A 91744-nucleotide genomic window follows, 5' to 3' on the forward strand; every position below is an offset into this window, starting at 1 on the left:
TTTGCCATACGTGGTTATGTTATTGATAAAAAGCGAATGGAAAATGGTTCATTCATTGGTGAAGACTATTTCGAACATTTGCTTGCCGAAATTAGGGAGATAAGATTAAGCGAACGTCGTTTCTATCAGAAGTTGACCGATATATATGCTACAGCTATTGATTACAATAAGGATGCACCAACTACTCGTCTATTTTTTAAAAAAGTGCAAAACAAAATGCACTTTGCCGTACATGGTCATACAGCTACCGAACTAATAGTAGAGCGAGCCAATGCACAAAAAGAAAATATGGGATTGACAACCTGGGAAAATGCCCCTAACGGAAAAATTGTAAAACCTGATGTGAGTATAGCAAAAAATTATTTAAATGAATTAGAATTAGAAGATATGGGACGTTTGGTCAACGCTACTCTAGATATGGCTGAACGTATGGCAAAACGGCATATCCCTATGACTATGGAAGATTGGGCAAGACGAATAGATATTATTCTCGAAGCTGGAGATAATGCAGTATTGATTGATGCTGGTAAAGTTACCGCAGAGTTTGCTAAATCTTTTGCAGAATCAGAGTTCGAAAAATATCGAATTGTACAAGACAGGTTATTCTGTTCTGACTTTGATCGGTTTGATGACAACGACATCCTTTCATTCGATTTTAACCTTAAATGAAGAATAACAGTTATGGCAAATAATAACAATACAAAAAACCTCAATGTTCCAAATTTGAGATTCCCGGAGTTTAAGGGGGAATGGAAAGAAGCACCATTAACCAAGTATTTAGAATTCAAAAATGGATTAAACACTGATTCGAAGAAATTTGGGAAAGGAGTGAAATTTATATCGATTATGGATATACTCAACAATCAATATATTACTTACGATAACATTATAGGTTTAGTAAATGTTGATATTGAAATTCAAAAAAGATATGAAGTTAATTATGGTGACATTCTTTTCCAACGAAGTTCTGAAACTATTGAAGATATTGGTCGCGCAAATGTTTATTTAGATAATAAACCTGCTATTTTTGGTGGATTTGTAATTCGAGGAAAGAAAATAGGAAACTATTACCCTGAATTTTTCAAATATCTTTTAAGTAGTCCAACTGCTCGAAAAAAAGTAATTGTAAAAGGAGCGGGCTCACAACACTACAATATAGGACAAGAAGGATTATCTTCTATATTGTTACATTTTCCTCCTCTCCAAGAGCAAAATAAGATAGCTCAGTTTCTGTGTCTTTTAGATCATCGTATCGCTACCCAAAACAAAATAATTGAGAAATATGAATCTCTAATTAAAGGGATAAGATATTACATTTTAGAGGAATCTACACACTACAATTATTTAGGTAACTTATGTAATATCATTAAAGGACAGCAGGTTAATTTAGATAATCTATTGAAACATGGGAAATACTACGTTATGAATGGTGGTACGCAGCCTTCTGGATACTATAATTCATATAATACAGATGCAGGTACAATATCTATAAGTGAAGGGGGGAATTCGTGTGGGTATGTGCAGTATAATAAAGAAAACTTTTGGAGTGGTGGTCATTGTTATACACTCCAAAACATAAAGAGCGAACTGACTGAAAAATATTTATATCACTATTTGAAATCAAATGAAAAAATGATTATGGCTCTTAGGGTTGGTAGTGGTCTACCTAATATTCAAAAAAAAGATTTAATGTCATTACGGATCCCCATACCTACTAAAGAAAACCAAAAGAAAATTTCTTGTCTATTGGATTCTATTGAAGATAAAATATCTGTTGAAACGAATGTGTTGAAATATGCAATTAAACAGAAGAGCTATCTACTTCGCCAAATGTTTATATAAACATTTGGCGAAGTAGATAGCTCTTCTGTATTAGGTATAAGTTCAATATTTCCTTTTCATTTTTAATTTTCTCGTCTACTGCTGAAAGAAACGAAGCAATACGTGCCTGTTCTTCTATGCTGGGTAATGATATTTCCAACTTTATTAACTCAGATTTAGAGATATTATATCGCGTACTTCCCTGGGCAATCTTCACTACTTTATTTCTAAATGAAGAATCTCGAAAAAAATAACTTGCATATAGTGGACTTAAAACCTCAAATGATGAAAGTCTATATCCAAAGCAAAAGCTATTAAGATACATTTCATCTACCTCGTCTAATAAGACTGAAGACATTCCTATTTCATCAGGTGTTTCAGATGATACAGTGAAAAATACATCTCCATATTTTACGTTGTTCTGATTTTCACTATCTGATACATTAACCAATCCGCAATTTTGTATTTGTATTTGGGGAGAATCAAAGACTTGCTTATATTGAATGTATGGTTTTCCTATGCCAAAGTCCTCTTTGGCTTTCCCTGACAAACCACTAAATGTTTTGCCTATATTCTCAAATGATTTAGTTTTCCAACTAGGGAAATCATTTCCATCATTAGTTTTAAACCTCATTTTGAGGGAGAATAGTTTATTGCCTATCCCTTTAATTAGAGATTCATATTTCTCAATTATTTTGTTTTGGGTAGCGATACGATGATCAAGTAACCATAACAGAGCAGCAATTTTACTCTGTTCTTCTTTTGAAGGAACTCCGATAGAGATATCTTTAAAGTTCTTTGGACTAATCGAATATATTTTTGTTCCTTGGGATAGTCTTCTAATTTGACAACGAAAGATTTCCGAAGAAAAAGCATACCCTTTAAATCCATTAATGGTCAAGTTCTTTTTGTCTCTACCATGAATCGTATGTAATCCACATATTATATTCTTATTCTCACAACTTAAAAATTCAACAACTTTCCCAACATCGTTTGTATCTTCTGATGCATCTGCAAAAGCCACATCCCCATCTTTACAAAGAGTATAATTTTTAGGGATAAGCTCTTTCTTTATATTTGGTAAAGAACATTTAACCAACTCTATTTGAGTAGGAAGCCCTTTATGAATCAACCCGTAATGTAGATTGTAGATATTGTCTGTTCCATATTCTAACTGATCCCATGACAAAGAATTTGTTGGAAAGAATTCTAAAATATCTGAAACTTTATATTTTTTCCATTCCCCCTTAAACTCCGGGAATCTCAAATTTGGAACATCTAAAAAATCAAAAACAAAAAAGGAAATATCCCTTCATAAAATCCTTAATCCTTATCTTACAAGAATATTAATCTATTTAAATCATGAAAGCATGACAGCAAAAAAAACGATTAAAGAAATTACCATTATGTGGAAAGAAGACAAACGTAAATATGTGAAAAGCTCAACATATTCAGCGTATGCCCTAATCTTAGAAAATCACATACTTCCTATGTTTGGAAATAAGTATGAGTTACTCGAAAACGAAGTACAAGAGTTTGTCTTACAGAAACTTCAGAAAGGACTAAGCGCAAAAAGTGTAAAGGATATACTCATTGTACTAAAAATGGTAATGAAGTTTGGAGTAAAACTTGGTATATTGTCCCATCAGGATTGGTGCATCAAATTCCCGACACCACAGGAAAACAAACAACTAAATGTACTCAACATCGCTAATCACAAAGCAATATTGCAGTATATAAGTGAACACTTCACTTTCCGAAATTTAGGCATCTATATTTGTCTGACCACAGGAATGAGAATAGGTGAAATCTGCGCACTGACTTGGGATGATGTAGACATTGTCAATGGAGTAATATGCATTCGGAAAACCATTGAACGAATTTATATATTGGATGGTGAGAAAAGACATACGGAAATCATTATCGGCACACCTAAAACTCAGAATTCTATTCGTGACATTCCTATGAACAAGGAATTATTAAAGATGCTACGCCCGTTAAAAAAAATCGTAAATGGCAAGTTCTATGTACTTACTAATGAAGAGAAACCAACTGAGCCGCGTACCTATCGTAACTATTACAAACGAATGATGGAACAACTCAATATTCCCCCACTAAAATTTCACGGACTGCGCCACAGTTTCGCCACACGTTGCATTGAAAGCAATTGCGACTACAAAACTGTAAGTGTAATACTTGGACATTCAGATATCGCTACTACATTAAATCTCTATGTTCATCCAAACATGGAACAGAAGAAGCGATGCATTGATAAGGTTTTTAAATCTATCAAGTAATACGAAAATAGGATAAGTCTAGCAAGTATAGCACTTATCCTATAATCTTATATTCTTTAAAAAGGACTCACTTCATAAACACGAAATACACCGCCGCAATCAAACAAACGAACGCCGCCAAATGATTCCAATGTAACGCTTCACCTTTAAAGAAGATAGTAGTAAACACTGTAAAAATAACAAGTGTTATCACCTCTTGGATGACTTTCAGTTGCATCAACGAAAACGGGCCTCCATTGCCTATAAAGCCGATGCGATTAGCCGGTATCTGACAGGAATATTCAAAAAAAGCGATTGCCCAACTGAACGCAATCACACCGATCAGCGGAAGAGCAGCGAACCAACTGTACTCCTGTTTCATCTTTAAATGTCCGTACCAGGCGAATGTCATAAAGACATTGGATACGATCAGCAACAAAATGGTATAGAATCCTTTCATAATAACCTATTCAAATTAATCTATTTTATCTGGTAATAATTCTTCCTGTACATTAGTCATACTGCCCCAAAGGCTATAACGAGCTTCTGGATTCATCGCTTCCAGTTGTCGCAAAACACCTTTCATATCACTGCGGCTGGACTGCGATTCATAGGGACAATTCTTCACTTGTTTCTGATAATGGCGCAACGCTGCCAACTCTATCAAATCAGCTTCGTGAACCAGACACATCGGACGGATAATTGTCATATCAAACTTCTTCATCACCAACCGGGGCGGCATTGTACTGAATGCTCCCTGATAAGTGATATTCATCAATAAAGTTTCCAGAATATCATCCATGTGGTGACCGAGAGCGATTTTATTGCATCCGTGCTCCTTGGCAACAGTAAACAAAGCTTTCCGACGGTTCCATGAGCAGAGGAAGCAGGGAGATTTACGTGTATCGGTAGCAGGGTCAAAAGCAGTCTCATACTGTACAAAGGGAACTCCATACGCCTCGCAGTGCGCTTTCAAATATTCCGTATCACTCTGATAAGGAATATTCTTCATCACTACATGAACGGCAACGATAGAAAAACGAGGCTTATAGATACGTGCGCGTCTACCCAACAGTTCAACAAGCGCCAACGAATCTTTTCCTCCTGACAGTCCGATAAGGATTTTGTCTCCTTCTTCTATCAATCCATATTGCACCACTCCTTTGCTAAACCGCCGTTCAATGCGGCGAATGGTCTTCTCTTCTTCCGTAAATTGTGTCATATCTTTGAAAATCGGCTGCAAAAGTAAGCGAAAAGAATGATTTAAAGAAGAATTAACATAATAGAATCACTGAAAAAGGGTTTATTTCTAATAAATTTGTACTTTTGAACAATTGATAAATGGACCGGTGCCCGAAAGCAGTAATGTTTTCAATCTACCCGTCACTCATAAACGCTCAAAACGATGAAAGGAAAATATATTCTATTTTTAATTTGCAGCCTCTTCCTTTGTGAAGTATCTGCACAAACGCTGGAACAGGCACGCACCCTATTCACTAAGGGTGACTATGAAAAAGCCAAGCCTGTCTTCAAAAAGTATGCTAAATCACAACCGTCGAACGGGAATTATAACTATTGGTATGGCGTATGTTGCCTGAAAACCGGAGAAGCGGAAGAAGCTGTGAAACCTCTTGAGATAGCAGTGAAAAAACGTGTTACCAGTGGACAACTCTATCTGGGACAAGCATATAATGAAACGTATCGTTTCGAAGATGCAGTAAACTGTTTTGAAGAATATATCGCAGATTTAAGCAAACGGAAGAAATCGACGGAAGAAGCGGAGAAACTTCTGGAAAAGAGCAAAGCTGACCTCCGGATGTTGAAGGGAGTGGAAGATGTATGTATCATTGACAGCTTCGTTGTAGACAAGGCGACTTTCCTCCATGCATACAAAATTAGTGAAGAATCGGGTAAATTGTTTACCTTCAATGATTTTTTCAAGACAGAAGGAGATCATCCGGGAACTGTCTATGAAACAGAAATTGGAAATAAAATCTATTATAGCGAAAAGGGCGAGAACGGTAATCTTGACATCTTCTCAAAAAACAAATTGCTGAATGAATGGAGTGACGGACGCCCGTTACCGGGTAGCATCAACGCTTCCGGAAACGCAAATTATCCGTTCGTTCTATCGGACGGCGTCACGGTTTACTATGCCAGCGATGGTGAAGGACTGGGTGGCTACGACATCTTTGTCACCCGTTACAACACGAATACCGACACTTATCTTGTTCCGGACAATGTAGGTATGCCGTTCAATTCACCGTACAATGATTATATGTACGTCATTGACGAATACAACAATCTCGGATGGTTTGCTTCCGACCGTTTCCAACCCGAAGGAAAGGTATGTATTTATGTGTTCATTCCTAACACTTCCAAGCAGACTTATAATTATGAAGCAATGGAACAGCAACAGATTATTCGTCTGGCACAGATTCATTCGCTGAAAGAAACCTGGAAAGACAAACAAGCTGTAACCGAAGCATTGCAACGTCTGGAAGCTGCCATCAGTCATAAGCCTAAAGAACGTCGTGCGATGGACTTTGAATTTGTCATTGACGATCATACGACTTACTATCTGATGAGCGACTTTAAATCCGCAAAAGCAAAGTCACTTTTCCAGCGTTACCAGCAGATGGAGAAAGACTATTACCAGCAAGAAGAAAAGCTGAATAGCCTGCGTCAACAATATGCCGGTGCCAACCAACAGGGAAAAGAGAAAATGGCTCCTGCTATCCTCGACCTCGAAAAGCGGGTACTGCAAATGTCCGAAGAGCTGGATACTCTCGAAGTGAATGTACGCAATGCAGAAAAAACAAAATAAATTAATAACTCTGAACTATGGATATACTCATTATCGCCGTTCTCATTATTGCCGCAGTCATACTGTTTCTGGTAGAACTGTTCGTCATCCCGGGCATTAGCCTGGCCGGAATTTCTGCATTGGTTTGCATTCTTTATGCCAACTACTATGCATTTGCCAATTTAGGCATGGCAGGAGGATTTATCACTCTTGGCATATCGGCGATTGCCTGCATCGGATCATTGATTTGGTTTATGCGATCGAAGATGCTGGACAAACTGGCATTGAAAAAGGATATTGATTCGAAAGTAGACCGTAGCGCAGAAGACAGCGTTAAAGTAGGTGATACAGGAATCAGTACCACACGTCTGGCACAAATCGGTTATGCCGAAATAAACGGAAAAATTGTGGAAGTAAAATCAATAGACGGATTCCTCAATGAAAAGACTCCGATTATTGTAAGCCGCATCACCGACGGTACAATCATGGTTGAAAAACACAAAGAATAATATTCACTTAATAATAACATCAATGGAATCATCTTTCTACTTGCCTATCTTTCTGATAGCTGGAGGTATTATCTTCTTGATAATATTTTTCCATTACGTGCCGTTCTTCCTCTGGTTGTCGGCAAAAGTGTCGGGAGTTAACATCTCGCTGATACAACTATTTTTAATGCGTATACGTAACGTTCCGCCGTACATCATCGTGCCGGGAATGATCGAGGCTCACAAAGCCGGTCTGAAAAACATTACCCGTGATGAACTGGAAGCCCATTATCTGGCTGGCGGACATGTAGAAAAGGTGGTTCACGCCTTGGTATCCGCATCGAAAGCGAATATCGAATTACCTTTCCAGATGGCTACCGCTATCGACCTTGCAGGACGTGACGTATTCGAAGCTGTACAGATGTCTGTAAACCCGAAAGTGATCGACACACCTCCTGTTACGGCTGTTGCAAAAGACGGTATTCAGCTGATAGCCAAAGCACGTGTTACGGTACGTGCCAACATTCGTCAGTTGGTCGGTGGTGCAGGTGAAGATACGATCCTTGCCCGTGTAGGCGAAGGTATCGTTTCATCTATCGGTTCTTCTGAAAACCATAAATCGGTCCTTGAGAATCCGGATTCGATCTCTAAACTTGTACTTCGTAAAGGTTTGGACGCAGGAACGGCTTTCGAGATCTTGTCTATTGATATTGCGGACATCGATATAGGTAAGAACATCGGTGCTGCTCTACAAATTGACCAGGCTAACGCAGATAAGAACATCGCACAGGCAAAAGCCGAAGAGCGTCGTGCTATGGCAGTTGCTTCCGAACAGGAAATGAAAGCAAAAGCACAGGAAGCTCGTGCTAAAGTGATCGAAGCAGAGGCTGAAGTGCCTAAAGCGATGGCTGAAGCTTTCCGCAGCGGCAACCTAGGCATCATGGATTATTATCGCATGAAGAATATTGAAGCTGACACCTCCATGCGCGAGAATATCGCCAAGCCGGCAACGGGCAATGCAGGCAATCAGCCATTGAGCAAATAATCGTTCACAAACGCCGGAATCCGATTTCATTTCAGTTGTAAGACGCACTCCCCTTTTCTAAAGGAAAAAGATAGTGGCTTCTTCTGAACTTAAATCCGGTTCCGGCGTTTCTATTTATAGATACAAATCCTATTATAAAACTAAAACCCTTCAATAACATGAAAAAGTACTTTCCATCCTCTGAATTGATTATCAATGAAGACGGTTCAGTATTCCATCTTCACGTAAAGCCCGAATGGTTGGCAGACAAAGTAATTCTGGTAGGTGACCCCGGACGTGTAGCACTCGTAGCTTCTCATTTCGAAAACAAAGAATGTGAAGTGGAAAGCCGCGAATTCAAAACCATCACGGGTACTTATAAAGGTAAACGGATTACAGTGGTTTCTACAGGAATCGGTTGCGATAACATTGACATCGTGATGAATGAACTGGATGCACTCGCCAATATAGATTTTAATACCCGCGAAGAAAAGGATCAGTTCCGCCAGCTGGAATTAGTACGTATCGGCACATGTGGCGGCTTACAGCCCAACACTCCTGTCGGAACATTTGTGTGTTCGCAGAAGTCTATCGGCTTTGACGGATTGCTGAATTTCTATGCCGGACGAAATGCTGTATGCGACTTACCTTTTGAGCGTGCGTTCCTCAATCACATGGGTTGGTCGGGAAATATGTGCGCGCCTGCTCCTTATGTCATTGATGCCAGCGAAGAACTGATTGACCGGATTGCCAAAGAGGACATGGTACGTGGAGTAACAATCGCTGCCGGAGGTTTCTTTGGTCCGCAGGGACGTGAACTTCGTGTTCCATTGGCAGACCCGAAACAGAATGATAAAATTGAATCTTTCGAATATAAAGGCTATAAGATTACCAACTTCGAAATGGAAAGTTCGGCTTTGGCAGGACTTAGCCGGTTGATGGGGCACAAGGCTATGACCGTCTGCATGGTGATAGCCAACCGACTTATTAAAGAGGCCAATACAGGATATAAAAATACAATTGATACACTGATTAAAACTGTACTTGACAGAATATAGAGCTACGTTCTTCTGAAAGAATAAAAATGTAATCGTTAGAATAGAATTATAGAGCTGCCTAACGAGTTCTAAATATTGAAATTCCCCCACGCTACAAATAGTTATAGCGTGGGGGAAATTCTTAATAAGGGACTTGTTAGACAGTCCATTTTTATCATTTAGCCTATCTTCAACATAGTATCACTATGACGCCGTGATAGTAACGCTATAATACGATTATAGTGACATTATCCGAGAAGGATAGCGTCACTTTATCACACAATTATTTTTAATCTGATTTTTTATCAATAACCAATCGTAAATCTCTCCTGATGATGTTTCGGATATTCCAATTCATCAATCATTGCGGCAGCGTAATCTTCGACAGAGATATGGCTGTTTCCTACGATGTCTACAATCATATCATCTTTTCCCAACCGATAACGTCCTGTACGCACTCCCGGACGCATATCTGCTGCCGGAGAGAAGAACACCCAGTCTATTTCTTTCTCTTTCTTCAAGAAGTTCAGATAAAACTCTCCTAAGGCTTTCACTCCCGGCAATATATTTTCGGGCACTTCGCCGGAATCCATCAAACGCAAGCACGGAGCGATAAATAAAGAACCGGCACCACCAACCATCAGAAAACGATTGACGCCAGCCTTCTTCACTCCATCAATTATAGTCAGATAAACTTTAATGGTTTCATCGTATATATCAGGATTATTCCATCCCGGATTGAACGCACTAACAACGGCATCCGCGCCTTTACAAACGTCGGCCACTTCATCAAGCACGGCTACATCGGCTTTCACCACTTTCAGATTTTCATTCTCTATCTTTATCTTTTCCGGATTACGAACTACTGCTGTAACTTCGAAACCACGATTCAAAGCCTCATTCAGAAGAGCAGAACCAACAAAGCCACTTGCTCCGATAAGGACTATCTTTTTCACTTTCTCCATATTCAAATCTATTATAATGTTACTACTATTATAATAGTAACACTACAATATTCAGAATGTTGGTTCTCTTTTAGAAAATTAATTATCCGATATAAGATTCTATCGTCTCTCTTAGCCTCTCCAAAGAATAGGGTTTTGAAATAACGGCGTTACATCCGGCTTGAATAGCCTGTTGCTGTTCGGTATAGAAAGCATACGCAGTCACTGCAATAATAGGCACGGTCAAAGAAATCGTACGGATCTTTTCAGTAGCCTGAATACCGTCCATCACCGGCATACGAATATCCATCAGTATCAAATCCGGGCTTTCACGGATGAAACTATTGATAGCCTCCTGCCCATTGCGTACCCATGAGATAATATATTCTTTATTCAGAAGAATGTTTAGTTGAGCAAAGTTCGACTCTATATCTTCCACTACCAATATCTTTTTACGTTTATCCGCTTCAACATCCTTTTTATGCGGAAGTCTTCTTTCAACAACTTCTTTCGGTACTTCCTGATAAGGCAAATAGAGTGCAAACGTACTCCCCTGCCCCAATTCTGAAGTTACCTCGATGCGCCCGCCCAGACGTTCCACGATACTTTTACAGATTGAGAGTCCCAGCCCGGTACCTTGTACGAAGTCATTCAGTTTCTCAAAACGGGTAAAAATTTGCGGGAGCTTCTCTTTGGATATTCCGCAACCTGTATCGCTAACAAATAGTTTCAGCCAGGGGCCTTCATGTTTCAGCCCTAATGTAATAGTTCCCTTTTCCGTATTTTTAATGGCATTCGAAAGGAAGTTGAACAAGACCTGCATCACCCGGTTTCGGTCGGTAGAAGTCCAGTATTCTCCTTCCGGGCGAATCACATTCAACTCTACGCTTGACTTCATCTTCAACTGGTGCACTTTCTCCACTTCTTCCACCAAACTTGCAATCTCTACCTGTTGGAAATGCATCTCCGACTTTCCGGATTCAATACGGGACAAGTCCAAAATATCATTGATTAACTGCAACAACAAGTTACTGTTTCTCTGGATTATTTCCAGATACTCCATTTTTTCTTCTTCACTCTCTGTCACCGCGATAATCTCCGAGAAACCAACAATAGCATTCAACGGGGTACGAATCTCATGGCTCATATTTGCCAAAAAGACCGACTTCATCTTATCGGCATCTTCCGCACGACGTTTAGCTTCGATCAATTCCTGCGAACGCTGAATCCGGTCTCCGATATCATGTATCAGCGCAAGTACTCTGTTTCCTTCGAATGGGGCGATACGTGCCTGAAAATAATGCAGACTTCCATCCACTTCAAGGGGATATTCTATTTCCTTCAACTTACCGTCACGCAAACATTCCCGGATGTTACAAAGAAACAGGTCACTGACCTCCGGTGAATAAATAGATCGTCCGTCTGCTCCGCGCAACACTTCCACAGGATGAAGCAAGATTGTCCCCGGTGCCATCAGGACATCGGTAATGAAAAAGTTATCATCAAAGATAAATATGAATTCCGGCAGTGCTTCAATAATTTTACGGTTGTATTCTTCCAGATATTTGATATGTTGCTCCTTTTCGCATTGTGAGGTGACGTTCACCGTATATGCCAGCAGTTTGCCCGGATGACTTTTGCAACTTTCTTTGTAGGACAGAAAATGATCTTCCAGCCAAATCACTTCCCCTTGTTCGCCCATACAACGAACTCTTATTTGTGAGGTCTTAGACTCTGATGAAAGCATTTCTGCAAATGCCTGTTGATAGGATTCAGCATCTTCCGGATGGATAAACCGATAAAAATCATCAATGTCCTCAAAAATGATTCCGGTATCCTTCAATCCGAGTGTAGAGAAATAATCGTCTGAAAAGGAGCATTTGCCCGTAATGATATCATACTCCCATAAAGCTATTTGATGGGCTGCAAGCACAGAAAGTATTTCCTGATAGTTTTCCCGTATGAGTTCGCTTTTCTCATTCGGAGAATATAAATTGATCGCTGGTTCCATAAGCATTATTGTTTTATTTTGTTTGGTGTACCACTGCACGGCAGCAAATATAAACAAATAAAGCACAAGTTGTGCTCAATTTTCCATTTTTTACTTAGAAACAATTATCTTTGCTCATCCAAAAAGAAAAAACAATGAATCAAGATACGATCTGCGCTATCGCTACCGCCCAGGGCGGTGCTATCGGAAGCATCCGCGTTTCCGGTCCGGAAGCTATTTCTATCACCGGCAGCATATTCAAGCCCACCAAGACTGGCAAATTATTGAGTGAGCAAAAACCATATACTTTGACATTCGGACGTATTTATGACGGGGACGAGATTATTGACGAAGTGCTCGTCAGTCTTTTCCGTGCTCCTCATTCATACACAGGAGAAGATAGTACGGAAATCACGTGCCATGGTTCTTCTTATATTCTTCAACAGGTGATGCAGTTGCTTATCAAAAACGGTTGCCGCATGGCCCAACCGGGAGAGTATACACAACGTGCTTTTCTCAATGGAAAGATGGATTTAAGTCAGGCAGAGGCTGTGGCGGACTTGATCGCTTCTTCATCTGCTGCCACCCATCGTTTGGCTATGAGCCAGATGCGAGGTGGTTTCAGCAGAGAATTGACGGAGTTACGTAACAAATTGCTGAATTTCACCTCTATGATTGAACTGGAGTTGGATTTCAGCGAAGAGGATGTTGAATTTGCCGATCGTTCAGCATTAAGGAAGCTAGCAGATGAAATCGAACAGGTCATTTCGCGGTTGGCTCATTCTTTTAGTGTTGGTAATGCTATTAAGAACGGGGTCCCTGTAGCTATTATCGGTGAAACGAATGCCGGAAAATCGACTTTACTGAATGTATTATTGAATGAGGACAAAGCGATTGTCAGTGATGTCCACGGGACAACGCGTGATGTGATCGAAGATACTATCAACATCGGAGGAATCACTTTTCGATTCATTGATACTGCCGGAATCCGGGAAACCAATGATACGATCGAAAGTCTCGGTATCGAACGTACTTTCCAAAAGTTAGATCAGGCAGAGATTGTCCTTTGGATGGTAGATGCCGTGAATGCTGCCTCTCAAATCGAACAGTTATCAGAGAAGATTATTCCGCGTTGTGAAGGAAAGCATTTGATTGTTGTATTCAATAAGGCTGATTTAATCGAAGACAAGCAAAAAGAGAATTTACAGTCTCTATTAAAAGACTTTTCTAAAGAAGCTACGGAATCTATTTTCATCTCGGCCAAACAACGAGAGAACACAAGTGAACTGCAAAAAATGCTTATTGACACCGCACACTTGCCTACAGTGACACAAAATGATATTATTGTGACAAATGTAAGGCATTACGAAGCTTTAAATAAAGCTTTGGAAGCTATTCATAGAGTACAAAACGGACTTGATTCGCAGATTTCCGGGGATTTTCTTTCGCAAGACATACGAGAGTGTATCTTCTTTATTTCGGACATCGCTGGTGAAGTTACGAATGATATGGTGCTTCAGAATATCTTTCAACATTTTTGCATAGGCAAGTAAGTGGTGATTACCAACGGTTAGCATATATCATCAATGATTATTAAGGCGTTCATTTTGAGCGCCTTTCTTTTTAGCCTTATAAGCGATGGTTATCGTTTATAGGGCTTTTTCAGCTCATTTTTGTACCGTATTTGTTGCTCGCTTGTTACTCTCCGATTTTAGGTCGGAAAGGTCGTGGATACACTGGTATGTCATGGTACGTGGTAGTACGCGATGAAACAGATTTGGCGAAATAAACGGATAAATAAAATGAGTAGTAGAATCGACATTCAGAAAAGATGTAAGTGGTGCAACGCTGTTTTCACAGCTCATAAGACTACCACAGAGTATTGTTCACACCGATGTGCCAACCTTGCCTACAAAGACAGGGTTAGAAAACAACGCATCGAAAGTCTGCAACATGAACTTGGGAAAAGTATCAAGACACCTCCCAACTTAAACAACAAAGAGTATCTTACTCCGTCAGAAGTAGCCGAATTATTAAATATCGGGCGCACTTCCATATATCGCTATATCCGCAATGGTGTAATCAAGGTAATCCGATTTGAAAGGAAAACCCTTGTTCGCAGAGCTGACATAGAAGATATGACAGACTTTATTGTTCAAGAAACAGAGGACAAACAACCAAAAGAGAAAGTCCCTATCATCGACTTCTATACTACAGCCGAAGTGAAAGAGAAATACCATGTAAACGAATCATGGATATTTGCGGTAGCCAAAAAGAACAACATTCCTCGCACTTTCAATCGTGGTAAGACCTACTGGAGCAAGAAGCACATGGATGCTTACTTTGCCAAGAAAGCTCCGAATCCCGACATTACCGAATGGTATAGTACCCAAGAAATGCAGGAGAAATTCGGCATGACTTTATCTGCTATCTACACTTTCGTTTCCAAGAATGCCATCCCGAAGAAGAAAGAAGGTATCATGGTGTACTATTCCAAGAAGCATGTGGATATAGCCAAAGGCGTGGCAGCACCCGAAGAACCGCAGTATTATACGGTAGCCGAAGCAATGGAGAAGTTCAATCTCACCCGTGACCAACTCTATCATTATGCGAAGTATCATAATATCCCAAAGGTCAAGAAGGGCAAATACACGCTTATCTCCAAGCCCGAACTAGATAAATTGCTTGAAGCCCCAAAGATTGAATAAGTTATTTATCGGTGAATGTAGCCACCATTGAATCACCATATTCCTTTGCAAAAACAAATGTAAAACTCTAAATATTAAACAGTATGACACACACATGTACAAAAGTAACAGTTCGTCAGAGAGCGATTCGGAATAATCGCATCTCCTTGTATCTGGATTATTATCCGGCAGTCCGTAACCCAGAAACCATGCAGATGAGTCGTCGGGAATATCTCGGCATTTACATCTATGCCCACCCCAAAAACGAAATGGAAAGGGAGTTCAACAACGATATGTTGAACAAAGCAGAGGCTATTCGTTGTATTAGAGTACAGTCGCTTATCAATGAAGAGTTCGGCTTCTTGGACAAGACAAAGCAGAAAGCTGACTTCCTCGCCTACTTCAAAAAGATGTGCCGAAGCAAAGACCAGAAATGGACGTTTGTCTATCAGCATTTCTATAACTTCGTCAAAGGGCAGTGTACCTTTGGCGAGGTCACTGTGGACTTGTGCAAGAAGTTCCGTGAATACTTGTTGAATGCCAAGCAGCTCAAACACAGCAATCGTCCCATATCCCTCAATTCAGCATCCGGCTACTACTCCACTTTCAGAGGATTGTTGAAAATTGCCTACCGAGACAAATGGCTTCGGGAAAATATCAATGACTATCTTGACAAGATTGAACCGCAAGATGTGAAGAAAGAGTATCTGACACTGGATGAAGTGAAACAGCTTGCCGCCACTCCTTGTGACATCCCCGTTCTGAAAGCCGCTTCTTTGTTTGCTTGTCTGACAGGTTTGCGCATCAGCGATATTCTCAATCTTCAATGGGAAGACTTCGCCATTGCTCCCGACCAAGGCTATTGCTTACGTATCAGAACACAGAAAACCCAAACGGAAGCGACACTCCCTATCAGTTACGAAGCCTACGAACTATGCGGAACCCCCGACACAGGAAAGGTATTCAAGGGATTAAAGCGAAGCATGATTAACTATCCGCCGAAGAACTGGCTCAAAAAAGCAGGAATAACGAAGCCGATAACCTTTCACGGATTTCGTCACTCCTATGCAGTCATACAAATCTCTTTAGGTACAGATATTTACACAGTATCAAAGATGCTAACTCACAAGAACGTTTCCACTACTCAAATCTACGCAGATTTGGTCAATGTGAAGAAACGAGAGACAGCCAATAAGATTTCATTAAAATGAGTATAACCATGAAACGAGGAATCATAACAAACAACGGACAAGGCATCCATATCTTTGATGGCGAAGTATGGATGACCACTTGGGAGATTGCCGACTTGTTCTATACAACGGCTGGAGTAATCAATTCTCGCATAAAAGCGATATTGAAAGCCAATATCTTAAAGGAGTATGAAGTCTGCCGATGTATCAGATTAGAGAATGGGAATTATGCCGATGTGTATAATCTCAATATGATTATAGCCCTATCCTATCAAATAGACACGGGACATTCCACTACATTCAGAAAATGGCTAATAAGCAAGGTCGTTCATAAGCAGAACTGCAACATCCTACTATACCTTAATGAAGGGGCGAACAGTACATTGTATTGCTAATAAAAACAACCTTTCAATCATCAGATTATCTGCATTGTTTAGTCAGAAACGATGCAGATAATCTTTATTTAAAGGTACACAACCCCATTGTACCAACTATTTTCACCGAAAATAAAGAATTTCACAACACGCTTATTATAAGGCATGTAACGTAGTGAAATGTGATGAAATATATTGTCAAGAGTCCGTTGGCAAGCAAAACTATGGATTTTCCCAAAAATAAATCCTATATATTTGCAGCAGAACGATTAACATATATCATTATGGAGCAGAAAAAGATAGAACATATTACCTTGCATCTGATTGTTTTCGGAACAATCGTCATCATTGGTGTTTTAGCCCGTCAAACCGTACTACACTATGGTTGGGACGAGTTCAGCAGCTACCTTATTTTTATGGTATGCTCCATTGTCATTGGAGCAATCTATCTTAATCTGCAAATGGTATTCAGACAACTCCTTTCACCGACAATAGAGAAGTGCTTTATGAGGTTTGAATGCTACCGCAATAAGGTTATAGTGGTAGAAGCTCCAGTGGTACACTCGGAACTAGCCGAAAGCACCCAGAATTCAGAACTTATCATTTCTGAGCCTGAGCCCGAAATTGAAATAGAAACTACATCTGACACAACAGAAGAAGTTTCTAATCCATCGTGTTCCGAACTCAACGAAGACGTGGCAGAACTTCCAAAGGAAGAAGCCACACCTTCTACCATCAATAATATACCCATCGAAGAATCCAATCAGCCAACAGAATACGAGATATTCCGTGCCAACGCTATGGCTGAAAAGGAACGGACATCGCAAGAAAAATTAGATAAGGTTCTCGCATATACGAAACGAAACTTGGTTCTCTACCTTAGCGAAACTGACCTCAATCGTTTATGTGGATATATTACAGAATACTACCTATCCGATTCCCTGCCTAAAGTTGAGCAGATAAAGGTTGATGCTCAATTAAAAACCATTGACATCATGCACTTTGGATGGAATATTGGCAAAGCATTTGGCAAGCCACGTTTACAGACTGCCACATTCATAAAGAGGGTATTTGCTCACACCCTCCGTAATTCGGAAATATCTACCATTGAACGTAAAATGTCGCACACAGAATCAGAGTGTAAGATTAAACTGGATAGAAAGATATTAGCCAAATGAGACAATAGTTACTATGGCTTACGAGTCGTAATCTCTTTATATGCTTGTTTTTTTAACATATGGAATTTTTTCCAAACTTTCCTATATTGTTTAACGATATTATCACCCTGATTTATTTCCTTCATAACAGCATTTGCTTTATTTAAATAACTAATAAAATTACCCCAATCATAAAATGTAGTTCGTTTATACCCTGTCGGACTACTACAATCTGCAATCCATTTTAACCTTCGTTTTGACCCCAAATGTGTAAATCTTTTATATAACCGTCTTTCAAATAATGAGTTTGATGGAATATGTGCCTGTTTTGCGAAGTGAATACCTCTTCTAAAAGAACGTTTCATGTTCCTATAAAATTTAGAGAATCCGGAAGCTTTGACTTTAACCTTATCTCCTTCAAATACAAACCCTAAATACTCTAACTGCTTATTGGTATGTACAACTCCATCTTTAACAATCCCCCCTACCAAAGCATTGTTATGGTCTAACTCATAACGATAAACATGAGTCTTTGATTCCTGAATTTCCAAATGCGCTTTATATTCGACCTCTTCACGTATTAGGTCGTAGAAATATTTTTCATCCTCCTGATTACAAATAAGAATTAAATCATCACTATATCTTTGATAATACACATTCTTATACGGTTTTGATGCTCCTTCATAAATCTTTACATCAAAATCAAGCATATAAATATTAGCTAGTGTTGCACTAAGTGGTGTCCCTTGTGGTATTCCTCTTTTATTTTGTTTACCTTGTTTCTCTCTAATTTGTTTGTTAAATGGTTTATCTACTCTGATTAGGTCAGTAGCCTCTCTGAAAAATTCATCAGCATAACAATATGCTACAACATTCTCATGCCGCAAATGATATATCTTACTAACGTATTTACGTTTTAGCTCTACACTACTTGCATCATTGGGTTTATGGCGTTCAACTATCAATTTATGCTGAAACCTCTTAAACAACTCATTTTCATTAACATATTTATAATCAACAAGATTTTTGTAAATTTTATAATGATCTGCTGGTAAATCTTCAACATTCAAAACCTTTTTCCATTGCTTGTGCAATAATCTGTGGTCAAGATTATCAAAGAAAGATGTAACATCAGCAACAATTACTGATAACCTGCGATGCCTATTATTTCTAATAAATAGAAACGCATCAGCCGCAAACTCAATATTACATTTGTTACCCTCCAACAAATCGTTTTTAGGAATCTTACGATACGCTACCGCAACAGAAGCATAATCCTTGTCAGATAAATATTTTTCATATGCTTGCGTCAAAATATCATTATAGTAGCTATATATAATTGAATCAAGATGTGAAGGATAATATATATGACGCTCTTTTTTACCTTTATTTGTTCGTATTCGTTTTCCACTTGAATTTTTGAGTGCAGATTCATCTGGTCTGAATTTTCTCTGAGTCAGCACTCTATGTAATAATGGAACAAACTTATGTCGAACTATATTTTGAGAATCTATAACATAATTTTCTACCCAAACCCTATCTTTTGAACTAACTAGCGGTTTACCTATATGGGGATATTTTTTAAACTTAAGCCACTCTATCTGCATAGTTTTCATATTAAAGAAAGATTAAAGTTGGTCGTAGCATACCTATTGATGGATACATGCCTGATGTTGCTTCTTACTTACGTAATAGACAACGCTACTCTTTGATAGAATGAAATTCGTAACTTTGCACAGACTATCAAGTATGACAGATTGCACATTATTAGAACCTAAGATTGCTCTTCTTCTCGTTACACTCTGGACAATAAAGCTTGTTAAATTATTATCCGATGTTTGGAGAATTGGAATCACTCTTCACACGTCAGCCAAACCCTGCGTGTGGAACACGTATGTGTACTTTACATAAAACGTACCCATCGGTCTTGTCCCAACTTTAATCATTCTGTATTTATATATTATAGCACATTACGTGCCATTTACAATAATAAGATATAACATGCCAAAATTGGCAGATATACGACAAGCATGATGTCAATTTGACAGCACTACACAACGCCATTATCGTTTACTTCATCACATATCACTGTCAACCACTATCAAAAAGTTATTCGTCAGTTATATTTTGGTGAACGATTTCACCATTGAAACACCAGTTTCCTTTGCCGTCGAACAATTAAAAACGATTGGCGTATGCAAAAAGAAACAGTAACATTTGATAAGCTGCCCGAAGCGGTAGGTTATTTGACCGAACAGGTCATCGAGTTGAAAAAGATGGTAGCGGAACTCCAGCCACACCCATCTGACAAACATGTATTGGTGGAAATAGAGGATGCTTGCCGTATCATCCGAAAAGCCAAGCCTACCATATATACATTGGTACGCAAGGGGCTGCTTCCTGCCTATAAGAAAGGGAAGAAGCTCTATTTCTACGAGGACGAACTTCTGACTTGGATTGAGAACGGACGAAAAAAGACTTCCGAGCAAACATACGAGGAAATGCTTGTAAATATGCAAGGCGGTGTCCGCCATAAGCCCAAATCATCTGTGAAACTTTAATGAGTAGAGCTATGAATACATATTCTATTAATCCAACATCCATCATTGACGAAGCGGTTGATTTAAGTATGCGACTGACGGGCACTGATTTTCCAGTCAGCATATTTCCGACAAAAATCCAACGCATTATCAGTGAGGTTCACGAATGCCATAACTACCCTACCGACTACATTGCCGCAGCTATTCTTACAGCGATTGCAGTCGGCATAGGCAACACGCATCTTACCCAAATCAAGCAAGGTTGGGTAGAAAGCCCTATCCTGTATATGGCATTGATTGGACGACCGGGAGCAAACAAAAGCCATCCGCTTAGCTTTGCGATGAAACCGTTTCTGAATTATGACTACAAACAGAATCAGGAATTTGAAAAGGCTCTTGCCAAGTATGATGAGCTGATGAGTATGAGCCGTAAGGAACGAACAGAAAGCGGTGAAGAGCAATTTCCACAGGAACCAGTCCGTAAACGCTTCTTGATTTCAGATGTAACACCTGAAGGATTGAGTCTTATTCATGCGCAGAACAAACGTGGTTTATGCTTGTGGGCTGATGAATTGTCCGCTTGGTTCAAGAACTTCAACCGCTATAATAACGGTTCGGAAGAACAGTTCTGGTTATCGGTGTTTAGTGCCAAGACCACTATATCCGACCGCAAGAATGCCAAGAGTTCCATCTTCATCAAGCGACCGTATATCTCAGTTATTGGTACTATCCAAAAGAAGATTCTCAGTGAGTTGGCTAAAGGTGAACGTTCCAGCAATGGATTCATCGACCGCATTCTGTTTGTGATGCCCAATCTGCAACAGAAGGCTCGTTGGAATGACAAGGAACTGCCGGAGAACATCGAACAAGAATGGAATGCCATTATTGACAAGCTGATACAACAAGAGTATGCCCTCAATGAATTTGGAGAGATAGAACCGCATATTCTTCTCTTCACGGAGGATGCCAAAAGACGGCTTTACGAGTGGCAGCACCACTTTTCAGAATTGTGCGACCGAGAGACAAACGACACCATTGTGAGTATCTATTGCAAGTTGGAGATATACATCATCCGCTTCTGCCTGATTATCCAATTAGCACGATGGACTTGCGGAGAGTGTGATAAAACTTGTATAGACCTGTTGACAGTAAAACGAGCCATCAAACTGACAGAGTATTTCAAAGAATCCGCATTGAGCGTTCAAAACATACTCAATGAAAATGCGCTCAACAGCCAACAACAGGCGATAGTCAATCTGCTTCCTCCAGCCTTTACAACTGCCCAAGCTATACAAATAGCCGAGCAAAACGGAATGAAGGAGCGCACATTTCAACGCTTTCTCAATGACAACATCGGGACATTGTTCCGCAAAGAGAAGCATGGAGAATATTCAAAGATTAACCCGTGACATTTTTGTCGGTTTTGACACTTTCCCAGCGAAAACGACAATAACGACAAAAGTGACACACCCAAAAAGAAACATACAATGAGTACACATAGATTCATATTAGAACCCTACAAAGGTGTCAGCACTCGACACACTTGCCCGAACTGCCACCGCCAAAGATGTTTTTCCAAGTACATTGATACGGAGAAGCAAATCAAGTTTCCAGAGTACGTGGGGCGTTGTGACCATGAGCAGAAATGCGGTTATCACTTCACGCCTCGTGATTACTTTGAGCAGAACCCGTCTGAGAAAGAAAAGTTTGCGGAGAAGGAGAATAGTTTCAGGAACTATGCCCCTATTAAGGAAGCGCAACCCATAGCCACATCCTATATTGATTTGGATATAGTCAACCAATCTTTACGTGGCTATCCTGCGAACAAGTTGTTTCAGTTTCTATCGGCTCAGTTCGGAGAAACAGAAACATTGACGCTAATGAAGAGATACAAGGTTGGCACGTCCAAGTATTGGGACGGTGCAACTGTATTCTGGCAGACGGACAATCAGAATAAAGTCCGTACGGGTAAGATAATGCTTTACAATTCCGAAACAGGTAAGCGGATAAAAGAACCATACAATCATGTTACGTGGGTACACTCCATTCTGCACAAAGGTGATTACAATTTGAAGCAATGCTTCTTCGGTGAGCATCTGCTTCCTGAAGACAAAAGCCGTCCTGTCGCACTGGTCGAAAGCGAGAAAACGGCACTCATCGCTTCCTACTATCTACCGCAATTCCTATGGATAGCATCAGGTGGAAAGAACGGTTGCTTCAATGCCAACAGCCTATCCGTTCTGACAGGAAGAAACGTTGTATTATTCCCCGATTTGGGAGCGACCGAGTATTGGCAGAGCAAAATCGGTCTGATGAAAAGCTACGGAATTGAGGTGCAGATGTTCGATTATCTGGAAGCCAACGCCACCGAAAACGAGCGGAAAGAGGGGTACGACATAGCCGATTATCTGCTCAAAGTGAAGCCCGATGAAGCTATCCTCCAACAGATGATAAGGAAGAATCCTGTCTTGAAAACACTGATAGATACATTCGATTTAAAACTCGTCAGCGTACAACAAGGCACTCCACAACCGAAGGTTTCACCACCTAAGAAACGAGGTTTCAGGCTTTGAATACAGGGAGAGAAATCGAGACTTTTTTACTGTAGCAAGTTAATGTCGGTGTATTACATTTCCCTACCACTTGCTCCTCAAAAAGTCTGAGGAGGCAGCTCCTGATGGTCACAAATTATTCACTAAAAACAATTCACATGGAAAAGAAATATACAGTAACACTCCGTCTATCATACCAGCAATACGCATGGCTTGGTGCGCTTTGCAGACGGAGCAAGCAAACTCAAAGCGAAGTCATCCGTTCGCTCATCGAGAACGGTTCGGTACGTGAACGAATCACGCAAGAGCATATCCACATCATCCGGCAGCTGATTGGCGAAAGCACCAATCTTAACCAGTTGGCAAGACAGGCAAACACCTACGGTTTCTTTGCTGTTGCGGACAGATGCGAAGAAATGGCTCAGCACATTAATCAACTTATAAAACGACTAAAAGATGATAGGTAAACAAACAAAAGGAACGTCATTCGGTGGTTGCGTCCGCTATGTCCTCAAAGAGGAAAAATCAAAGCTATTGGAAGCGGTAGGAGTAGAAGGTACACCCGAACAGATGGCAGAGCAATTTGAGTTACAAGCATTACTCAATAACAAGGTAAAGAATATTGTCGGACACACCTCGCTCAACTTCTCACCGAAAGACAGTGCAAGGCTAAAGTCCGATGATGCTCTGATGCTGAGCATAGCGCATGACTATATGAAACTAATGGGTATTGAGAATACGCAATACATCATTGCCCGACATATCGACCGTGAGCATCCACATTGCCATATCGTATTCAACCGAGTGGACAATAACGGCAAGACGATTAGCGACAAGAATGATTTCCACAGGAATGAGAAAGTATGCAAAATGCTGACCGCTAAATATCGCTTGCACTTTGCCAATGGTAAAGACCATATCAAAGAGGAACGTTTGCGCCCCTACGATAAGGCAAAGCACGAGATATACAAGGCATTGAAAGAAGAACTGCCCAAAGCTCATAGTTGGGAAGACTTGAAAGATATGCTTGCAGACCGAGACATCGATATGAAATTCAAGGTCAGTCGGACTACACGGGAAATACAAGGTGTCAAGTTTGAACACAACGGTTTTTCTTTCTCCGGCTCAAAGGTCAGCCGAGAATTTAGCTATCTAAATATCGACAACCGACTGAAAGAGAATGCTTGTGCATCCTTGTTGGAGTCAGCCAAACAGGAACCCAAACAGCAGAAAGAAGAGGTGCAGCAAAGCGTTTCTCATTCCGATGATAGCTTTGGCTTCGGTCTCGGTTTGCTAAACGGCAGCTCATCCTATGATACCACTGCCACAGAAGAAGCTGAATTCAATCGCCTGATGAAAAAGAAAAAGGCTAAGCGCAAGCGAGGCTTTCATTTATAATCCACTTTTTATTAACACTTTAAATTTAATTATTTATGGAAGATTTGATTCTTGATTTCAATCTCTACTTGTGTGAGAAGTTCGGCTACAGAAACAGTTGTAGCGTGATGCAAAATGCCAATGGCTTTTGTGTGAACATCAGTGAACGTGATCTGGACTGTTACATCCGCTTCTGGGAGTATAGTTGTGGAAGAGGCAATTTCCCCGACTGGTCTATCATCATTGTGCGCAGTAACTTCAAGAAGAACCAAGAAGAAAGCCTGAAAGATTTGGCTCGCTTCTTCAAGGAGTACATGCCACGCTACGGTTACAAACACCTCTGTACAGAAGGTGATAACTACAAGTATTATCAAACACTCGGTTTAAAGCTCATCTATCGAGGAATCTTTGACCAAAACAATTATGGATTGCCGATGAAGGACTTGAATGTCTGACACATCGTTTAGAATTAAGGAGGGGACTTTTCCTCTCCTTTTCTTATATACCGATAAATCAGAATTTACCGACACTTGACCGTTCATCAACAGAGGCAGGAGTTCGTTGCGCTGCTTAATTAATTGAATGTTTTCTTCTTTGAGATTAATTATACATTGGCAAATATTAGAAACTTGCTTGTTAAAAGCTACGGCTATATCATAGTTAAATGGTACAGGGATATTCCGCATAGCATCAAGTGATAGGAATTTTTGAATACTACCTGATATGGCATTAAATTCATAATGTTTGTAGTCCCATGAAGATAAGTAAAGCCACAAGAAATACATAATATGCATACTCTTGGATGTTTTCAATAATGCCATATTTTTAATAGCAAAATTGACATTTTTCTCCGCAACAAGATACTTATTTCCAATAGTGCCAATCATAGAGAATAAAATATCATTTGTTTCAACTTGGCTTCTTTTATTAATGGCAATGTAATCTTCTGCAGAAATGTAGTATGCTGTATTATAATCTATCCCAGATGATAGCAAATGCTTTGAAGTTATTAGATAACGGCCTTCAAGTTGTTGTTTTGGTGATTCATGTGTACCATCTTTGACTGTTATTAATGAGTTTAAGGGGCGTATTTCCCACTCTTTAGGTATTTCCCTTTTCAGTTTCTCATTCCACACCATTTCGCCACCGCTCGACTTATACGGTTTGCCCTCCTCATTTGGAAAATCAAACTGCACAAACCAGTAATCGTAGAGTTGCTTCGCCATCGCCTCTAAATTCTGATTTAGCAGTCTCTTATATTATATATAAAGACATAAATATCAGAATTATGAAAGAAAACATCATTCAGGCGATAGTTGCGAAGATGCAGCGTGACTTAGATTGCCGACAAATGGCACGGCTTAAAGCTGTGCTTACATCAGAACTGCATAATGTAGAAATCATTGAAAAGAGCGATTGTGCCACACAGCAAACGCAGGAGAATGAACATCTTCTTAACTCTTTTATATCAGCCAAAAAGATAGAGGGATGTTCAGATAAGACATTAACTTACTACCGTAATACCATTGAACGGTTGTTAGTCACGCTTTCATTGGCAATTTGTCACATTACGACAACAGATATTCGTACTTATCTATCCGATTATCAAGAAGAACACCAATCGAGCAAAGTGACCATTGACAATATGCGACGCATCTTTTCCAGCTTCTTTGCATGGTTGGAAGATGAAGATTATATCGCTAAAAGCCCGGTAAGACGCATTCACAAAGTTAAGACAGATTCACTTGTAAAAGAGGTGCTTTCTGACGAACAGTTGGAGCAACTTCGAGATAGTTGCACGACCAAACGAGACCTTGCTATTATAGACTTTCTTTCATCCACGGGCATCCGTGTGGGTGAGTTGGTCAAACTGAGCCGTGAAGATATAGATTTCCACGAACGGCAGTGCGTGGTGTTCGGAAAAGGTAACAAAGAACGTGTTGTTTACTTCAACGCCCGTACCAAACTACATTTGCAACAATATCTTAATGAGCGAACAGACAGCAATCCAGCCTTATTCGTTTCCCTCAATTCGCCACACTCACGACTGACTATCAGCGGTGTGGAAGTTAGAATCAGAAAAATGGGGCAAGCCCTTTCTATGCCAAAAGTTCATCCTCACAAGTTCCGTCGTACCCTTGCAACAATGGCTATCGACAAAGGTATGCCCATTGAACAGGTACAACGTTTACTTGGTCATGTACGCATTGATACTACACTGCATTATGCCATTGTGAACCAAAACAATGTAAAGTTAGCTCATAAGAAGTATTTGGGATAATAACCGTGCTGATTTCTGCTTTAAAATTTGTACTTTTGCAATCTAATATGGAACGCTAATAAAAGCACTATGGACTTGCAGAGAATCAATAAACATAAGCAATCGTTTGATGACATTTGCCATTATATCGAAGACGATAATGGAGCGGATAAAGTAGAAGTATGGTTTGCGAGAGAATTGCAGATTATATTGGGATATGCAAGATGGGAGAATTTTCAAGTAGCATTGACTCGCGCTGTTGAATCATGTAAAACACAGAATATCAACATCGACGACCATTTTCGTGAGGTCACGAAAATGGTTACTTTGGGTAGCGGAGCTAAGCGTGAAATACAAGATTTCATGCTGACTCGTTATGCGTGCTATCTTGTCGCACAGAATGGCGACCCCAAGAAAGAAGAAATAGCTTTTGCACAAGGTTATTTTGCCGTACAAACTCGACGCGCAGAACTTATTGCGGAGCATATAGAACAATTGTCGCGACTTGAAACGAGAGATCGTTTGCGTTCTTCCGAAAAACAATTATCACGTAATATTTATGAGCGCGGAGTGGATGATAAAGGTTTTGGACGCATTCGTTCTAAAGGTGATGGTGTGTTATTCGGTGGGCATACAACAGAAGATATGAAGAACCGGCTTGGCATTAAATCGACACGCCCATTAGCAGATTTTCTTCCAACTCTTACAATTGCAGCAAAAAACCTTGCCACAGAAATGACAAATTACAATGTCGAACAAAAAGACCTTTATGGTGAGCATAGTATAACTACCGAACATATGGACAACAACCGCAGCATCCGACAAATGCTCGGTCAGCGAGGCATACGCCCGGAAGAACTGCCAGCAGCTGAGGACATCAAGAAGGTAGAACGACGCGTTGCTTCCAATGAAAAGAAAATTGAGAAGTCTTCTTCAAAACTCCCTAAACTTAAACCTGAAGACAACGAATGAAATTAATTGACATTATAGAAGTATTCATTGCTGGAGATTGGGGCGAGGAAACTTACTCTAAAGAAACACCTTGTGCGGTAACTTGTGTACGTGGGGCTGATATTATTCCAATATCAGAATATGATTTCTCGGCAATTCCAGTCCGCTATATTAACCAACAAGCATATGCAAAAAAATGTCTTCAAGTAGGAGACATTATCATTGAAAAGTCAGGTGATAGCCCAACTCAATCCACAGGGCGTGTATCTTTGGTATCACAAGAGCTGCTTGACCATGCCGGGGCTGTTATATGCTCCAATTTTTGTACTGCCTTTCGAGTAAAGAAAGGTTGGAATCCCCTCTATGTCTACTATTATCTTCAGTTTATCTATAATCTTGGGGCGTTTTTTAATTTCGAAGGCAAAACATCCGGTATAAAAAATCTCCAATTGGATGCAGCCTTTGCTGCTATACCAATTGAAGATATTAGTGAAAGCATCCAAAACAATATTGTAGCTATTCTCCAAGGTTTAGAGAGGAAAATCGCTATCAATCGTCAGATAAATCAGAATTTACCGACACTTGACCATTCATCAGAAGTGGGAGAAGTTCGTCTCGCTGCTTAGTCAAGGAATCTATTTGTTGGTAGTTATTTACAATCGTTTGGTAAATGCTTCCAATCTTTTCATCAAATAATTTCAGAATATTTCTTGTTGGTATGGGCAATAAGATATTCTTGATTGTATCTTGAGAAATATTATCCCTTGCAGAACCCGTACTGAGTGTAATGAAATGGCTATACAATGATGATATATGGAAGTACACATAGTATAACATATTTTCTATTGTAGGGATAACGCCACAAACGGCTTGATTAGAACAAGCCTCGAATGTAAGCAAGCTAACTTTACCTGCTGTTGCGCCATACATTGCGACCAATATACTGTTGCTTGGATATAACTTTGCACTTGAGTTTTCTAATCCACATTTTGTAATATAATTGGTAGTCTTAGTGATTATAGGACTATTCAGTTCCCCACTGTTTATCCAAGCTATTTCTCCGTTATCGTAGTATTCTATATTTGTTGATTTGGGTGTACCTCCTGAATATGTGGTAGCAATATCTTTTATTAAAGATATATCCCATCCTTCGGGAATTTCTCGCTTCAACTTCTCATTCCAAACCATCTTACCTCCACTAGATTCATACGGTTTCCCCTCCTCATTCGGGAAATCAAACTGCACAAACCAGTAGTCATATAGCTGTTTTGCCATTGCTTCTAAATTCTGATTTATCTGACGATTACGTTCTATTTTGCTGTCAATAGAACGTAATAACTTACCGATGCGTTTTTGTTCTGATAATTCGGGAATCCACACTGTGCAATCCTTGATTTTATCAGGTGATGTGTGGCGAATTTTAGTCTGTTGGGCAGCGGCACTTAATTGCTGTTTTACAAGTGCAGAGGATATAAGATAAAAAGCAAAGTTCTTGTCTAACAAGTCCTCTTTGCAAACAATCTTTGCCACATCTTGACTTTGGATATATTTACCACTTTCGGGAATAATGGCAGTAGAACCAAGCAATCCTATTGCTTGTTCGGTCAAAGGAGTGATAATATCTCCCTCCTCCATTAGAAATTCAGATCTAAAGTCACCAACATAATAAAGATTGTCTTTGGACTTATTCTCCTTAAAGCAGTTATTTTGATAGTCAAAGTTACCACAAGTCAGGCGAATATACTCCCCCTCAGTGGCGTAAAACTCGCCACTGAGACTTGCTCCTCTTGTAACATTGAGGATTTCTCCCAATTTATATCTTGTCAATTTCATTGCAATCTATTTTGGCTTTTAAGATACACTTTGATTTGTTCTTCAAGAGATTTCAAAATAAGTTCTCGTCTATTCTTTTCCATTTCTTTCTGTTCCGTAGTGGCATAACGGTTTTCTTCTACATCCTTTTTATGAAGAGCAATTATGTATTCAATCCCATCATGCAAATCCTTTTCTGATATAACCTGATTTTTTGCTCCAAATAAATCATCAAGAGCAATATTTGTCAATTGCGCACAACTACCTGATTTTAGGAGCATAGTAGTTATATATTCATTTACTTTATCGTAATCAATCATTCAAATAAATATTATATTCGTATACTATAACTACTCATTCAACATTCCCCTAACTTGTTTATCGAAGTCAGAGTCTATCCGTTGGGTTTTATTAAAAATATCGTACTCGCTTTCCGCTTTTGCCTTAGCCTGTGATGCGGAGACACGCCCTTTATCCGGCAAAATCTGATAGCGACGGAATGTAAGGAACTCATTGACACTCTCCGAAAACTGCGACATATTGAATGTATTCTCACGCTCGATAAAGTCTTCTATATAATCAAAGAAACCTGTTACAGCACGTTCCAACTGGCGGATTTCCTTTTCCTGCAAATAGTTCTTGGCTATTGATACATCAGACTTCAATATACGTCCATCGGGAGCATTCTTCCATGTGGTCAAACCCATGTGTTCTTTGCGATGGTCTGCCTTTGTGTAGATAATTTCGGCAGCTGTCTGTCCTGTAATGGCATAATGAAAACGGTTCTGTATCATAGCATAGAAATCACGTGTTGTGGGCGAGTTCTTGTCATAGTCAACACTACATTCTGCATATATATCAGTAATTTGCTGCCAAATACGGCGTTCACTGGCACGGATAGAGCGTACTCTTTCCAGTAATTCACGGAAATAGTCTTTCCCGAATACAGCCGTGCCTTGCTTCAAACGCTCATCGTCAAGTACAAATCCTTTCTTGATGTACTCATTGAGAATCTTGGTTGCCCATTGGCGGAACTTGGTTGCTTTAGGCGAAGAAACACGATAACCCACTGCAATAATCATATCCAAATTATAGAAGTCAACCAGTTCTTCAACCTCCCCTCTGATACCTCTATTTACGACGGTTGCAATTTTTGCAACTGTCGTGTCTTGCTGAAGTTCATCTTCCTTAAAAATATTGGATATGTGGCGACTAATACCGGATTTATCAATACCGAAAAGCTCTGCCATAGCCTTTTGCGTACACCAAATGGTTTCGTCTTTGATAACGACTTGCACCTTCCCTTGTTCATCTGGCAGGCTGTATAATAAAAACTGTATCTCGTTACTCATTGTTGCCTACATTTGCGTTGAACTGCAAAGCATCCAACTGTTTCATTATTTCCTCTTCCAAACGATGGCTCTCTGCAAATTGCACGGAAAGGATTTGCTTGTAGTCCGCCATTCGGAAATTAAACTCTTCTTCCGTTATATCTACATAATCAATCTTGATGTCGAAATATTGCCCAGCAGAAAGAGAATATCCCTTTTCCTTTATCTCATCGTAAGAGACAGCCACAGAGAAATCTTCCACTGCCTCCTTTCGCTGGAATGTGCCGACAATCTTTTCTATCTCTTCATCGTTCAGACGCACCTTTTTCAATCCGTTAGCATCTTTGTATTCCTCGCCCAATTTGCTGGCATCAATCAAGATTACTTTGTCGGCAGTTGCAGACTTGTCAAAGAACAGCACACTGACATTTGTACCTGTATTGGCAAACACGTTGCTTGGCATAGAAACACAGCCAAATACCACTTTGTCATCTACAATTTTATGAAGAATTTTGTTCTCAATGCCACTTTTGGCCGTGATAAAACCTGTCGGAATGACAATTGCACCCTTGCCTGTCTTTTTCAGTGAATTGATAACGTGCTGAATGAAACAGGTATATATAGCCATTGACTCTTTCTTTTTGGCGGGTACATTTGGGACTCCAGCCCAAAAACGGGCTGGCATGGCGGCTATCTTCTCGCGAGTGTCCGAGAAGTCCATCTTGAAAGGAGGATTGCTCACCACGAAATCAAACTGGCGCAACTGCTGCCCGTCATCACTTTTATGATAAGGGCTTACAAGCGTATCACCTTGAATAGCATTATCAAGCGAAGACACAAGTCCGTTAAGCAGCAGATTAAGTTTCAACATTTTGTTGCTTCGCTGGGAAATATCTTGCGAAAAGATGGTACAGCGTTCTTCTCCTATTTGATGACTAAGTGCCATCAGAAGCGTACCTGTTCCTGCCGAGGGGTCATAACATTCCATGCTATGCAAATCAGCATTATCCCCCACTAACAGACGAGCCATAATCGTTGCTATGGCATGAGGCGTATAATACTCCGCATATTTTCCACCTCCAGCGGTATTATAATCCTTAATCAAATACTCAAAGATGCTGGAGAAGAAATCGTAATTCTGTGCAAACGCTTCTTCAAAGGAGAAATTCACGAGTTTATCCACCAGAGCACGGGCGAATGGCGCACGTTGTGCCGAATCGGTCACAAACGGTGTCAATGCCTCGAACAATGGAATCTTCGTGTTGGCTGTGGTCTGCGTGGAAAATATATCTGCATTTTGTTCCGCTATATCTGTCATAGTGGAATCGAAGATAGTATCAAAATCCCCTTTTCCCTGTTGATTCCAAAGATTGGCTATCAGATGATAAGGTTCAAGCATCGGAACATCTGGAGAGATGGCACTCTGAATAAGCATACGTTCATCATCAGAAAGATTCTCGTATGCTGTTTCCCATTTTACATCCCCGGTCAGTTTCTTGGCAATCTCACTTTTCGCATTTTTTAATTCATAACCGAATTTGTCATTCAGGAACTTATAGAGAAATACCTGAGTGATAATCTTATATTCGTTACCATCGTTTCCCATACCGTATGATTGGCAGGTGGCTTTAAGTCCGTCGATGAGCCTTAATGTTTTTTCTTTAATATCTGACATAATCTTTATGCAATGCTGTAAGTGGCGTTATATTGGTTGATATACTGTTGTGAAATGCGTGTCTGAATAAATTTGTAATCCTCCATTTCGGGCTTTATTTGTGGGAAATGGAACAAACATCCATTGATAAGAGCCATCACCGTGCGTCCGAAATAAGCATCCTTTTTCAGAATGTCGTTACGATCATACACTTTGGCATCCACATCCTCTTTTATAATATTGAGAATGGCAGCAATCTCTTCGTCAAGGAAAGAGAACATAGGCTTCTGTCCCTTATCTTCCCTCTGCTTATTCACTTCACGAATACGCTTGTGTACACGAGCAAATTTTTCATCGCCCTTGTACTTTTTCAACAAGACATTATTGCGTTTTTGTAAGTCTTGCAGACGACCGATGATTTCATCCAAAGCCTGTGTTTCTTCGTTGAACTTGGCTATCGTGTCAATCACAAAACCGTGTTCCTTGAAGCGTTCCATAAAGGCTTCACGCAACGAGATAAACTCCGGATCGTCTTGGTCGAAGTTTTGGGTAAATGAAGAAATGGTACGTTGCCATTTCTCTTTCAATTCCACACCACCGGATATAAGGCGCATTTCCTCTTGTCCTATTTTGGAGAAAGTGAACTCTATATCCATCATTGCCTCATTGATTAGAGTTTTCGTTTCCTCATTTGTATTGAAAGCCTCTTTCTGATTGATGATACTTATCCGTCTTTGCACCTCAGAGAGTAGTTGCGGCAACTTGGTGATTTCGAGTTTGGCAAATTGCTCTTTCATTTCATCATCACCAAATGTACGCACGATGTTCGCCATGTTCTTGGCTGATTCCAATGCCTGTTTGAGGTCGAGCAATACAGCTTTATCCTCTTCGGTGGAGATTTCAGAAGAAAATTCTTCCGCATTATCGTATGTGTAATTGAAAAGCGTTTGCCGAACTTTCTTCATCTGATTCAATATCTCTTCCTTGTCCTCAATGACTTGGGTAAAGGTATCGGTGGCAGCGGATTCGCCAGTCTCATCCACGTCATTAAAGCGGTTTAATTCTTGTAAATATGCTTCGTTGGTTTCCTTAAAGTTGCGCTTGATGTCGGCAAAGTCAATGACAAAACCGTAACGCATACCGGGATAAGGACGGTTTACACGTGTTATGGCTTGAAGCAGATTGTGGTCTTTCAGTTTGCGCCCGAAATACAGGCGTTTCAAGCGTGGCGCATCAAAACCAGTCAAAAGCATATTAAAGACAATGAGAATATCCACTGTCATATTTTTCTTGAAGTCTTTGACTATCTGCTTGCGAGTTTCCTTGTCATCCGTATCGTGAAGAATGATTCCAGCTTTCAGCGGTCTGTATTTTGATTTGTAATCCACTTCTGGTTCACCCACTACATACGAACCATCGGAAAGTTTTATCTTGATGGGCTTCGGCTGATACTTCTGCCATTCTTCTTGAAATACATCATAAAGCCGCCTTGCCTGTTCGCTGGTTTCACAAATGACCATACCGCCTAAAGTATCATCTCCTTGTATCTTGCGAAACTCTTTTAAGTCCGTCATAATGTAACGGGCTAACTCGTTTACATAACTTGGATGCTCTATGATTTCCGACTTACGAATGTCTTTCTTTTGCACAAGGGTTTCCAATTTATCGTACACATCAGACAAACGCTCTTTATAGGAGGTTTCTATATCTTCACGTATGATTTTCAGCGTGTAGCCATCCGCAATGGATTTATCGTAATAATAGGTATGCAAATAGTTTCCGAACACCTTGCAACTGGCACGTTCCTCTTTTAACAACGGGGTACCTGTAAGTGCGATTTTAACCGCATCGGTGTCGGCATCAAAGAGATTGGCAAGAAAGCAGCCACCAGGTTTATATCCTCGGTGTGCCTCGTCAAGAATGAAGATGCGTTGAAGATTGGTTGCATAATCACTGATACGTACTTTTTCTTTATCCTCGGCAAAGCGTTGAATGTTCACAACCGTGATTTCTGCCTGTCCGCTTACACCTTGTTGTGCCTGATTACTGCGGAATTGCTCCATCAGTTCGGCTCTTGTATTGGCAGTAGATACAACCAATCCACGAGCTTCAAACTCTTGTGTGGCTTGTTCCAAAAGATCAAGGCGGTCTACAATGAAATAGAATTTGGCGACCTTATTCTGTTTGGAGTAGAAATCGTTGAGAATATAGGTCAGATAGTATGACAAGGCGGTTTTACCACTCCCTTGTGTATGCCAGACTACGCCAGATTTCACCCCCTCTGCCAGTTTTTGGCGAATAGCTAACGATGCAAACAATTGTTGGTAACGCATGATATGCTTTTGGTCGGTAGATTCTATCTTTCCATCCACCTCACGCTCCATACGGACATAGGCAATACCATATCTAATGATATACAACAACCGTTCAGGTGAACACATGGATGTTAGGATTCTGTTTGTAGGGGTGTTGAAACCGAGATTTGTCTGGTACTCAGGACTTGTATGAATGACCTGGCAATTGTAATCAGACAATATCTGTTTTTCCACCGCCTTGTCAATCTCCTTATACGGATAGTCACGATGGAACGGTGCTATTTTCTGACCGCTTAAATTTTCTTCACGGAAGCAGTTGAATGGTGCGTATGAACGTGCCCCAGTACAATAGAAAGCCCCTTGTATGGGTACGATACCGCCCAACGCATCATATTCCATATTATTGCTGAATATCATCAACTGCGTAATGTTGATGAAGCGGCGAAACTTTTTATTTGGGAAGCGTTCTTTATTCATTCGTGCGCTCTCTGCCAACATACCACCATGATTGTTGGGTTTCTTCACTTCTACAAAACAAAGTGGCAATCCGTTTACGAATAAAGTAATGTCAGGACGAAATTCGTCCTGTCCGTTCTTACAGGTAAATTCGGCTGTGAAATGGAACGTATTATTCCCAATGTTATCAAAGTCTATCAGTTTTACAGGCGAAACAACTTTGAGACGGTTATAAAAGCCTCGACCGAGGTCATCATCGTTCAGTTCCTTACGAATATCTTTCAAAACTTGAAGAAACTCTCCCTCATGTCCGGGATTCAGATTCTTAAACTGCCGTTCAAATACCTGCAAAAGAATATTCGTGTCACCGTCATAGACCGTGCCATTCTTATCTTCACTCAACTTGCCGAAGTAAGTATATCCTATTCGGGTGAGGTGAACCATTGCAGGCATCTGCACCCGTGTAGCTTCCGAAAACTGTTTCATGTCACCTATCCTTTTTGTCAGTTATCAAATCCTTCAAATCGACCTGCAATATCTCTGCTATCTGTTGCAAGGTCTCTAAATTTGGTTGAATCCTATTACAGGCATAAGCATTTACCATACTGAAACTCTTGTCGAGTTTCTTTGCCAACCATGTCTGAGAGATACCTTTTTCAGATAATACAGCCTTTATTCTATTTAGTTTCATTCTTTGATACGATTTTATAGTGCAAATATAGCGAATTATATTCGATAAACTGGGATTATTTTTGTACTTTTGTGTACGAAATAAAATTAATATGGATACAGTTAGAAAAAGAGGCGAAATAATTAGCATTGAACAGCGTTCGTTAGTATCTCAGAGATATAGACGCATAACAAGAGCGGTTAATTCGGAATTTTGGGGTAGCTCCAGCGAAACTGCTCATAGTTTATATGTGGGCTCTTATGGTAGAGATACTGCTATTGATACAAGTGACATTGATATACTTGTCGAACTGCCACGAGACGAATATAATAAATATGACGCACTAAGGGGAAATGGTCAGTCCAGATTACTACAAGCATTGAAGAATGCAATTTTACAAACCTATCCGAACAGTGATATTCATGGAGATGGGCAAGTCGTTGTGATAAACTTTTCCGATGGGATTAAATTTGAAGTTCTACCAGCTTTTCGTCAATTAGATTGGTGGGGTAATTGGAATGGGAAATACGACTATCCAGATTCAAATATGGGTGGCAACTGGTTGACAACTAATCCCAAAAGCGAGCAACAGGCAATGAAGGAAAAAAATGTTGCAAGCAATGGTTTGTTATTCGACACATGTAAGCACATGCGTGAAATTCGTGATAACTATTTTAGGAGTTACCATCTTCCGGGAATCGTGATTGACAGTTTTGTTTATCATAATATTGCTGATTGGCACTGGCTAAGAGAAGGAGAACAAAGTTCTAATCAACCAATAGGAACTTATGAAAAAAGGCTTTATGATTCATGCCCTGTTTGGAGCTTTAATCTGACAGCACCAGGAAGCAACATGCCAGTAGATACATATAAATACATTGATGTATTAATCAAAGTTTTAAAATACATGACAGAAGAATAAATCATATGGACGAACAAACAAAAATTCTTTACAGGGAGATTCTTGAACGTTTTAACAAAATAATTTGGACGCACAAAATTCATTTATGTCAAGCGAATATATACCTATCAAAGAAGAAAAAACAAAATCAGATTCTTTTAGTATTTTCTGTTTTGGTATCAGCTTCTGCAATTACCAATATATTCAAGTGGCTACCTGAAATTGTCATTGTCCCATTAATGGCTTTCTTAGCGTTGACATTAACATATTTCACCACCAAATACAAAGCTGAAAATCTAGAAAAGAAGGCAGCTGACAGCGAAAGATTTGCTGCTGTTATGCACGATTTGCGCAATAAGTATGCGGGATTCTTATCAGATATAAAGGCAGAGCTGTACACAAAAGAACAAATTTCTAAAAAGCGAACAGAATTAGAACATATAGAAAATATAGTTTATTCGGGGCTTGTTCCACAAACATCAAAAGAAGCAGTAGATGCAGCATCTTTTGCATTAAAAAACAGACAAGAATCAACTACCACAAACGAAGAAATTCTCCAAATGATTTCTGATAACTTGCAAGTATAAGATTAATTACATGCGCTATTATCAGGAATATAAGATGAATCATAGCAACACATTCTCACTATCTTTTCCCGAAGCCAAGACAATTATTGTTTCCGGTGATATTCATGGAGATTTTAATCAATTGGTATTCAAACTCTGTATTCAATACAAGTTGACGGACACTCTATTGATTGTAGCTGGGGATTGTGGTTTTGGCTTTGAAAAGAAAGAATACTATGAGCAAATGGTTAGACGAAATACCAAGAGAATGAATCAAGCCAACAATTGGATTGTATTTGTACGTGGCAATCATGATAATCCAGCTTATTTCGAAGGAACAACATTCAGTTACAAACGTTTCATTGCTGTTCCTGATTATACTATCCTTCAAGCCTGTAATCATTCTATCCTTTGTGTAGGCGGAGCCATTTCTATTGACCGAATTTATCGCATAAATGAATGGAACAAACGGAAATATCGAGTTCACTCCAATGAGTTGCAAGAAAATGATATTTCCCGCAATTTATATTGGAAGAATGAAGCTCCTATTTACGACGCTGATAAGATGAATACCATCTGTGCAAACTTCTTGATTGATACAGTTGTCACACATACTGCGCCATCACATTGTGAGCTATTCTCAAAAAGCAACCTTAACCAATGGGCTGAGAACGATTCATCACTTCTTAAAGATGTACAATCTGAAAGAAAAACAATGGATATGATCCTGCATCATCTCAAAACTGATAATCATCCGGTGAACCATTGGTATTATGGTTATTTTCACCAAAGTTGGCATTCCGCTATTGACGGAATATTATATCAGATGCTCGACATTATGGAGTTCAGCCAAGTCTATTGATTTATACCATTTCAGGTATAATATTGATGTTCGATGCAGAACTATACCCGATAGGATATAATGGTTTCCTCCGAATAAAAGTGTACCATTTATGGCATACAAACACTTTTTCAAGCGAATAATTCAGTTTTGCTACACTTTTTCCAACGAATCGAGTACCCTAAATAATCGGAACGCAAAAATTCCACCACAAACCACAGAAATCCCAAGAGAATTACTACCTTTCCTCTAAAAAGAAAAATCTCCTGCTCTTATATTCGCATGTAACTTACTTGTATCTAATTAATTATACTTATAGTCCGTAAGTTTTCCCACAAAACGCCTAAGACGACAAGTATTTTGTCGTCTGAACTAGTAAAGTTTGTTACTTTCCTCTTCAGCCTAAAAGGACTACGCTGGTGTCCAATCCCTCTATAGATACAATAATTTTGTAAACGCGCTCATGTGGCAGCACAAAGGTAATTATGTTGTCGATAGAGGTATATCGGAAAGGTCTATCCGACCAATAACGATTCTAATGCTTGAATATCATTTTGCCATTCCGCCTGCTTTTCAAGCCGCTTGAGGTAAACATCTATAAAATCCTCGTCTTTTGTCAGCATATGCCATACTGCGACCAATAGTTTTCGGGCGATGGCTACTTGTATCTTCATCTTGTTCTTATGGCGTTGGGTGCATTGCACGTAGCTGAAATTTGAGAAAAAGCAGTTTCGGGTTCTTGATGCGACCCAGGATATTTCAATCAATATCTGACGCAGGAATCGGTTCCCATGCGTCGTCCTGTTGCTTTTGACTTTATTGTTGCTTATATCATTGCGTGGTTTCAATCCACACCATCCCACTAGGTTTGTTGCTTTTTCAAACGGTTTCATGTCAGCCCCGGTCTCCGCAATTATAGCCGAAGCGGCGCGTTCTTTAACACCGGGGATACTCTGTAGACGTTTGAATTGTTTCGGGAAGTGTTCCTGGCACATGGCAATGAGAGCATTCCTGCATTCTTCGATTTGTCGCTCGATTACCTCTATAAGCTCTGCGTATTGCTTTAACAAACAGATGTCTGCCTGGTGAAAGTCACCCGTTACGGCATCCTTTATAATGTTGCGTCCGTATTTCCGTAGAGTTTTTCCATGAATGAGTTTCACCAGCTCCTCAGGGTCTGTTATCCCGGTTATTATTGCACGGACGCACTTCTGATAGCTTTTTCCATTGACTCGGGATACATAGTTACTTAACCGAAAACCACATCGCTGTAAAGCAGCGTCCTGTTTATTGCTGTTATACGTCAGGTCTTCATTCAGGTCGAAGATGCGACGGTTATACTTGCGCATGTCCTGCACTCTCTTATCTGGCACAAAACTTCCACGAATCAGATTCTTCAACAAGCATTCCGCTATCCATTGGGCATCCTTCACATCACTCTTGCGACCGGGAAGCTGCTTTATAAAATAAGGATTTACCAATTTGAGAGACATGCTCTCGCACAAGGCATTCCACACAGGGACCCAATAGGTCGAAGTGCTTTCCATTGCTGCCTCTGTCACCCCATGAGAAACCATCTCGGAACACATAAGTTCTAAATCAGGAGTCAATGTACCATAAACTTTTGCAAAAATAACGGCCTCTGTATTATCCATCACACAGAGATAAATTGTATCTTTGTGGACATCAAGGCCGGCCACGATTCTGTCTTTGTCCATATTTGAGATTTTTTAGTTACACTCCTTAAATATAGGACATTCGTAACAATTAAACGAAGTATGAAGCAGAGTTTGAGGGTTGGCCTCGGTTTTTATTGTGCCGGTGTAGAAAAACTCGATTTTTCTATATAATTTTGTATTCAACAAGCGTTCTGTAACATCCATATGGGAATATCCTATCGTTCAACACGTTGTATCTGATAGCGGACATTCCACAAAATGGCTGAAAGAAGGCGGTACAACACGTATATGCAAAACAATGAAATACAACGATTTGCATTTGCCCCTACATTCTGTGTACTTGTAAAAACAGAGGTTGTACCTATTAAAATGAATAGTCACTGATAATCAGTGATGTAAATATGCTGCATAGGCAAGTAAAAAGTAGATGCAATCATTGGTATAATTTGATGTAATTAAGTAGATAGTTGTAAGAAATCCTATGCCCATTATAGAAATACATTCCTTAACTGATCCCAGAATAGAAATATTCAGTACTCTCACTGAAGCTCAACTACGTAATCGTATCGAGTCTGATAAGGGACTGTTTATTGCAGAAAGTCCGAAAGTTATTAATGTAGCTCTAAATGCCGGTTATGAACCTTTAGCTCTTTTATGCGAGCAGAAGCATATCACTGGTGATGCTGCTGATATCATTGAACGTTGTGATGATATACCGGTCTATACCGGTACAAGAGAACTGCTTGCCACATTGACCGGATATACACTCACACGTGGCGTCCTCTGTGCCATGCACCGCCCGACATCGAAAAGTGTAGAAGAAATATGTAGAGGCGCACGGCGTATCGCAGTCATTGAAGGTGTGGTAGACACTACCAACATTGGAGCTATTTTCCGTTCTGCAGCCGCTCTTGGGATAGATGCCATATTACTGACACGCAATTCTTGCGACCCGTTGAACCGACGTGCAGTCAGAGTTTCAATGGGATCTGTTTTCCTGATACCATGGGCTTGGTTGGATGGTTCTCCCAATGAATTGCATAAACTGGGATTCCGCACAGTCGCTATGGCACTTACAGAGAAATCAATCTCTATTGATAGTCCCATCTTAGCGACCGAACCCAAGTTAGCCATTGTGATGGGAACCGAGGGTGACGGTCTTCGAAACGAAACAATTACCGAGGCGGACTATGTGGTCCGCATCCCTATGGCAAACGGGGTAGATTCACTCAATGTAGCTGCCGCATCCGCTATTGCTTTCTGGCAACTTCGTGCTAAAGATTAATCAACTTTGCCATCATCACCGGACAACACACATATATATTCCTACTCGCACCTACAATATGTATTCGCCCCACAAGAACAGCGAGGCAAGAGTTTCTCCATTAATTCACTCCGAAAAAACTCATACAGTTCTTTATGCATAGCGTCATATAGTGCCACCACCCGTTCTTCCTGTTCATCCTCAGCATGAATACCTCCCCGAAAAGGATCTGCAAAATTAAAAGAAACATATTTTCTCACTACCCCCTGCATTTCCTTTTGCACTTCCTCCGCTTCCGGACAAAGAGTAATAACATAATCCCATGTCTGCTGGGCATACGTCGCAACATCACATGGCTTTCTACGGGAAAAGTCATATCCATTCTGTTCCATCACCTGGCAAACAACATCCGGGACAGAATTTCCAACCAAAACACCGGCAGTACTAATCTTCATACCTCTACCGAACGAGTTTAAAATTTCCTGCGCCATACGACTGCGACACGTATCACTATTGCTCACTATCAGTATATTTTTCATATGCGATTTCTATTTAATTTTCATTTATTTACTGATATAGCTACTTTAATAACCCCGTCCAACTTGTTTTCAAAGACACGGTAAGCCTCCTCAATCTCATTCAATGGAAATCGATGTGTAACAAGAGGAGTAGTATCAATTTTCCCTTCCTCAATCAGTTTGAGAATCTCGGCACAGTCACAACCATCCACTCCCCCTGTTTTAAAAATCAGATTCTTGCCATACATATCAGGTAAAGGAAGAAGCTGCGGCTGTTCATAAAGGGCTACTATGGTGACAACAGCATTAGGACGAGCACAATCCCATGCCAAATGAAAAGAATCATCACTCCCCGCTACTTCCAAAACAACATCTGCACCACCATGGTCACTGTTTTGAATCACAAAATCCTTGCAGTTTTCAGGCTCCGTTACTAACACATCAGGATAATGCTCGCGAACAAAGCGAATTCTCTCAGGAGACTTTTCACAGACAATAATACGTTTAGGGTGCTTCAACATCGCACATAACAAAGTACAAACTCCGGTAGGTCCGGCACCGATAATCAGAACAGTATCTTCCTCGGTAATTTCCGAGATACGTGCTGCCCAAAAACCTGTTGCAAGTACATCACCGACAAACAAGGCTTGCTCATCACTCACTGTATCCGGAATACGATTCAAACCTTGATCCGCATAAGGAACTCTGACATATTCCGCCTGACCGCCATCAATTCGGCAACCTAAAGCCCAACCGCCATTAGGATCAGTACAGTTATTCACATATCCATGCTTACAGAAAAAACACTCACCACAGAAAGTTTCGACATTCACAGTCACTCTGTCACCAGGTTTCACGAAAGTGACATCAGCCCCCACTTGTTCTACTACACCTACCATCTCATGCCCGACAGTTATTCCGGGCACAGCACGTGGCACACTGCCATGTTTAATATGAAGATCACTGGTGCAGATGCTACCAAGTGTTACACGCACGATTGCATCCCGTGAATCCTTTATTTCCGGTCTCGCTTTCTCCTGTAACTCAAACTTTCCGTGTTCAATATATGTGTATGCAAGCATAATATCCTCCTCGTTCATTAATATATACCTTGCAAAGATAATGATTTCATTGGCAAAACAAATCTCTTTTATCACGTTCAATACTCCCAAACCGAATCTCACTCTATATTTATAACAATGCAAAGCTAAATAAAGCCATTCACTGTTTTTTCTACTTCAGTTTTGATATTCTGGAAAATATTCTTACTTTTATATCCAAAATAATAAATAAAAACAGCAGCACGACCTATTATATTTACACACAAGCCTATGATAGATACTTCCGAAAATCTGATTATTATAAAAGGTCAAATCAAGACTCCCGAAATAGAAAGCTGCCAGAATTATGATGGCAGCTATAAGATAGTATTCCGAAATGTTCCTAGTGCGTATACTTACAAAGAAGAAAATGTCCTTTGGCTGACTGATCCGGACAAACCGGACCCCAATAATTATCAAATAATCAGTAAAGGGAGAACTTTATCAAACATCAAAGCCTTATCTATTTTCAAGGCCGGATCACACAGCTATTGGCACATTCGTTTTCTGAATGGTAAAGAGTATGATTACAGAGAAAAGGACTTAGAAATTATCGAATCGTGCTTGGGAGAGAGTCGTTCGAAAAGCATATTCGAATATTTGAAGAAAGTTGCCGATGCGAACGAATTGAAAGCTGATGACGGAACGAAGCTATTGGCAAAACAATATGAAAAGATTCATTTCATCGCAAACAACAGAGCTATTGCTGTATATCTGAATCCTCAAAAATATAAAATGCAGACCCAGACTGCCTCAACCTTGATTTTTCCTTTCGGTTGTAATGCAAGCCAGCAAAAAGCAGTCCAGGCAGCTTTTGAGAATCAAATCAGTGTTGTGCAAGGACCTCCGGGAACCGGAAAGACCCAAACGATTCTGAACATCATAGCCAATATCCTTGTGCGTGGTAAGACTGTTCAGGTAGTATCTAATAATAACTCCGCCATCGTCAATGTACTTGAGAAGTTATCCAAATACGATATGGGTTTCATTGTTGCATTGCTTGGCAGCACAGCTAACAAAGAGAAATTCATCGAGACTCAAGAAGAGGAAAAACAATATCCGGAGAACTTTGAGTCATGGCATGATGCGGATGCCAACCAACCTCAATTTCTCAATCAGATACATCATCAGACAGAAGAACTAAAAAGCATATTTTCCAAACAGGAACGCCTTGCCATGGCAAGACAGGAAATACAAGCTTTAAAAATAGAGTGGCAACATTATCTGCAAGAGTTCGGAACAAAAGAAATTACTCTCAAACAACGAAAGAGTTCCAGTTCGGCAGACCTTCTGAATTTATGGAATGAATGTCAGCAATTTGCAGAAAAAGAACAATCATCAAGTCTTCGGGGAATAGCAGCTTTTATTCAACGGTTGAAATGGTTATTCTTTAAATTCAGGAGCAAAGCGATTTGTAAAATCCCCGATAAAAGTTTCTATAAACGGGAGATGAGTTTGATTATCGCCGACTTCCAAATCTTATTCTACCAAACAAAGTACGCAGAACTGGAAGTTGAAATAGACACATTAGAAAAGGAACTTGCCAACAAAGATGCAGCAGAAATGGCTAGACAAATGGCTGATACATCAATGAAATATCTAAAGAATCAGTTATTTCATACCTATGGCAATAATCATGACAAGCCCATCTTTACGCTCCCTGATCTAAGAAATAATTGGCGAGAGGTACAAAAAGAATACCCTATTATATTAAGTACGACCTTTTCATCATTAAGCAGTCTACAACGAGATGCCGTATATGATTATATCATTATGGACGAAGCGTCGCAGGTTTCCGTTGAGACCGGAGCTTTAGCCTTGTCATGTGCTAAAAATGCAATCATTGTCGGTGATACCATGCAACTCCCCAATGTAGTCACAGAAGAAGATAAGGAAAAGCTAAACTTTATCGCTAATGCCTGCCTGATTAAGCCGGAATATGATTGTGCCAATATGAGTTTTTTGCAATCCATCTGCAAAGTTATTCCAAATGTACCGCAGACCTTGTTACGGGAACATTATCGATGCCATCCTCGAATCATCAACTTCTGTAATCAGAAATTTTATGGTGGAGATCTTGTCATCATGACACGTGATAAAGGAGAAGAGAATGTCATTTGTGCCATACGGACAGCCAAAGGTAACCACTCCCGCAGTCACATGAATCAACGGGAAATAAATGTTATCAAAGAGGAAGTACTACCGAATCTATCTTATGAAACAGATGAAATTGGCGTCATTGCTCCATATAACAAACAAGTAGATGCAGTAAAATCCGCACTTGAAGAGGATATTGATGTCGCAACAGTCCATAAGTTTCAGGGAAGAGAAAAGGATGCTATCATTATGACTACTGTCGACGATGTCATCACTTCCTTTTCCGATGATCCTAACCTGCTCAATGTTGCTGTTTCGAGGGCTAAGTCACAATTCTATTTAGTCGTATCGGGAAACGAACAACCCAAAGACTGCAATATCAGCGATTTGATTGCTTATATCGAATATAACAATGGCACTGTTTCCACCAGTAAAATTCATTCTATATTCGATTATCTATATGAGCAATACACAGATGCCCGAATTGCCTATTTGAAGAAACACAAGAAAATATCCGAATACGATTCCGAGAATCTTACATTCGCCTTACTCGAGGATATCCTGAAAGAGAATATCAATATGCGTCATTTGAATATCATTTGCCATTTACCACTCTATATGTTGATTCAGGATTATTCTCTATTGAATGAAGAGGAAAGCAAATATGCTGCAAATATAAATACTCATATTGATTTTCTAATTTATAATCGTGTGAGTAAACAACCGGTATTGGCTATTGAAACAGATGGTTATACATTCCATAAATCGGGGACGAGTCAATCAGAACGCGATATTAAAAAGGATCATATCTTAGAGTTGTACGGAATTCCGTTGGTGAGATTGTCTACTATCGGTAGTAATGAGAAGAAAATTATTGGAGATAAGTTAAGCGAAGTATTAAACTTGCATTAGAATGTTCATTGCAAATCATTTTTTTGTTAGAATAGGAGTTTCTGCATATTCTAACAACCAAAAGAATAAATTTTACTCCAACTATAACAATCACATCAATAATAATGCCTACATTTACTTCTCATTTAAAGTACGACAGCACTATGGAAATTATTTTCTACTTTTAATACATTAATTAAAATGCGGATAAGATACAATACATATAACAATAAGAATCATCTGTTTTACAAAAATAGGCAGATAAATAAATCGTATTTCGACCAAATACTAAGAAATGAACAGGAAAGTATTAGGTTAACAATTCTACGCGACACACTTCTCCCAAAGCAGATGTCAGGAGAACTAAAAATTAACGCAACTGAAGTATTATAGATTACAATGAACAAGTCAATAAACATACTTGATAAAGAATATCTGCAATGGGTGAAAGACCTTTGCGGTCGCTATCGTCAAAGCCAAATAAAGGCAGCGGTGAAAGTAAATGTGGAACAGTTGAAATTCAACTGGCTTTTAGGTCGTGACATTGTTGAATTGCACGTAGAAGAACGCTGGGGCGAAAGTGTTATCACTCAATTGAGCAAAGATTTACGTGAAGCTATACCCAATGCAGCTGGTTTGTCAAAGAGCAATATCTACTATTGTAGGAAGTTTTATTTGTTATATAAGGATGCTCTGAAAACTTTCCACCAACTTGGTGGAAAAAATGAAACGGAATTATTCCACCAAGTTGGTGGAATATTTGAAGTCCCATGGAGACACCATTGCTTGATAATGGATAAAGTGAAAGACGATATAGACAAAGCTCTGTTCTATGTTCACCAGACGGTGGAGAACGGCTGGAGTCGTAGTATGCTGCTCAATTTCATTAGCACCGACCTTTATGAGCGGCAGGGCAAGGCACTGACTAACTTTACAAAAACATTGCCCGATGCGATGAGCGACCTTGCACAGGAGTTAAGCAAAGACCCCTACAATTTTGCTTTCACGGGTATAACTGGGCGTTACAATGAACGGTTGCTCAAAGATGCTCTACTGACTTCAAAATCAAAGCCTGAATACTATTGTTCAGACGGTATTGCATGGATTACTCCTAAAGACTTATCTATATTAAAAGCTAAATTTTCAATCGACTGGCAGAAGAAAAAATCCGCCAGAGCAGGGATGCGTCGTATGATAAAAAGACTTCTGAAAAAATACAAATACCCACCAGAAGAAGCTGAAAATGCACTGGAAACAGTTATTCATCAATGTGAACAATGGACTGATAATGATTCTGATAATTACAACTCATTACTCAACGAAACTAGAAAATATGATTTTCATAACGAAACATATCCTCCAATGGCGGCAGATGAAAGAGTTGAATATTATACCCCAAAGAACAACAATAAAAATACCCTATTATGAATATAGACATAAATAAGTTAGAGAAGGAAATAAAAGATTATAAGGCAAATTTCTTCTCCTCTTGGAATGATGAAAAGTATAAATGGGAAGCAGTAAGCTGGTTTCAATCCCATTGGGATATCAAGTCCCCAGATTTCACACAAATGCTTAAAACTTCTCTTTCGAAAACTCAAAATCTTCTAGGAGCACAACATTATTTTCCTAGACGCATGATAAAGAATTTCGCAATGGTTGCCCCCGAAGATGTAAGAAAGATGTTTATTGATTTATATAATGAACATATTCCCCTTTCCGATCGAATTTATAAATTTATTAAAGAATCAGACTTTATACTTGAGAAATACAATCAAAGCACTTGGAGAAATCACTTTCAAGATTATAGAACAATAAGCACCTATTTATGGCTTAGATATCCAGAACGATATTACATATTTAAACCAAGGGAATTCTCGCGAGTATCTCAAATTTTAAATACTAGTTACACCTTCAAAAAAGGTGCTACTCCCAATACTGTATTGCAAGCATACGAATTATATAATGAAATCAAATGGATTTTGCAACAAGATACAGAACTGAAAGCAATGCTTTCTGATGTCCTCACTCGCACTCCGAATTGTGATCCAGATTTCGAACTGACAACTACTACTGTAGATTTTCTATACTTCTTAGATAAGAATAATCAGAAAAGTCAAAAAAAGTTTCAGATAGCAGGAAAAAAGCAAGAAAAAAACATCCCTCCTTTAACTCCCCCAACTTCCAAACTTCACTACTGGTGGCTAAAAGCTAATCCTCAAATGTGGAGTTTGTCCAATTGGAGCATAGGAGAAATTCAGTCTTACACTTTATACAATGACAACGGAAATAAACGTCGTGTATTCCAGAATTTCTTAGATGCAGAAGCTGGTGATATAGCAATCTGTTATGAAGCAACTCCTACCAAACAAGTAGTTGCACTTGCTAAGATTTACAAAAAGAATGATGGAAAACATATCTATTTCCAAAAAACAGAATCGCTTACTTATCCTATTGATTATTCGATTTTAAAAAACTGCGAGGAACTCAATAATATGGAGTTCTTTGCTAATCCTAATGGCAGTTTATTCAAACTTACCCAAAATGAATATGATTTCATTATGGATATAATTCGAGATACAAATCCTATTAAACGAACAAATGAGAATATCGGCCGATACACAGATGAAGATTTTCTAAATGACGTATTTCTTGATGAACAAGAACTCAAAACCCTAAAAAGTATACTCAAATACAAAAAAAATATCATATTGCAGGGAGCCCCGGGAGTAGGTAAAACATACTCTGCCAAACGACTGGCCTATACAATAATGGGAGAAAAAGATGATTCAAGAATCTCAATAGTCCAATTCCATCAAAATTATTCATACGAAGATTTTGTTATGGGTTATAAACCTCAAGAAGAAAAATTCGAACTAAAAAAGGGAATATTTTACAAATTTTGTATCACTGCCGGAAATGATCCAGAACACGATTATTTTTTCATAATTGATGAAATCAACCGTGGTAATATGAGTAAAATATTCGGAGAATTATTAATGCTAATTGAAAAAGATTACCGTAATGTTAAAATAGCATTAGCACACAATGGAGAACTTTTCTCTGTGCCAAACAATCTCCACATCATAGGTATAATGAACACCGCAGATCGCAGCTTGGCTATGATTGATTATGCATTGAGAAGAAGATTCTGTTTCTACAACATGAAACCTGGATTTGATTCAATCGGCTTCCAAAAGTACCAAAATGAATTACATAATACCACTTTCGACAAATTAATTGAAACGATCAAGAGATTAAATGATGAAATATCCAAAGATGAATCACTCGGTGACGGATTCCAAATAGGACACAGTTATTTATGTGGATTAGAATCTTGTGATAAAGTAAAAGAAATTATATTCTATGACATTATTCCTATGTTACATGAATATTGGTTTGATGATAAACAAAAAGTTGATTTTTGGGAAAATGAACTAAAGAGCTTATTCTAATGACAAATGACAAAAATATATTAATTAAAAATATTTATTACATGCTAGCTTATGCCTTTCAGGTACTTAAGCGTAACAACTATGCAAATATAGCTTCTGAAAAATTCGAGCATATAGAAGACTTGTTTGCAGAAATCCTATCGCGAGGTATTTCGTATCAACTAAAACAAGGATTATATCGTGAATATGTACCAAGAACAGAATCACTACCTACAATGAAAGGGAAAATTGACATAACAAAAACTATTAAACATAGAATACAATGTCAGCAGATCCTATCATGCGAATTTGATGAACTATCAGAAAATAATATATTTAACCAAATATTAAAAACTACAATCAGTATTCTTCTCCAAGAAAAGATAGTAGCCAAAGAACGAAAAAACAAATTAAAGAAAGTTCTACCATTCTTCGCCAACATTAATACCATTGAACCATCCATCGTAAAGTGGAACACACTCTATTTTCAACGTAATAATCAGACCTATAAGATGCTGATGAATATTTGTTATTTTGTTTTGGAAGGTTTACTACAGACAACTGAAGATGGTAAATATCACATGGCAACTTTTTCTGATGAATACATGCATCGGCTTTATGAGAAATTTGTATTAGAATATTACAAAACAGAACATCCTGAATTAAAGACCAGTACTTCCCGAATAAAATGGAATATTGATTATCAATCCGATAACAAAGCACTAGAATTACTTCCGTGTATGCAATCAGATATCATGTTAGAATACAATGGAAGAACGCTTATTATTGACACCAAATATTATTCGCAAACAATGCAAAAACAATATAACAAACAAACCCTTCATTCTAACAACTTATACCAAATTTTCACCTATGTAAAAAACTATGACATACAAAATTCAAGCAATGTTGCAGGTATGCTTTTATATGCAAAAACTAATGAAGAAATTACTCCTGATTTAGAAACCAGTATATGTGGAAATAGAATCTATGTCAAAACTCTCGACTTATATACAGATTTCAAAAATATTGCATCCCAATTAGATGAAATAAGGAAGTATATAAATTAGGATTTCTACTTATGTAGACAAGTTATCACAATTCTAAGAAAACACTTAATCCATACAAATAATATTCGTCCAAACGTTTCCCATTCCCAAAATAAAGCCCTACTTTTGTGAAGAATATTTTCCCGTATATTAACGTATTAACAATAATATCTCACAAATAAAATAAACCCTACAAGATGAAAGAAGAATCCGACAGCCCGTCTGTCCCCTACAATTTCTCCCGGTGTTTCAATGACCAATGCCCGCAAGCCTTGAAATGTTTGCGCTACATAGCTGCACAAAATGAAACAGCCGATTACCTCTATATCTCCATCGTTAATCCGGTACGTTATCCTGCGGATGGAAATCAATGCGAATGTTTCAAGACTGCTGTCAAAGTCCATGTGGCATGGGGACTTAAACAGTTGCTTAACAGAATCCCCTATGAGGATGCAGTCAGTATCAGAATACAACTGGTAGGACACTATGGGAAAACTGGATATTATAGGTTCTATCGCGGAGAACGGGGGCTTATGCCTAAAGACCAAGCCTACATCAGACAACTATTCCGTAATAAAGGGATAAAAGAAGAACCAACTTACCAACGCTACACAGAAGAATATATTTGGTAAATTGCTGTCATCTGTCACAGTTTAGGAGTTAATAGTTTAGTAATGAACCGATAAGACTGTGACAGCAAGAGGTGACGGCAGGGTGATGGCATTTTTGCCGTCACCTGGTTATTAGTCTTACAACATGATAGAGTGTACCGCTACGCGTATGTTTGGAAGGGATTTCTTGCTTTTTCAGTATTCTCCCAAAGGAATTAACCCTTTTGACAGACATCGGGATTGAACTGCCTTTTTGAATATCTTCCATAATCTCGGCAGGAGACAGCCACTCCCCTTCTTCAGACTGTGCAGCACGGAAATAACGGAAGAAAAGTTGCTCTTCCGGCGGGACTTGTTCAAATTCACGGTTGTTTTCCACCATAATCTTTTCTTCCTCCTGGTCGAACCAGTAACGTTCGCCATGCTCCAGTTCGTACATGGCTTGTGCGTAAAGCTGCTCATAGTCTATCGGACGATTGGTGTCAATCACTCCGGTCACTTCGATACAAATAAAACGACGGCTGCCGGAAGGGTCAGTCAACAGGTCTTTCTGGTTGCTCGTCGCTATGAATGAGGCATAACGGCGCATTTCGAGAACGGCACTGCCATGAGGTTTCTTCACATTCAACACAGGTTTTTGCAGAATATGTTTCAGGAAACCTTGTTGCGTCGAACTCACCTGATCAAATTCATCAATATTGATGAGCGCAAAACGATTGAGGTAAAGTTCGGCATCTTTCTTTCGGGAGAAATCAATGCTGTCGGTATAGTAGGAACGTTCGGAAGGGGGCATTATACTCCGGCAAAAGGTGGATTTGCGTGTCCCTTGCGGCCCGACAAGTAAGGGCGAAACACTGTTTGCATACTTTTTATTGCTTCCTTTCCAATGGGAAACCATATTGAGGAACCAACGGTGGAACAAATCCATCCAATACGGATTCTTACAGGGAACGGTGGCTGCCAATGCACGGATACGATCTTTGCCATCCCATACCGGAAGCCGGTAGAGAAAATCTTCCAGCGGGTTGAATACAGGCACGCGGTTGGAGTAGATATAACGGCTGATGTCCCTATCCCACAACGGAATACCTTCCATTTGCGCATCCAGGGCAATGCTGTTAAGTGCACGTTTGTCGAGAGGATTGAAGCGGAAACGGAAAGAAAGCCTTTCACGATATTCCACCTCGCCGATTTGGGTGTTATGGCGGAATTCATAGCGGCGTTTCATGAATTCTTCGGTTTGCAAAGCGAGTTGCTGCTCTTTGCTTAGGCTGATATTCTTGCCGAAACCTTTGCACTCGGTATATATATTGCCAATCATTTGCCGGATAAGCGCTTCCTGTTTATACATATAGAAGTGGAAAACGGTACGTTTCACGACTTCTTCTTGCAGAAGTCCCGAAGCAAAACAGTTTTTAGCCAGTTGGACGACTAAAGGATGCCATGTATCTTCGCGCAATTCAAGTCCCGCTTCCCTGAGATCGGCATATGCTTTCCGTAAAGCGGCTTCGAAAAGCATCAGGAAAGCATTTTCCGCATCATATCCCGGTACGGCACGGGTCAATGGAGATTTCTCTGCTTGAACCGCTTCCCGGAAAGTGGTTTCTTCGGGCATTGATGACGGTTGGGAGAGATAAAACTGGACTGAATCCGGACGGTAGATGATGTCCGGGTCGTGGGATAAGCGCGAATATTGTTCCAGAGTCGGTTCTTTGGGAAGTATATCGAACGGGATTTGGGGCTGATAACATTTCACAGCCAGTCGATAGGCGTGGGCGTGGAATAGTTCCGCTTCTTCCCGTGTTTTGGGAAGGGAGTTGTCCGGTCGGGTAAAGGTAGCCCATATTTTCACCGTTTTGCCACTTGAACCCATAAAAACACAACGGGTTTGCGGTTGCTCGCAGGCTTTTTGTTTCACTAATGCTATTTCAGATTTATTGGATAAGGGACCGACAGTCAACTCTACAATACCGTTATAGTTTTTCATTTGTTTCTGACCGTTTACTTTTCGAAATTCGGCGGCAGGAATTATTTGGGGAAGTTTATTGGCAAACATACACCGTTCATCGGGAAGGATATATCGCAGATGCTCTCTGAATGTAGAAACAGGACGGGATTTTATTTCTGTCTTTATCTTATTTACCAGTATATCAAGATCCATTACGCTAAGCGCTATCGCATCTTCGTTCTTACGAAATTGAGTAATTTTCATTAATTTGATAATAATTTGTTTTGTCAGCGTCTTTGTGATCGTTGAGACTGCTAAATTAGTCATAATATCCGAAACCGGCAAAGAAAACAAGTTTTAATACAGAAAATTATTGATATATCAAGCATTTCTTTAACCGAAAGAAATGGGATTGCCACCGCCGAATTACGGGGCAAATTAGTTTTCCCTGCTTGAAACTACAGTTCCAGCTAAGGGAAACTGTAGTTTCATCGGTGAGAAACCAATGGTTTCAAGCAATTGGAACTATAGTTTCAAGCGTATGAAACTAAAGTTTCGCACCTTGAAACTGTTGGTTTCAAGGCAGGACACAACTCATAAGTACGAGGATAATAAATTGAACTACTAATCCATTGATGGCTGATACTATTTATTTTCGAGCAGCGTCTTTATTTTGTCTTTGTTTTCTAGGTGACAGCATTATTGCCATCACACTGCTGTCACACTGTGCTGTCACACTATTAAATACTTATACTCTGCAAGTTAGATTACAATCCGTGACAGATGACAGATATATTTTATTTTTTATTGGTTCTTCTTCAAATTCCGTGCTACTTATTTATGTTCAATTACCTTATTCATGGCTATTCCGGAGTACTTTAAGATGCATATAGTTTGGATAATTTATTTGCTATTTCTAATATGCCGATATCCCTTTATCCATCGGCCTTTCAATGAGCTTTACTAGCACGGAATTTGATTAAGAACCTTTTTATTTCATAGAGATGCTGATATGACTAATTTAATACTTTATATATCCTTCTTGTTCATACGCTTTCCCATATTTATGAATCATTGCCACCAATGGCCTTAAACGTTCGTCAGAAACCAACATAGCCCTATAACGCAAATACTGATTATCATAAAGCTGCCGGTTTCCGTCCTTGAGGCGTTTCTTCACATCCGCAGGAATGAAAAATTCCGCACGGTTGCCCAATTTGACATAGAATTCATTTAAAAAGATAGAAATGCCAGCCAAATCTATGTCTCCGAAATGAATATAGCGATTGGGAATTATCTTTAGCCAGTTACACAAATCCTTCGATTGCGGATAACGGGACACGAAAAGAACTTTCATTCCTTCAAACAAGTATTTTTGGGCACGGATATGCTGGAAATTCTCTCCATTCTCTATACCCACTACTACAACATCTTCAGGAATACGGAAATATTCGTAATCCTGCATGAAGATAGAAGTACCTTGCAAGGGAGAAAGAACACATGGTTCGCCATGAAAAGTAGCTTCTATAGGCGTATAACAATTGAGGAGAAAACCTTTGAACGTACGGGTATATCTCAATTTAGAGTCCCCCGCCTTCGCCACTTGCTCCGAACGTGACACTTCATCCGGACAGTTCTTCATCTCAATCCAATCTTCCAGCTCCATGCCGGAAGTATAATTCTGGGAGATGTAGATACGGCATCCTTCCGGGTCAATCATACGAAAACTACGCTTACTCCCTCGGGGAACAATAGTGATGATTCCCTCATCCATTAATCTATTTGCTATCAGTCCATCAAACTTTGTGTAAGGTATGAGCTCGCCGCCCAGCATTTTCAGAACCAGCCTCGCCATCGCCAATGTAAATAAACTGCCACTCATTTTTCTATCTTATTATAGGTTAACAATGGGACAACCTGTGTGTTTGACCGCCCGTCTTTACTCAATAAATAGGTATAACGATAATCTTCCACATTGTAAGTAGTGGGAGAACTATTTACCAACAATATATTCCGGCAATTGGCAAAGTCTAGAATACCTTTCACATTGTTGGGGTGTAACTTGCCTATTTCATCCATCATACAATGGATTTTAAAGTCACCAAACTTACGTGACGCCTTTTCTTTGAACACATTAATCAGCATGATATTGACCATGGCTTTTACCAGAATATCCGTGCCGTCGGAACCTACATTGGCAATCTTCTCCACCCATCCCGTGTCATTATCATTCTCTTTCACGCGGAACTCCAGTTTGAATGTATCGGCAAGCGCCAACCGCCTGCGTCCCGGCTCGTCAAGCAGGAATTTCATAAACGACAACAAATGCCGGACAGCCACCGCATTGACATCTTCACGGGAATCCTGCGAGAACAAATCAACCTTTCCCATATTATATTGGTTCTCATCGCTAAACCGTTTAATCTCCAGCAATAACTGCATCAGTTTATCGCTGCTCTGAAGCGGGCGAAGAGCTATTTCCTTTATTACTCCGGCAAAATTCCGCTTGACAAAATCGTCGTTGATATCCTTTATTGTTCTGTGTATCTCGCTTTCATTACGGGTCAGTCCTCCCACTTCCTGCGAAATCCGGCGGATTATATCCGTATACCGTTCACTGATATGTTTCTGATAATCGGAAATCTTATCATTATCCACAAACTCGCACAGATTGGAAGCGAAATCATAGTAATCCTGTTCTCCAACCAGTTCCGTACGGAAATGAAACGTGTTTTTTGACGAGAAGTTTCCATTGAACTGCGTCACCGCTTTCTTGAATTCTTCTGTTTTTCTGATAGTGGATACGATGAGCGACTTCAACTCTTCCACAATAACATCGCAATTTTTCCGAGTAGGCTTTTCTCCTATTTCTGTCACAGAAGGCGGACAGAAAGTTTCATCTTTCCGGAACATATCCACTTTATTCAATCCATCCTCCAATAAGTGCAATTCCTTGTTAATCCGGTCGAGGTGCTCGTCCGCCCCTTTTTTCTGAACCTGCAACTTCTCCTTTTTCAGAGCGAAACGTTCGTCCAATGCAACTAGCTTCGCATCCTGTTCTTTCTTCCGGCTTCGCGTAGCAGGTTCTTTATCAAACAGTTCCTCCTTGTCTCTTTCAAAATAAAGAACTTGCGGGCGGGATTTACCTATATAATCTAATTCTTTATTTATTTCGGCAAGCCTGTCATCATACTTGCGGATAGTGACCGTATCAGCACCCTTTCCATTCAATTCATTCTCCTGCGCCTGCTTCAATTCCTTTTTCCGCTCCGCAGTTTGCTGTTTCATCCGCTCTATCTCTTGCTGAATGCCGGCAACAAACTCCTCCAGTTCCTTCCGGAGTTCCGTCCTGCTGTCATTATACACTTTCCGGCAGGCTTTCAACAGTTTTTCCCGTTCCGCCAAATGCTTCTCCTTCTCGCCTTCCGCCACATAAAGACGATGACCGATATCATTCAGTTGCGCCTGTAATTCTTCGGTACATCCTCTTTTCCATTCCTCTTCCTTCGTCTTCCATGAGGCGTAATCAGCCTGCAAATTCTTCAATTTTGCAGGAATCTGCATTCGCTCGGCTTCCATCAGATGTTGTTCTTCCAAAATACTATGTATTTGCTTCGAATACTTCTTCTCCAAAGAAGAAACAGCTTCCCCCTCTTCTTCCGTCAGTCGGGTGAGACGGTCGGTACAGAGTTGCCGGGCTGCTTGTTGCCTATCGCGCTCCTGCTTCATTTCCTCGGGAGTGCGGACAGAACGCTCGATTGCTGTCAGATTGAGTGAAACGCCGAACAAAGTAGCTTCCTTATTCACTAATTGAGGTTGCAGTTCATTGTTGTACAACACCAGTTCCTCATCCGCCACCTTGCCTATCGTCTCCTGCCAATCCGGTTTGTTCTTCTCCAGCCATTCACACAAAGAACCTTTTCGTTTCTCAATCAAGGCCTCCAATATTTGCAACTGTTCTTCAATCGCACTCCGCTCTTTGCGAACGATCTCCATCTTTGCCTGAAATTCCCATTTCAATTCTTTCACTTTCCATTCGCACTCCTGCCTCAACTGCTTTATTTCTCCTTGTTGCTGACGAATATTAAGTTCCAGTTCCTTGTCCTTTTTGCGCAGTTCGTTGATACCGTCTTCACAATCGGACATTTCCTTTTGATGGGGATGTTCGTATTTCACCTTTTGAAGTTTCAGGTTACACTGTGACTGTTCATCGCGCAACTGCCGGATACGATTATCCACAGTCTGCACTTTCTCTTCTTGCGTTACCCTTACTTTTTCTTCTTCCACACGAAGCTGTTGCATCAATTCTTCCTGCTTGCCGGCAATCTCCGCATTCCGAGCATTTATCCGTGCTTGCTGGCTATTCTCAAAAGTACGGAAATCAGCTTCCAGTTTCTCAAACAGCAATCGGTACTTGCTCAATACATCCTCATAAGCCCTTGTCAGTTCCGATTTCATATTCCGGACTTGTTCAAGTTCCTGAATCAGTAATTCTTCGCAAGATACCCGTTTGATGATTTCTTCAATCCGCATCTGCTCGTAATGCAGACGTTTCTCACGTATCTTTTTGAGCAAATCGTTTATTATACCTATATCCCTAATTAAGCCATCACGCTCATTGGTGTACTTTTGTTGCAGTTCACCCATAAGCCGCAGCAACCGTTCACGTTCCGTCTCCGCTTTAGCCTGTTCTTCCTTCACTAACGGAATCTCATGCAAAGCCTGTTTCTCCGCAAAGTTAAGCTCCGCACGCCCTTCACCAATCTGCTTTTGAGTATAAATCAAGTCACGATAGGCGTTCATTACTTTCTCCGCCATCTTCCGGACAGGCACTTCTCCATTCTTGTTCTTTGTAAACCAAAGCATCACGTCCCTGTATTCCTGCTCGAATTCCTTTATCTGGCTACGATAGAAGTCCAAATCGACAGAAATATCCTCATCACTCATCGAACGGATAATGGTATCTTTTATAAAGTCAGCATCCAGTTTGGAATTTAAAAAGACGTTCTGTATCGTACGGGGAATATTCTGATATTTTGCACTTTCCACAATGGCAAACTTGCGGTAAGGTATCATTTCATGCTTGCGGTTATTACCGAAAATAATGTCCCGATACATTTCATAACTAGTCACTTGTGCAGTAATCTGAATCTTCGAACCGATATGTTCGCGGATGCGTCCCCACTCGGAATGTACCACATTGTGTTCGTCAATGAACCAGTCCTGTTGGAATGGCGCATCAATAAAACGGAAAAACACCCGTCCCTGGGATTTGGCAGCTACCACACAATACGCCCCATTCTCCCGCATCACTTCATAGATAATGTAAGAATTGGCGTATGGAAAGTAAAAAGCATCGAAGCTTTTCTTCTCCTTCGGAATACCCAGTCTTAGTTTGTCAGCATTGTAAAAGAAGAGGATGGCACGGAGCAGCGTACTCTTACCGACACCTTGCGTACCTATAAAATGTACGTTCCCATCCAACTTCACTTCTGCGTATGGAATATGGGCACTGTTCAGAAAAATAATCTTATTCAGGTATCTCATCTTGCACCTCCTCTGAAATTGTGATACAATCAACCAAGTCTTCCATATAATGGAAAGCCGACAAAACTTTATATGTCCCGTCGAGTTCGTTTTCTTTCTCTATCAGTCCTATGCTCTCCAGTTCTTTCAGCAGTTTGCCGACTACCTCATCATATTTCTTCTTATCCGAAAACAGTTTGGTTGCCTTTTCTTTCAGTTCAATATCGCATCCTATCTGAATCTCAATATCAGCGGCACGGAACAGGAATCCCGGGCCGAATGCCGAATGATAGGTTTTCAGGAAACTCAGGTAATCAATCCACTTCTGAATCGCCTCCAGTTTACGTTCCAAATCGACTTTCGATTCCTTGCGGGTAAAGTAGTAATAACCGTCACCGCCTTCCAGATAGAAGCCGATACCTTTGTAATAATCATAATAATCGGGTAAATCTTCCTCAATGGCATCATACAAGCGTTTTACTTGGGTAGAGACACTGTTGGAAGAAATGAATCCCCCTTTGCTAAGTATATTAAATATCTCTTCAGTGTATTTCATGGTCATCTGTGTTTAGTATTCAGCATACGTCATTTGGCATATATTAAAGGGTATTCCACTTCGTCGGAGATTTCATAAGTATCCGTAAAGCGAAGTTCGTCGGCATACTGTGATGCCAGTTGGCAGAAAAAGATTAATTTCTCTCCACGTGTCACCTCTTTCCGGTAGCGATAGTTCATCACAAAAGAGAACAGATGGGTGCTGGATGCCATAAATGAATTATGCACCTCCTGCAAGTTTACGGTATCTATCATTTGCGACTGCCCATCCAGATATCCTTCCGGAATGGCATCTGCCAGTTGTTTCATTCCTTTCGGAGAATTTCTCTGCCGCGCGACAAGTTTCTTCAAAATCTGAAAAGCCTCATCGGAAGTCCGTAGATTATCAATGGAAAGCTTGATGCGATAACCAACCTGCGGCTCCATCCAGACGGGATTCTTTTGCGCTGCAACCGAACGGATACTGGTATGTTCTTCCAACAGAAACTGATCTTTCAAGTACTTCAACTTCTTTACTTTCTCAAAGATACGGTTCTGATAATCTATCAGATTCAGATAATGGATGATTTGTTTCTGGATTTCAATCAGATTATGGTACGAGTCATTTAGCTGAAGTTTTACGTCACTTACTACATTCCGCATTTGTACGTCCATCGCCACCCGGAAGAAAACAGGCTGTCCGTAGTCTATCAATTCCTCACTTTTACGAATCAGCAGAGCAATATTATTCCGTTTCTCATCGAGGCGGACAAGTTTAGTCTTTTTTATCTTATAATTAGGTTCGTTCTTATAGGTATTATCCATGTTTCTTTTCAGATCCATCACATTGCGGACTGTAGTCAGAGCGATGTTTTTCAGGCAGCGTTTCACTTCACGCTGGTAGTTGTATTTACGTTGTTCGTTATTCTCTTTCAAGTAATAGTCAATGTTTTCATTCAGTCGTGTCAGGTAATCCTGCACGAAAGATACATTGATTTCTTCATTTACTTCGAGTACATCTTCAAAGAATTTCAGATAAATATCCTCCATTTCAAGGAAGTCGCCAGTGTCCCGGATGACTCCATAGTCTATCAGATAGCGGATACGCTCTTCTTTGTACTCCGTCATTTCAAGCGCATAATCATAACGGAACGAAAGAGATTTCCGTTTAGCAAACATTTCTTTCAAGAGCTCTTTCTCCCGGTCGAGACTCTTGACCAGTTCTTCTATGGAACGAAAAGTACTCATCTAATTCACTGTTCTTCCAAATCCATAATACGTCTCGTTGCAGGATATTCTTCCGCAATCGTCCTTTTCTTAATTATTTCTGCCACAACACTTTTTATACTTCTTCCCGCTTCCACAGGGACAAGGATCGTTCCTTCCGACCGTGTGTTCGGAAGGCATGCCACGAAACAGATTGTCTATCCTTGCCTGCATTTCCGGAGTAATGTCCATACCGGCAGCCTTCATATTCGGGCCTGCAACAATGCGGGGAGGATTCTTTCTAAATTTGTCTTTTTGAAATAAAACGAATGCCTCCTCTGAAGAATAACCTTTCAAGAACCAACGGGGACAATGATTCACATAATCCATAAATAGTTCAATGGCCTCTTGTAGCTCCTGCATGGAAGAAAGTTTGTGGCTAATCATTGAAGTAATAATAGACATTGAATTTTCTTCCGTTTGAGCAGTAAACCACAAATATGCCAAACTACTATCCGCCTTTTCTTCCGTATATCGCAGTTTCTTCATCATATACTCCTTCAATTCATCCCAACACGGATTAGGAATGATACTCAATGGCATCATGCCCGCTGAAAAGGCTTCCTCTTTAGAAAACTTCTTCCTGTCCGGTATATCACGGCGCAGATACAATTGCTCCTCCAAAGATTCAAAATCATCCAAAAAAGGAGACTCTATGTAAAGATTTGTATTATAACCATCTTCCACTTCAAAGGTTAATCGCTGTATCAATGCCGAATTAGCCAAACTGTCAGCTATTTCTTCTTTTGTCACTGAATGCTGCAAATAGCCTACCAGTATATACAATAAGTCCGAATAAGAGAGAAAACCATATAAATTTACGATTCCACAGGCATACTGTTCTATCATAAAACGAACAGATTGCTTTTGGGAAGTCAACAGTTTATTCAGATAAGGAGCTACTGCCTCACGCAATTCATCGCAGATCATATAACGGACTTTACTCTCATCCATGTGACTACAGTCCGTTGCTATGAAAGAAAGAGTTTCCAAAGTAGTCACCAAAAAAGAATTTGTACATTCTACGTAACTACCAGATCCCGCTTTCACTAACTTATCAAGTAATGCCAGTTCATAATGCGTCAACCGGGAAAGCCACATTTCAGGACAGGTCAAAACAGCTTCTGCAAAATAAGTTACATACTCATCCTTGTGCAACTTGGTAGGAACAGGTAAAAGCAAAATTTTCGCCATCCTCTTTAATTCCTCTTTTGTATTCATCTTCAAGCCATCCACCAATTTCAATGACGGCTGAAACAATTCCGACTGACATTTTAACATAATATCTATTCACTTATTGATTAATTCACAAAAGTAGGAATTTCTTATCCGACATCACTATTTTGGGATGAGAATTTGCAAAGGCAATTACTATTTATACCTTTGTGACTTCAATAGAGAATTAGTAACCCGTTAAAAGAGGAAATTGATTATGCGTTCATTCATAGTGCTTCTTTGTTTAGTACCCACCCTCCTGCTTGCCCAACAAAGCAAACTTGAAACACAGTTGAAACAGGCAATCAAAGATAAGAAAGCTGAAATAGGGATTGCCGTTATTATTAACGGAAAAGATACGGTAACTGTCAATAATGACATTCACTACCCGTTGATGAGCGTATTCAAGTTTCATCAGGCGTTGGCATTGGCCGATTATATGGGAAAGAAAAAACAATCACTGGACACCCGGTTGCCAATCAAAAAATCAGATTTAAAGCCAGATACTTACAGTCCGCTGCGAGATAAATATCCGCAAGGAGGAATTGAAATGAGTATTGCCGACCTGTTAAGATACACACTTCAGCAGAGCGATAACAATGCTTGCGATATTCTTTTCAACTATCAAGGTGGTCCGGAAACTGTGAATAGGTATATCCATTCATTAGGAGTTCGGGAGTGCGCCATCGTCGGAACAGAAACAGCGATGCACGAAGACTTGAATCTGTGTTATCAAAACTGGACCACTCCGTTAGCTGCTGCCGAATTATTGGAGATATTCCGCAAGAAACCCTTGTTTGCAAAAGTGTACAAAGACTTTATATATCAGACAATGGTGGAATGTCAAACCGGGCAAGACCGTTTGGTTGCTCCGTTGCTTGATAAAAAAGTAACCGTAGGTCACAAAACCGGAACGGGAGACCGTAATGCGAAAGGACAGCAGATTGGTTGTAATGACATCGGTTTCGTTCTTTTACCCGATGGACGTATTTATAGCATAGCTGTCTTCGTGAAGGATTCTGAAGAAAACAGTCAGGCGAACAGTAAGATTATCGCCGATATTTCCCGCATCGTTTACGAATACGTAATACAGCATTAAGAACGACACAAAACACGTTCGGTGCGAATCAGGATTGAAACAAAGTAAAAAGTAATAGGAATAAAAAAACATTTATATGAAACTGCATCATATTGCCATTTGGACCTTCCGGCTGGAAGAATTAAAAGAATTTTATGTCCGTTTCTTCGGAGGAAAAAGCAATGAGAAATACATTAATCCCAAGAAAGGATTTGAGTCATACTTTGTTTCTTTCGGAGAGGGAACTGACTTGGAACTCATGAGTCGTACAGACGTACAAAACACACCCATTGAAGAAAACAGGGTCGGACTAACACACTTTGCTTTCACCTTTCCCAGCCAGGAAGAAGTATTACGTTTCACCGAGCAGATGCGTTCGGAAGGATATACCATCGCCGGTGAACCGCGTACTTCGGGAGACGGATACTTTGAAAGTGTTGTGCTCGATCCTGATGGAAATCGGATTGAATGTGTATATCAGGAAATAACAGGAGGAGAAGGAAAAGGGGAAGGAAAAACAGAAACAGCAATCGGAACTGAAACTGAAGTTGGACCGGAAGCTGAAGCTAGACCAAACACCGAAACAGAAAGTATTCATTCCGTAACGCTCGATACAGAACGCTTGCTTCTCCGCCCTTTTGAAGAAAAAGATGCAGAAGCATTTTTCGCCTGTTGCCAAAACCCGAATTTGGGGAACAATGCCGGATGGCCGCCCCACCGGACATTGGAAGAGTCCCGCCGTATACTCCATTCCACATTTATTAATCAGGAGGGTATATGGGCAATGATACTAAAAGAAACGCAACAACTGATCGGTTCCGTAGGAATCATCCCCGATCCCAAACGGGAAAACCCACAAGTGAGAATGTTGGGTTATTGGCTCGACGAGACTTATTGGGGCAAAGGATATATGACTGAAGCAGTGCAAGGCGTTCTCAAATACGGTTTTGAAAAGTTGAAACTAAGCCTCATCACTGCCACTTGTTATCCACATAATAAACGTTCACAGAAAGTCCTGAAAAAGAACGGTTTCATCTATGAAGGAACCCTCCATCAGGCAGAACTGACTTACAACGGAAATATCTACGACCACCAGTGTTATTATCTCCCCGGCATCTCCCAACCTACTCCGGAAGATTATGAAGAAATCCTCCATGTATGGGAAACGTCCGTCCGTCACACGCATGATTTCCTGACGGAAGAAGATATCCAGTTTTACAAACCACTGATGCGGGAACATTATCTACCAGTCGTTGAACTTTTTGTTATCCGCAATGCCAACGGAAAGATTGCCGCTTTCATGGGACTAAGCGACGAACTGATCGAAATGTTGTTTGTACATCCTGACGAGCAGGGAAAAGGATACGGCAAACGATTAATAGAATACGCAAGAGACAAAAAACAGATGGATAAAGTAGATGTCAACGAACAGAATGAAAAGGCACTCCAATTCTATCTCCATCTGGGATTCCAGATCATTGGCAGAGATGAAACGGACAGCATGGGCAAACCTTTCCCCATTCTTCATTTACAACTGCCGGAAGCGAATACCGGTGACAGAAATTAATATCAAACAAACATCAGTTGAGTAAGTTCCCCAAGCAATTGTTGAGCTAATTTAATGATAAAAGAAAAGAAACATGAACCTACGTGCCAGATTATCCGAACGTGTACACATTGAAGATATCAGAGAAGTACTTCATTTCATACAGGACGACAAGCGTCTTAGAGAAGAAATCTACCAACTGATATTCGACGAAGACCACATTGTTTCCTATCAGGCATTGTGGGTATGTACCCATTTCTCCAAAGCAGATGTAGAATGGTTGAGCCAACGACAGGACGAGTTGATTGATGCCGCCATGACCTGTCCACATTCGGGAAAGCGGAGAATGATCCTGAACCTGATATGCCAGCAACCTGCCGCCGACCCGCCACGAGTGGATTTCCTCGATTTCTGCATGGAACACATGATATCACGTGAAGAACCAGCCGGTGTGCAATCTCTCTGCATGAAACTGGCTTATCAACTGACGCGCTCCATCCCGGAACTGCAACAGGAATTACGTACCATGCTGGAAATCATGGAACCGGACTTAGTGGTTCCTGCCATCCGCTCTGTACGAAGAAACACCCTAAAGGCTATGAAAGCAAAGAAAAATTGATTGTTTTTATCACTTTCATTTCAATAAGTACAAATTCGTATTTAGCTGTCAAATAAGAATATACCTATCAATCAGAGTATATTCAGATGGAATATTTGAGATATACCCGTCACTGAAATCTGAATACCGATACAGAAAGTAAAAAAGGCTACGAGCTTATTAATGATTTGATTTCCCACAGGTCCCAATTTCTGAATGAACCTCTGTCCTTGTGAAAGGAATACATAAAAGATAGCCGCCATACAGATAATGACAAGCGCAATGACCAAATAATTAATTCCGGTTTGCAATAGTTTGCCTTTGACACTGGCGGACGCCATCAAAGTAAAGATGACCGATATGCTACCCGGTCCGATACTGATAGGAAACGTGATGGGATAAAAAATCTTCTGTTCGATATTCTTCCATCTGAAACCATCTACATTCTGACTGGCTTCTCCTTTATCAGTAGAACCCGAATCACCTAACAACTCCATTGCCGTCTTACAGATCAGTATTCCGCCTCCCAACTGAATAACGGGAATAGCCAAACCGAAAATCAATAGAAACAGATGCCCTATCACCAACGTCCCTACACCAATCATTATAAAATTGAACGTCAGTTTCTGAATAGCCGCTTTCCGCTGTTGAGGATCGAGATCTGTAAAAAATCCATTGACAACAAAACCGTTTCCCAGAGGATTTATCACCGGAAAAAGCGCCATAAACGATGACGAAAATATAATGAGAAGATTACTTAATGACATAATACCTGTTTTTTTGATACTTTATTAATATCTGATACTTATCTAAAACATAAATGGAACGTTATTGTTTTGAGAATATGTTTTTGCGGAATGAATTCGCATCCGTTGGATTCCCTGGAAAAGCAGCTTATAATAAACCTTTAACTAGAAATTAAAATTATGTGTACAAGAGTCGTTTATTCGGGAAAGAATGGAATGGTGGCAACCGGCCGGTCTATGGATTGGAAAACAGAAATGCACAGTAATCTTTGGGTATTTCCCAAAGGTATGGAAAGAAATGGAGAAACGGGAGCCAACTCCCTGAAATGGACGTCCAAGTATGGCAGTGTGGTAACTTCGGCTTTCGAGATTGCCAGCACAGACGGGATGAATGAGAAAGGTTTGGTTGCCAATCTATTATGGTTGCCCGAAGCAGAATATCCGATCAGGGATCAAAGCAAACCGGGACTTGCCATTACTGCATGGGTGCAATATATGCTGGATAACTTCGCCACCGTAGACGAGGCCGTGGCCGCCATTGATGAAAATACTTTCCAAGTGGTATCGGACCTGATGCCGGATGGTTCCCGCCTGGCAACCTTGCATTTATCTATTTCCGACGCAACGGGCGATTGTGCGATATTCGAATATACAGGTGGAAAGCTGACTGTTTACCACAGCAAGGAGTACAAAGTGATGACCAACTCCCCTACCTACAACAAGCAACTGGCACTAAACGAATACTGGAAATCAATAGGAGGATTGAGCTTCCTGCCCGGAACCAACCGTCCATCCGACCGTTTTGCAAGAGCCAGTTTTTATATTAATGCCCTGCCCCAAACAGATGATGTGAGAATAGCCATAGCAAGCGTATTCAGCGTTATCCGTAATACTTCTGTTCCTTATGGCATATCCACTCCCGAATTTCCGGAAATTTCCACCACACAATGGAGAACGGTATCGGATAGTAAGAATCTGCTCTATTTCTTCGAATCGAGCCTGACTCCCAATACATTCTGGGTAAATCTTCGGGAAATCGACTTGTCAGAAGGGGCTCCGGTACTCAAATTATCTATCGCCAATGGTGAAACTTATCACGGAAATGCAACCAAAGACTTTAAACCGGCACAGCCGTTCAGATTCATGGGAGTAAAGGGGTAAACGGGAATGTACATAAACTTATGCTTACTGACAACTCAAATAAAAATCGTTGTAGGTATTCATGATAAGTCAACGTCAGCCCCCTGATTGGCGTGGAGAAGATTGATACAAAAAAGACTGATATATAAGAGATTGATGCAGAAAAAAAATAGTGACGGTATCCGCTTGCGATAGTGACGGTATCCTTGTCATATACCGTCACTATCACAAGTAGATAGAATCTGTGTCTTTTTCAGCTTATTATTAATTGAAATAATAAAGGAACACAGCAATTCCTTCAAGTGCTTTTTTCGGTTGGTCTTTTATTTCGATAGCAAACTTGATTTCCGCTTTTGCCACACCACGCAGATTAGTCAGCGAGTGCAAAGTAGTCACCAGACGGATGCTCTGTCCTGACAATACAGCCTGACCGAATTTCATTTTGTCCATGCCGTAGTTAATCATCATTTTCAGGTTATTCACCTGGATAATCTGATTCCACAAATAAGGAAGCATGGATAATGTCAGGTAGCCGTGAGCAATCGTGCTATGATAAGGGCTGTCTACTTTAGCACGTTCCGTATCTACATGAATCCATTGATGATCCAGCGTTGCATCAGCAAAAAGATTGATACGTTCCTGCGAGAGTTCCACATAATCGGAAACACCTATCTGTTGGCCTACTAGTTTTTCGAATTCTTCGTACGAATTGATAATTACTTTTTCCATAAGTCTTATCGTTTTTATGGGGGTTATTTACTATTAAATTGGGGACAAAAATAGGAAAAATAAACTGATATGCCACCAAATTTATAAATAAAAGCAAGGAATGAAGTATTTAGGTATGTTTTACAAACTGAAAGCCTGTTTCAGTGCTTCTGTCAGAATACTGTACCCCTTACCATTCAAATGTAAATCGTCGAGAGTCAACTCCGGATTCAGCCTGCCATCCTGCAATAAACGATTGAATACGTCCAGATAAACAATATCTGTTCCCTGCAATTTTTCGTGTATCTTCCGGTTAAGGACCTGGATAAATTTATTTACAGCCGTACTGTAATCATCGTAATCATTACGCGGAAAAATACAGAAAAGATATGTTTTCAGTGAAGGGACGGCAAGAACCGCTTTTACATAACGCTCTACATATTCATCTATATTTTCATCGTTCAACTGATAAATATCATTGGTTCCGAATTGAACAACGACCTGGCAATCGGAAGTGTCTACCGCAAAAGACTCCACATAGGCCAGCCCTTCACCGGGAGCCCCATAGTTCAGACATTCCCATTGTGGGAAATAGATATCCAGTGCCCAAAAAGCCATGTGACTGTTGCCAAGAAAGGCAAATTTTGGTTTTTCTTCTATCCTATCCATACAATTTCATTCAAACGTCCACGTTATCTCACTCAAACTCTCAAACAAATATAGAATAAAATTCGCGGATTTACGTTACTTTTGCAAAGGTAATCACATTCATATATATAAACCGATGATACATTTTTTCAAGAAACCCGTTTCTCACCTTGCGTTGCCGGAAAAATTCACTTATCCTTTCCATTATACACCTCATCCATTGTGTGTGTTGACTGCGGAAGAAGTGAAAGAATATATTGCAAGCCGGAAAGAATGGCAAGAGGAATTGGCTTCCGGAAAGATGTTTGGAGTGTTGATTGTGCAAACGGACAACGGAATAACAAACAACGAAGAAAATCAGATTGGTTATCTTGCAGCTTTCTCCGGCAATCTGGGCGGAAAGAATCTGCATCCTTATTTCGTTCCTCCTGTTTATGACCTATTACAACCGGAGGGATTCTTCAAAATCGAAGAAGAACAGATTTCTGCCATTAATATCCGTATTCGTGAACTGGAAAACAGTAGTTCTTATCTCGATTCAAAAGAGAAATGGAAGTTAGAAACGGAACAGGCTAAAGCTGTTTTGAATCAAGCAAAAGCGGAGCTTAAAATGGCAAAGGAGGCGAGAGAGATTCGCCGCCAGTCATCTCCGGAGCTTTCCGAAGAAGAACAAGCCTCCCTGATTCGGGAAAGCCAATACCAAAAAGCGGAATACAAACGACTGGAAAAGGAATGGAAGAAACGATTGGAAGAGCTCGAAACGGAAGTCAGGCACTTCGATATTGAAATAGAGCGATTGAAAACCGAACGAAAAGAACGTTCAGCAGCTTTACAAAGAAAGTTATTCGAGCAATTCCGGATGCTAAATGCCCAAGGAGAGGTGAAAGATTTATATACTATTTTCGAGCAAACGGTTCAGAAAGTTCCTCCTGCCGGTGCGGGTGAATGTGCTTTGCCTAAGTTATTGCAATATGCGTATCTTCATCAATTAAAGCCATTGGCTATGGCTGAATTCTGGTGGGGCGACTCTCCTAAAAACGAAATCCGGCATCACGGATATTATTATCCTTCCTGCAAAGGAAAGTGCGAACCGATTCTGCAACACATGTTGCAAGGATTGGAGGTAGACGAGAATCCTCTGCTGAACCCTGTTCATGAAGAGGAAGAACTGGAAATCGTGTTTGAGGATGAATGGTTACTGGTAGTCAATAAACCGGCAGGGATGTTGTCCGTTCCGGGAAAAGCAGAGGACAGAGATTCAGTCTATCATCGTTTGAAGAAGAAGTATCCCGAAGCTACCGGCCCCATGATTGTACACCGGCTCGATATGGCTACTTCAGGATTATTGCTCGTTGCCAAAACAAAAGAGGTACATCGGGATTTACAGGCACAATTTGCAAACAGAAGTATTAAGAAACGCTATGTGGCGGTGTTGGATGGGGTGATAGTGCAGACAGAGAAGGAGAAGGAAACAAAACCAATAGCAGAGGAAACAACATTAATAGCAGAGGAAACTGTATCAACGAAAAAAACAGCAAAAGTAGAAAGAACTGATTTAGCACTAGAAAATACAGAACTAAGACCAGAAAGGACAGAAAAAGTAGAAAAAGACAAAAAGACAAAAAGAACAGAAAGAACAGGAAATACAGGAAGAATCGAACTCCCTCTTTGTCTGAATCCTCTCGACCGCCCTCGGCAAATGGTCAGTAGCGAACATGGGAAAGAAGCGATTACAGAATATCAGATCATCAGTGAATCTGAAAGAATTACCAGTGAATCTGAAAACACTTTCAACGAATCAAACAGGATTGATGAATCAGAAAGGAGTATCAATGAGTCAAGAAAATACACCCGGATTGTCTTCTATCCATTGACCGGACGCACACATCAGTTACGAGTACACGCCGCCCATCCGGAAGGCTTGGGATGCCCCATACTTGGAGACGAACTCTACGGAAAGAAAGCAGACAGACTATACCTCCATGCCGAATATATAGAGTTCCGCCATCCCATATACGGAGACATTCTCTGCATACAGAAAGAGGCCGATTTCCATAAAAAATATGATTAAGCCATGAACCAAATTCTTTTTGAAATGTATATAGGGGTAATTACTAATTTTCAAAAAGAACCTGACTATGGACATCAAATTCCGCATTACAAAGTATTTAGCTGTATCTGCTTTAGCAATGCTGCTACTGGGAGCCTGCTCCAAAAACAATATCTACATCAACTATCCTGACGAAGAAAACAACGGAGGTTCATCCGGCTCCGGCAATGATGACAACAACGGCAACCCGGCCAAAGAGAATGCGCTGATTACTTTCAGTGCTTCCGTAGAAGGACGAAACATCACACGAGCCATGTCCCCCATGGGAAAAGGACTTCAAAGCTGGTTGTGTGCCTATACAGCCAACACATCGAACAATATCACAGGCGCTCCCGTTGCTCAAGGCAACTATGTCACCTCCTCCCCCGGTGTGCTGACAGGAAATCTAGGATATAAAATGTATTTGAGCAATGCTATCTATAGCTTTTATGCCGTATCATGCAATTCCACCAGCCCGGCGCCCACTTTCACCAACGGACTATCCGAACCTTTATCCAACGGAGTAGATTATCTTTGGTGGCACGCGGTTCATCAGGACATCGCCAGTTCACAGGTAAACATCCCCATAACCTACCAACACGCAGCCACGCAAGTAGTTGTAGCGATCGCCGGAGGAGAAAATATCACTTTAAACAAGATACTTTCCGCTACCATCACCCCACCGAAACCGGGCGCAATCATGGATTTGTCAACAGGTATCATCACTTCGGAAGTCAGCTATGACAAAGCAGCCGATATGGGAATCAACGACTTCACCGTACAATATATCATGCTACCCGTAAAGAGCTCCTCTCCCATGACCTTGACACTGGAGCTGATGGTAAACGGAGAAAGCTTTTCACGTACTTACACCACTCCGCTCACTCCACCCAACAACCTCCTGTCAGCCGGAAATTCATACCTTTTCCGGGCAGTTATCAATGAAAACTCCATCTCATTCGCCAATGTCAGTGTGAAAGAATGGACAGAGGTAGACGAAAGCGGAAACCCGCTATACCCTGTACAAGATTAAAATATCCGAAATAAAATCAAAGCAAACCAGGTTACGCAAGCCACAAACCGGGTTATGCAAACTGCAAACCGGGTTATGTAAACTGCAAGTCGGGTTACGCAAACCACCAACCGGCAATCATGCCACCGTTTGCGTAACCTGACTATTCGTAAATACCTGCTTCTTCAACCTGCGATAAACGTAGATAAAGGCCGGCACGAGGAATAAGTCTGCCGCTATCCAAGCCATCGGATCACCGTAGCAGACAGCAATAAAACCGAATACCGGTACGGCATAGAGACTGACAAGAATACGAGCAATCATCTCCGCCACTCCGGAGAACATGGCAAGATTGGTAAAGCCCACTCCCTGAATGGTATAACGCAAGATGCACAACAAACCAAGCATCGGGAAGAACATACAGGAGACATGCAGGAACAACTCCGTATCCAGCAGAATTTCCGTTTCCGACGGGTCTACGAAGATCAACGCGAAATATTTAGCCCCTACCATCAGAAGAAGGAACGTGAAAGCCGCATAAATAATCATCATCAGAGCACTAGCCTTGATTCCCAACCAAATACGTTCCGGTTTACCTGCTCCGTAATTCTGTCCGCTATATGTAGCCATCGCAATGCCCAAACTCTCGAACGTACAGATAAAGAACATCTTGATGCGCATAGCAGACGTAAAGGCTGCCACACACGCCGTTCCCAAGGCATTATTCGCACTCTGAAGCATGATGCTGCCGATAGCCGTGATAGAAAACTGCAATCCCATAGGCACACCGATGTAGAGCAGCGTCTTAGCCAGTTTAGACTGGAACCGGCGTTCTTTCGGAGTACCCTGCAATATTTCAAACTTCCGGTACATATAAATGTAGCAGAGAACAGCCGACAATCCTTGCGAAAAGACAGTAGCAATAGCAGCTCCCGCCACTCCCCAGTCAAGTACCAGAATACAGAACAAGTCGAGAATGATATTCAGAACAGCAGCAAACAGCAGAAACCAAAAAGGCGTCTTACTGTCTCCCAACGCACGGATAATGCTCGAAAGAAGATTATAGAAAAACGTACACGGCACACCGATGAAAGTGACAAGCAGATAAGCATAAGCCCCTTCAAAAATATTCTCCGGTGTACGCATGATCCGAAGAATATCCTCACATAAAATACAGGTGAGAAGTGCAATTACCACCGACATTCCCGCAGCCAGTTTCAGACTGACAGCCACATAACTGCGCATCGTACTGTAATCCCGCGCCCCAAACTTCTGCGCAACGGGTATTCCGAACCCTCCGCAACATCCATTGCAGAATCCGAGAATGAGAAATACCACTGACGTGCTGGCTCCAACAGAAGCTAACGCGTTTATTCCCAAGAACTTTCCTACAATTGCAGCATCAACAAGCGAATACGTTTGTTGCAACAGATTGCCGAGTAAAAGCGGCAGTGTAAACTTTAAAATGAGAGGTAATGCCGGCCCCGCCGTCATTTCTTTAGAAGTTGCCATACGTCTATGTTCTAAAATTGGGCGCAAAGATACATAAAATCCAACGAATTAATCCTTGTTTCCCGTCCCTCTTTTAGTTGACATAAATCAAAAAATTGTGATTAACGGTTTAGTGATTAATGCCATGCGGTATATGTGCTGCAATTCAATATTGCATAATACGTTAATCATTAATCACTAACTCATTAAACAGTTAATCACTTAATAAGTCGTTTAGGCGAACCATGCCACGAACAACCCAGGCAGAAAACCTCTGTCAAGTCGAACTCTTCCATCGAATCTTCCGGATATTTGGGAACGACTTCACCATTTTCGAGCACATAAACCAGTAGTCTTTCACCCTGTTCATTCTTCACATACATGGCTGCAATCTTGCATTGCGGACATAATAACTTTTTCATGCCGCAAAGATACAGATTGTTTCCGTCATCCACAAGCTCTTCAGAAGATGTTTCAAAAAGCCTGTTCATGATTTACCATCAGAAAAGAAAATACCCACCAGAAAGATACATTTTAACAAAATACGCCTGTGATTCTGCATAATCTTCGCTATCTTTGTCAATCCAAAGTGTAAAGAAGAAAGAGATGAAGGTATCACGCATCGCACACGAAAAGAAAACAGTAGAGTTAATGATCCGCCTCTATTGTCGGAAAAAAGAAAAAAACAAGACTCTTTGTACCGACTGTGAAGAGCTGCTTCGCTATGCGCATGCCCGTCTCGACCGTTGTCCGTTTGGAGAGAAAAAGGGTGCATGCAAAGAGTGCACGGTACATTGCTACAAGCCTGTCCTGCGCGAACGAATGCGACAGGTAATGCGTTTTTCCGGACCGAGAATGTTGTTCTATGCACCCTGGCAAACCATACGACATTTATTGAACCTATAACTTACTAAAAAAAATCAGTAATGAAAAAAGCCATTATCATAGGGGCCACCTCCGGTATCGGACAAGAAGTTGCAAAATGCCTGTTACTGGAAGGCTGGAAAATCGGAGTAGCCGGCAGACGGCAATCTTCTCTCGAAAACCTGCAACGGGCAGCACCGGATCAAATTCAAATCCAAGCATTAGACGTAACCCAAGAGGATGCAAGCGAAAAGCTGAATCTGCTCATCGACAAACTAGGCGGCATGGATTTGTTTCTTCTTAGTTCCGGCATCGGTTTCCAGAATATGGACCTGAACATGGAAGTAGAATTGAACACAGCACACACCAATGTAGAAGGCTTTATCCGAATGGTAGATACCGCTTTCATGTACTTCAAGAAAAACGGAGGCGGACACCTCGCCGTTATCAGTTCCATTGCCGGAACGAAAGGGCTCGGAGTTGCTCCTGCCTATTCCGCCACCAAACGTTTTCAAAACACTTATATAGATGCGCTCGAACAACTGTCACACCTGCAAAAGCTACATATCCGTTTTACCGATATTCGTCCCGGATTTGTAGCCACCGATTTACTGAATGACGGAAAGCATTATCCACTGCTGATGGATGCCGCCGAAGTGGGCCGTCATATCTCCTGGTCGCTGAAGCGCAAACAACGGGTAGCAGTAATCGACTGGCGTTACCGGATTCTGGTGTTTTTCTGGAAAATGATTCCCCGCTGGATGTGGAAACGCCTGCCGGTAAAAACAAATTAACCCCAAAAGTGAACAAGCCGGGAAATGAACAGGTAATTAGCAAGATCAGATAACTCCTATTCCAATAATTCTACCTATATTTGTCCTGTAACATAAACTTATAATCTAACAAAAAAAGATGGAACAAAAAATTTGTCAGAGTTGCGGTATGCCGATAGACGACTCAACTTTTGGAAAAGAAGCAGACGGTAGCAAGAATCAGGATTATTGCCACTATTGCTATGCGGACGGACATTTCACGAAAGAGTGTACGATGGACGAAATGATCGAACTCAACCTGAATTATATCGACGAGTTTAATAAAGACTCGGAAGTGAAATACACGGTGGAAGAAGCACGTAAAACGATGAAAGAGTTCTTCCCACAGTTGAAGAGATGGAAATAATCAATCATGAATATAGAAATGTGTCGAAAATAACCTAAAACCATATCTCGACACATTTTTACATTCTAAAGCTTTTTCACTGAAATCAATCACTATTGCCATTCAGTTCCGGATGGCGTTCCAGCCATTTCACCGCATAAGAGCAGGTGGCTTTCGGTTTCATTCCGTTGGCTATTGCATAGTCATACGCAGCTTTCACCAATGCAGCGGCTATTCCGCGGCCTTCTATCGGGCGGGGCACGATGGTGTGAATGATGTCGAGAGAATCACCTAAGAGGCGATATTGTACAAAGGCGGTACGACCGTCTACTTCTGTCTTAAACAAATGCTGTTCGGGCTGATGAATAATTTCGTAATCCATAATCTATGTTGTTTTAAAGTTCATTATTGTTTTAAGTACTCTTGCCTAATAATTATCTATTATCAGGCACGGATTTTACGTTTTTTTTCAAAATGACGCATAGATAAAGCAACAGTGTTCATCAGCGTAATTCGTGCCTAGATTTATTATATAAACTAATTATAAAAGCATATTTATAATCAAAATTGTTCTATCCATTGCAACCGGTTGGTATCGTAACCGCGGCGTTCGGCAGCGGTGACGAGTTTCTTTTTGATTTCCTCGGGCAGTTGCGGCGCGCGGCTTAGTATCCAGAGATATTTATCGGTGCTGCTGCCTACAAGGGCATAGTTGTAATTCTCTTCATCCAGCTCCAATATGTAATAATCAGAGTAGAAATTAAGGAAGAAAGAGACTTTCAGTTTACCCGGTTGCGCGGGATCGGGTATCTTGGCGTGTCCGTTGGCAGTCTTGCAGATATCGTAAGGAGAATTGCGCTTGCATCCCCGGTTCTCCACACGAATCGTACCGTCGGGACGAAGCGTGTAAGTGGCCGTGACATCTACCAGTCCGTGTTCGAAACGGTTCTCGTAGCGGGCTATTTCGTACCAAAGTCCCATATATCGGTTCAGGTCGAGAGAGGAGACCGTGGTGTGATCCGTACCTTTAAAAAGACGTTCGACAGTAGGGATGGAAAAACGAAACCCGGCTTCCGTCAGACGTGTCGGACGGACTTTCTGACCGGCTGTAAGGAAAGAAGCCGCTTCACCGTAAAATATACGGAAAACCCGCTGCGGAGCAATAATCGTTGTCCATGCCTGATAAGCTTTTCCCATCTCACGGGTAAAAGAATATTGCGAAATCTGTTGCGGAGCGACCAGATTATACACACCCCGCGTTTCTTCATGGGCAATAAAAAACTCCATGGCACGGCAAAGGTCGTGCATGGCTATCCACGGGAAAGACTGGGTGCCGGGACCGATGGCGGTAGCTACCTTCGTGACTTGCAAAGGACGAAGCATCTGCTGCATCGCTCCCCCATCCGGAGAAAGCACTACGCCAAAGCGTGTAATGACGAGCCGGGTAGGTTGGGGACAGTGTTTGGCTTCTTTCTCCCATGCATAACAGAGATCGGAAAGAAAACCGTCGCCGCGGGTACGGGTATATTCGTCCGCTTCCACTTCCGGAGGATAATAGCCCACGGCGGAAGCTGAAATCATCAGTTTCGGTTTTGTCTTGACGGCATTTAACGCACGGATAATACGGTGCGTTACCACAATGCGGCTGTTGAACAATTCCTGTTTGTACTCCGGTGTCCAACGCTTATTGATGGGTGCGCCAGCCAGGTTGATGATTACGTCGCAATGCGTCAATGTCTGAATCAAATGTCCGGACATACCTTCGCGGAACATCGATCTTCCCAAGGGAATAATCCGGTGTCCGCCCTTTTCTGTGAGATAATTGGAAAGATGTTTACCTATATATCCGGTAGCTCCGGTCATTGCTATATTCATCTTGATTCATTATTTATTTTAACTCTATTAGAAAAACGTATAAAATGCAAGAAAAGTTCTTTGAAAAAAACAAAATGGGGCTATCTTTGCAAGGCAGACTTTAATACTGAAAGAAAAAAATCTCTGAACAGACTGACAAAGAGAGAGAAAATTTGTTCTATCAAATAAAGGAGACGATGAACGGCATCTACAAACAGGGCGGACGGAATACAGAAAGCGATCTGTTTGGAGAGAATGGCAAGTATGTGAACAGTCCGACAAAGTCTGAACAAGAAACTGAATGGTATTAATTGAAATAATGAAATAAATAAATGAAGAAACAAACTAAAATCAACTATATTCTTACGCTCATATTAGTATTTTGCATCGGCGCATCCATTCCTGTATTGACAGGCAGCAGCCAGGTGACCGAACAACATTCCGCCAAATCGGAAGTTCCTTATTGCGTCACCTCGCCCACTGTTCCCGCCCAGGTTACTTTTGACGGAGAAACCATTGACCTCCGCCGCTATGACCGCCGCGAACGGATGGATCGTGAGATGATGGCTTTCACCTATATGCATTCCACCACCATGCTACTGATAAAACGTGCCAACCGGTACTTCCCCATCATAGAACCGATACTGAAAGCCAACGGCATCCCCGACGACTTCAAATACCTGATGGTAATCGAAAGTAACCTGAACAACATCGCCCGCTCTCCGGCAGGAGCAGCAGGGCTGTGGCAGTTTATGCCCGCCACCGGACGGGAATTCGGACTGGAAGTGAACGACAACGTAGACGAACGCTACCACATTGAAAAAGCAACCGTAGCCGCCTGCAAATATTTCAAACAAGCGTATGCCAAATATGGAGACTGGATGGCTGTCTCCGCCGCCTACAATGCCGGACAGGGACGTATCTCCTCCCAACTCGACAAACAACTGGCAAGTCATGCCATGGACTTATGGCTGGTAGAAGAAACTTCCCGTTATATGTTCCGCATATTGGCAGCCAAAGAGATATTCAACAACCCGCAACGTTACGGGTTTCTGTTGAAGCGGGAACATCTGTATCCGCCCATTCCCTACAAAAAGGTGACCGTCTCCACTAGCATCAATGATTTGAATGATTATGCCAAATCACAAGGTATCACATACGCACAACTCCGTGATGCCAACCCCTGGCTGCGCGACACCTCATTAAGGAACAAGACCGGAAAGACATACACCCTCTATATTCCCACACAAGAAGGTATGTATTACGATCCGAAAAAAACAGAGGCTTATAATAAACAATGGGTCATTGACTGAAAATCCTCTCCCCCCAACCTCTTCTCATAGCGGAAAACGGAGTTTGCACTGCCCATTCACAGCCAAACAACCTCTTTCTACAAGAAGATGCCGGAGGAACGTCCAAATAGCATTTAGTATGAACTGTTAGTATGAAACTGAAAGAAAGAATCCATCGTTTTTTACATGACGAAAAACTGAAACGAAAGTTGTACGTCATCATCTTCGAATCGGACACTCCCGCCGGGAAACTGTTCGACGTGATTCTGATCGGCTGTATTCTGATTAGCGTACTGCTTGTCATCATCGAAAGCCTGAAAGGACTTCCCAGCTTTCTGACGACTCCGTTCGTCATTATGGAGTACCTTTTCACCGCTTTCTTCACTTTCGAGTACCTGACAAGAATCTACTGCTCGCCCCGTCCCCGGAAATACATATTTAGCTTCTTCGGAATCGTAGACTTGCTAGCCACCCTTCCGCTCTACATCGGCCTGCTCTTCCCCGGTGCACGCTATCTGCTCATCATCCGTGCTTTCCGCCTGATACGGGTATTCCGTGTCTTCAAGCTCTTCAACTTTCTGAATGAGGGCGAACGACTGCTCACCGCCTTACGCGAAAGCAGCAAGAAGATTGCGGTATTCTTCTTATTTGTCGTCATCCTGGTGACTTCCATCGGCACGCTGATGTATATGATTGAAGGAACACAACCCAACTCCCAGTTCAACAACATCCCGAACAGCATTTACTGGGCTATCGTCACCATGACTACCGTAGGCTATGGAGACATCACCCCCGTCACCGGTCTTGGGAAGTTCCTTTCCGCCTGTGTCATGCTAATCGGTTACACAATTATTGCCGTACCGACAGGGATCGTATCCGCCTCCATGATGAAAGACTACAAACGCAGAAGAGACAAAGAATGTCCCAACTGCCATCGCTCCGGACACGAAGACAATGCCGAGTTTTGCAAATATTGCGGACATCATCTGAATCCGTCCGAAACAGACGTGGAAAAGAAATAAATTTTACGACTTATGCTGAAAGAAACGCTCGAATAAAACAATAAACACACATCCTACCGCATAACAAGCTATGTCCGCCCAATCGAACGTAGAGCCCAGAATGATTCTGGCTGCACGGTTCGTGATCCCCAATGTTTCCACCAACTGGAAGTATTGCAGCACTTCCACAAAACAGGCAAAAAGAAATACATAAAACGGCATCCGCGGAATTCCTGTCGGGAGAAATATCCTCACAAAACTATACACCAGCACTACCACCAGCATATCTCCGACATAAGGACGTATGAAATTGTCACGCACATATAAAGCTATCAATACCTCGATGCAAAAGATCAGCAGAAAGCTGATTATATAAAAAAATCTTTTCTTCATTATTCACTCAATCACAGGGTTAAACATTCATTTGAGTCTGCGAATATACGATAAAATAGATCGAATACGTTCAAATATTACTAAATGATTGATCCATAAAAGAGAAATAATTGTATATTTATAGTTCCAAGTATTTTTCCACAAACAATAAAAAAACAGAAAGGAGATTGAACACATGATGTTGAACATAGATTTCGTCATTCGTTTATTGGTCGCCGGCATACTGGGGGCGATCATCGGACTGGACCGTGAATACCGTGCCAAAGAAGCCGGATACCGTACTCATTTCCTCGTATCACTAGGCAGTGCCCTGATTATGATTGTTTCCCAATACGGGTTTCAGGAGATTATAAAAGAAAGCAGTGTCACGCTCGACCCCAGTCGTGTGGCGGCTCAAGTCGTCAGTGGCATCGGATTTATCGGTGCGGGAACCATCATCTTCCAAAAGCAGATTGTACGCGGACTGACTACCGCTGCAGGAATCTGGGCAACTGCCGGTATCGGACTGGCAGTAGGCGCAGGAATGTACACCATCGGCATTGCTGCCATGGTATTGACCCTCATCGGACTGGAATTACTTAGTTACCTGTTTAAAAGCATCGGAATGAAAAGCTCGATGGTTTCTTTCTCTACTTCCAACAAAGACACTCTGAAACAGATAGCGGACAGATTCAACTCTAAAGACTACCTGATAGTCTCTTACGAGATGGAAACGTTGCATAAGGGTGAAGCAGAGTTTTATCAGGTGAGTATGGTCATCAAGTCGAAACGAAATAACGATGAAGGACATTTGCTTTCATTGATACAGGAGTTTCCGGAGGTAACAGTGCAGCGAATTGAATAAGTCCCTTTACAAAAAAACAATAGAGACAAGAAAAGCAGAAGAAACAAGGAGGAGTATTTTAATTCTAAAATATAAAGAGATGAAAACCTATTTCTGCTTTTCCGTCAGATACTTCCAATAACGTACAGGCATATCCTGCCTGTGCTTTCTCGGATTCATACGTTCTTTGATACAAATGGCCTTGAAATAAGTTTTCCAGAGTTGTTGAAAAAGTTTCTCATCCTTGTCCATCAGACTTTCATCCAGCATCCCCGTAATCAGATGGGATTCACGGCTGTCATCATCAAACGAAATGGTTGTCACCTCCTGCAAGTCATAATAAAAACCATAACGGCGTTTCATGTCGTAGATAATCCACTTCTGATCGGCAAAACGGTCTTTGAAATGGTGGACGGTAAGAGGAAGCGCATTATACTGCGGTTCGAAAGCCGCAAAGAATGTACCATCCGCAGCTTTCTGAAAACGGACAAACTGCATCAGGTGCACACGTTCGCCATCCACTTTCTTCCATATTTGCGCCAATCGCAAAACATCCGGATCGCCAAAATTGGTTTCGATGGAACAGGGTGAGTCAATCGCTTTACGGATATAACGAAAAATGAGCATCCCTACCTCCGGAAGCTCCGACAGCCAACTTTGTGTGAGGCAGCCCAAAGCAGATACAGAGACTTTCTTCTGCAATCCCCGCCACACACGCCCTGCCTTCTCTTCATCGGTAACTACGGTATGCAACTCATCATAAAATAAGGGCAAAGCATCTCCTTCCGACAACAAATCATCGGGAAAGGTCTTGCGAAAATAGGCGTCGAACACAGCAGTCAGCAGACCATCAAAGCTTTTATCGTAAACGAAAAATTTCAAGATTTATGATTTATGATTTATGATTTATGGGTTATGATTTATGATTTATGGGTTATGATTTATGATTTCCGGGTTATGATTTATTTTTAGGCACGGATTACAGGGATTAATGCGGATTCTTTGCAGCAATGACAACACTAAAAACCGTGTAATCCATGTAATCCGTACCTAAATTATTATATAAGCTAATTAACATACTTAGTAATTCGTTTAATCAGAATTCATAAATCATAAATCAGAAATCAAGTCGTAATTGGCGTTCATCCACTTTCTTTTTTGGTTTTGGGAGCAATAAGCTACGTACCCGTTGCGGCGAAAGTTCGTTCACAGTCAGCATTTGGAGAGGCAGTTCTTTGCAGGTGATGAAATATTGCGCCTTCTTCATCACCACTCCTATCTTCTTCAGTTCATAAAAACCCAGTCGCGAAAAACGGCGGGAGGCGACAATCAACTTCGCCGACTTCACTCCCACTCCCGGCACACGGAGCAACATTTCGTAGTCCGCTTTGTTGATGTCGACAGGAAACTGTTCGGGATGGCGCAAAGCCCACGAGAGTTTCGGGTCTATCTCAAGGTCGAGATCCGGATAGGCATCATCCACAATTTCGTCCACCTTGAATTGGTAAAAGCGCAATAACCAGTCAGCCTGATAGAGCCGGTTTTCACGTACCAAAGGCGGTTGCTTCAATGCCGGAAGACGTTTATCGTATGTATTCACAGAAACGTAGCCCGAATAGTAGACACGCTTCATGGTCGGCCGTCCGTAAAGAGCCGACGAAAGGAAAAGAATATCTTTATCCGACTCGGAGGTAGCGCCTACAATCACCTGGGTACTTTGTCCCGCAGGCGCGAAACGGGGTGCATGGCGGAACTTCTGCCGCTCTTCCTTACTCTCCAACACACCTTGCTGAATGTATTTCATCGGAGCAAATACACTTTTATGATCTTTCTCCGGTGCAAGGAGTTTCAGGTTTTCTTCTTTGGGAATTTCAACGTTGACACTCAAACGGTCGGCATACAGCCCGGCCTCATTCACCAATTCACGACTGGCACCGGGAATACTCTTGAGATGAATATAACCGTTAAACCGGTACACTTGCCGCAAATCTTTGGCTACACGCACCAGTCTCTCCATCGTATAGTCCGGATTGCGGACCACTCCGGAACTAAGAAACAACCCTTCAATGTAGTTACGACGATAGAATTCCATCGTCAGTTCCACCAATTCCGAAACGGAAAATGTGGCGCGGGGAAGATCGTTGCTACGCCGGTTGATACAGTAGGCACAGTCGTAGATACAATAATTGGTAAGCATGATTTTCAATAGCGAGATACACCGCCCGTCCTCGGCAAAGCTGTGGCAAATCCCCCATCCTCCGACAGTGTTCCCCAGCGTGCCCGGCTTATTGGAGCGCACCGTACCACTGGAAGAACAGGAAACATCGTACTTGGCAGATTCCGCAAGTATCTTCAGTTTAGCTAAGACGTTTTCGTTCATAATTCCCAATCTTGATTCTTTTCGCAAATATACGATTTAATTTGAGACGCGTATAGAAGAAAAAAAGTTTAGCAAATATATCAATACAAAACAAGTCAAATTTTATGATACAAAAAGCTACGCTTAAAAAAGGAGTTTAATAGATACAATATTTTATTACATAGATCAAATATGATAATAAAATAAATCGATTATTTTATCACAACAAATATATTTTCATTAACTTTGCAAAGTCAACACAAGAAGTGTTGCATTAATAAACAATTTAATTTTACACAAATGAAGACTTCAAACGAAAACGAAGAAGAAATGGAAGAACGAGAATGGGTTATCAATGGTTTTAAAACCTTCTCTGCCGTAGCGCAGGAGTATTTTCCCGAATATTCTAACGCTGACACAGCCAGCAAAAGAATGAGAAACGAAATAGAACTCGACAAACTGCTCTTCGACGAATTAAAAGCCGCACACTACGTACACGAAACAACACGTCTAAGTCCGAAGCAACAGCAGATCCTTTTCATGACCTGGGGACCGGAAAAAATAATCCTACGTTAGCGCATCACCCATAAGTAAAGATTTACTGCATCCTGACACCTCCGAAAACACAGAAAAAACGTGTTGAACGAACTATATTATATAGATTATTATATTTTAGTATTTATATATGTTCGGTTGGTGGTTCGCCTACTTTTTTTCGAGCGTTGCAAACGCATGACAGACAAGCAGTTGAGCCACCTTCAGGGGGTGTTCGTTTGGCTGTTCGATTTTTTGTCAAAAAAAATACCAAAAAGAAAGCCGCATGTCCCCGAATAGAGCCTCTATTTACGGCAAACAGAGGTTCTATTTCTAATAAACAGAGGCTCTGTTTCATCCCAACAGAACCTCTGTTTTTCTATTCATTCCCCCAATCTCATCTTTTACACCCGCGCGGTGTCACACAGAACAACATTATTTCCGTCCTACAGCCCCCAATACAGCCCAAATACCACCATACCGTTCAAAACACCTCCATTCCAGCCAAAAAAGATTTGCACGAACAGCCATTCATACACTACCTTCGCAGCCGCATCCAACAATGTATGCACAATGGGGATAACCCGCAATCAACAACAAGTAAATAAAAATACGCCTCAATGAAACAACTTCCAAACAACCTCCTGCACGAAGGCTACATCCTGATTCCCAAAGCACTGTTAAAACGTCAGATAAACGACAAAGCGCCGGGAGAACTGGAAGCGCTCCTCCAAGTCCTGATACACGCCAACTACTCGGAAACCACGTACAAGATTCAGCAGATCGACATCGTATGCCAACGCGGAGAATCCGTCATCAGCCAGCAACACTGGAGCCAACTCTTCCAATGGAGCCGATCCAAAACCCTCCGCTTCTTTCAAAAAATCCAGGAAGAGGGCATTATCAAGATCATCCCGCACCAGAAAGGAATCTTCCACATTCATATCAACAACTATGATTTCTGGACCGGCTGCATCTCTCCGGAAGCCCGCGAAGAAAAAAAGAAAGAAAAATCCGAAGTGTTCGACGTTTTCTGGGATAAATATCATGAAACGATGCAAAAACCCAAACAGTACGTCGCCCGTGCCCGCCGCGAATGGGACAAGCTCACCAAAGAGGAACAGCAGACAGCCATCGACCACATCGAGGAAGTCTACTATCACACCAACGACACACGTTTCATCCCCCTTGCCGCCACCTACCTGAAAGACAAGGCCTTCTTAAACGAATATATAGACTAAAAAACATCAAAAAGAAATGCAACCACACGCCAGCGAACTCGAAGAAGCCATCATCGGAGCCTGCCTGATAGAACAGGAGGCCCTGCCACTCGTAGCCGACAAGCTACGTCCCGAAATGTTCTACGACGATCATCATCAGCTGATCTTCGCCGCCTTGATAGCTATGTATCAGGCAAACAAAAAGATAGATATTCTCACCGTCAAAGAAGAGCTCACCCGTCGCGGAGTGCTCGAAAAGATAGGCGGGCCGTATACCATCGTACAACTAAGCAGCCGGGTAGCTTCCTCCGCCCACATCGAGTATCACGCGCAAATCGTCCACCAGAAATATCTGGCACGCGAAGCCGTAGTCGGCTTCAACAAACTCCTCACCTGCGCCATGGATGAAACAATCGACATCGACGACACCCTCATCGACGCGCACAACCTGCTCGACCGTCTCGAAGGCGAATCCGGCCACCACGACCACATGCGCTGCATGGACACCCTAATGACCGACACACTGAAAGAAGCTGAATTGCGTATTGCCAAAAGCGTGAACGGCGTCACCGGCATCCCCACCGGACTGACCGAACTCGACCAGAAAACAGGCGGTTTGCAGGATAGCGATCTGATAGTGATAGCCGCACGGCCTTCCGTAGGTAAAACGGCTTTTGCCCTGCACCTGGCACGCAGCGCGGCAATGGCGGGCAATACGGTGGCCGTCTACAGTCTTGAGATGCAAGGGGAACGCCTTGCCGACCGATGGCTGGCAGCAGCAAGCAACATTAATCCTTACCGGTGGAGAAACGGAATACCTACCTCACAAGAGATGGAAAATGCCCACACCGCAGCTTCAGAACTGTCGGGACTCCCCATCTACGTGGACGACAGCACTTCTGTCAGCATGGATCACATTCGCTCAAGTGCCCGGCTACTGAAGAGCCGCAATCAGTGTGACGCAATTATTATCGACTACCTGCAACTCTGCGACATGACTACCAAGCAGGCCAACCGCAACCGCGAACAGGAAGTGGCACAAGCCACCCGGAAAGCCAAGTTGCTGGCCAAGGAGCTGCATATTCCCGTCATACTGCTTAGTCAGCTGAACCGCGAGTCGGAGAATCGCCCCGGAGGACGTCCGGAACTGGCACACCTGCGCGAGAGCGGAGCTATCGAACAGGATGCGGACGTCGTGATGTTGCTTTACCGACCGGCCATGCAACGCGTCGTCACCGACCGGGAAAGCGGTTACCCGACAGAAGGACTGGGGGTGGTTATCGTTGCCAAGCAGCGTAATGGAGAGACTGGGAATGTATATTTCGGACATAATCCGTCGATGACAAAAATATATGACTATGTTCCGCCATTGGAATATTTGGAAAAACATGCTAAATAAAACGATCTATTGTATAAATAATCAAGACATTTTATCAAAATAGTATTGATACATATACGGTATAAAACTTTTTATATTATCAGAGAAAATAAAACCATATTTACTTGACTTCTCCTCTCTGATTTTGTATATTTGTAGTATCAAAAAGAAAAGATATAATTATTCACTTAAACCTTAACTTTTCAAATTTATGGATGTATTAGTAGAACGCTATCAGCGCAGAAAGTATGTAAATCAGGAGGATGCTCCGTTACTGTATTACATACGTCAGAAATCGGGCAATGTAAGAGTGATGGACGTTGATACGATGGCTACCGCCATCGAAAGTAAATCGTCACTGACTGCCGGAGATGTGAAACACACCATCGAGGCATTTGTGGAACAGTTGCGTCTGTCGCTCACCCAGGGCGACAAGGTGAAGATTGACGGATTGGGTACGTTCCACATCACGCTGACTAGTGACGGTACGGAGACTATGAAAGATTGTACGGTGCGCAGCATCCGCCGTGTCAATGTCCGCTTTGTTGCCGACAAAGCGTTGAAGCTGATGAATTCGAGCCATACGAGTACACGAAGCGAAAACAACGTGAACTTCGTCCTGGGCGGAAAGGGCGATGGAAGCGATTCCGGAAACGGTGGTTCGGACGATGATTCCGGCAGCGGTTCGGGGGGCAATAAACCGGGCGGTGGAGAAGCACCGGATCCAGCAGCGTAAATAGGCTGCCCGCTCTATCTTCTTTGGCAGAATGAAACTTCATCCTTAGAAAAAACAGTATCACATGGTTTCAGGAACTGATCCATGTATGGTTCCTTGCCATGTGGTTGCTGTTTTTCTGTTTTTCTCTTTCCCGCATTTTCTCATTTTCTTTATTTCTCCATTTTCTTTCATTCTCGTGTTTTTTAGTTTTCCTATTTTTAGTTTCTCTTATTTTTTAATTCTCAATTCTCAATCTTTAATTTTTAATCTTTAATTCAAGAAAGATGTTAGACAAAATCATTGATATTATTACAGCCATCCTCCCTTTTTTCGGAGGTCGCAAAAAACGTCAGCAAATGATGCAGGACGTCAAAGAGTTCAGCGAACTAGTGAAAGAGCAGTATGGCTTCCTTATGAAACAGCTCGAAAAGGTGCTCAAGGATTATTTCGATTTGAGCGACCGTGTGAAGGAAATGCACTCGGAGATTTTTTCATTAAAAGGCAAACTTTCGGAAGCTGTCACTTTACAGTGTGTCAATAAAGAGTGTATTCAGCGCAACAATGGTTCCGAATCCGCATCATCATCCACTTCTTTAATACCTGCCTAACGCATGAGAACTATTAATCTGATTGTCGTGCATTGCTCCGCTACCCGCGAGGATAAATCTTTCACCGAACATGATTTGGACGTTTGTCATCGCCGCCGCGGCTTCAATGGTGTGGGTTATCATTTTTATATTCGTAAGAACGGGGATATTAAGTCTACCCGTCCGTTAGAACGGATCGGTGCGCATAGCCGTGGTTTCAACCGGGAAAGTATCGGTATCTGCTACGAAGGCGGACTGGACTGCATGGGACAGCCGAAAGACACGCGCACTTGTTGGCAGAAACACTCGCTACGGGTTCTTATCCTGACTTTATTAAAGGATTTTCCGGGATGCCGTGTCTGCGGACATCGTGATCTTAGTCCTGATCTTGACGGAGACGGTGAGATTGAACCGGAAGAATGGATCAAGGCTTGTCCTTGTTTTGAAGCGAGCAAGGAGTGGGATAAAGAATAGGTTTCTTTTTTCATTTACATACTCTATTATTAGTTGTTATTGGTTAATTGTTATTGGTTATTAATCAAGAAAACCCGGACTTTCGCAAGCCCGGGTTTTCTGCATCTTGGGAACGCCTCCTTTACCTATAGGGAAATGGGGGACTAGCAATTTAATTCTAGTACAACAAAAAGACGCTCCGAGAGTAAAAATAAAAAGGGATACCTGTGGGAAATGTGGGAGGCATCCCTTTTTTTAAATAAGAACAAAGATGGAAGGATGGACTTTCACAAGCTGTGTCCTTCGCTTTGTTCTGGGGTAAAAATATCTTCACACACAAGTGAAGAATGGGTTTATTTGTTTTTTCTCAATATATAATATATTATGAGATTCTCTATCCTATTAGTCTACCCATTCGGCAACTGTAACAGTCACTACTTTAGCCTCTACCGTTCCCCATGGAGAAGTAGGAATAGCCTTTACTTTGACTGTCATAGCCTTATGATTCTGGGTAGCATTCGGGTTCTTCAATGTAAGCTTGCCGGTTGTGCCGTCCAGAGTAAAGTTATCATTATCTTCACCAGCTACCAATTCAAATGCTACAGTGAAACCAAATATAGTTGCACCGTCAGAGCTGTCATAGGCATCGGAAGCACCAGTAGAAGGCCAAAGCTGACGATCTGAAGCATCTTTCCATACTAATGCGCTTGAGACATCAACACCATTTCCTCTTTCTGTAGCAGAAGATACATCAAATGCCAGCTTGTCTTTATCTTCTGTATCAACCTTGTAATCAAATGTACCGTTCATTTTAGCAGTATTGAATACAACAGGAATTGTTTTGGTAGAAATAACTTTCTCTCCACATTTTGCTTCTACTTTTACGCTAAAGCCAGCAGCATCACCGTTATAAGTTTTCTCTACTGAAAGCGTACCAGAAGTTGCACCAAGAGTTACACCACTAGGAGTGTCACCTACAACAGAGAATTCAAATTTTCCACCAAGAGAAGTGAATGTACCATTACTTCCATTACCAACAAAATCCGTATAGTTAGTGAAGAGTTCTGTCAGATCTCTTTCGGCAGTCACTGCAGTTACTGGACTACTACCTGTTTCCACCAGATTCAATACAGCCTTGGTTCCATCCCAAGCATTTGAGTTAGCCAATGTAAGATCAGCTTCTGCAGGATACTTAATATCTACATCTGTTGATAATACAATACTAATATGACCAGCAGTATTTGTAATCTTGGTAGTCACCTTACCTGTATAAGTGGCACCTGCAGGAACCTCCAATACAAGATTATTACCAGCATTTTTATTAAATTTAATATCCGGAGTTGCCACAACAGGAACGGCAGATGCTGCTACTGCATCAGCTGGAGCAATACGTTCAAATGTACATCCACTGAAATCACTAATACCACCCAAAGCTGTCTTAATCGCATTAATCTTCTCGCCATCCAATGCAAGTTCTTGTTTAGTGCTATGCCAAACAAGTGGAGCATCCGGATCAGCAAGTTCAATAGTTGTTGGAGCTTGTATATCGATCAATGTAACTGTTCCGCTGTAAGTCTTCTGTGTGAATGATTTATCACCTGTTACACCCGCAGGCGCTTTCGCTTTTACAGTAGACGTTGCCTGACATTGATTGCCTAGTGTTCCATCGGCATTGCCTTTTAATACACCAGTCTCGCCATTCATTGTAAAGCTACTTGTACCAGCACCAGTTACATTGAAAGTCACACTGAACAGATTATCTACAGAGATACCGAATTCTTCGGGCTTAGTCTTAGTCAAAGCTTGTCCTTCAGTAGCTCCAGTACCAGCATTGATTGATGATTTCACTGTCATCTTATAATAAGAACCTGTTGCCTTATAATCAATACTTGCATTTTTAGCCACTTCACTTGCAGCTGCATTTACTGATTCCCATTCAACCTCTTCAATATACATATTCTCCTTCACAGCAGCAAAGTAGTCTGAAGTAATATCATTCAAGGTTGTTTCACCTTTATCCTTTACTGTAAGTGCTACCGCATAGCTTTTATCAGCAGTACTGGCATCCAAAGTAACTGCGATTACATTAGGTTCGCCCGTTACAGCTTCTATCTTTTTAATCGCAAAGTGCGTACCAGTTGCACGAGTCAATTGGTGATAGTCGGCAGCAATCAAGTATTTTCCTTCCTCGCCTTTAATCAATTCAGCAACGGCAGATTGCGGTGATACACGGAAATTCACTTTCACTTCGTTAGCATTGAGTACAGGACTCCAATCGTCTGCATTACCTGCATTACCATACTTCACATAGAAAGTATTGAAGTTAACAGTTCTGTCAGCAGACTCCGGAATGTAAACGATGCTTTGAATCATACCTTTGATAGCTTTGATTTCAGCATCAAGTCTGGATTCAAGGCCTTTTATAACACCGCCAACTTGTTCGGATTCGCTCCTTATAATATCTTTAACCGCCTGGCTAAATGTACCTGTTGCAGGTAATTCGAGTGCTGCCAATTGTTTTTTCGTATCATCAATTTGCTTGATAATATCCGCATAACTCTTATAATCGGCACCCTCTTCAGTACTTACATAAGCATTGATAGCATCTAAAAGATTATCCAGTTGAGTTTGTTTCCCGATGGCTTCTTCACTAAAGAGCTTCTCATAAACATCTTTCACGAATGTTTCCAAAGTCGTTTTCACTCCGTACTGGGCAGTCAGGTAATTGTTAATACCACTCAACTCTGTAGAAATACCTTTCTGAACAGCTTCTGTTACGTATTGAGCTATTTCCCCCCATTTAGAAGTGTCGTCTCCCTCGTGTTGAAGGGCATTTATGATAGCTTGGTTTACATAAGCCCCAAAACTGGTACTTTCGTAAGCACTTGCATCCTTTTTACCAGATGTAATGTATGCCTGTTCTGCTGCAATCAGTTCAGATAATACGGTTTTAACATTCTCTAGTTCTTCAATCATCTTTTCCAAACCACTGACACCATCCTCACCTTTGAGAATCTTTTGCAGAGTGGTCAGTTGATTTTGAAGATCTGCCAATCTTGTTGCCAAATCTTTAGCTTTATCGCCTGTGGCATCTGCCAAAGCTTGTTCCAGTGCAGCGATTTTTTCTTTCAAAGTTTTTTCACCATCCGGATTTTCCACAAGTGCGCTCAAGTCATTCAGTTGTGTCTGCAAATCCTGTTTTGCCTTTTCAACTGCGTTCTTCATGTCTTCTGTACTTACCGGACTGGTTGATGTGATTTTATCGACCTGCTCCTGCAAGCCTTTAATATCATCATCGTAGTCCTTACAGCTTGTCACCACTGTACTGACTGTAAGCGTCAATGCCCCGAAAAGCATTACCCTAACAAAATTTTTCTTCATAACTACTTAAAAATTACATTAATAATATATTATTAAACACTAAGTTTCAATAATAGCCACCCGTTACTTTGTAGGTAACGGAGAAACCTTTGTGCCTGCTCTTCGGGAGTAGTCAATACTGAAAAATGATACGATAAGCAATGAAACTTTTTTACCCCTGCTTCTGAAAGGCAGTAGAGGGAAGGAGATCTTTTGCAAAAATTTAGAAGTTAACAAAGCCCTAATACAAAGAATCCGCGTGTTTTATTTGGTTAATTCCTATTTTGAGTAGTTTATTAGAAAAAATGTATGATTTCGTTTGGTTGTTTTAAGAAATATGCTCATATTTGCACCGATATTCATTCCCGTTACCTACAAAGTAACAGAGTAATTTTCAAGCGTTTACACCCACAACAGAGCGTTTCACAAAGTCAAGAACTTGTCTATTTGCTTCATCAATTTTCTTACTCCGGAAAGGTTTCAGATAAGTCTCCGTCACAGTGATAGACGAATGTCCCATCGCTTCGGAAATAATGCCCGGATGGATTTCACAATAATAAGCTGTCGTAGCCCAGGTATGGCGGGCAGTATACGAGCTCAACTTATCGGATAATCCCAATAATTCACCTAGCAACATCAACTGTTGGTTAAAGCTGCGCAATGCCAACTGATATTCGCGATACGCCTCTTTAGTTCCTTCACGGCTTTTCAACAACGGAAATAAATAAGGAGAAGAAGGATCACGATTCATATACTTCTTCACCAGGATCATCGCTTCGGGAGTCAATGTCACCGACAATGGTCGTCCTGTCTTACGTCTGCGATACGTTATTACGTTATCACGCAAATCACTCTTACGCAAATAAGCGAGATCGACAAACGGCATACCACGAAGCGAAAACATCAGAATGAACAACTCTTGCGCCTGACATACAGCAAATGGCACACCTGACGTACGAGATAATTTTGCAAACACCTTCTTCATATCGTCATCACACAACGCACGTTTATGATCGGCACGAGTACCGGTATAAACAGAACGGAACAGATGAGGCACATAAGGAGCTTTCCCAAGATCAACAGCACGATTGTAAACCGCACGAAACGTACGCAGATAAGTGGAAACGGTGTTCCAGCTACAACCACGACTGCGAAGGTAAACTTCGAATCCCTTCAGCCACTCCGAAGTTACTTCACTAAAAAGCAAATCTTCTTCCCCACAATAAGCAATGATGGCATTCAGACTGCTACGATAAACATGCGCAGTACCGAAGTTTCCCTCCACCTGTAGCCCCATGGCTACCTGCTTCATAAATGTTACTACTTTCAACATTTCTCAATTTATTAATTTATTCGACAATAAAGATACAAGTATTCTCACTATTACCACCCGGATAGTTCCAAAGATATTCTATCATTTATATAACTGCCATCCATCAATATTCATTTTTTATTGTTACTTTTGTGAGAAAATGAAAGAGTTATGAACCAACCAGTAAAGCGCAAACGTATTCCGTACGGAATGATGAACTTTATCGATGT

At 41.0% G+C, this 91744-nt stretch carries 81 protein-coding genes and 1 pseudogene (1 of these 82 running past the window's edge); 48 read left to right on the forward strand and 34 right to left on the reverse strand.

The window, feature by feature from the left end:
* Both HMPREF9009_RS21280 and HMPREF9009_RS24855 read left to right on the forward strand, forming a co-directional pair.
* Window positions 1-669 carry the 3' portion of a virulence RhuM family protein gene (locus HMPREF9009_RS21280; RefSeq protein WP_049703201.1) on the forward strand. 360 nt of this gene lie to the left of the window's left edge, so only the last 669 of its 1029 coding nucleotides appear in the window; the start codon falls outside the window, past its left edge; it ends in the stop codon at window positions 667-669.
* Between the two features lie 12 nt (window positions 670-681).
* Window positions 682-1842, forward strand: coding sequence for a restriction endonuclease subunit S (locus HMPREF9009_RS24855; RefSeq protein WP_053095324.1), 1161 nt, complete (start codon window positions 682-684; stop codon window positions 1840-1842).
* Here HMPREF9009_RS24855 and HMPREF9009_RS21290 read toward each other — a convergent pair.
* Entirely contained in the window at window positions 1835-3088 is a 1254-nt protein-coding gene (locus tag HMPREF9009_RS21290; protein WP_083444228.1) for a restriction endonuclease subunit S, read from the reverse strand. The two genes, HMPREF9009_RS24855 and HMPREF9009_RS21290, sit on opposite strands and share 8 nt — an antisense overlap.
* Window positions 3089-3191: 103 nt before the next feature.
* Here HMPREF9009_RS21290 and HMPREF9009_RS21295 point away from each other — a divergent pair, with 103 nt between their 5' ends.
* Entirely contained in the window at window positions 3192-4118 is a 927-nt protein-coding gene (locus HMPREF9009_RS21295) for a tyrosine-type recombinase/integrase (RefSeq protein ID WP_049703203.1), read from the forward strand.
* Between the two features lie 67 nt (window positions 4119-4185).
* Here HMPREF9009_RS21295 and HMPREF9009_RS21300 read toward each other — a convergent pair whose 3' ends face one another.
* A complete protein-coding gene (locus HMPREF9009_RS21300; protein WP_004304892.1) occupies window positions 4186-4557 on the reverse strand; it encodes a DMT family protein in 372 nt (123 codons plus the stop codon).
* A 15-nt stretch (window positions 4558-4572) separates the two neighbouring features.
* On the reverse strand, window positions 4573-5319 hold the full coding sequence (locus tag HMPREF9009_RS21305; RefSeq protein WP_049703204.1) for a PP-loop family protein: 747 nt from the start codon (window positions 5317-5319) through the stop codon (window positions 4573-4575).
* Between the two features lie 183 nt (window positions 5320-5502).
* On the opposite strand from HMPREF9009_RS21305, the gene HMPREF9009_RS21310 reads away from it, so the two are divergent.
* From HMPREF9009_RS21310 to HMPREF9009_RS21325, 4 genes are all read left to right on the forward strand, one after another.
* Complete coding sequence (locus HMPREF9009_RS21310; protein ID WP_004316480.1) at window positions 5503-6924, forward strand: tetratricopeptide repeat protein; 1422 nt, start codon at window positions 5503-5505, stop codon at window positions 6922-6924.
* Between the two features lie 17 nt (window positions 6925-6941).
* Window positions 6942-7412, forward strand: a complete 471-nt coding sequence (locus tag HMPREF9009_RS21315; protein ID WP_004316481.1) for an NfeD family protein — start codon at window positions 6942-6944, stop codon at window positions 7410-7412.
* A gap of 22 nt (window positions 7413-7434) precedes the next feature.
* On the forward strand, window positions 7435-8436 hold the full coding sequence (floA, locus tag HMPREF9009_RS21320; RefSeq protein ID WP_004316484.1) for a flotillin-like protein FloA: 1002 nt from the start codon (window positions 7435-7437) through the stop codon (window positions 8434-8436).
* 158 nt (window positions 8437-8594) lie between these two features.
* Entirely contained in the window at window positions 8595-9473 is an 879-nt protein-coding gene (locus tag HMPREF9009_RS21325) for a nucleoside phosphorylase (RefSeq protein ID WP_008021190.1), read from the forward strand.
* 284 nt (window positions 9474-9757) lie between these two features.
* Here the strand turns inward: HMPREF9009_RS21325 and HMPREF9009_RS21330 are convergent, their stop codons facing one another.
* Complete coding sequence (locus HMPREF9009_RS21330; protein WP_118219768.1) at window positions 9758-10417, reverse strand: NAD(P)-dependent oxidoreductase; 660 nt, start codon at window positions 10415-10417, stop codon at window positions 9758-9760.
* Between the two features lie 82 nt (window positions 10418-10499).
* Complete coding sequence (locus tag HMPREF9009_RS21335) at window positions 10500-12407, reverse strand: PAS domain-containing hybrid sensor histidine kinase/response regulator (RefSeq protein WP_083444239.1); 1908 nt, start codon at window positions 12405-12407, stop codon at window positions 10500-10502.
* Window positions 12408-12541: 134 nt separating this feature from the next.
* On the opposite strand from HMPREF9009_RS21335, the gene mnmE reads away from it, so the two are divergent.
* The 5 genes from mnmE (at window position 12542) to HMPREF9009_RS21360 (ending at window position 17815) form a co-directional block, all read left to right on the forward strand.
* A complete protein-coding gene (gene mnmE, locus HMPREF9009_RS21340; protein ID WP_049703205.1) occupies window positions 12542-13939 on the forward strand; it encodes a tRNA uridine-5-carboxymethylaminomethyl(34) synthesis GTPase MnmE in 1398 nt (465 codons plus the stop codon).
* Window positions 13940-14188: 249 nt separating this feature from the next.
* Entirely contained in the window at window positions 14189-15094 is a 906-nt protein-coding gene (locus tag HMPREF9009_RS21345) for a helix-turn-helix domain-containing protein (protein ID WP_049703206.1), read from the forward strand.
* 83 nt (window positions 15095-15177) lie between these two features.
* On the forward strand, window positions 15178-16284 hold the full coding sequence (locus HMPREF9009_RS21350; protein WP_049703207.1) for a site-specific integrase: 1107 nt from the start codon (window positions 15178-15180) through the stop codon (window positions 16282-16284).
* An 8-nt stretch (window positions 16285-16292) separates the two neighbouring features.
* Window positions 16293-16658, forward strand: a complete 366-nt coding sequence (locus tag HMPREF9009_RS21355; RefSeq protein WP_049703420.1) for a lipofamily protein — start codon at window positions 16293-16295, stop codon at window positions 16656-16658.
* Between the two features lie 263 nt (window positions 16659-16921).
* On the forward strand, window positions 16922-17815 hold the full coding sequence (locus tag HMPREF9009_RS21360; RefSeq protein WP_049703421.1) for a hypothetical protein: 894 nt from the start codon (window positions 16922-16924) through the stop codon (window positions 17813-17815).
* 11 nt (window positions 17816-17826) lie between these two features.
* On the opposite strand, the gene HMPREF9009_RS21365 is transcribed toward HMPREF9009_RS21360, so the two are convergent.
* Window positions 17827-19410, reverse strand: coding sequence for a reverse transcriptase/maturase family protein (locus tag HMPREF9009_RS21365; RefSeq protein WP_083444229.1), 1584 nt, complete (start codon window positions 19408-19410; stop codon window positions 17827-17829).
* 579 nt (window positions 19411-19989) lie between these two features.
* Here HMPREF9009_RS21365 and HMPREF9009_RS21370 point away from each other — a divergent pair.
* From HMPREF9009_RS21370 to HMPREF9009_RS25475, 6 genes are all read left to right on the forward strand, one after another.
* Entirely contained in the window at window positions 19990-20355 is a 366-nt protein-coding gene (locus HMPREF9009_RS21370; RefSeq protein WP_049703209.1) for a helix-turn-helix domain-containing protein, read from the forward strand.
* A gap of 11 nt (window positions 20356-20366) precedes the next feature.
* Complete coding sequence (locus HMPREF9009_RS21375) at window positions 20367-21743, forward strand: DUF3987 domain-containing protein (protein WP_049703422.1); 1377 nt, start codon at window positions 20367-20369, stop codon at window positions 21741-21743.
* Between the two features lie 78 nt (window positions 21744-21821).
* Window positions 21822-22907, forward strand: a complete 1086-nt coding sequence (locus HMPREF9009_RS21380; RefSeq protein ID WP_049703210.1) for a DUF6371 domain-containing protein — start codon at window positions 21822-21824, stop codon at window positions 22905-22907.
* 137 nt (window positions 22908-23044) lie between these two features.
* Entirely contained in the window at window positions 23045-23353 is a 309-nt protein-coding gene (locus tag HMPREF9009_RS21385; RefSeq protein WP_049703211.1) for a MobC family plasmid mobilization relaxosome protein, read from the forward strand.
* Window positions 23343-24284, forward strand: coding sequence for a relaxase/mobilization nuclease domain-containing protein (locus tag HMPREF9009_RS21390; RefSeq protein ID WP_049703212.1), 942 nt, complete (start codon window positions 23343-23345; stop codon window positions 24282-24284). Before HMPREF9009_RS21385 ends, HMPREF9009_RS21390 begins: the two co-directional genes overlap by 11 nt.
* A 35-nt stretch (window positions 24285-24319) precedes the next feature.
* Window positions 24320-24718: a hypothetical protein gene (locus HMPREF9009_RS25475; protein ID WP_083444230.1), complete on the forward strand. Its 399-nt coding sequence runs from the start codon at window positions 24320-24322 to the stop codon at window positions 24716-24718.
* Window positions 24719-24769: 51 nt separating this feature from the next.
* Here the strand turns inward: HMPREF9009_RS25475 and HMPREF9009_RS21405 are convergent.
* A pseudogene (locus tag HMPREF9009_RS21405) lies at window positions 24770-25510 on the reverse strand (restriction endonuclease subunit S); the annotation flags it as partial.
* Between the two features lie 41 nt (window positions 25511-25551).
* Between HMPREF9009_RS21405 and xerA the strand changes: the two are divergent.
* From xerA to HMPREF9009_RS21420, 3 genes are all read left to right on the forward strand, one after another.
* A complete protein-coding gene (gene xerA, locus HMPREF9009_RS21410; protein WP_049703213.1) occupies window positions 25552-26544 on the forward strand; it encodes a site-specific tyrosine recombinase/integron integrase in 993 nt (330 codons plus the stop codon).
* A 69-nt stretch (window positions 26545-26613) separates the two neighbouring features.
* On the forward strand, window positions 26614-27495 hold the full coding sequence (gene dinD, locus HMPREF9009_RS21415; protein WP_015532556.1) for a DNA damage-inducible protein D: 882 nt from the start codon (window positions 26614-26616) through the stop codon (window positions 27493-27495).
* The gene (locus tag HMPREF9009_RS21420; RefSeq protein WP_049703214.1) at window positions 27492-28100 is read left to right on the forward strand and encodes a restriction endonuclease subunit S; all 609 of its coding nucleotides are present in this window, start codon (window positions 27492-27494) and stop codon (window positions 28098-28100) included. The genes dinD and HMPREF9009_RS21420 overlap by 4 nt, the downstream gene beginning before the upstream one ends.
* Here the strand turns inward: HMPREF9009_RS21420 and HMPREF9009_RS21425 are convergent.
* The 6 genes from HMPREF9009_RS21425 to HMPREF9009_RS21450 are packed head-to-tail and all read right to left on the reverse strand — an operon-like array spanning window position 28024 to window position 35733.
* Window positions 28024-29307, reverse strand: a complete 1284-nt coding sequence (locus HMPREF9009_RS21425; protein WP_049703215.1) for a restriction endonuclease subunit S — start codon at window positions 29305-29307, stop codon at window positions 28024-28026. The two genes, HMPREF9009_RS21420 and HMPREF9009_RS21425, sit on opposite strands and share 77 nt — an antisense overlap.
* On the reverse strand, window positions 29304-29606 hold the full coding sequence (locus HMPREF9009_RS21430) for a hypothetical protein (protein WP_010537102.1): 303 nt from the start codon (window positions 29604-29606) through the stop codon (window positions 29304-29306). Before HMPREF9009_RS21430 ends, HMPREF9009_RS21425 begins: the two co-directional genes overlap by 4 nt.
* Before the next feature lie 30 nt (window positions 29607-29636).
* Window positions 29637-30638 (reverse strand): virulence RhuM family protein, encoded by a 1002-nt coding sequence (locus tag HMPREF9009_RS21435; RefSeq protein ID WP_049703216.1) that lies wholly within the window; start codon window positions 30636-30638, stop codon window positions 29637-29639.
* Entirely contained in the window at window positions 30631-32292 is a 1662-nt protein-coding gene (locus HMPREF9009_RS21440; RefSeq protein WP_049703217.1) for an HsdM family class I SAM-dependent methyltransferase, read from the reverse strand. The genes HMPREF9009_RS21435 and HMPREF9009_RS21440 overlap by 8 nt, the downstream gene beginning before the upstream one ends.
* 5 nt (window positions 32293-32297) lie before the next feature.
* On the reverse strand, window positions 32298-35528 hold the full coding sequence (locus HMPREF9009_RS21445; protein WP_049703218.1) for a type I restriction endonuclease subunit R: 3231 nt from the start codon (window positions 35526-35528) through the stop codon (window positions 32298-32300).
* A gap of 1 nt (window position 35529) precedes the next feature.
* Complete coding sequence (locus tag HMPREF9009_RS21450; protein ID WP_004316526.1) at window positions 35530-35733, reverse strand: helix-turn-helix domain-containing protein; 204 nt, start codon at window positions 35731-35733, stop codon at window positions 35530-35532.
* 91 nt (window positions 35734-35824) lie between these two features.
* On the opposite strand from HMPREF9009_RS21450, the gene HMPREF9009_RS21455 reads away from it, so the two are divergent.
* Genes HMPREF9009_RS21455 through HMPREF9009_RS21465 form a run of 3 tightly spaced genes read left to right on the forward strand, consistent with a single transcriptional unit; the run spans window position 35825 to window position 38041 of the window.
* Window positions 35825-36634 (forward strand): SMODS domain-containing nucleotidyltransferase, encoded by an 810-nt coding sequence (locus HMPREF9009_RS21455; protein ID WP_049703219.1) that lies wholly within the window; start codon window positions 35825-35827, stop codon window positions 36632-36634.
* A gap of 5 nt (window positions 36635-36639) precedes the next feature.
* Window positions 36640-37200: an SLATT domain-containing protein gene (locus HMPREF9009_RS21460; RefSeq protein ID WP_049703220.1), complete on the forward strand. Its 561-nt coding sequence runs from the start codon at window positions 36640-36642 to the stop codon at window positions 37198-37200.
* A gap of 34 nt (window positions 37201-37234) precedes the next feature.
* Window positions 37235-38041 (forward strand): metallophosphoesterase, encoded by an 807-nt coding sequence (locus HMPREF9009_RS21465; protein ID WP_049703425.1) that lies wholly within the window; start codon window positions 37235-37237, stop codon window positions 38039-38041.
* Between the two features lie 494 nt (window positions 38042-38535).
* Here HMPREF9009_RS21465 and HMPREF9009_RS21470 read toward each other — a convergent pair whose 3' ends face one another.
* A complete protein-coding gene (locus HMPREF9009_RS21470) occupies window positions 38536-39738 on the reverse strand; it encodes an IS110 family RNA-guided transposase (RefSeq protein WP_008021897.1) in 1203 nt (400 codons plus the stop codon).
* Between the two features lie 442 nt (window positions 39739-40180).
* Here HMPREF9009_RS21470 and HMPREF9009_RS21475 point away from each other — a divergent pair, with 442 nt between their 5' ends.
* Window positions 40181-40984 (forward strand): TrmH family RNA methyltransferase, encoded by an 804-nt coding sequence (locus tag HMPREF9009_RS21475; RefSeq protein WP_049703221.1) that lies wholly within the window; start codon window positions 40181-40183, stop codon window positions 40982-40984.
* A 41-nt stretch (window positions 40985-41025) separates the two neighbouring features.
* Here HMPREF9009_RS21475 and HMPREF9009_RS21480 read toward each other — a convergent pair whose 3' ends face one another.
* Window positions 41026-41502, reverse strand: coding sequence for an arsenate-mycothiol transferase ArsC (locus HMPREF9009_RS21480; RefSeq protein ID WP_049703222.1), 477 nt, complete (start codon window positions 41500-41502; stop codon window positions 41026-41028).
* A gap of 20 nt (window positions 41503-41522) precedes the next feature.
* Entirely contained in the window at window positions 41523-42563 is a 1041-nt protein-coding gene (locus tag HMPREF9009_RS21485; protein ID WP_260456706.1) for an alcohol dehydrogenase, read from the reverse strand.
* A 249-nt stretch (window positions 42564-42812) separates the two neighbouring features.
* On the opposite strand from HMPREF9009_RS21485, the gene HMPREF9009_RS21490 reads away from it, so the two are divergent.
* The 5 genes from HMPREF9009_RS21490 (at window position 42813) to HMPREF9009_RS21510 (ending at window position 50684) form a co-directional block, all read left to right on the forward strand.
* The gene (locus tag HMPREF9009_RS21490; protein ID WP_049703223.1) at window positions 42813-45590 is read left to right on the forward strand and encodes an AAA domain-containing protein; all 2778 of its coding nucleotides are present in this window, start codon (window positions 42813-42815) and stop codon (window positions 45588-45590) included.
* Window positions 45591-45968: 378 nt separating this feature from the next.
* Complete coding sequence (locus HMPREF9009_RS21495) at window positions 45969-46997, forward strand: DUF1016 N-terminal domain-containing protein (RefSeq protein ID WP_083444232.1); 1029 nt, start codon at window positions 45969-45971, stop codon at window positions 46995-46997.
* On the forward strand, window positions 46994-49024 hold the full coding sequence (locus HMPREF9009_RS21500; protein WP_049703224.1) for an AAA family ATPase: 2031 nt from the start codon (window positions 46994-46996) through the stop codon (window positions 49022-49024). The genes HMPREF9009_RS21495 and HMPREF9009_RS21500 overlap by 4 nt, the downstream gene beginning before the upstream one ends.
* Window positions 49024-50073 carry a 5-methylcytosine-specific restriction endonuclease system specificity protein McrC gene (mcrC, locus tag HMPREF9009_RS21505; RefSeq protein WP_049703225.1) on the forward strand — a complete coding sequence of 350 codons (1050 nt, stop codon included), beginning with the start codon at window positions 49024-49026 and terminating at the stop codon, window positions 50071-50073. Before HMPREF9009_RS21500 ends, mcrC begins: the two co-directional genes overlap by 1 nt.
* Before the next feature lie 176 nt (window positions 50074-50249).
* A complete protein-coding gene (locus HMPREF9009_RS21510) occupies window positions 50250-50684 on the forward strand; it encodes a DUF6078 family protein (RefSeq protein ID WP_049703226.1) in 435 nt (144 codons plus the stop codon).
* 100 nt (window positions 50685-50784) lie between these two features.
* On the opposite strand, the gene HMPREF9009_RS21515 is transcribed toward HMPREF9009_RS21510, so the two are convergent.
* The 6 genes from HMPREF9009_RS21515 to HMPREF9009_RS21540 all read right to left on the reverse strand — a co-directional run bounded on the left by HMPREF9009_RS21515 (window position 50785) and on the right by HMPREF9009_RS21540 (window position 61218).
* Window positions 50785-52875: a BT4734/BF3469 family protein gene (locus HMPREF9009_RS21515; protein WP_083444240.1), complete on the reverse strand. Its 2091-nt coding sequence runs from the start codon at window positions 52873-52875 to the stop codon at window positions 50785-50787.
* A 757-nt stretch (window positions 52876-53632) separates the two neighbouring features.
* Window positions 53633-54493, reverse strand: coding sequence for a DUF7281 domain-containing protein (locus tag HMPREF9009_RS21520; protein ID WP_004314783.1), 861 nt, complete (start codon window positions 54491-54493; stop codon window positions 53633-53635).
* Entirely contained in the window at window positions 54490-58158 is a 3669-nt protein-coding gene (locus HMPREF9009_RS21525) for an ATP-binding protein (RefSeq protein ID WP_049703228.1), read from the reverse strand. Before HMPREF9009_RS21525 ends, HMPREF9009_RS21520 begins: the two co-directional genes overlap by 4 nt.
* Entirely contained in the window at window positions 58142-58693 is a 552-nt protein-coding gene (locus tag HMPREF9009_RS21530) for a condensin complex protein MksE (protein ID WP_004308256.1), read from the reverse strand. The genes HMPREF9009_RS21525 and HMPREF9009_RS21530 overlap by 17 nt, the downstream gene beginning before the upstream one ends.
* A 29-nt stretch (window positions 58694-58722) precedes the next feature.
* A complete protein-coding gene (locus tag HMPREF9009_RS21535; protein WP_004320669.1) occupies window positions 58723-59919 on the reverse strand; it encodes a hypothetical protein in 1197 nt (398 codons plus the stop codon).
* Between the two features lie 69 nt (window positions 59920-59988).
* On the reverse strand, window positions 59989-61218 hold the full coding sequence (locus HMPREF9009_RS21540; RefSeq protein ID WP_049703229.1) for a YecA family protein: 1230 nt from the start codon (window positions 61216-61218) through the stop codon (window positions 59989-59991).
* A gap of 151 nt (window positions 61219-61369) precedes the next feature.
* Here HMPREF9009_RS21540 and bla point away from each other — a divergent pair, with 151 nt between their 5' ends.
* From bla to HMPREF9009_RS21555, 3 genes are all read left to right on the forward strand, one after another.
* On the forward strand, window positions 61370-62251 hold the full coding sequence (gene bla, locus HMPREF9009_RS21545; RefSeq protein ID WP_049703230.1) for a class A beta-lactamase, subclass A2: 882 nt from the start codon (window positions 61370-61372) through the stop codon (window positions 62249-62251).
* A gap of 76 nt (window positions 62252-62327) precedes the next feature.
* Window positions 62328-63797, forward strand: coding sequence for a GNAT family N-acetyltransferase (locus tag HMPREF9009_RS21550; protein WP_049703231.1), 1470 nt, complete (start codon window positions 62328-62330; stop codon window positions 63795-63797).
* 73 nt (window positions 63798-63870) lie between these two features.
* Window positions 63871-64395, forward strand: a complete 525-nt coding sequence (locus HMPREF9009_RS21555) for a hypothetical protein (protein ID WP_049703232.1) — start codon at window positions 63871-63873, stop codon at window positions 64393-64395.
* Between the two features lie 71 nt (window positions 64396-64466).
* On the opposite strand, the gene HMPREF9009_RS21560 is transcribed toward HMPREF9009_RS21555, so the two are convergent.
* Window positions 64467-65141, reverse strand: coding sequence for a MarC family protein (locus HMPREF9009_RS21560; RefSeq protein WP_049703233.1), 675 nt, complete (start codon window positions 65139-65141; stop codon window positions 64467-64469).
* A 159-nt stretch (window positions 65142-65300) separates the two neighbouring features.
* Between HMPREF9009_RS21560 and HMPREF9009_RS21565 the strand changes: the two genes are divergently transcribed.
* The gene (locus HMPREF9009_RS21565) at window positions 65301-66281 is read left to right on the forward strand and encodes a linear amide C-N hydrolase (protein ID WP_008021122.1); all 981 of its coding nucleotides are present in this window, start codon (window positions 65301-65303) and stop codon (window positions 66279-66281) included.
* Between the two features lie 243 nt (window positions 66282-66524).
* Here HMPREF9009_RS21565 and HMPREF9009_RS21570 read toward each other — a convergent pair whose 3' ends face one another.
* Window positions 66525-66989 (reverse strand): MaoC family dehydratase, encoded by a 465-nt coding sequence (locus HMPREF9009_RS21570; RefSeq protein ID WP_004308264.1) that lies wholly within the window; start codon window positions 66987-66989, stop codon window positions 66525-66527.
* Window positions 66990-67109: 120 nt separating this feature from the next.
* Window positions 67110-67637 (reverse strand): SGNH/GDSL hydrolase family protein, encoded by a 528-nt coding sequence (locus HMPREF9009_RS21575; RefSeq protein WP_049703234.1) that lies wholly within the window; start codon window positions 67635-67637, stop codon window positions 67110-67112.
* A gap of 115 nt (window positions 67638-67752) precedes the next feature.
* On the opposite strand from HMPREF9009_RS21575, the gene HMPREF9009_RS21580 reads away from it, so the two are divergent.
* Window positions 67753-69687, forward strand: coding sequence for an RluA family pseudouridine synthase (locus HMPREF9009_RS21580; protein ID WP_049703235.1), 1935 nt, complete (start codon window positions 67753-67755; stop codon window positions 69685-69687).
* 67 nt (window positions 69688-69754) lie between these two features.
* On the forward strand, window positions 69755-70738 hold the full coding sequence (locus HMPREF9009_RS21585) for a fimbrillin family protein (RefSeq protein ID WP_004325099.1): 984 nt from the start codon (window positions 69755-69757) through the stop codon (window positions 70736-70738).
* Window positions 70739-70855: 117 nt separating this feature from the next.
* On the opposite strand, the gene HMPREF9009_RS21590 is transcribed toward HMPREF9009_RS21585, so the two are convergent.
* On the reverse strand, window positions 70856-72229 hold the full coding sequence (locus tag HMPREF9009_RS21590; RefSeq protein ID WP_004314776.1) for an MATE family efflux transporter: 1374 nt from the start codon (window positions 72227-72229) through the stop codon (window positions 70856-70858).
* A 197-nt stretch (window positions 72230-72426) separates the two neighbouring features.
* Window positions 72427-72630, reverse strand: a complete 204-nt coding sequence (locus HMPREF9009_RS21595) for a hypothetical protein (RefSeq protein WP_232313694.1) — start codon at window positions 72628-72630, stop codon at window positions 72427-72429.
* A 184-nt stretch (window positions 72631-72814) separates the two neighbouring features.
* Here HMPREF9009_RS21595 and HMPREF9009_RS21600 point away from each other — a divergent pair, with 184 nt between their 5' ends.
* The 3 genes from HMPREF9009_RS21600 to HMPREF9009_RS21610 all read left to right on the forward strand — a co-directional run bounded on the left by HMPREF9009_RS21600 (window position 72815) and on the right by HMPREF9009_RS21610 (window position 74251).
* Complete coding sequence (locus HMPREF9009_RS21600) at window positions 72815-73114, forward strand: nitrous oxide-stimulated promoter family protein (RefSeq protein ID WP_049703237.1); 300 nt, start codon at window positions 72815-72817, stop codon at window positions 73112-73114.
* Between the two features lie 20 nt (window positions 73115-73134).
* On the forward strand, window positions 73135-73866 hold the full coding sequence (locus HMPREF9009_RS21605; RefSeq protein ID WP_049703238.1) for an SDR family NAD(P)-dependent oxidoreductase: 732 nt from the start codon (window positions 73135-73137) through the stop codon (window positions 73864-73866).
* A 118-nt stretch (window positions 73867-73984) separates the two neighbouring features.
* Window positions 73985-74251, forward strand: a complete 267-nt coding sequence (locus HMPREF9009_RS21610; protein WP_008021111.1) for a zinc ribbon domain-containing protein — start codon at window positions 73985-73987, stop codon at window positions 74249-74251.
* A gap of 85 nt (window positions 74252-74336) precedes the next feature.
* Here HMPREF9009_RS21610 and HMPREF9009_RS21615 read toward each other — a convergent pair whose 3' ends face one another.
* A complete protein-coding gene (locus HMPREF9009_RS21615; protein WP_004314771.1) occupies window positions 74337-74612 on the reverse strand; it encodes a GNAT family N-acetyltransferase in 276 nt (91 codons plus the stop codon).
* A 179-nt stretch (window positions 74613-74791) separates the two neighbouring features.
* Complete coding sequence (locus HMPREF9009_RS21620; protein ID WP_049703239.1) at window positions 74792-76105, reverse strand: TIGR01777 family oxidoreductase; 1314 nt, start codon at window positions 76103-76105, stop codon at window positions 74792-74794.
* Between the two features lie 311 nt (window positions 76106-76416).
* Here HMPREF9009_RS21620 and HMPREF9009_RS21625 point away from each other — a divergent pair, with 311 nt between their 5' ends.
* Window positions 76417-77397: a lytic transglycosylase domain-containing protein gene (locus tag HMPREF9009_RS21625; protein ID WP_008021109.1), complete on the forward strand. Its 981-nt coding sequence runs from the start codon at window positions 76417-76419 to the stop codon at window positions 77395-77397.
* A 131-nt stretch (window positions 77398-77528) separates the two neighbouring features.
* Entirely contained in the window at window positions 77529-78398 is an 870-nt protein-coding gene (locus tag HMPREF9009_RS21630; RefSeq protein ID WP_049703240.1) for an ion transporter, read from the forward strand.
* Window positions 78399-78401: 3 nt separating this feature from the next.
* On the opposite strand, the gene HMPREF9009_RS21635 is transcribed toward HMPREF9009_RS21630, so the two are convergent.
* Window positions 78402-78770, reverse strand: a complete 369-nt coding sequence (locus HMPREF9009_RS21635; protein ID WP_049703241.1) for a ribosomal maturation YjgA family protein — start codon at window positions 78768-78770, stop codon at window positions 78402-78404.
* A 175-nt stretch (window positions 78771-78945) separates the two neighbouring features.
* On the opposite strand from HMPREF9009_RS21635, the gene HMPREF9009_RS21640 reads away from it, so the two are divergent.
* Entirely contained in the window at window positions 78946-79614 is a 669-nt protein-coding gene (locus tag HMPREF9009_RS21640) for an MgtC/SapB family protein (protein ID WP_004314765.1), read from the forward strand.
* An 87-nt stretch (window positions 79615-79701) separates the two neighbouring features.
* Here HMPREF9009_RS21640 and HMPREF9009_RS21645 read toward each other — a convergent pair whose 3' ends face one another.
* A complete protein-coding gene (locus HMPREF9009_RS21645) occupies window positions 79702-80475 on the reverse strand; it encodes a TIGR03915 family putative DNA repair protein (RefSeq protein WP_049703242.1) in 774 nt (257 codons plus the stop codon).
* A 235-nt stretch (window positions 80476-80710) separates the two neighbouring features.
* Complete coding sequence (locus HMPREF9009_RS21650) at window positions 80711-81973, reverse strand: putative DNA modification/repair radical SAM protein (protein ID WP_015532529.1); 1263 nt, start codon at window positions 81971-81973, stop codon at window positions 80711-80713.
* Between the two features lie 279 nt (window positions 81974-82252).
* Between HMPREF9009_RS21650 and HMPREF9009_RS21655 the strand changes: the two genes are divergently transcribed.
* From HMPREF9009_RS21655 to HMPREF9009_RS21680, 6 genes are all read left to right on the forward strand, one after another.
* Window positions 82253-82528 (forward strand): DUF4248 domain-containing protein, encoded by a 276-nt coding sequence (locus HMPREF9009_RS21655; RefSeq protein ID WP_008644351.1) that lies wholly within the window; start codon window positions 82253-82255, stop codon window positions 82526-82528.
* A 578-nt stretch (window positions 82529-83106) separates the two neighbouring features.
* The gene (locus tag HMPREF9009_RS21660; RefSeq protein ID WP_008644341.1) at window positions 83107-83727 is read left to right on the forward strand and encodes a hypothetical protein; all 621 of its coding nucleotides are present in this window, start codon (window positions 83107-83109) and stop codon (window positions 83725-83727) included.
* Window positions 83728-83743: 16 nt separating this feature from the next.
* Entirely contained in the window at window positions 83744-85105 is a 1362-nt protein-coding gene (gene dnaB / locus HMPREF9009_RS21665; RefSeq protein WP_049703243.1) for a replicative DNA helicase, read from the forward strand.
* A gap of 190 nt (window positions 85106-85295) precedes the next feature.
* The gene (locus tag HMPREF9009_RS21670; protein ID WP_008021096.1) at window positions 85296-85820 is read left to right on the forward strand and encodes an HU family DNA-binding protein; all 525 of its coding nucleotides are present in this window, start codon (window positions 85296-85298) and stop codon (window positions 85818-85820) included.
* Between the two features lie 266 nt (window positions 85821-86086).
* Complete coding sequence (locus HMPREF9009_RS21675) at window positions 86087-86410, forward strand: hypothetical protein (protein WP_004314756.1); 324 nt, start codon at window positions 86087-86089, stop codon at window positions 86408-86410.
* A gap of 3 nt (window positions 86411-86413) precedes the next feature.
* Window positions 86414-86863, forward strand: a complete 450-nt coding sequence (locus HMPREF9009_RS21680) for an N-acetylmuramoyl-L-alanine amidase (protein WP_004314755.1) — start codon at window positions 86414-86416, stop codon at window positions 86861-86863.
* Window positions 86864-87244: 381 nt separating this feature from the next.
* Here HMPREF9009_RS21680 and HMPREF9009_RS21685 read toward each other — a convergent pair whose 3' ends face one another.
* Both HMPREF9009_RS21685 and HMPREF9009_RS21690 read right to left on the reverse strand, forming a co-directional pair.
* Window positions 87245-90223, reverse strand: a complete 2979-nt coding sequence (locus tag HMPREF9009_RS21685) for a hypothetical protein (protein ID WP_049703244.1) — start codon at window positions 90221-90223, stop codon at window positions 87245-87247.
* Between the two features lie 373 nt (window positions 90224-90596).
* Window positions 90597-91535 carry a tyrosine-type recombinase/integrase gene (locus HMPREF9009_RS21690; RefSeq protein ID WP_049703245.1) on the reverse strand — a complete coding sequence of 313 codons (939 nt, stop codon included), beginning with the start codon at window positions 91533-91535 and terminating at the stop codon, window positions 90597-90599.
* Between the last annotated feature and the right edge of the window lie 209 nt (window positions 91536-91744).

This window comes from Bacteroides sp. 3_1_13, from assembly GCF_001185845.1.
Lineage (GTDB): Bacteria > Bacteroidota > Bacteroidia > Bacteroidales > Bacteroidaceae > Bacteroides > Bacteroides xylanisolvens.

Coding starts and splice junctions, on each gene's coding strand:
- HMPREF9009_RS21520 (WP_004314783.1), bottom strand. CDS start 54,493: ATGAGTGGCAGTTTATTTACATTGGCGATGGCGAGGCTGGTTCTGAAA.
- HMPREF9009_RS21540 (WP_049703229.1), bottom strand. CDS start 61,218: ATGTTAAAATGTCAGTCGGAATTGTTTCAGCCGTCATTGAAATTGGTG.
- HMPREF9009_RS21565 (WP_008021122.1), top strand. CDS start 65,301: ATGTGTACAAGAGTCGTTTATTCGGGAAAGAATGGAATGGTGGCAACC.
- HMPREF9009_RS21350 (WP_049703207.1), top strand. CDS start 15,178: ATGACACACACATGTACAAAAGTAACAGTTCGTCAGAGAGCGATTCGG.
- HMPREF9009_RS21515 (WP_083444240.1), bottom strand. CDS start 52,875: ATGAAAATTACTCAATTTCGTAAGAACGAAGATGCGATAGCGCTTAGC.
- HMPREF9009_RS21615 (WP_004314771.1), bottom strand. CDS start 74,612: ATGGATTACGAAATTATTCATCAGCCCGAACAGCATTTGTTTAAGACA.
- HMPREF9009_RS21460 (WP_049703220.1), top strand. CDS start 36,640: ATGGACGAACAAACAAAAATTCTTTACAGGGAGATTCTTGAACGTTTT.
- floA (WP_004316484.1), top strand. CDS start 7,435: ATGGAATCATCTTTCTACTTGCCTATCTTTCTGATAGCTGGAGGTATT.
- HMPREF9009_RS21560 (WP_049703233.1), bottom strand. CDS start 65,141: ATGTCATTAAGTAATCTTCTCATTATATTTTCGTCATCGTTTATGGCG.
- HMPREF9009_RS21295 (WP_049703203.1), top strand. CDS start 3,192: ATGACAGCAAAAAAAACGATTAAAGAAATTACCATTATGTGGAAAGAA.
- HMPREF9009_RS21420 (WP_049703214.1), top strand. CDS start 27,492: ATGAAATTAATTGACATTATAGAAGTATTCATTGCTGGAGATTGGGGC.
- HMPREF9009_RS21525 (WP_049703228.1), bottom strand. CDS start 58,158: ATGAGATACCTGAATAAGATTATTTTTCTGAACAGTGCCCATATTCCA.
- HMPREF9009_RS21305 (WP_049703204.1), bottom strand. CDS start 5,319: ATGACACAATTTACGGAAGAAGAGAAGACCATTCGCCGCATTGAACGG.
- HMPREF9009_RS21675 (WP_004314756.1), top strand. CDS start 86,087: ATGTTAGACAAAATCATTGATATTATTACAGCCATCCTCCCTTTTTTC.
- HMPREF9009_RS21690 (WP_049703245.1), bottom strand. CDS start 91,535: ATGTTGAAAGTAGTAACATTTATGAAGCAGGTAGCCATGGGGCTACAG.
- HMPREF9009_RS21630 (WP_049703240.1), top strand. CDS start 77,529: ATGAAACTGAAAGAAAGAATCCATCGTTTTTTACATGACGAAAAACTG.
- HMPREF9009_RS21680 (WP_004314755.1), top strand. CDS start 86,414: ATGAGAACTATTAATCTGATTGTCGTGCATTGCTCCGCTACCCGCGAG.
- HMPREF9009_RS21650 (WP_015532529.1), bottom strand. CDS start 81,973: ATGAACGAAAACGTCTTAGCTAAACTGAAGATACTTGCGGAATCTGCC.
- HMPREF9009_RS21575 (WP_049703234.1), bottom strand. CDS start 67,637: ATGGATAGGATAGAAGAAAAACCAAAATTTGCCTTTCTTGGCAACAGT.
- HMPREF9009_RS21635 (WP_049703241.1), bottom strand. CDS start 78,770: ATGAAGAAAAGATTTTTTTATATAATCAGCTTTCTGCTGATCTTTTGC.
- HMPREF9009_RS21490 (WP_049703223.1), top strand. CDS start 42,813: ATGATAGATACTTCCGAAAATCTGATTATTATAAAAGGTCAAATCAAG.
- HMPREF9009_RS21450 (WP_004316526.1), bottom strand. CDS start 35,733: ATGAAACTAAATAGAATAAAGGCTGTATTATCTGAAAAAGGTATCTCT.
- HMPREF9009_RS21495 (WP_083444232.1), top strand. CDS start 45,969: ATGAACAAGTCAATAAACATACTTGATAAAGAATATCTGCAATGGGTG.
- HMPREF9009_RS21440 (WP_049703217.1), bottom strand. CDS start 32,292: ATGTCAGATATTAAAGAAAAAACATTAAGGCTCATCGACGGACTTAAA.
- HMPREF9009_RS21510 (WP_049703226.1), top strand. CDS start 50,250: ATGAAAGAAGAATCCGACAGCCCGTCTGTCCCCTACAATTTCTCCCGG.
- HMPREF9009_RS21300 (WP_004304892.1), bottom strand. CDS start 4,557: ATGAAAGGATTCTATACCATTTTGTTGCTGATCGTATCCAATGTCTTT.
- HMPREF9009_RS21605 (WP_049703238.1), top strand. CDS start 73,135: ATGAAAAAAGCCATTATCATAGGGGCCACCTCCGGTATCGGACAAGAA.
- HMPREF9009_RS21470 (WP_008021897.1), bottom strand. CDS start 39,738: ATGGACAAAGACAGAATCGTGGCCGGCCTTGATGTCCACAAAGATACA.
- HMPREF9009_RS21500 (WP_049703224.1), top strand. CDS start 46,994: ATGAATATAGACATAAATAAGTTAGAGAAGGAAATAAAAGATTATAAG.
- HMPREF9009_RS21660 (WP_008644341.1), top strand. CDS start 83,107: ATGAAACAACTTCCAAACAACCTCCTGCACGAAGGCTACATCCTGATT.
- HMPREF9009_RS21655 (WP_008644351.1), top strand. CDS start 82,253: ATGAAGACTTCAAACGAAAACGAAGAAGAAATGGAAGAACGAGAATGG.
- HMPREF9009_RS21535 (WP_004320669.1), bottom strand. CDS start 59,919: ATGAGTACTTTTCGTTCCATAGAAGAACTGGTCAAGAGTCTCGACCGG.
- HMPREF9009_RS21360 (WP_049703421.1), top strand. CDS start 16,922: ATGGAGCAGAAAAAGATAGAACATATTACCTTGCATCTGATTGTTTTC.
- HMPREF9009_RS21480 (WP_049703222.1), bottom strand. CDS start 41,502: ATGAAAAATATACTGATAGTGAGCAATAGTGATACGTGTCGCAGTCGT.
- HMPREF9009_RS21530 (WP_004308256.1), bottom strand. CDS start 58,693: ATGAAATACACTGAAGAGATATTTAATATACTTAGCAAAGGGGGATTC.
- HMPREF9009_RS21330 (WP_118219768.1), bottom strand. CDS start 10,417: ATGGAGAAAGTGAAAAAGATAGTCCTTATCGGAGCAAGTGGCTTTGTT.
- HMPREF9009_RS21585 (WP_004325099.1), top strand. CDS start 69,755: ATGGACATCAAATTCCGCATTACAAAGTATTTAGCTGTATCTGCTTTA.
- HMPREF9009_RS21455 (WP_049703219.1), top strand. CDS start 35,825: ATGGATACAGTTAGAAAAAGAGGCGAAATAATTAGCATTGAACAGCGT.
- HMPREF9009_RS21620 (WP_049703239.1), bottom strand. CDS start 76,105: ATGAATATAGCAATGACCGGAGCTACCGGATATATAGGTAAACATCTT.
- HMPREF9009_RS21600 (WP_049703237.1), top strand. CDS start 72,815: ATGAAGGTATCACGCATCGCACACGAAAAGAAAACAGTAGAGTTAATG.
- HMPREF9009_RS21310 (WP_004316480.1), top strand. CDS start 5,503: ATGAAAGGAAAATATATTCTATTTTTAATTTGCAGCCTCTTCCTTTGT.
- HMPREF9009_RS21590 (WP_004314776.1), bottom strand. CDS start 72,229: ATGGCAACTTCTAAAGAAATGACGGCGGGGCCGGCATTACCTCTCATT.
- HMPREF9009_RS21570 (WP_004308264.1), bottom strand. CDS start 66,989: ATGGAAAAAGTAATTATCAATTCGTACGAAGAATTCGAAAAACTAGTA.
- mcrC (WP_049703225.1), top strand. CDS start 49,024: ATGACAAATGACAAAAATATATTAATTAAAAATATTTATTACATGCTA.
- HMPREF9009_RS21465 (WP_049703425.1), top strand. CDS start 37,235: ATGAATCATAGCAACACATTCTCACTATCTTTTCCCGAAGCCAAGACA.
- HMPREF9009_RS21485 (WP_260456706.1), bottom strand. CDS start 42,563: ATGCTTGCATACACATATATTGAACACGGAAAGTTTGAGTTACAGGAG.
- HMPREF9009_RS21670 (WP_008021096.1), top strand. CDS start 85,296: ATGGATGTATTAGTAGAACGCTATCAGCGCAGAAAGTATGTAAATCAG.
- HMPREF9009_RS21425 (WP_049703215.1), bottom strand. CDS start 29,307: ATGAAATTGACAAGATATAAATTGGGAGAAATCCTCAATGTTACAAGA.
- HMPREF9009_RS24855 (WP_053095324.1), top strand. CDS start 682: ATGGCAAATAATAACAATACAAAAAACCTCAATGTTCCAAATTTGAGA.
- HMPREF9009_RS21315 (WP_004316481.1), top strand. CDS start 6,942: ATGGATATACTCATTATCGCCGTTCTCATTATTGCCGCAGTCATACTG.
- HMPREF9009_RS21595 (WP_232313694.1), bottom strand. CDS start 72,630: ATGAAAAAGTTATTATGTCCGCAATGCAAGATTGCAGCCATGTATGTG.
- HMPREF9009_RS21640 (WP_004314765.1), top strand. CDS start 78,946: ATGATGTTGAACATAGATTTCGTCATTCGTTTATTGGTCGCCGGCATA.
- HMPREF9009_RS21375 (WP_049703422.1), top strand. CDS start 20,367: ATGAATACATATTCTATTAATCCAACATCCATCATTGACGAAGCGGTT.
- HMPREF9009_RS21435 (WP_049703216.1), bottom strand. CDS start 30,638: ATGAGTAACGAGATACAGTTTTTATTATACAGCCTGCCAGATGAACAA.
- HMPREF9009_RS21445 (WP_049703218.1), bottom strand. CDS start 35,528: ATGAAACAGTTTTCGGAAGCTACACGGGTGCAGATGCCTGCAATGGTT.
- HMPREF9009_RS21365 (WP_083444229.1), bottom strand. CDS start 19,410: ATGAAAACTATGCAGATAGAGTGGCTTAAGTTTAAAAAATATCCCCAT.
- dinD (WP_015532556.1), top strand. CDS start 26,614: ATGGACTTGCAGAGAATCAATAAACATAAGCAATCGTTTGATGACATT.
- HMPREF9009_RS21325 (WP_008021190.1), top strand. CDS start 8,595: ATGAAAAAGTACTTTCCATCCTCTGAATTGATTATCAATGAAGACGGT.
- HMPREF9009_RS21385 (WP_049703211.1), top strand. CDS start 23,045: ATGGAAAAGAAATATACAGTAACACTCCGTCTATCATACCAGCAATAC.
- HMPREF9009_RS21355 (WP_049703420.1), top strand. CDS start 16,293: ATGAAACGAGGAATCATAACAAACAACGGACAAGGCATCCATATCTTT.
- bla (WP_049703230.1), top strand. CDS start 61,370: ATGCGTTCATTCATAGTGCTTCTTTGTTTAGTACCCACCCTCCTGCTT.
- mnmE (WP_049703205.1), top strand. CDS start 12,542: ATGAATCAAGATACGATCTGCGCTATCGCTACCGCCCAGGGCGGTGCT.
- HMPREF9009_RS21610 (WP_008021111.1), top strand. CDS start 73,985: ATGGAACAAAAAATTTGTCAGAGTTGCGGTATGCCGATAGACGACTCA.
- HMPREF9009_RS21685 (WP_049703244.1), bottom strand. CDS start 90,223: ATGAAGAAAAATTTTGTTAGGGTAATGCTTTTCGGGGCATTGACGCTT.
- dnaB (WP_049703243.1), top strand. CDS start 83,744: ATGCAACCACACGCCAGCGAACTCGAAGAAGCCATCATCGGAGCCTGC.
- HMPREF9009_RS21475 (WP_049703221.1), top strand. CDS start 40,181: ATGCCCATTATAGAAATACATTCCTTAACTGATCCCAGAATAGAAATA.
- HMPREF9009_RS21555 (WP_049703232.1), top strand. CDS start 63,871: ATGAACCTACGTGCCAGATTATCCGAACGTGTACACATTGAAGATATC.
- HMPREF9009_RS21625 (WP_008021109.1), top strand. CDS start 76,417: ATGAAGAAACAAACTAAAATCAACTATATTCTTACGCTCATATTAGTA.
- xerA (WP_049703213.1), top strand. CDS start 25,552: ATGAAAGAAAACATCATTCAGGCGATAGTTGCGAAGATGCAGCGTGAC.
- HMPREF9009_RS21430 (WP_010537102.1), bottom strand. CDS start 29,606: ATGATTGATTACGATAAAGTAAATGAATATATAACTACTATGCTCCTA.
- HMPREF9009_RS21370 (WP_049703209.1), top strand. CDS start 19,990: ATGCAAAAAGAAACAGTAACATTTGATAAGCTGCCCGAAGCGGTAGGT.
- HMPREF9009_RS21380 (WP_049703210.1), top strand. CDS start 21,822: ATGAGTACACATAGATTCATATTAGAACCCTACAAAGGTGTCAGCACT.
- HMPREF9009_RS21345 (WP_049703206.1), top strand. CDS start 14,189: ATGAGTAGTAGAATCGACATTCAGAAAAGATGTAAGTGGTGCAACGCT.
- HMPREF9009_RS21550 (WP_049703231.1), top strand. CDS start 62,328: ATGAAACTGCATCATATTGCCATTTGGACCTTCCGGCTGGAAGAATTA.
- HMPREF9009_RS21335 (WP_083444239.1), bottom strand. CDS start 12,407: ATGGAACCAGCGATCAATTTATATTCTCCGAATGAGAAAAGCGAACTC.
- HMPREF9009_RS25475 (WP_083444230.1), top strand. CDS start 24,320: ATGGAAGATTTGATTCTTGATTTCAATCTCTACTTGTGTGAGAAGTTC.
- HMPREF9009_RS21390 (WP_049703212.1), top strand. CDS start 23,343: ATGATAGGTAAACAAACAAAAGGAACGTCATTCGGTGGTTGCGTCCGC.
- HMPREF9009_RS21580 (WP_049703235.1), top strand. CDS start 67,753: ATGATACATTTTTTCAAGAAACCCGTTTCTCACCTTGCGTTGCCGGAA.